Consider the following 115,343-nt stretch of genomic DNA (forward strand, 5'->3'; position numbering starts at 1 on the left):
AGGCCGGGACAGAACAGACCCGTCAGTCCGCACACTAGCAGTAAGAGCAAGCCTCCCGCACCAAGTACAATGGAAACACCTATAGCAGGAATCAGTGACCGCAAGCAGATGAACAGTGAGGAGAACATTCCTGTACCGCCGGTGTAACCAAACTGCATATATAGAAGAAACAGGCGCACGATAAAAATATATATAAGCCATGCCAATACGTATGGTACTAAATGAAGTAACAAAGTGTAGTTAAACAAAGAGGATAAGAACAGCCCGTACATTTTTGGAGCAAGCCAGTAAAGCGGCAGCAGGGTCAGCACCCATTCGATTAGGCTAAAGACTAAGACAGGTAGTCCATAGATCTTCATGCCGGGGAAAAAGAACAGCCCGCGCTCGCCCTTTCGCTCCTGGTGCAGCTCATGCAGCAATCCTGCCCTTATGAAAGGAGAAAGCAGAAGTCGCAAGACAACAAGTCCTAGAAGCATCCATAACCAAGTGCGTATCGTAGGGTCAGTATTCAAGCTGAACTGTCCCTCGATATAATACAACAGTCTGCCCATACCGCTGCCGCCGGCGTCTTTATCTGGATAGCGCAGTAGAATTGGAATAATAGCAGATCGGATGAAACCATACATAAAGTAGCCCCAGAGCAGTCGGTAGATGAAGAGCAGAATTAAAATATAAAATTGCTCCTTCATGCTTTGCCAGCCGCGGGTTATCGATGTTCTCACAATCATTCACCTCACCAGACAAGAGTTCCGAGCACGGTTTCAAGTAGTTTAGTTACACTTAACGTCCAGCGAGAGAGCGTCTTGGGCTCTATTTCCGCCAGCCTAAAGTTGTTTAAATGTTTGCTCTCCAATAAGATGGAATGCTCAGGGTCAATCTCAGCAGAGAGAAGAGGCTTATCGCTTAACAATTGAAACGTAGTCTCTGCTCCTTCACCGTTCCAGACCCGCTGCACCGAAGAGCTGTCGGCGAATGTGAATTTCACGGGAACATCAACGTAATGGCTCCCTTTATTTGAAATCTTCACTAATGATTCGTAGCTTTGAGCATCGCCGTTGTTATTTTTTTTAAAAGTAATCGTATCTACTGAGAAGTCAGGCGCACCATCACCATAAATGTAATCATCGAAATAGGCCTGCCATGATTTTTTGGTTACCTTCTCAACGACTTTCTGAAAATCTGACGTAGCGGGATGCTGGAAACGGAACTTACGAGCGTAGGAGGACATGATGTTGTTCATTGCTTTGGTACCTACCTGGCGTTCGATATCTTTAAGTACAAGCTTGCCGCGGATATAAACATTTCGGCTATAGGAATCCGCCCCTGCATATTTCCACGTTTCCAGATTTAACGGCTCAGGTATAGTTACCAGGCTGGCCTGTAAAGGCAAATTAGACTTGATACCGTATTCTTGTTCCATAAGTCTGTCTTCGGCATAGGAAGTAAAGCTTTCATCCAGCCAGGCCTCCTCGAATTCATTGCTGGCTACCATACCGTAGAAGTATTGATGGCCGATCTCATGAATGACGGTTCTTTCAAGTGAGGTATCTGGAGAAGAATCCGCGGCCCCAAAGGCTGTAATAAGGGTAGGATATTCCATTCCTCCCGCGCCGTTTCCCTCCTTAGGTGGGACGATAATAGACAGCGTAGAGTAGGGATAAGGGCCATACCATTTGCTGAAGTAGGTCAGGGCAGCCTTGGCAGCTTGAAGGTAACGCTCTTGTAAGTCTTTGTGCAGTGGGTCGAGATACACCTTAATTCGTACTCCAGGCACTTCCGGCGTAGAGAAAGCTTCCTCTGCTACTGTAAAATCAGGGGATGCAGCCCAAGCGAAGTCGTGGACATCATCGGCGTAGAACTGATATATTTTTTGATCTTGTTTGAGCTTGGCATTTTTTACAGGAAATCCGGTCGCAGCCACCGTATAGTTGGAAGGAACGGCAATCGTTACATTAAAGATGCCAAAATCACTGTAAAACTCAGAGGTCCCGTGATACTGATGCAGGTCCCAGCCTTCTTCTTTAACTCCGCGTGTGCCCTTAGGCTCGTATACACTAAGCTTAGGGAACCATTGCCCAGCCATAACGAAGTTACCTGAAGCACCCATGCGAGCAAAGATTTTGGGCAGCTGGACTTCATACTGAAGCTTAAGTGTTACACTTTCCCCACCATTAACAGGCTGAGGAAGATGTACCTTTAGAAGCGTCTTATCGTTGATATTGCCGTCATCAGGTTGAACATATTGCACTCTTTGCATTAGCGAAGTTCCCTCTGTCGTGCGCAGATCGGTCAGCGTCATATTTCCGAAGCCGTTCTCAGGCATGCTGTCGCCTCTGAGCGTCCCCCCGGATTCCTTCATAAAGGTGGTATCTGATGAGGCAAATGCATTTGGATACATGTGAAAATATAAATCACTTACTGGCTTTACTCCGGGGTGTGTCCAGGTTACTGTCTCAGAAGCTTTTAAGGTTTCTGTGTCAGGAACAAGCTGGACATCAATGTGATACTCGACTACCCGCTGGCTTAAAGCCTCCTCTGCCGGGACAGGCGCGCTCTCAGGCAATACCTGCTGTGGTACGGCTGCAGGCGCTGTGCCGCTGGAGGACTTGGCCTCTTTTGAAGCAAAGCTAGTAACAGAAGCTGTTGAGCTATCCCCTGAAAAGGCCCATATTCCTCCTCCCAGCAGCGCGAGGATGGCCAGGGTCGCAAAGATGATGTACTTTAATGACAGTGACTTCATAGTGTGATTCCTCCCGTGACAAGCATCTACGGGATGTATATGTTTGCAATCGCCGCATTATTAGCTAAAATTAAATTATTCGTAAGAGGAAGGGTGTGCACTCGTGGACAACATACAACCGGAGGGCAAGAAACAGATTGCCTTAAATATTGTGAACGCTAAAAGTAAACATAAAGGCTTTGGAGCAGGCTCTATAGATCTCAACAACGTTTCACCTGTCATTATTGATGGTGATGTGGCGGTTATTGATATCGGTGCCATGCATGCCAAGAGCAAGGTGGAAAAAGGAATTAAATTTTCCATGAATCGTGAAGATGTACCGAATGGAAGACAGGTTTGGGTGGTATGGGTAGCGGTAGACCGTACATTGGAAGCTCAATTTTATGGTGGAATCACAGCCTGTGAAATGTGGATTGATACAGAAGCGCGCCGCGGATGGAAAATTCTTGCCGAGCATGTCAATAAGCTGGATGCAGCTCTTAAACGCAAGATCGATGTGGCAGGGCTTGGAGCCATTGAGAAGTCGGCTCTCAAATCCCTTCTGATCTCTCATAATGAAGCATGGTGGAATGCATCCTCAGATGAGCTTAAAGCTGCACTGACTGAATAGTATAGGAGCCTCCAGAAGGGTTATCCGATATAAAAAAAGCTTCGACCTCCGGAAATAGGAGCGTCGAAGCTTTTTTAATTTATGATTTGCTTGTACTGCTAAGCTTGCGTTTGAGCTGACTCACTCTGGCTTGGCTAATCCCGAGGATTTCTGCAAGTTCTTTTTGGTTGGCATAGGGATGATCTTCAATAGCTTGTTCCAGACGTTGGCACATTTCCTCTGTCTTCGACTTTCGGATGCTGGTGTTGTGCTCTGGTGCCTCAACAACAAAATCCTCACGTGACTCTGGCAATTGAGACATGCGTTCAGGATCGACAATTTCTTTTAGACAGCTGCTACAAATAAACTGCTCTTTATAGTAGGTGACATGGTCGTGGCTTCTGCAAAATGTACACTCTGTCGAGGTGTACTTCCTAAGGACGATGATTTTTTCGTCTAAAACAAAAAATTCGATAGGATCACCAATGTCGATATTACGCGTCATACGGATTTCTGCGGGAACCACAATTCTCCCAAGACTGTCTAAACTCCGGATCATGCCTGTATCCTTCATCCCATGTCCCTCATTTACATCATTATATTTTGGTTTCTAATAACTATTATAGCAGTAATTGTGAGTTAAGAGAATGGGGTAAGCATAATAAATAAAACGGTTACATCCCTTATGCGACAAGTGATATTTGAATTTAGAAATCCTGTTGTTACTACAATATATGACTTATAAAAAAAGAAAAACCCCTTCAATATAAATGAAGAGGCTAATTCAACCACCAGCGTTTAATGTTCTTCCATAGGGAACGATTCTCTTCAGCAGGATCTACCTTGCTTTGTGTGTCATCGACAGCAGGAGCGGCGCCAGTTCCATGCAATTCGCAGTATTCGGTGGGCTCAGTTCCACTAATAAAGGTTTCCAGTTCTTTGTCGGGACATGCTGCTGTAGCAAGTTTACCGGATTGCGGATTGACGTATACGCTGACCACTCCATCTGGAATGGGGAAAATTTTTGGAGGGACATTTTCCAGCGCTTTTTCAGTAAATTGGGCGAAAATAGGAGCCGCACGCCGTCCGTCGGTAGTTGCGATGTCGCGCCCCTTGTCGTATCCAACCCAGACTGCCGTGGATAGCTCCGGGGTGAATCCTACCATCCAGCCATCTGTATCCGTAGTGCCGGTCTTGCCGGCTACCGGACGTTTGATTATGGAAGCCACACGATTGCCCGTCCCCCCAGTCTCGAATACCCCCTCCATTAAACGAGTCAGGACATAGGCAGCTGAAGGTTCTACGACGGTTACTCCTTTGGGTTGAGGTGCTTCATACAGGACCATGCCATTTGAATCGGTTATTTTTAGAATGGCTGTGGTCGGCATTTTCTGACCGCTGTTTCCAATTACAGCAAAAGCCGCAGCCATTTCAAGCGGACTGATCGGTGAAGTGCCTAGTGCCAGCGAAGGTACGCTTTGAAGTGGACTGTCAATGCCCATCTTCGCAGCCATTTCGCTCACTTTATCCGCGCCGATCTTCATAATTGTATTAACAGCATAGATATTGTCCGATGCTGCGATAGCTTGCCGCATATTAATTTCACCCAGATACTTATCCCCAAAGTTTCGGGGCTGATACGTTTTGCGGTTGTTATCATAATGAAACATCGTTGGCTGACTATTGAAGACCGAAAGTCCTGTCATCTCTTTGGAAGAGAGTGCGGCCAAATACATAATCGGCTTAAAGGAAGAACCCGGCTGGCGTGTGGTGGCCAAAGCATGATTGTACTGGTTGGTACGATAATTTTTTCCGCCGACCATTGCTTTGATGTAACCGGTGCGAGGATCGATGGATACAAGCGCAGTCTCCAGATCACTAGTTTGATCCATCTCTGTGTCAACAGCATTTTCTGCGGCATGCTGCATGTCAGGGTCAAGGGTGGTATAGACATTTAGTCCGCCTTGCTCCAGCTCATCATTACTGATGTGGAGCGATTCTATAGCCAAATTGCGGATATAATCCCGGAAATAAGGCGCAGCTACAAGCGTATCCTTTTGCCCTTGCGGCTTGAAGTTTAAGTTCTCTTGGACAGCTTGTCCGGCTTCTTCCTGAGTGATATTACCTAAATTCGCCATGACGGTCAGGATGATTCTCTGGCGGTTTTTAGCATTGTCCATGTGGTTGTATGGTGAATAATAGGTAGGTCCCTTTGGAATTCCAGCCAGCATGGTACTCTCTGCCAGGTCTAAATCAGCTGCAGATTTACCAAAATACATCCGTGAGGCTGCTTCAATGCCGTAAGCACCGTGGCCATAATAGATATTATTTAAATACATGTTCAGGATTTCATCTTTGCTGTATTTCATCTCCAGCTGCATCGTATAGACAGCTTCTTTAGCCTTGCGCGTCCACGTTTTTTCATGGGATAGGTAGAGGTTACGTGCGAGCTGTTGAGTTAGCGTACTAGCACCCTGCGACCGGTTCCCCTCTTCCAGATTGACAAGAACAGCTCGTGCCATCCCTTTCAGATCAAATCCGGAATGCTCATAAAATTTACGATCCTCGACTGCTAGTGTAGCTTCAATGAGCAGGGGAGAAATTTGACTTAATTTGACGGGTTCACGGCTGCGGCCGTCTGAGGTAAAGGTGGCAAGAACATTGCCCCGGGAGTCAAACAGCTTGGAGCGCACATCATCGCTAATCGGTGGAAGATCTTTTTGATATAGATAACCGAGCAGAGCTCCGGTGGTTAATACAAATAATATGATCAAGGCTGCCAGCAGCCGAAATAAACGCCGGAAGCGGCTTTTTCGTTTCGGTGGATTCGTTGATTCGCGTGTCATGGCACCAGACTCCTTTCTTTCATATTATGGGGAAGGATCTGGAAGGATATTCATTAGGGATATGGAGGGTAACAAATTGTTTCTATTTTGTGATTGTTTAAGGTAGATAGGGTATCCTCTCTGGCGGTATAACAGAGTAGGGATTGTGAGTAAGGGTATATACATATTAGGAGGTGTCATCATGAAATGGACGAAAAGGATTCATAAGACGACAATAACCGCCCTCTCGGCGACGCTTATTATGGTTTCAGGCTGGAGTGCACCTGTAACTTCTGTACATGCTGCACCAGCACCAGCGACTTGCGGCACGGGAGATCACGGCTTGCTACAGGCCCTGCAAAACAAGCATTCAGGCGATGTATCCACACCGCTTAGCTTTTCTGATGTTCAGTTTTTGAATGGGAATATTGGACGGGCAGCAGGTAATGGATTTATGATTGGTACCTCTGACGGAGGTTGCCATTTTCAAGAGATCTATCAAGGCCAATGGAGCTTCAAACAATTCGATTTTCCCGATAATGTACATGGCTTTGCTCTTGCTTCTGTAGAGGAGGGGCAGGCTCAATATTTAATTGGTACCTCTAACGGTGGCTCGGAGTGGAAGAGACTTTCGAACAATGCCGTCAGCTTTGAAAGAATAAATTTTATCGATAGTAAGAAAGGTTTTGCTTATGAGAGAGCCGCCACGTTTTACACCAAAGACGGGGGGCTGAGCTGGAGTAAAATTTCCACCCCACCCAATACACGAGGCGCTTATTTTAGTGACCGGAATACCGGCTGGGCGGTTGTAATCGTGCCGGGAAGCGGATATCGGGTAATGAAGACCACAGATGGAGGGGGAACTTGGAGCCTTTCACTGAAGGCGGCTTTTGCCGAGCCCGAGTTTGGACAAATCTCCGCTAAGGGAGATCAGGTCGCTGTAGTGCTCTATGGCGGTACGGGGATGAGTCAGACCTCCTACTCGCTGTATGAAAGTGCGAACAGGGGGAAAAGTTGGAATCGTGTGATCGCTCAGGAAACTGCCGGCGGCGGGCCTGCGCCAGGCAGTGGCAAGGCTGAATTCAATAAAGGGCCAGCCGCTGGCAAACCCGGGAACCTGCAGCTTGTGGGAAACAGCACATCTTTTTTAGTGGGATTTTCTCCAGCAGCAGAGAAAGTGGCAGTTGGACGCTCTTATAACGGCGGTAAGCAATGGACTAATCTTCCGGAGCTCGCTGGTTATGACGGGGTAATCTCCTTCACTAGTAATAAAGAGGGCTGGCTCGCCATCCGTGAGCTTGATTACTCTTCCTTGTATGTGACCAAAGACGGCGGAGCTTCATGGGAAAGCAGGTTTTCTTTAAAAGTGACGACCCAATAATTCTCTTCAATAAAAAAATATAAGGGTCCGAAGTATTGTAAACATCGCAAATAGACAGCAGAGCAGCGATTCTCCGGATACTTGGAGAATCGCTGCTCTGCATTTTTTATCCTTGGTTGCTTGCTTGAATAGTACCCTTATCAGTGGCCTTATCAGATCCCTCATCCTCGGAGGGGTACGGACCCAGTTGACGTTATTTGCAAATTTTCGGCCTTTGGGATAGGGTTTCGGACTCCAGTAACACTATTCCCTAGAAAGAGGTTCAAATGGGTTGTTTTTTATGCCAATAGCGACTAAGGGGTCCGTTATCACACCGAATATGGAATCATCCTGCGTTTAGGGTCATCTATGTCTGATAGGTGCTTGGTAGGTGCAAATATTATCGAAGTAAGTGATATACATAGAGAATGGACGTTCAAAGTGTGCTTTTAATCATCAATATGGTAATATTTTATGTGCTTATGAAGATATGCTTGATTCTGTATTGAAATGCTTCTTTGAACTGGATTATAGTGTACAATGGGAAAGCGAAATAGGCCTTTGATTAATATAAAAATGTTTAAGCTTTGCCATTAGACGTTTTTCTTATGCAGAATGCAGAGGCTTGCAGAATGGAGGAACGTGTGATGCCTGAAATACAGTCTGACAAATATGATGTCTCTATTACGCTCGTGAGCCTTCAAGATGGTCAGCGAAATGTTATGGAAGCGAATGGAGAAGTAACATCCAAGGGACCGCATCTATATATTCAATATGAAGAATTAGAGCAGGGTCCTCGCGGAGAGGAAGTTTCTGTTCGTACAACGATAAAGATTGCAGGCAATCAACTGAAGCTAATCCGCCATGGCGGGATTCAGTCGGAGCAGAGCTTTGAAGCTGGACGGCGTCTGCCAGGATTCTACCGCTCGCCATATACGCAGTTCAATCTTTCTACGGAAACGAACAAGCTGGAAGTTGTGCGCGAAGGGCGTTCTTTAACGGTTGCCTGGGAATATGATTTGTACGTTTACGAGGAATTGACAGGAAAGTTCGCTATTAGTTTGCATATACAGGAGGAACCGAAATTATGACACATAGTAAGAATCCGTTAGAGCTTGTAAATGAACGGGTAAAAGAAGCCATCGCCGATGCGATTGTGAATGCTGGGCTGGTTGCACCGGAAGAGGTTCCGGATATTGTACTTGAAGTACCAAGAGATAAGGCGCATGGTGATTTGGCTACGAACGCTGCTATGCAGCTGACCAAAATTGCTAAACGTAATCCACGCCAGATTGCTGAAGCTATTATTGAGCATTTGGATACGAGCCGAGCTTCTATTGAGAAAGCGGAGATTGCAGGACCAGGCTTTATTAACTTTACCCTGTCTAAGAATTACTTGTACCCAATCATCAGCCTTGTTGCTGAGCAGGGGGATGACTATGGCCGTATTAATCTGGGTCAAGGTCAGAAGGTTGAAATGGAGTTCGTCAGTGCCAATCCAACGGGTAGCCTACATTTAGGGCATGCCCGTGGTGCTGCTGTCGGTGATGCGCTGTGTAATGTGCTTGATTATGCAGGTTACGAGGTGACCCGGGAATATTATATTAATGATGCCGGTAACCAAGTGGCTAATCTGTGTAAATCCATTGAAACCAGATACCTGCAGGAGCTGGGTCAAGAGGCAGAAATGCCGGAAGATGGTTACCATGGTGAGGATATTAAGGGTTTTGCGAAGGAGCTTGTGGCAGAAAAGGGCGATACCTTGCTCGAGATGAGCCCTAGTGAGCGCGCTGCTTTTTTCCGGACCTATGGACTTAATAAAGAGTTGGATAAAATTAAACGTGATCTAGGTCTTTTCCGTGTAAACTTCGATATCTGGTTCAGTGAAACCTCGCTGTATGAGAACGGAGAAGTGCTGCGCTCGCTGGACGAGCTCCGTGATCGTGGAGAAGTGTATGAGCAAGATGGGGCAACCTGGCTGCAAACGACAAAATACGGGGATGATAAAGACCGTGTCTTGATCAAAAATGATGGCACATATACCTACCTTACCCCGGATATTGCTTATCACAGCGATAAGTATGGCCGCGGTTACGATAAAATGATTAACATTTGGGGCGCTGATCACCATGGTTATATTCCGCGGATGAAGGCGGCAATGTCAGCCCTTGGCAATGATCCTGAGAAGCTAGTGGTTCTGATTGCTCAGATGGTCAGCCTGTTCCAGAATGGTGAAAAGGTCAAAATGTCCAAACGTACCGGCAAAGCGGTTACGATGGAAGATTTGATGGAGGAAGTAGGGATCGATGCGATTCGTTATTTCTTCACCATGCGCAGCATGGATTCTCATCTTGATTTCGATATGGATTTGGCGATCTCTACTTCTAATGAAAATCCTGTATTCTATGTTCAATATGCGCATGCGCGTATTTGCAGTATTTTCCGTCAGGCAGAGGAGCAAGGGATTTCTATCCCTGATTACGCTGAAATTGACTTCTCCAAGCTGACAGCAGTGCATGAATATGACCTGCTGCGCAAAATTGGTGAGCTCCCGGCAGAAATCGCTGTTGCGGCTGAAGGTTATGCTCCACATCGCCTCATTCGTTATGTATATGAGCTGGCTGCGATGTTCCACAGTTATTACAAAGCTGAACGTGTAATTACTGAGGATGCTGCTCAAACCGTGGCGCGTCTTGCTCTGCTGGGCGCAACACGTACTACTATTGCCAATGTACTGCGTCTTGTCGGAGTTTCTGCACCGGATCGCATGTAAATCAACAGCAAACGACAAAAAATCCGCCTTCCGGTTTCCTGGGGGGCGGATTTTTCTTTGCTGCCGTTCTTCGCACCGGCATCAGCTGCGCTAACGTCAGAGTGACCCACCCGGTGCCCGGGCGGGGTCTACACGTTCGCGGAGACCGAACGCTTCGCCCTTACTCCTGCTCTCAGCAGGCGTAGGGCATCGGCAGAGCCGCCGCCTAGGGATGCGCGGCGCTGCCCCTTACGCAGCCGCACCGGGGACGCGGTGCGGCGCAAGAGCAGCTTCAGCTCCCTTGGCGTGAGGCCCGGTCGCAGTGCGAGCAGCAGTGCGGCGGCTCCCGTGACATGCGAGGTCGCCATGGAGGTGCCGCTCATTTCTTTGTAGCCCTCCTTCAGCCAGCAGGAGGGCACGCCTTCGCCGGGCGCGTATACATCGATATATGAACCGCGATTGCTGAAGCCGGCAACCCGGTGTCTTTTATCGATGGCGCCCACGGCTATCGTCTCGGGATAACGTGCGGGATAGTCCCCGCCACGTTTGCCGTCATTCCCAGAGGAGGCAATGACGGCGATTCCGGCCCGATACGCTTTTATAACCACATTGTGGAGCGCCTTGCTTCTAGTCTTCATTCCAAAGCTCATATTAATGACGTCGATTCGGTTCTGCACACACCAATCAATACCTAGCACAATATCGGATACATAGGCTGATCCACTATGATCAAAAGCCTTGACTGGATATAGCAGCGCTCGCGGCGCCACTCCCATCATTCCGCGATTCCCCCCTGCTGCCGCTAAGGTTCCGGCGATATGAGTTCCGTGCCCATTATCATCCAGCGGCAGCATTCCGCGGTGTAGTAGGTTGACTCCAGTGGCTAATGAATGCTTCAGATCGGGATGACGGTAATCCGCGCCGGTGTCAATGACGCCGATTTTGACGTGAACTCCGGTTGATTTAGACCATGCCTGAGGAGCATGAATCGCTTTCACCCCCCATGGGAGCGCTGCAATTCCGCTTTTTTCGTTAGCTATGGAATGGATTTGGATTTGCAGATCGTCTTCGACATTTAGAAGGTCTGCAAATCGGTTCATCAGCTTTCCGGCGGCAGCGGGCACGAAGAAGGCCCGAATCAGCGGAGATACCTGTACTTGCCGCAGCTCGGGCTGCTTTGCTTTTAGAGCCTTCCATTGGGAGAAAGCTCCGGCATACTGGCGGGGATCGTTGAAGGTAAGAATACGCCGCTCACCATTTTTGGGGGCAACCGATATTTCTTCAAGAAGCATGTTCCAAAATTTGTAATAGTCCATAGGTTTCGCTGTCCCTCCTCGGTGCCCTGCTGCCATATTGTATGAGCGGAGGGAGGGGTCCGAATGGGAACTTGCCCTTTTTTAAGGAAATGGGCTGCCCAGCGTGTCAAAAGACGGCGCTTTACATAAAATAAACAGAAGAGATTAAAACTCTCTTTGTAACATCCCGTAAGGAGCCGATCCTTGGCGTGGATACAGTCATGCGCGGAGGTCTTCCTCCGCCTTTTTAAATCCCATTTCTAAAAACTTTGGGTGCGGCGAACCTTGCTACAATTACATATCAACTCTTCTTGATGAAGACAGGTTTCCTGTATGGATAATAAGCAGGAGGCTTTTTCTGTTGGACGGTTCTTGCATTTGACTTGCATTTTGTTGTTAAATAGGTTTTACTTAGTTTTGTTAATGGATATTATTGAAATAAACCGTAATGTGAACAATGCGTGAGAGGAAGTGTCCTTTAGTGAGTACGCCACTCAATTTAAAGCTAGACCCTGAGAAAGTTAAAGAAATGCCAATGGTGGATCTTGCCTTTCTGGTGCTTAAAGCAGCCAATACACCGTATTATTACCGTGATCTGATGGTCGAGGTAGCCAAGTTACGCGGCATGACCGATCAAGAAAGCCAAGATACTATTGCCCAGTTATATACCGAGATTAACATTGACGGGCGTTTTGCCTGTGTCGGAACCAACCTTTGGGGACTGAAACGCTGGTATCCTCTTGAGCGCTCCGATGATCCGGTTGGTAACACTAAACGGGTGCGCATCATCAACGATGAAGACGATGATTTGGAAGATGACGATTTTGCTGATGAAGAAGAAAACTACACAGCTGAAGAAGAGGATTTCGACGCTATCGATGAAGATCGCGACGACCTCTATTCTGACGACGACAGCGAAGAAGAAGTCGACGAAGATGTCGTGATCGATGAAGATGACATAGACGAAGACGATACGGACGAAGACGATGCAGAAGATGGCGACGATGAAGATTCCGAGGATGACAAGTAAGATCAATAATCTGAAGAGTCTTGTCTGTGGCATAATTCCTCCCTTGACAGTGGGGGATCGTCAGAGTAAACTATTGCATGGGCTTATCATGTAAGTTAATAAACGTGTTTTCTAAAATAAAAAGTGCCCCGGTTCTACGGGTGTCACTTTTTTGTTTTTTTAGATGCAAAGTAGCTGTAGATTAATGGAATTTGAGGGATTACGGTTTATGTTTTCCCCGGTGAATTAAACTTTTGATTTCCCCTGTTTTGATGATAGTAAAACGGGTTACGATAAACACCATGTGCCGCTTTTATGTTTGGACTTTATTTAGGAGGGTTTTACAGTGACAAAGTATATTTTTGTAACGGGTGGCGTTGTGTCTTCCCTGGGTAAAGGCATTACCGCCGCTTCGCTGGGCAGGCTGCTCAAGAACAGAGGTCTAAAGGTAACGATTCAGAAATTTGATCCGTATCTTAACGTAGACCCTGGAACAATGAGCCCTTACCAGCACGGAGAAGTCTTCGTAACGGATGACGGTGCAGAGACTGACCTTGACCTTGGGCACTATGAACGGTTTATTGATATCAATCTGTCGAAGAACAGCAATGTGACGACAGGTAAGATCTATTCATCCGTAATCAGCAAGGAACGTCGTGGAGAGTACTTGGGTGGAACTGTACAAGTTATCCCGCATATTACGAATGAGATCAAAGAACGCGTGTTCCGCGCGGGCCGCGAGACCAACTCTGATGTTGTTATCACAGAGATCGGCGGTACTGTAGGGGATATTGAAAGTCTTCCGTTCCTGGAAGCGATTCGTCAAATCAAGAGTGATATTGGCCGGGAAAATGTGATGTATATCCACGTAACCTTGATTCCTTATATCAAGGCTGCTGGAGAAGTGAAGACGAAGCCGACACAGCATAGCGTTAAAGAGCTGCGCAGTATCGGTATTCAACCGAATGTCATCGTATGCCGTACGGAATATGAGCTTTCCGCAGATATGAAAGCCAAAATCGCACTCTTTTGCGATATTGATGCTAATGCTGTTGTGGAATGCCGCGATGCTTCGACGTTATATGAAGTTCCATTGAACCTTCGTGATGAAGGATTGGACGAGATTGTTGTTAATCATTTGAAGCTTACAACACCTGCGCCAGATATGCGCGAATGGGAAAGTATGCTTAGCCGGATTCAGAAATTAGAGAAGACAGTAGAAATCGCAATTGTAGGTAAGTACGTAGCACTGCATGACGCTTATTTGAGCGTTGTTGAATCACTTTCACACGCAGGTTTTGCTGCGAATGCAGAGGTTAAGATCCGCTGGGTGAATGCAGAGGAAATTACGGATGAGAACGTGGACGAAATGCTGCGTGGTATTGGCGGTATTCTTGTTCCTGGTGGTTTCGGTGATCGGGGAATCGAAGGTAAAATCTCCGCTATTCGTTATGCCCGTGAGCAATTGATACCTTTCTTTGGCATTTGCCTTGGAATGCAGGTTTCTGTAATTGAATATGGCCGTTCTGTTCTTGGACTACAAGGTGCAAACAGCTCCGAAATCGATCCAAATACACAATATCCATTGATTGATTTGCTTCCTGAGCAAAAAGATATTGAAGATATGGGCGGCACTATGCGTCTTGGGTTGTATCCTTGTAAGATTATTCCGGACTCTCTGGCAATGTCTTGCTATGATGATGAACTGGTATATGAGCGTCACCGTCACCGGTATGAGTTCAACAATGCTTACCGTGACGAAATTGAAAAAGCAGGACTGGTTATCTCCGGAACTTCTCCGGATGGCCGTCTAGTAGAGATCGTAGAGCTTCCAGAGCATCCGTGGTTCCTCTCGGTTCAATTCCACCCGGAATTCACTTCACGTCCGAACCGCCCGCAACCGCTATTCCGTGAATTTGTCAAAGCCTCTTTGACCCATTCCGAGCAGCAATAATTTATACACAGACAGAAAGAACCCTCGGTTCTTAAATAATCGAAGAGAGCCTTCATCCGAAGGCTCTCTTTTTGTATTACCCTTTAATAGAAATATTGTAACTGACATTTATTTCATTTTAGACTCTTTATTTACCCATTTTATCCAATTAGCAGGATTTGGACAGTAAAGCACGAATAATAGGTTTCGTATGGAGTAGTTTCTAAAGGGGCCGGTCGCTGTGGAGAGCGCGGTATAGTCAATCTGCCTTAATTTCTGGGAGGGTATCGTATGGAAAAGAAGAAAGTATTAATTGTCGATGATCAGAATGGGATCCGGATTCTTCTTATGGAAGTGTTCAATAGTGAGGGATATACAACATTTCAAGCGGCTAACGGAAAATTGGCATTAGACATTGTTCGCAGCGAGTCACCCGATTTGGTCTTACTCGATATGAAAATACCGGGAATGGATGGACTCGAGATTCTGAAGCATCTAAAGGAGATCAATCCGTCCATTAAGGTCATTATGATGACGGCATATGGTGAACTGGACATGATTAAGGAGGCGACCAAGCTAGGGGCGTTAATGCATTTTACAAAGCCGTTCGACATAGACGAAATGCGCGTAGCGGTAAACATGCATCTTCATAACAAGTCTGTGGATCAATGCAGTTAGAACGGTGATTTCTGTATCGGTCCTATTTCGCGTGGTGACTCCGAAGAGGATGAGTGTAATTGTTATATGGGCTGGATAAAAATCGTCCCACCGGGACATTTTTTTGTTTACCCTATTTAGTATTTGACACAGGATGTGCTATAATAAGCCTGTATGTGATGTCGGTTTAAAAACATAGCCAACCAACATTCTTAGGAGGATGAAACCATGCCATTAGTATCTATGACAGACATGTTGAACAAAGCACTTGAAGGAAAATATGCAGTAGGTCAGTACAACATTAACAACTTGGAGTGGACTCAAGCTATTCTTGGTGCCGCTGAACAAGAAAAATCACCAGTAATCCTTGGTGTATCTGAAGGCGCAGCACGCCACATGGGCGGCTTCACTACTGTTGTTAAAATGGTTGAAGGTCTAATTATTGACATGAATATCACTGTTCCTGTAGCTATCCACCTTGACCATGGATCTAGCTTTGATAAATGTAAAGCAGCAATTGATGCTGGATTTACATCCGTAATGATCGACGGTTCCCATCACCCAATCGATGAGAACATCGATATGACTAAAAAAGTCGTTGAATATGCTCACGCTAAAGGCGTTTCTGTAGAAGCTGAAGTAGGTACTGTTGGTGGACAAGAAGACGACGTTATCGGCGGCATCATGTATGCTAAGCTTGATGAGTGCGTACGTATTGTGAAAGAAACAGGTATCGACACCCTGGCTCCTGCACTTGGTTCCGTTCATGGACCTTACCATGGCGAGCCTAACCTCGGATTCAAAGAAATGGAAGAAATCCGTGACGCTACTAACATCCCAATGGTTCTTCATGGTGGTACAGGTATTCCTGAACATGACATCAAGAAAGCCATCTCCCTGGGTACTTCCAAAATCAACGTGAACACTGAGAATCAAATCGTGTTCGCAAAAGTGGTTCGCGAAGTTCTAGCTGCTAAACCTGATGCTTACGATCCACGTACATTCATCGCACCAGGCCGTGATGCAATCAAAGAAACCGTTATTGGTAAAATTCGCGAATTTGGATCCAACAACAAAGCCTAATCATTGTAGCTTCCGCCTCAGGTGGACAAGCAATTTGTTAAAGGATAGGGCTATTACTCTGTCCAGTTGAATAGTTTGATGAGGAAAGCACACCGCTTAGCCGGTGTCTTTCCATTTTCATCACTAAAAGTCCACAGCACGTATTGCCCACCCAGCTGCAATACACGTAGGGGGAAATTGATAAATCTATGGAAAAATTAATGATTGGCGGTGGACGTCCGCTAGAGGGCGTTGTAACCATCAGTGGAGCAAAGAATAGTGCCATCGCGCTTATTCCTGCGGCAATTTTGGCCGAATCTGAAGTTGTTCTGGATAATTTACCGTCCCTTAGTGATGTAGCCGTTTACTCCGAAATCTTGCAAGAGCTTGGCGCTAATGTATCCTGGTCAGGCAATCAGATGAGAATTGACCCTTCACGTATTGTATCTATTCCAATGCCCAATGGGCCGGTTAAGAAACTTAGAGCTTCGTATTATATGATGGGAGCTCTGCTTGGAAGATTCAAAGAAGCGACAATAGGTCTTCCTGGTGGCTGTAATTTTGAACCTCGTCCAATTGATCAACATATCAAGGGATTCGAGGCTTTGGGAGCAACAGTTACCAACGAACATGGTTCTATCCACTTATATGCAAAAGAGCTACGCGGTGCGAAGATTTATCTGGACGTATCAAGCGTAGGTGCCACTATAAACATCATGCTGGCGGCTTCACGAGCCAAAGGCTCTACAATTATTGAAAATGCGGCTAAAGAGCCTGAGATTATAGATGTAGCTACCCTATTGAACTCTATGGGCGCTGTTATTAAAGGCGCTGGTACAGAAACCATCCGGATCGAAGGGGTCTCGGAAATGCACGGTTGCCGTCATTCCATTATTCCCGATCGGATTCAAGCAGGAACTTATATGATTGCCGCTGCGGCTACGCGCGGTAATGTGTTGATAGATAATGTTATTCCTAAGCACTTGGAAGCCTTAACAGCCAAGCTTTTAGAGATGGGCGTGGATATTGAAGAGCTTGATGAAAGTATCCGAGTTATAGGTAGAGCTAATTATGAACATGCAGATGTTAAAGCACTGACCTATCCTGGATTTCCTACAGATTTACAATCTCCTATGACAAGTATGCTGACACAGGCAGAAGGGGTTAGTGTGCTTAGCGATTTCGTCTACAGCAACCGCTTCAAGCATGTGCCAGAGTTGGTAAGAATGGGCGCAAAGATTCGTGTTGAAGGCCGATCTGCAATTATTGAGGGCAGTAAACTTAATGCTGCTAAAGTAAAGGCAGCTGATCTGCGTGCGGGTGCAGCCCTTGTCATTGCCGGGTTAACAGTAGAAGATGGTATTACTGAAGTGACCGGCGTAGAGTATATTGATCGTGGTTATGATAATTTAGTGAGCAACCTTCGGCAACTTGGTGCTCATGTTTGGCGTGAGAATGAATAATATTAGGATATCCCGCTTGGAAGGAGTATTAATTTGCGGCCAAACCGCATATTTCCTTCCATTTGGGGTAATACTAACCTAATGAGCATTTTAATAGAATCATATTTTTGCCTAGTAGATAGACTAGGAAGAACTCATTTAAAAATTGAATAGGTGGTTATTACATGGATCTTCAAATTTCCGATCTGGAAGAAATGAAGCTGACCGAGTTATATAAGCTGGCCAAGAAATACCAGATTCCTTATTACGGACAGCTGAAGAAACGGGAACTGATCTTTGCGATCCTTCGGGCACAGGCAGAGCAGAGCGGTCTCATGTTTATGGAAGGCGTACTAGAAATTTTGCCTGAGGGCTATGGATTTCTTAGGCCGATTAACTATTTGCCCAGTGCTGAAGATATTTACATCTCAGCTTCACAAATTCGTAAGTTTGATCTCAGAAGCGGAGATCTTGTGTCTGGTAAATGTCGGACACCAAAAGAAAATGAACGATATTTTGGCCTGCTTCAAGTCAATGCAGTTAATGGCGAGAACCCTGCTAGTGCAGCGGAGCGTCTTCATTTTCCAGCATTAACACCACTTTATCCGCAAGACAAGCTACCGCTTGAAACATCCTCTACTCATTTGTCTACCCGAATAATGGATTTGCTCGCTCCTGTAGGTTTGGGGCAGCGGGGTTTGATTGTAGCACCTCCAAAAGCAGGAAAAACGCTCCTCTTAAAAGAAATTGCCAATAGTATTTCCACTAATAATCCTGAGATTGAGCTCTTTGTATTGCTGATTGATGAACGTCCTGAAGAAGTAACCGATATGCAGCGTTCTGTAAAAGGCGAAGTGGTTGCATCGACGTTTGATGAGCTTCCAGAGAATCATATTAAAGTGGCTGAGCTTGTGTTGCAAAGGGCACTTCGTTTAGTTGAGCACAAGAAGGATGTAGTTATTCTTTTGGATAGCATTACGCGTCTGGCGCGTGCTTATAATCTGGTGGTTCCACCATCTGGACGTACACTTAGCGGGGGGATTGACCCGGCGGCTTTTCACCGGCCGAAGCGGTTTTTTGGTTCTGCACGGAATGTGGAAGAAGGCGGCTCATTAACTATTTTGGCAACAGCATTAATAGATACTGGCTCGCGTATGGATGATATTATATATGAAGAATTTAAGGGTACCGGTAATATGGAGCTTCATTTGGACCGCAAATTGGCGGAACGCCGGATATTCCCAGCTATCGATATTCGTCGTTCAGGTACACGTCGCGAAGAAGTGCTCTTGAGCAAAGAAGAACTGGATACGATTTGGGCGATTCGCAAAAATATGAACGAGTCCTACGATTTTGTGGAGGGATTCATCAAAAAGCTGCGTGATACGAAGACTAATGCTGAGTTCTTGGCATCCTTTGACGTTGCTGGGGCAAAAACAACACCAAACGGGACTGCAAGTAACGGAGGCACCTCCAACAGCGGTACAGCTGCTCGTCGTACCACACGGGCGAAGACACCTTCAGTACCTACAACTTGAGAATTGATAATAAGAGGAGACTAACATGTATTTGGTATATGCCGACGGGCAAGGAAACGTATATGATCATCCCGAACTGTACGGGCTAGCCCGTAGTGGGGATATGATTGTTGAAATGCTGCAGGAAGAATTAATTCCATTACCAGAAGGTGCTACGCTCGTGGGCTTGCCTAGTACACGTGCTGTGGGTATGAATCCTGAGACGGGTGAAATGATGTCTTTGCCGGAAGGCTCGCAGGCTGTCGGAGCGCTGCTGCCGCAAGGCTACACTCGTCTATGTCTTCCTGGTTATGTGAAGACAGATAAGTCTTATAAGCTTCCTCTGTTTGGGTATTCGGCTGTAGTGTGGAAGGATGGCGGGTTCTATGTTGCGGCAGACCCTACCGATAATCCAGAGAAATGGAATCCACTTAATTGTGACAAAGAAGATCTTGAAGTCAGTGTTGGTGAGATGACAGCCAAATATCCTGATAACCGCCTCTATGAGCATCTTTCTAACTGTGCGCTTGGCTATGAATGCCTGACTTCCTCCAATACCTTTTTAGGGCGTTGGGAGGGCGGTGTACCCGTCTCTTATTCATGTAATGCTGGATGTTTTGGCTGTATTTCTGAGCAACCTGATGATAGCGGCTTTGTATCTCCGCAGACTCGGATGAATTTCCGGCCTACGGTCAACGAAATTTCACAAGTTATGTTGGAGCATTTAAAGACGCCTGAATCGATTATCAGCTTTGGACAAGGCTGTGAAGGGGAACCTTCCACGCAGGCAAAACTTATTATAGAAGCTATTCGTGAAGTGCGCTCGATTACTGATATGGGCTATATCAATATCAACACCAATGCGGGATTAAGCGATCATATGCGAGGAATCGTTGATGCTGGGCTCGATTTGATGCGTGTCAGCACAATCAGTGCCCTTGATGACCATTATAATGCTTATTACAAACCACGCGGTTATACATTGGCCAATGTAGAAAAATCTTTGAAATACGCTGCTTCGCAGGGGGTTTACACATCGATCAATTATCTGATCTTCCCTGGAGTGACTGATCGCGAAGAAGAGATTGAAGCGATGCTGGAGTTTGTAAGACGTACTGATCTTAAGCTTATTCAGATGCGCAATCTAAACATTGACCCGGAGAGTTATTTAGAGTTGATTCCTCCTGCCCAGGGTGAAATCCTTGGGATGAAGACGATGCTTGATATTTTCCGCGAAGAACTGCCGGATGTAGTTATAGGCTCTTATACACATGTGCCACCAGCAGATATGGCGCGGTCTAAGCGGCGGGGAATCAATATTTAAGCAGCTAAAATGTAAAAATGAAACATATTGCCCAATTTGATATTTCGTGCTAAAATACCACAGTGTAATCATATAACTCTGGGTCCGCATGAGGCTTAGGGCATGAGAGGTGAAATTCAAAATGCAAGAAGCAATTCAACCAAAGTATAATGTAACTAAGGTAACCTGCGCATGTGGCAACACTTTCGAAGCTGGCTCTGTTAAACAAGAGCTTCGTGTCGAAATTTGCTCCAACTGCCATCCGTTCTTCACTGGCAAGCAGAAGTTCTTGGATGCCGGCGGTCGCGTTGATAAATTTAAGAAGAAATATGGTATCTAATTTGAACAGTCGCTTTGCGGCTTAACAGTTAGATTGAGCCCCCAGCTGTATAGCTGAGGGGCTCATTTTATGTCTTAGAGTTGATTTTTGTCCGAGCGTGAGCTATACTTATCTTCGCCGTGCTAGACGGGGAGGTAGCGGTGCCCTGTAACTCGCAATCCGCTGTAGCGAGGTTGAATTCCTGTTAGAGGTGCTATCGATGTGAGGCCTTGGTTCCTACGGGCTGTGTTGACAGTTGGGTCCTCCGCAATGAGTGCTTATGAACCTGGTCAGGTCCGGAAGGAAGCAGCCATAAGTAAGATTACTCTTGTGCCGGAGGGTGGCCTAACTCGAGCAGTCATGTAGGGTTGCCGCTTGGATCGTAGCCATCAATAACAGGTGCACGGTTTATAATTCTGTTTATCATAGCATCTTTGCCACAAGCAAAGATGCTTTTTGTTTTTGGTCAATAGCCGATGAATATAGTATAATAAATTTGCGACAAATGCCGGGAAAGCGGCAGCTTAAGAGAGGGTAATGCATAGTGGAACATATCGCGCTGTACCGTGCTTGGCGGCCGCAGTCGTTTCAAGACATGGTTGGACAACAGCACATTATCCAAACGCTGCAGAACGCAATTCGTGAACAGCGGGTTTCGCATGCCTATCTGTTCAGCGGTCCGCGGGGAACTGGTAAGACAAGTGCTGCTAAAGTCTTAGCTAAAGCGGTTAACTGTGAACGTGGGCCAGGTCCGGAACCTTGTAACGAATGTCCATCCTGCTTGCGAATCGCTGCGGGTAATGTAATGGATGTGCAGGAAATAGATGCGGCATCAAACCGGGGCGTAGAGGAGATTCGTGATCTGCGTGAGAAGGTGAAGTATGCACCTACCGAGGTGCGCCGTAAAGTGTATATCATTGATGAAGTGCATATGCTGACGACAGAAGCTTTTAATGCTCTATTAAAGACTTTGGAGGAACCGCCGTCACATGCGATGTTTATTCTTGCGACAACGGAACCTCACAAATTGCCGGCGACAATAATTTCCCGTTGTCAGCGTTTTGACTTCCGTAGAGTGGCGTTAGAAGAACAGACCGCCCATCTGACTGCTATTTGTGAGAAGGAAGGGATTACAGCGGATAACAACGCATTGCAGTATATTGCCCGTCTATCTGATGGTGGTATGCGTGATGCATTGAGCTTGCTGGATCAGATTTCATCCTTTACAGATGGTAATGTTACGTACGAGCAAGTGTTAGGAATGACAGGAGGAATTCCCTCCGAGCAATTTGCACGTCTTGCCACTGCCATATTAGAAGGTGATATGGGTCTTCTTCTGGAGCTCGTTGAGCAGCTTATGCATGAAGGTAAAAGTGCAGATAAATGCCTAGAGAATCTCATGTATTATTTCCGTGATTTATTGATGATTAAGATGGTACCCGAGGCCGATCAATTAACAGAGCGGGTGCTGAATCCTGCTGAATTTAAAGATATGGCCACCGCATTTTCTCGGGAGCGTCTATTTCAGATTGTAGATACAATCAATAAATACCTAGGTGAAATGAAATACGCAACGCATCCTCAGACACTGTTTGAAGTGGCGCTGATGAAGCTTTGCAGCTTGCAGCAAGAGGTAAGTCAGAGTGCCGCATTTGCTCCGTTAGGTGAAACAAATGCCGGAGTAAGCGCCAATCATTCGAGCATTGACTCTGGTGAACTGGATCTTCTCAAAAGACAGATCGCAGCACTGGAGAAGAAGCTGGAACAGGCAATGCAATCCGGTGGTATTTCCGGAGGAGGGCGTGATGGTGCTCCTGCACCGAAATCGCACGCGGTTCCAACACCGCGGGTTTCTTCAGCCTCCAAAATGCCTCCTAACGTAGATAGGTTTATTGCTGGTAAGGATAGTCCCGATTTTGCAGCTATCTATAAACAGTGGAGCCTTGTCCTGCAGGGAGTAAAAGAGGAAAAGGTAACGGTTCATGCATGGTTTGTAGACGGTGAGCCAGTATCAATTATGGAGGATGCGGTGCTTGTTGCATTCAAGAACACGATTCACCGCGATACTACTGAGAAGCCGGCAAACAGACAGGTTATTGAGAGTGTGCTTGCAGCGCGTCTAGGCAAACCTTATAGACTTGTAACCATGATGCTTCGTGACTGGAATGAAGCTGCCCAGAAGTCTGTGGGACAGACTGGCAAAGAAGAACTGCAGCTGGAGCATGAACACGATACTGCAGAAGCTAAACCTGAACCTTGGATTGATGAGGCTATCCAGCTTTTTGGAGAAGACCTTGTTGTCATAAAAGAGTAATATAAACATACTAGCGCTAATTGCGCATTCCAAAGGAGAGACGATGTATGAATAATATGAACCAAATGATGAAGCAAGTTAAGAAAATGCAGGAGCAAATGCTTAAAGCTCAAGAGGAACTCGGAGGCAAGGTTATTGAGGGTTCATCAGGTGGCGGCGTAGTTACTGTTCAAGTAAACGGCCACAAAAAATTGCTGTCTATTCAAATTAAACCGGAAGCCGTTGATCCGGAAGATGTTGAAATGCTGCAAGATCTTGTAATCACTGCTGTAAATGATGCATTGACTCAAGCTGAAGAGCTTGCTAACAATGACATGGGTAAATTCACTGGTGGAATGAAGATCCCAGGCTTGTTCTAATAGCCCACTCCACTTCAGTCTAAAGGAGAATTATTAATTTGTATTATCCCGAACCGCTAGCTAAGCTGATCGATGCTTTTACGCGTTTGCCCGGGATTGGACCGAAGACAGCCGCCCGGTTAGCTTTTCATGTGCTTAACATGAAAGAGGATGAAGTCATTGATTTTGCAAAAGCGCTAGTAAGCGTCAAACGAAATCTTCACTATTGCTCGGTCTGCTGTAATATTACGGATACGGACCCATGTAAGATATGTCAGGACAAAACTAGAGATCCTTCAGTGATATGTGTGATTCAAGACTCTAAGGATTTGGTGGCTATAGAACGAACCAAGGAGTTTAATGGATATTACCATGTTCTTCAGGGCGCTATTTCACCTATGGAGGGTATCGGCCCTGATGATATTCGCTTGAAAGAATTATTAACCCGTCTGAGTGATGAGAGAGTAAGCGAGCTTATTATGGCGACTAACCCCAATATTGAGGGTGAAGCAACGGCGATGTACATTTCTCGTCTTGTTCGGCCGTTTGAGATTAAAATCACCAGGATAGCTCATGGCTTGCCTGTAGGTGGCGATCTTGAATACGCTGATGAAGTTACTTTGTCCAAAGCGTTGGAAGGCCGTCGCGAGCTATTCTAGCAGCTCTATAGTGGTATTTTTCAAAAAGGAAGCCCTCGGGTTTCCTTTTTTTTGTTCTAAGTTTGTCCCTATCCCGATATGAATGAGAATAACGAGATGTGTATTTTGCATCAAAATTATTCTGAGGAGGAATTGAAATGGGATGGTGGAGAGAGCTGTGGTGGGGAGTGGATAAGGAACAAGGCGAAAAGGAAAGTGAGGGATTGGAAACCCTCTTAGAGGTCCGTAAGGCGCATTCAGAGTGGGAGAGGGCGTACTTGATGTTCGACGAGGCGTTGGGACAGGATCAGATAGATTACGCGATATATATTTTGGAGGCTGCAGAACGTAAATATCAGATACATCTCAAACATGCAAAAAGCTTGGGGTTGAACAGCAGTCAAATATAAGGGCTTATAAATAAATGTATAAGGGGGATCTACATGCTTAGAATGATAGCTATGGGCGTATTGATATTATCCGTTATCTTATTAGGTTTAGTTGTATTTAGAAAAAAGCTGGGTTTTGGGTGGCTAAGTTTATTTGGGGTTCATTTGGTATTGGCTGCACTCGGGATATATGTAGTGAACTTCTCAGGTTTGCTCACGCAGGTGTATATCCCTTTAAACCCTGCAACTATAGGCGCAGTAACGGTTCTTGGGCTTCCTGGCGTGGTTATGTTGCTCGGATTAAGAATAATTTTATTTTAATGCTTGACGTGGCTTTGAAAAATATGATACATTAAATCTCGCCCGTTTGGACAAGCTGTTGATTAACAACTTGCTGAAATGGTCAAGCGAAAAAAGAAATTAAAAAAATGCTTGACGAAAACAAAGGCGCTGTGATATATTATAAAGGTCGCTGCTGACAAGCAACGACGACGAAAGATGAGACATTGATCTTTGAAAACTGAACAACGAGTGAGTAGGAAATCACGTAAGTGAAATCCAAAATTAGAGAATTAATTTTCTCGTCAGATGTTTCAAAATGAGCATATCGCTCTTTTCAATACTAATTGGAGAGTTTGATCCTGGCTCAGGACGAACGCTGGCGGCGTGCCTAATACATGCAAGTCGAGCGGAGTCATTTTGAAAGCTTGCTTTCAAAATGACTTAGCGGCGGACGGGTGAGTAACACGTAGGCAACCTGCCCTTCAGACTGGGATAACTACCGGAAACGGTAGCTAATACCGGATAATTTCTTTTTTCTCCTGAGAGAAGAATGAAAGACGGAGCAATCTGTCACTGAGGGATGGGCCTGCGGCGCATTAGCTAGTTGGTGGGGTAACGGCCCACCAAGGCGACGATGCGTAGCCGACCTGAGAGGGTGAACGGCCACACTGGGACTGAGACACGGCCCAGACTCCTACGGGAGGCAGCAGTAGGGAATCTTCCGCAATGGGCGAAAGCCTGACGGAGCAACGCCGCGTGAGTGATGAAGGTTTTCGGATCGTAAAGCTCTGTTGCCAGGGAAGAACGTCCGGTAGAGTAACTGCTACCGGAGTGACGGTACCTGAGAAGAAAGCCCCGGCTAACTACGTGCCAGCAGCCGCGGTAATACGTAGGGGGCAAGCGTTGTCCGGAATTATTGGGCGTAAAGCGCGCGCAGGCGGCTATTTAAGTCTGGTGTTTAAACCTTGGGCTCAACCTGAGGTCGCACTGGAAACTGGGTGGCTTGAGTACAGAAGAGGAAAGTGGAATTCCACGTGTAGCGGTGAAATGCGTAGATATGTGGAGGAACACCAGTGGCGAAGGCGACTTTCTGGGCTGTAACTGACGCTGAGGCGCGAAAGCGTGGGGAGCAAACAGGATTAGATACCCTGGTAGTCCACGCCGTAAACGATGAGTGCTAGGTGTTAGGGGTTTCGATACCCTTGGTGCCGAAGTTAACACAGTAAGCACTCCGCCTGGGGAGTACGGTCGCAAGACTGAAACTCAAAGGAATTGACGGGGACCCGCACAAGCAGTGGAGTATGTGGTTTAATTCGAAGCAACGCGAAGAACCTTACCAGGTCTTGACATCCCTCTGAATCTGCTAGAGATAGCAGCGGCCTTCGGGACAGAGGAGACAGGTGGTGCATGGTTGTCGTCAGCTCGTGTCGTGAGATGTTGGGTTAAGTCCCGCAACGAGCGCAACCCTTAACTTTAGTTGCCAGCAAGTAATGTTGGGCACTCTAGAGTGACTGCCGGTGACAAACCGGAGGAAGGTGGGGATGACGTCAAATCATCATGCCCCTTATGACCTGGGCTACACACGTACTACAATGGCCGGTACAACGGGAAGCGAAGCCGCGAGGTGGAGCCAATCCCATCAAAGCCGGTCTCAGTTCGGATTGCAGGCTGCAACTCGCCTGCATGAAGTCGGAATTGCTAGTAATCGCGGATCAGCATGCCGCGGTGAATACGTTCCCGGGTCTTGTACACACCGCCCGTCACACCACGAGAGTTTACAACACCCGAAGTCGGTGGGGTAACCCGCAAGGGAGCCAGCCGCCGAAGGTGGGGTAGATGATTGGGGTGAAGTCGTAACAAGGTAGCCGTATCGGAAGGTGCGGCTGGATCACCTCCTTTCTATGGAGAATCGTTCTCTGCAATGAGGACATTCAAATCGGAAGCTCAGCTTCCACAATAGAACCTTCGGGTTCGAACACTCACTCGTGTTCAGTTTTGAAAGAGCAAGTCTCTTTCGTATGCGTTTGGTGGCGATAGCGGAGGGGTTCCACACGTACCCATCCCGAACACGACCGTTAAGCCCTCCAGCGCCGATGGTACTTGGACCGAAGGGTCCTGGGAGAGTAGGACGTTGCCAAGCGGACAACCAATTCATTGGTTGATTCACAATGTTATATATGTTATATGGGCTTTTAGCTCAGTTGGTTAGAGCGCACCTCTGATAAGGGTGAGGTCGGTGGTTCGAGTCCACCAAGGCCCACCATATAACATTATAGAGTAATTTTATGGGGCCATAGCTCAGCTGGGAGAGCGCCTGCCTTGCAAGCAGGAGGTCAGCGGTTCGATCCCGCTTGGCTCCACCATAAATTTTTAAATGAATAACTTTTTCAACTTGATCCTTGAAAACTGGATACCGAAACGAATTTGCGTTTTAGAACATCTTTTAGCAACTTGTGTAAACAAGTAAATGTTATTAGTGAGATGATTCCAAAGAGAATGTCATCGTATGATATTTTCCTGCGGAAAAATCAAGGTTAAGCTAATAAGAGCACACGGAGGATGCCTAGGCGCCAGGAGCCGACGAAGGACGTGGCGAACAACGAAACTGCCTCGGGGAGCTGTAAGCAAGCTTTGATCCGGGGGTGTCCGAATGGGGAAACCCAGCTGTGGTAATTCGCAGTTACTCATTTCTGAATACATAGGAAATGTAGAGGCAGACCAGGGGAACTGAAACATCTAAGTACCCTGAGGAAGAGAAAACAATAGTGATTCCGTCAGTAGCGGCGAGCGAACGCGGAACAGCCTAAACCTAAGAGCTTGCTCTTAGGGGTTGTGGGACGTCTCACATGGAGTTACAAAGGAATATGGTAGGTGAAGAGGTCTGGAAAGGCCCGCGATAGAGGTAAAAGCCCTGTAACCTAAACTGTATTCTCTCCGAGACGGATCCCGAGTAGTGCGGGGCACGTGAAACCCCGTATGAATCCAGCAGGACCATCTGCTAAGGCTAAATACTACCTGGCGACCGATAGTGAAACAGTACCGTGAGGGAAAGGTGAAAAGCACCCCGGAAGGGGAGTGAAATAGAACCTGAAACCGTGTGCTTACAAAAAGTCAGAGCCCTATTAATGGGTGATGGCGTGCCTTTTGTAGAATGAACCGGCGAGTTACGTTTAACATGCAAGGTTAAGCCGAGAAGGTGGAGCCGCAGCGAAAGCGAGTCTGAATAGGGCGAATTAGTATGTGGACGTAGACCCGAAACCGTGTGATCTACCCCTGTCCAGGGTGAAGGTGCGGTAACACGCACTGGAGGCCCGAACCCACGTACGTTGAAAAGTGCGGGGATGAGGTGGGGGTAGCGGAGAAATTCCAATCGAACTCGGAGATAGCTGGTTCTCCCCGAAATAGCTTTAGGGCTAGCCTCGGTATAAGAGTAGTGGAGGTAGAGCACTGATTGGGTGCGGGGTCCGCAAGGATTACCAAGCTCAGTCAAACTCCGAATGCCATATACTTATTGCCGGGAGTCAGACAGTGAGTGCTAAGATCCATTGTCAAAAGGGAAACAGCCCAGACCATCAGCTAAGGTCCCCAAGTGTGTGTTAAGTGGGAAAGGATGTGGAGTTGCACAGACAACCAGGATGTTGGCTTAGAAGCAGCCACCATTGAAAGAGTGCGTAATAGCTCACTGGTCGAGTGACTCTGCGCCGAAAATGTAACGGGGCTAAACACACCACCGAAGCTATGGCTAGATGCTTTGCATCTGGGGTAGGGGAGCGTTGTGTAGGGGTTGAAGGTGTACTGAAAAGAGCGCTGGACACTACACAAGTGAGAATGCCGGTATGAGTAACGAAAAGATCAGTGAGAATCTGATCCGCCGAAAGCCCAAGGTTTCCTGAGGAAGGCTCGTCCGCTCAGGGTAAGTCGGGACCTAAGGCGAGGCCGAAAGGCGTAGTCGAAGGACAACAGTTTGAAATTACTGTACCACCGTAATCCGCTATGAGCGATGGGGTGACGCAGGAGGGTAGTGACGCGGACTGATGGATGTCCGTCTAAGCAGTGAGGCTGATGTGTAGGCAAATCCGCACATCGATAAGGCTGGGCTGTGATGGGGAGCGAAAATTATAGTAGCGAAGGTCATGATCTCACACTGCCAAGAAAAGCCTCTAGCCAGGAGAAGGTGCCCGTACCGCAAACCGACACAGGTAGGCGAGAAGAGAATTCTAAGGCGCGCGGAAGAACTCTCGTTAAGGAACTCGGCAAAATGACCCCGTAACTTCGGGAGAAGGGGTGCCCCGGTAGTGTGAATAGCACGAGGGGGCCGCAGTGAAAAGGCCCAAGCGACTGTTTAGCAAAAACACAGGTCTGTGCGAAGCCGCAAGGCGAAGTATACGGGCTGACGCCTGCCCGGTGCTGGAAGGTTAAGGGGAGTGGTTAGGGGTAACCCGAAGCTATGAACCGAAGCCCCAGTAAACGGCGGCCGTAACTATAACGGTCCTAAGGTAGCGAAATTCCTTGTCAGGTAAATTCTGACCCGCACGAATGGCGTAACGACTTGGGCGCTGTCTCAACGAGAGATCCGGTGAAATTTTAATACCTGTGAAGATGCAGGTTACCCGCGACAAGACGGAAAGACCCCATGGAGCTTTACTGCAGCTTGATATTGAATTTGGGTACGATCTGTACAGGATAGGTGGGAGCCGTAGAAATCGGAGCGCAAGCTTCGGTGGAGGCGCCGTTGGGATACCACCCTGATCGTATCTAGGTTCTAACCTAGTGCCCTTATCGGGTACGGGGACCGTGTCAGGCGGGCAGTTTGACTGGGGCGGTCGCCTCCTAAAGAGTAACGGAGGCGTTCCAAGGTTCCCTCAGAATGGTTGGAAATCATTCGCAGAGTGCAAAGGCATAAGGGAGCTTGACTGCGAGACCTACAAGTCGAGCAGGGACGAAAGTCGGACTTAGTGATCCGGTGGTACCGCATGGAAGGGCCATCGCTCAACGGATAAAAGCTACCCTGGGGATAACAGGCTTATCTCCCCCAAGAGTCCACATCGACGGGGAGGTTTGGCACCTCGATGTCGGCTCATCGCATCCTGGGGCTGAAGTAGGTCCCAAGGGTTGGGCTGTTCGCCCATTAAAGCGGTACGCGAGCTGGGTTCAGAACGTCGTGAGACAGTTCGGTCCCTATCTGTCGTGGGCGCAGGAAATTTGAGAGGAGCTGTCCTTAGTACGAGAGGACCGGGATGGACGTACCGCTGGTGCACCAGTTGTTCCGCCAGGAGCATGGCTGGGTAGCTACGTACGGACGGGATAAGCGCTGAAAGCATCTAAGCGTGAAGCCCCCCTCAAGATGAGATTTCCCAATTAGTAAGACCCCTTGAAGACGACGAGGTAGATAGGTTGGAGGTGGAAGTGCAGCAATGCATGGAGCTGACCAATACTAATCGGTCGAGGGCTTATCCTATACTTAAAATGCAGATTTGTTTCGGATTCAGTTTTCAGGGAGTCAAATTCCTGTTTGGATTGCTGTGGTACTGATATCGTTTGGAGAGATACCCAAGTGGCTATAAGGGGACCCTCTGCTAAGGGGTTAGACTGCGTAAGCGGTGCGTGGGTTCGAATCCCACTCTCTCCGCCATTTTCAATCCATAGCAATACTAATTATTGTGGCGGTGTAGCTCAGCTGGCTAGAGCGTACGGTTCATACCCGTGAGGTCGGGGGTTCGATCCCCTTCGCCGCTACCATAATACCTGGAGGCTTAGCTCAGCTGGGAGAGCATCTGCCTTACAAGCAGAGGGTCGGGGGTTCGATCCCCTCAGCCTCCACCATTTTCATCTTTTTAGAATTTCTTTTACACCGTGCCGGTGTAGCTCAACTGGTAGAGCAACTGACTTGTAATCAGTAGGTTGGGGGTTCAAGTCCTCTCGCCGGCACCATTTTTAATTAATGCGGAACCGTGGTGTAGTTGGCCTAACATGCCTGCCTGTCACGCAGGAGACCGCGGGTTCGAATCCCGTCGGTTCCGCCATTTTTTCCACAAAATGAGTGGGAAGTGTAAGACTTTTCCGCTTAATTGTCATGTAATCTTATGGCTCGGTAGCTCAGTCGGTAGAGCAGAGGACTGAAAATCCTCGTGTCGGCGGTTCGATTCCGTCCCGAGCCACCTTTTTTGGGGGATTAGCGAAGTGGCCAAACGCATCAGACTGTAAATCTGCTCACGTACGTGTTCGGTGGTTCGAATCCATCATCCCCCACCATTTATGAGCCATTAGCTCAGTTGGTAGAGCACCTGACTTTTAATCAGGGTGTCGAAGGTTCGAGTCCTTCATGGCTCATCCCAAACAGAAAGTCATCACCTTAGGGTGGTGGCTTTTTTTGTGTTTTTATGTCGTATTATAGTAGCGCGCTGCTGTAGTGATTAACATAATATTAGAGAATATGCTAAAATAGGCGAAAAGAGCAAAAGTGGTGGAGTATGGTGACTATGGATAGCGAAACATTGCGGAAAAAGTTAGAGCAGCTCACCGGAAAGAAAACCGGAATCAAGCAGTTAGGTAGGCAACATTCAGCTTCTCTTTTTAGTATGGGATTGGAAGCACAGGAACAGCCGGTAATCCATGAGGGTCATCTTTGGGCACCATTATATGAGACTGATGGACGTGTAACCGCTGTCTGGGTGGAATTGGATGGACTTAACTCTTTGGAAATACAATTAGTGAATTATGCAGTTCGAAACTTTGCAATTGCACTAAAAGCTACTGGGGTTAGAGAAGAAGGGGAAGCGGAGGCTCGGCAGCTGGGTATCTGGTTGAACACCGAACTGGAGCAAGAGAAAAATGACTCTGAGATACCCGATGAGATGGCTCTAAAGGGACGTTTATTCGGAGATATGGTTCCATTCCTACTTAGCAGTGAGAATGCACATAGCCCGCAGATCACTTATCGTTCCTTAATGAAGCTGCTGCGCAGCTATTTTGAGAATGAAATTCTGCTTATACCTCTTCAAGAAAAAGAATGGTTAATATTGGCCCGGAAGGAACTACTCACGGGCGGAGATGATAAGGATGAGGAAGAAGAGAGTGTAGATGAAATTCTGGCTCAGACCAGTATGGGCTTACACGAACTGATAGCCAGCGAATGGGTAGGTGTATTCCATTTGGCTGTAGCTCCGGCTATCGTTCCTGTTAAGGGATTGACGGGATCCGTGGCCTTGCTGAGGGAGACTATTGTACTCGGACGTATTTTCCAAGTGGGTGAATATATTCATTTACCTTGGGAGCTGCATTTGGAACGTTTGGTTAACAGCATTCCTGATGCACGGCGTAAACAGTTACTTGGACAGATTGGCGACTATTCTACCGTACTATCGGATAAAGAGATGCTGATGACCCTGGAGACGTTTTTTGAGATGGATTGTAATGTAAGTGAAACAGCCAAGAAGCTATATATTCATCGCAACACGCTTTTATACCGTCTGGACAAGATAAAACAGGAGACGGGTGCCGATGTGCGTAGCTTTGGGGACGCTGCTATTGTGAAGCTTACTATGCTTTTGTATAAAGTGACGAAAAGGAAATAGGTTTTTTGTGAACGTTACAAATAGCCACCGTGTCCCGTCTAGGGTAATATAAATGTACAAGGAAAAAAGAATTTTTCAATTAATCAATAATTAACTCGAGGGGGAAATACAATGGCAGGCGTACGTTTAGAGCATATTTTCAAAAAATACCCGGGTTCAGATAAAGCAACAGTAATGGATATCAATCTTGATATTAAAGATAAGGAATTTCTAGTATTGGTTGGACCATCCGGTTGCGGTAAATCCACAACTTTGCGTATGATCGCTGGTCTGGAAGAAATCTCCGAAGGTAAAATGTACATTGGCGATCGTGTAGTCAACGACGTTGCACCTAAAGACCGCGATATCGCGATGGTATTCCAATCCTACGCCCTGTATCCGCATATGAGCGTATACCAAAACATGGCTTTCGGTTTGAAACTTCGTAAAGTGAAGAAAGATGAAATCGACAAGAAAGTACGTGAAGCTGCTAGAATTCTCGATATCGAGCATTTGCTAGATCGTAAACCAAAAGCACTTTCCGGTGGTCAACGCCAACGTGTCGCTTTGGGACGCGCTATCGTACGTGATCCACAAGTCTTCTTGATGGATGAGCCTCTTTCCAACTTGGATGCTAAACTTCGTGGTCAAATGCGCGCTGAAATCACTAAACTGGTTAAACGCCTTGAAACCACTTGTATCTACGTAACGCATGACCAAACAGAAGCTATGACAATGGGTGACCGTATCGTAGTTATGTATGATGGTATCATTCAACAAGCTGCTTCCCCTGAAGAGTTGTACAATGAACCAACTAACCTGTTCGTAGCTGGATTTATCGGATCCCCTACAATGAACTTTATCAATGGTACTTTGTCCGAAGCAAACGGTTCTATCCGTTTCCGCGCAGAGAACCTTGATGTTGAAGTACCAGGCGGAAAAGCTCAAATCATCCGCAGCAAAGGCTACATTGGCAAAGAAGTAATTATGGGCGTTCGTCCAGAAGATATCCATGAAGAGCCAGTATTCTTGGAAGCTTCCCCGAACACAATCTTTACTTCATTGGTTGATGTAACTGAAAACCTTGGTCACGAAATGCTCCTTTACTTGAGCGGCCTTGGTAAATCTACTGTAATCGCTCGTGTAGATGGACGTTCCACTACTCGCGAAGGCAGCAAGCCAAAATTGGCTATCGATATGAACAAAGTTCACTTCTTCGATAAAGAATCCGAAGTTAACATTCTGTTGGGATAAGATCGCAGGATCTTTTCTCTCTTGATAAAGCCACCCGAAAGGGTGGCTTTATTGTTTAATTAGGGTCGTAATGGATAGGCGTTAAGATTGCATTCACAAGCGTTATCAATTAAGATAGCAGGAGAATTACCTCCGGAATTGTAATGAGATCGCTGTCAACCGGACGCAGTAAGCGGACATATACCGCAGGTGACGAAAGGACGAATTTACATGGCTAAGAAAGTAAAAGTATCTGAATTGGTACAACATTTTCAATTAGAGGTTATTTCCGGCCAGGAAGGTCTAAAACGACCTATTACGGTCGATGACCTGAATCGCCCTGGACTAGAGATTGCTGGTTATTTCGAATATTATCCGGAAGAACGTGTTCAATTATTAGGTAAGACAGAACTCGCATTCTTCTCCATGCTGCCTGAAGCTGAACGTAAAAGTAGGCTTCGTGGAATCTGTAATGACAATACCCCTTGTATCGTAATTACCCGTAGTTTGGATGTGCCACAGGAGTTAATTGATATAAGTAATGAAAAGGGACTTCCTGTGCTTCGTAGCTCGATGGCTACGACTATTTTCTCCAGCCGTTTGACGAGCTTCTTAGAAGGGAGATTAGCCCCTACAGCAACGATTCATGGTGTACTCTGTGATGTATATGGTGTAGGTATGCTGATTACTGGTAGTAGTGGTATTGGTAAGAGTGAGACAGCCCTTGAACTTGTAAAACGTGGACATAGACTGATCGCTGATGATGCCGTGGAAATCCGCCAGACTTCAGATAACCAGCTGCATGGTACAGCCCCTGAGTTGATCCGTCACTTGTTGGAAATTCGCGGAGTAGGTATCATTAACGTAATGACACTTTTTGGTGCGGGTGCTATCCGTAATCATAAACGGATTACACTTGTCGTTAGATTAGAGGCTTGGCAGCAAGACAAGCAGTATGACCGGCTTGGACTTGATGAGGAAACAACGCGGATTATTGATACCGATGTTCCACTTGTAACCATTCCTGTACGTCCAGGACGTAACCTTGCCGTTATTATTGAGGTTGCTGCGATGAACTATCGCCTGAAGCAAATGGGCTTTAATGCAGCCCTGCAGTTTACGAATAAGTTAACTGCGACCATATCTGAGGATATGGACGATCTCGATTAGGAGTGTGAGACAATGTTCCCATTAGCAATAGATCCTATTGTATTCTCAATTGGATCACTGCCTGTACACTGGTACGGGTTAATACTAGGGGTCGGTGCACTCGCGGGATTATTTCTTGCGATCCGCGAGGGCAAACGGTTCGGAATCCCGCAAGAATTCTTTATGGATATGCTGCTACTGGGTGTACCCTCGGCAATTATAGGGGCACGGATTTATTTTGTAGCTTTTAAATGGGACGATTATAAGCATAATCTGATAGACGTCTTTAAGATCTGGAATGGCGGCATCGCCATTTACGGCGCATTAATAGGAGCGATTATTTGCGGAATTATTTATTTCCGTTATAAGGGTTACCCTTTTTGGCGTATTGTTGATATTTGTGCACCTGGACTACTGGCGGGTCAAATGATTGGCCGCTGGGGAAACTTTGTCAACCAAGAGGCATACGGCAGCGTAGTTGAGGAATCTTTTTTACGGGATAAACTGCATTTACCTGACTTCATCGTTAATCAAATGTACATAGGAGATGCTTTTCATCATCCGACCTTCCTGTATGAATCTCTTTGGAGCTTACTAGGGATTGCGTTATTGATGGTTCTCCGTCGTCAGAAGTTTGTACGTGCTGGAGAAATCTTCATGTCTTACTTTATATGGTATTCCATCGGTCGGTTCTTCATCGAGGCTGTGCGTACTGACAGTTTAGCTTTTAACGGAAGTGCAGGACTGGCTTCGTTTATAAACGGCTTATGGAGTCCGATGGAATGGTTAGGTTTTGAACAAGGATATCTGGATCCTGCCTATGGTAATATTCGTATTTCTCAGCTGCTTTCTCTACTGATTATTGTGGCAGCTATATTGCTGATCGTTATTCGCAGAGTAACCGGAGAGCCTAAAGCACATTATTCTGACCCTATCGTATGTACTAAACCGATCCAAGCAGATACTGTAGTGCCAGAAAGCGCAGTAAATACACCGCAGAAAACTCGTCAAGGAACACAACCTGAGCAAGGACAGCCAGCGGATGGAGATAAGAAGGAGCAGTAAAACTTATGATAGAATGCGTTCTTTTTGATCTGGATGGAACGATTGTCGATACGAATGAGCTAATCATTAGTTCATTTATGTACGCGCTGAAGGACAATGGTCTGGCTCCACTGACCAGAGAAGAGATAATTCCGCATATGGGAACAACCCTTCAGCAACAGATGAGAGTATTCTCTGGACTAGAGGATGTAAATGGTACGTTAGAAAAGTCCTATCGTTCTTATAATAATGAGCATCATGATGAGTTAGTGCGTTCCTTTCCGCTTGTAAAGGAGACCATTGAGGAGCTCTCGCGTCGTGGGATCAAACTTGGGATTGTAACTACTAAGATCCGTCCAACAACGATCAAGACCCTGGAAAGGTTCGATTTACTTAAGTACATGGATACGATTGTGACTGTGAACGATGTTACTGAACCAAAGCCACATCCGGAGCCCGTACTGACAGCGGTCCACAACCTTGGTGTTGATCCTCGCAAAACCTTAATGATAGGTGACAGTGCAGTTGATATTCAATCAGCCAAAGCTGCCGGTGTATACGCTGCTGGAGTATCTTGGTCTTTGAAGGGCGAGGATACGCTCCGCAAGTATGATCCGGACTTTATCATCCATAACATGAAGGATATTATAGAAATTATGGAGCGAGGAACGAATGAATCGTGAGAAACGTAACCCGTTATCCAGTAGAAGGTCATAACTCACTTTGGTATATTTACCGTACGGTCAGCCCTTGGAAGGGTGTCCGCAACTTTATTTTTATTCAGATTGCCCGCTATTGTCCGATTCTACCGTTAAAGAATTGGATCTATCGACGGATGCTGGGGATGAAGGTTGGTAAACACACAGCTTTTGGTCTTATGGCAATGGTGGATGTGTTTTTTCCGGAGAAAATAACGGTAGGTGAGAATTCTATTATTGGTTATAACACGACGATTCTGGCGCATGAGTATCTGATCAAGGAATATCGTCTGGGCGAAGTGGTGATCGGTGAAAATGTATTGATCGGCGCGAATACAACGATTCTTCCCGGTGTAACCATTGGAGATTGGGCAGTTATAGCTGCTGGCTCCGTGGTGCACAAAAATGTGGCGGCTGGCTCTTTTGTCGGAGGCAATCCTCTGCGAGAGCTGCGCCCCTCTTCAACGGAAGAACATGCGGAACAAGTGTAAACGATGCTTTTTTAACCCTGCAGTTACATATTGCGTTTTTTTAGCGCAGGTTCTGCAGGGTTTCTTGCGTCTTAGAGAAGATTATTAAGGAAACTTTAAGTTCTTCTTAAGTTTTTAGAACAGATACATTCGATATAATTAGCGTTAGTGATAAGGATAAGGCGAATCCCACGCTAGGCATTCAGCTTCAAATATCAGAATGTAAAATCAGCAGGTGCAGGCTTCCTGGTATTTTCAGTTTCCACATTCCGCTTAGCGTCTCTATGAACAACCATCATAGTAGAGAAGAGGAATATAATATGAACACTGCGAGACAGGAAAGGCTGCCCCAGCTGGATATTTTCAGAGCATTAGCGATCTTAGGCGTATTGCATGTGCATTCCTCATCTTTTGCCGCTGGAGAGCAGGCACTGCATTCCCCTTATTATTACTGGCTGAATTGGATCAACATTTTCTTTAAATTCGGTACGCCCTCATTTATTTTTCTGAGCAGCTTTGTATTGTTTTATAATTATTATGGGCGTCCTGTGACACGCAGCTTGATTATTAATTTCTACCGTCGTCGATTAAAGTATATTTTATTACCTTATCTGCTAGCCTCTATGGGCTATTACGCACTAACCTTATATGTGAACGGACGATTGACCCAGAACCTCGGTGGCAACCTGTACAGCTTTATTAGAGCGTTATTCTCAGGTTCCGCATATGCGCATTTGTATTTTGTATTTATCAGCATTCAGTTTTATTTGCTTTTTCCAGTACTGCTTAAGCTACTCCAGAGTTCCCGCTTTTTAATTAAATGGGCGGTTCCGCTCGGATTGGCACTTCAGTGGGGGTTTATTTTCTGGAATAAATACGAACTGCACATTGTTGAAAAAGGGAGCCTGGCGATCTCTTATCTGGCTTATTATATGATGGGTGCTTATATCGCAATTCACTTTGAGAAGGTGAAGACTTGGCTGATGAAGCCATGGAGGGAGCTAACTGCCAGGCAAAAAGGATGGACTGCCCTGTTAGTGAGCGGGTGGTTAATTGCAGCCTTTATCCATGTGCAGCTATGGTATGTGGCCCGCCATTTTGGGGTGTGGACGGATTCGCTGTGGTACGAGCTATTATGGAATGTCCATACGATGTTATCAGCATTGGTTCTGTTGTATGCTACATTCCTGATCTATCGTAAGGCCTCTCGCGGGATTGTTGCTTTTTTAACACGTTTGGGTGAACTCTCATTTGCGATATATTTGATTCATCCGCTATTGCTGGCGGTATATCGCAGGTTCCGATATCAGATTCCCCTAGAGTCGCTAACATATGTTTTGTTCATCTACGGAGGGCTTGTGGTCGCACTGGGAGGGAGCTGGCTTATTGTGCAGTTTGCTTTCCGGCGAGTTCCGGGTTCATGGATTATTTTTGGAAGCGTGCCTCGCTCTTTGGAATCCAGTCCGCAGGAAAAGTCAGGTTATATCCCTGAGGAACGGGCAAAGGGGTTCGTGCAGCAGGAGAAATAGCGTTAGAAGAAGGTCTGATACACGCACACGCTTAAACGTGGGGAAGTAGCCTTCATAATATTTGATTAAAAAGGCATCACTTCGATGCGGAGCTTAACAGGAGGAAAGATTATGAGACAAAAAGAAAGAATTCCGCAGCTGGATATTTTTCGGGCGATTGCTATTTTTGCAGTGCTGGCTATTCATGCTACTTCACGAACGTTGGCGGAGACACTAGGTACAAACATGTTTCATCCGTTCTTATTTATTAATAAATTCAGCCAGTTCGCCGTACCTTCATTCATATTTTTGAGTGGGTTCGTGCTCTTCTATAACTATATTGACCGTCCGCTGGGTGGCAAAACGCTAGGAAAGTTCTACACTAGAAGGCTGCTTTATATTATTGTGCCTTATGTAGTATTTTCACTGCTGTATTTTGCGTTAAAAATGAATGCCGGGAATACTTGGGGCTTACCTCCGGGGGAGATGGCTTCTAAGCTATGGAAGTATTTATGGACAGGAACGGCATATACGCATCTGTATTATATTATTATCATTATTCAGTTTTACGTGTTATTTCCGCTCATTTTGTGGTGTTTGCAAAAGGTTCGTCATCTGGCGGCTTGGGCGCCGCTGATCGGGTTATTACTACAGTGGGGTTTTGTGCTGCTGAATAAATACATGACCAATCACGGGTATTGGCAGTTATCCAAGGGGAGTCTGGCGATCACTTATTTCTCGTATTTCCTGCTGGGTGCTGGGATTGCAGTGTATTACTCTTCTTTGAAAAAATGGTTAGTGCCTTCACGTGAAGGCTGGCGCGCCGGTAAAGGTCCGGTTTGGATTACGTTGTGGTTGTTATGGATTGTAGCAGGGGTTGTTCATGTTGAGCTATGGTTTAATAATTACACGAAAAAAACTGTCATCAACAGCTTATGGTATGAGGGTTTCTCTAATCTACATGCGCTGCTCTCTTGTGTGGTGCTGTTGCAAATCTCCTTCTTGCTCTATGGAGCGGGTCGTAGCTTGCTGACAAGACTTTTGGTATCCGTAGGAGCATGCTCCTTCGGGATTTATTTATTGCACCCTATGCTGCTGTATTTCTATAGAAAATTACCGTTTCACGGGGGTTCTCTTGCGTACATCGCAGCGATTGTAGGAGGATGGCTTGTTGCGCTGCTGGTTTCATGGCTGGCAGTGGCTCTCGTCTTCCGGTATGTGCCTGCGTCTTGGATTATTTTCGGATCAGGCGCACAAAAGAAAGCAAAAACAGGCTCCGTAAGCGCATAGTCTACTGCTAGGTAAAATAAAAGCGCCGGTCTCCCGTATATGCGGGTTGACCGGCGCTTTTATTTTTTGTCTATTCTCCAGCTTGTTCCCGCTGAAACTCCGCAATAGCTTGATACTGGCTTTCCAGACTACGGTAGACGGAAATATAAATCGGCAGCAGCTGCTTGTACACTTTGGTATGTTCATCAATCGGATCATGCTGGTAAGTTGAACCGATCATGTCGAATACAACATCGAAGGAGTCCACGCGGCCCGTTGCGTAAAGACCAAGCACTACTGCTCCGAGGCAGGAGCTTTCAATACTCTCCGGAATGATGACCTCTTGATCAAAAATATCAGACATCATCTGCCGCCAGACTGAGGAACGGGCGAAGCCGCCTGTAGCCAGAATTTTGCTAGGACGCCCGATTTGCTCTTCCATAGCCAGCAGAACCATATACATATTGAAGATTACGCCTTCTAGTACCGAGCGAATCATATGCTCCTTATGGTGATTCATAGAAAGGCCGAAGAAGGAGCCACGAGCATCAGGATTCCACAGCGGTGCCCGTTCACCAGTTAAGTAAGGATGGAATAGAAGACCACCGCTACCTGCCGGAACTTGTTCCGCGATGCGCGTTAGAACCTCGTAAGGGTCAATGCCAAGACGTTTGGCGGTTTCGACTTCAGAAGCAGCGAACTCATCCCGTACCCAGCGGAACAGCATACCGCCGTTATTAACGGGCCCTCCGATCACCCAATGTTTTGGGGTTAAGTTATAACAGAAGGTCCGTCCTTTAGGGTCGGTAAGCGGGTGATCCACTACGGTGCGAATCGCTCCGCTTGTTCCAATCGTTGCGGCCACTACACCGGGTTTAATCGCGCCTACGCCAAGGTTGGACAAGACGCCATCACTGGCTCCTACGACAAAAGGTGTAGTCGGGAGCAGTAACAGCTCCTCTGCTAGACCGGGAAGCAGGCCTTGCATGATCTCTGTGGTGGGAACAAGCCGTGAGAGTTGATCTGGTGAAATATGGGCTATCTCCAGGGCCTCTTTATCCCACTCCAAAAGTTCAAGGTTGAGCATGCCTGTAGAAGAGGCAATGGAATGATCGATGATGTATTCGCCGAACAGCCGAGCGAATATGTATTCTTTTATAGAAATGAATTTATAGGTTTGTTGAAACAACTGAGGCTGCTCTTCCCGAAGCCACATTAGCTTGGTAATCGGTGACATAGGATGAATAGGCGTTCCTGTGCGCAAATACAACTCATGTCCGTTGAACTCGTTCTTCAGGCGAAGTGCAGATCCGGCACTACGGTTGTCAGCCCAAGTGATGCAGGCAGTAAGTGGTTTACCCAGCTGATCAATTGCAATGACACTGTGCATGGCTGAACTGAAGGAGACGAATAGGATCTTATCTGGAGTTACGGCGCTTTGCCGCATGACATTAGAGAGGGTATGAAAGACTGCACGTAGGATTTGCTCTGGGTCCTGCTCCGCTATAGAAGGGGAGGGTTGATGCAAGGGATAACCCATATTCGCTTGTGCAACTATGGCTCCATTCTCCTCGAAGAGAACTGCCTTTGTACTTGTAGTACCAATATCAACGCCAATCATATAGGATTTAGTCAAGCGTTAGCCCTTCTTTCTAGGTGAAAGTATATTTTTAGAACACCAATTACAAAATTATGAAGTACAATCGTATTAGCTCATTATAGTATTCGATAAGCGGGGAGGCAAAAATAAAGAAAATGCCAAACGCTCGACTAAGGGTTTGATTGACGAAAAAGCAGTGAACATGATACGATATTGAAAATACTTTAATTTGCTACCACTTTACCATAGTAAAGTAAACATAAACAGTATCTAATGATAACTGACGAGGTGAACAATGAAGATGTCCAAACCAAAGGGATTTGAGAAGCCGTCTGGCGTTCGGGACTATCTGCCCCGGGCCGTAACGAAATTGCGCAAAATTGAGAATGATGTACTGCATTGCATGAGTCGCTGGGGATATCAGCAAATGATGACTCCAACGTTGGAATATTACGATACAGTTGGCGTGGCTAGCTCTACGTCGGACCAGAAGCTCTATAAATTACTTAACAATCGTGGTCAGGCTTTGGTGCTTCGATCAGAAATGACTGCCCCGGTTGCCCGTGTTGTTGCCTCTCTATTGAAGGATGAGCCACTGCCATTGCGTCTGTCATATCACGCGAATGTATTCCGTGCCATTGAGGAAGAAGCGGGGCGGGAAGCGGAGTTCTTCCAGACAGGTGTAGAGCTGGTAGGTGATGATTCACCTGAGGCCGATGCGGAGGTAGTGGCGCTTGCTATTTCTTCGCTGCAAGCCGCGGGTGTGAAGTCTTTTAAGATCGCTATGGGGCATGTAGGCTTTCTGAATGGGTTATTTCAAGAGGTACTTCCTGAACTGCCCGAGGCTCAAGAGGAGCTGAAAAGTCATTTGCTGGGCCGTGACTATGTTTCTTTCCGGGAGACTTTACAGCGGCTGGATCTTACAGAAGCGCAGAAGAACGAACTGGATGGGCTGCTGCGTCTGCGCGGAGGCAAGGAGATTTGTGGACAGGCGCTAGAGCTGAGCAATCATCCGCTCGCGCGTCATTCGATTGATCATTTGTGCAAGGTGTGGGAGGTGCTGGTCTCTTACGGCGTATCACAGCATGTACTGATTGATCTGACGATGATCGGGGACTTTTCCTATTATACAGGCATGACTTTTGAAGGTTATGCAGCGGAGTTAGGATTTCCGGTATGCAGTGGTGGTAGATACGACAATCTGCTGCAACAGTTTGGGCGTCCGATCCCATCCACAGGATTTTCCTTAAAAACGAATCGCATCCTGGATGGTGTAACTGGAGTGGTCGAAGAGGAAGAGCTGCCTATTTTGATCCAATATGATGCGATTCGCAGAAGAGAAGGCTTAGAAGAGGCAACACGCCTGCGGTCAGAGGGTCATGCAGTCGTTACTAGACTTGCTGCAGGTCCAGAAGAGCTTGAAACGGTGAAGCGTTTGGATACGGACACGGTTGAAGCAGAGGGTGTACGGTACGGTGAGATCTATACATTCGTATCTTTTGTAAGTGAGCATGGCTGAGGATATCGCTAGTACAAAAAGCGATTAACATAAATTTTGCATGGAGATGGAAAAGGAGGCAACTTAACAATGGCACAGATATTGAAGGTGGCTATGCCAAAAGGCCGGATTTACGAAAAGGCTGCTGAGCTGTTCCGCCAGGCAGGTCTTCCGATTCCACCGGACGGTGAGGCATCACGCAAGCTTGTTATTCCGCTGCCTGAGGCAGGGATGGAGTTTATATTGGCGAAACCAGTAGATGTACCTACATATGTAGAATATGGCGTGGCGGATATTGGGATCGTGGGCAAGGATGTTTTGCTGGAGGAAGATCGTGATGTATACGAGCTGCTTGATCTTGGCATTGCCCGCTGCCGGATGTCGATCATCGGATTGCCGAACTGGCAGCCGGGAATTCAGCAGCGTGTAGCGACGAAATATCCGAATGTAGCTTCAAGGTATTTTAGGGAGCAGGGGCAACAGGTCGAGGTAGTGAAGCTAAATGGATCCATCGAGCTTGCACCACTGATTGGTCTGGCCGATCGTATTGTGGATATGGTAGAGACCGGGCAAACGCTGCGGGACAACGGATTAATCGAAATGAAGAGTATATTCGAAATTACAAGCCGCCTGGTGGCAAATCGTGTGAGCTATCGGATGAAAAATGAAGAGATACAGCAACTGTGTGACCGACTACAGGCAGTTATAGGGCAACCTAATTTGCGGTAGGCGGCAACAGATGTTAGGGGTAAAGGGAGGAACCAGCGATGAAGGTTGTGTCGAGCAAGGACTTTAAGCTAGAGCGGGAAGTGGAGTATGGTACGCCAGAGCAAAATCAGGCGGTAAAGGAAATTGTGGCCGCCATTAAAAAAGAAGGAGACACAGCGCTTCTTCGCTATACGGAGCAATTTGACCGGGTTGCACTTACGCCGAATCAATTGCGGGTAACGCCGGAAGAGCTTCAGGCAGCATATGGCCGAGTAGAGCAATCTTTCGTATCTGCTATTCAAGCAGCTGCAGCCAATATCCGGGCGTTCCATGCCAGACAGAAACGGAATTCATGGATGGATTTGCAGCCGGATGGCACGATTCTGGGGCAGATTATTCGTCCGCTGAAGCGGGTAGGGGTATATGTACCTGGTGGCAAAGCAGCTTATCCCTCTTCGGTGCTGATGAACGTGATCCCAGCACAGATCGCGGGTGTGCCGGAGATCGTCATGGTGACTCCGCCATCCACCGGCGGCAAGGAAGGGATTGACCCTTATATCCTGGTTGCTGCCGCAGAAGCAGGTGTGAATGAAATCTACCGTGTGGGCGGAGCACAGGCGGTAGCTGCTTTGGCTTTTGGTACGGAGAGCATAGCGCCGGTAGATAAAATATGTGGGCCTGGCAACATATACGTTGCGCTGGCTAAACGCGAGGTATATGGCGCCGTGGATATCGACAGTATCGCGGGTCCAAGCGAAATTGTCGTGCTGGCAGATGAGACCGCTGAGCCGGCTTATGTCGCAGCGGATCTGCTCTCGCAGGCCGAGCATGACGAGATGGCCTCGGCGATTCTGGTCACGCCATTGCAGAGCCTGGCGGATAACGTGGCGGCCGAAGTGGAGCGTCAGCTGCAAGAGCTGCCGCGTCAGGCGATCGCCCGTTCTTCGGTAGAGAATTACGGCGCGATCATTGTTGTGGAATCTATGGAGGAAGGGATCTCCGTAGTGAATAGACTGGCACCAGAGCATCTGGAGATTGTTGTCGAAGATCCTATGGGCCTCGTAGGCAGCATTGAGAATGCTGGAGCCATCTTCCTGGGAGCGTATAGCTCCGAGCCCGTGGGTGATTATTTTGCCGGGCCAAATCATATTATCCCAACCAATGGGACCGCACGTTTCTCGTCACCAGTGGATGTGGATGATTTTATTAAAAAATCAAGTCTGATCTATTACAGTAAGGAAGCACTCTTGCGTGATGGGAAGACCATTATAGAGCTGGCACGTCGCGAAGGCTTAGAAGGCCACGCACGAGCCATTGAGATTCGACTCAAGAACGAAGGAAAAGGTGGAGACGGATATGGAGAACAATAACGAACAGGCCCTGCGCCAAGCTGGATTAAGCCGTAAAACAAATGAGACGGATATAAAGTTGTCTCTTAACGTAGATGGAAGTGGAGTTTCAGAGCTGGAGACGGATGTTCCTTTTCTGAATCATATGTTGGATCTGTTCACGAAGCACGGACAATTTGACCTGTCTGTACAGGCGCGTGGAGACATCGAGATTGATGACCACCACACGGTTGAAGACATTGGGATCTGCCTAGGGCAGGCACTGCACGAAGCACTGGGTGATAAAAAAGGAATCAAACGTTATGCGAGTGTTTTTGTACCGATGGATGAGGCGTTGGCGCAGGTTGTGATCGATATCAGCAATCGCCCGCACTTTGAATATCGTGCAACCTATCCTTCACAGCAGGTGGGCAGCTTTTCGACGGAGCTTGTTCAGGAGTTCCTGTGGAAGTTCGCGCTCGAAGCACGGATTACGTTACATGTTATCGTACACTACGGTTCTAACACACACCACATGATTGAGGCTGTATTCAAAGCGCTTGGACGGGCGCTGGATGAGGCAACTTTGATTGATCCCCGTGTGAAGGGTGTGCCTTCTACGAAGGGAGTGCTGTAGGATGACTGTTGCAATCGTCGATTATGGCATGGGCAACCTGCACAGTGTGAGTAAGGCGGTAGAACGTCTCGGTTATGAGTGTGTAGTGACGGGTGATGCCGAGCAAATTCTCGCTGCTGATAGTGTCATTCTGCCAGGTGTCGGTGCATTTGGCGATGCGATGGGGCATTTGCGGGAGAATGGTTTGGATCTTGTCGTCAGACAGGTAGCCGCTGGAGAGCAGCCTCTGCTTGGGATCTGTCTTGGCATGCAGCTGTTGTTTAGCACCGGTGAAGAGCATGGCAGCCATGAGGGGCTAGATATTCTCTCGGGTTCAGTGGTGCGGTTCGCTCCTAGAGATGGCTATAAGGTGCCGCATATGGGGTGGAACAAGCTCAGCTTTAGACAGCCGGAGAATCCGCTTTTTGTTGGCCTTGAGGAGGGGCATGTGTATTTTGTCCACTCTTATCACGCGCTTGTAGCAAAAGAGAGTGATCTGCTGGCTGTCACGGATTATGGTTACCCAGTCACGGCTATTGTCGGGCAAGATAATGTGTTCGGTATGCAGTTCCATCCGGAAAAAAGCGGAGAGCTGGGAATCAAGCTGTTGGGTAATTTTTTGAAGATTAAGAGAGAGCGGGCGTAAGCCACGCTATAAATATAACGGAACGAAAGTGGGGAGCGCCAAATGTCTTCTTTTATTGTATATCCGGCGATTGATATTCGGGATGGAAAATGCGTCAGGCTGCAGCAGGGGGATTACAATCAGGAAACGATATACAATGATAGTCCACTAAAGGTGGCAAAATCATGGGAAGAGCAAGGTGGAAAGTTCATTCATTTGGTGGACTTAGATGGTGCGAAAGCGGGTCATCCTGTGAACGATGCGATTATCGGTGCTATTGCTGCTAATGCTAACGTTCCTGTGCAGGTGGGCGGTGGTCTTCGCAATCTTGCGGACGTAGAGAAATTGCTCGGACTTGGCGTTAGCCGCGTCATTATCGGTACTGCTGCGATTAATGATCATGCTTTTACCGAAGAGGTATTGGCAAAATACGGCGATAAAGTCGCGATCGGCATTGATGCACGTAACGGTTATGTTGCGACACACGGCTGGCTGAACACCTCTGAAGTACGTGCTGAAGCTCTTGCCAAGGAATTGGCGGCAAAAGGAGCCGAGACATTCATTTACACCGACATCTCCCGCGACGGGATGATGCAGGGACCGAACGTGGACGGTATCCTGTCCATGGCGCAGGCCAGCGGTAAAACTGTGATCGCGTCCGGCGGAGTCACCAGTCTTGATGATCTGTTGCGTCTGAACGTGCACAGCGGCAGTGGTGTAGGTGGAGCTATTGTTGGCAAGGCGTTATACACGGGCAATATTGATCTTTCTGGAGCTTTGCGAGCGCTCGGGCAGAAATAGCGTTGGGCGAACGCGCTAATTGATGAGCGGATGAACAAAAAGACGACGTGAGCTAGCCAAGGAATAGTGGATCAATGAAACAGACAGAACCAACGGTTAAAGAAATAGACTTAACAGTAACGTATTGAACAAAAATTACTAAATCACCAAACTAATTAATAAACGAGCGAATGAACAAAAAGACAATAGATGAACTAGTAAATGAGCAGTGGGTTAAAGAAATAGACGTAACAGTAAATGAGTAACTAATGATAATTAAATGAACGCCCAGAGAAGCAAACTAGCAAAAGTTAAACCAGCAAACCAGCAAAAGGGCTTAATAACAAAGCAACAAACCAACAAAAGAGCTAAAACAAACCAGCTGGCCAATAAAGCAACAAACCCAACTAGCTAATGTGTTTTCACTTTGCAAAAATCTCATCTCATTACGAATGGCATAACGACTTGGGCGCTGTTTCAGGGAGGGATCCGGTGAAATTTTAATACCTGTGAAGATGGAGGTTACCCGCTAGCTAAAACCCGCTATACAATCTGCTACAATAGGCGTAATGAGGCGGCGGGAAGGGTATTTTTCCTCGGATGATGATTTAAGTGTACTTTATACAGCTATTTTTCACATTTAGAGCTGATTAGCTAATTTAGTTGTATTTCGTGCAGCTATAACTCAGAGATGAGTTGATTTATAAGCTCATCCCCAGATTTAGTTGTACGAAATGCAGTTAAAAGAGTAGCTTGCAAAAAGGCTGATAAAATAACTGCACGTTGTGCATCTAAATACTCGTGGGCTTGCAGGTGGCGTGAGCCCTTCCGACCACATAAGGGCCAAATCCGCGGAACATGAAGGTGTTATGGGTCAAGGAAGCGGCTACGAAGGGGTTAGCGATCATAGCACATGTTCAGCCGTGTGGGCTATGGTTCAGCCGGATGGGCTATGATCCGCCATGCCTTCAATCGAGGTTTCCAAAGGGCAGGGGCCCTTGGGCTCCCCCTGGGCTAAGAGGGCTTTAGGGGGACGGACACACTTTAGGTGCTTGAAACGCTTTTTAAAGAAAGGGGGATTTCATAATGTTAGCAAAACGTATCATCCCCTGTCTTGACGTTAAGGATGGACGGGTAGTCAAAGGCGTTAACTTTGTGAATCTGCGTGATGCTGGAGATCCGGTAGAGCTAGCGGCGCTGTATGACCGCGAGGGCGCAGACGAGCTTGTGTTTCTCGATATATCGGCTTCCGTAGAAGGTAGAGCAACGATGATCGAGGTTGTGCGGCAGACCGCTGGTGAGATTGCCATTCCTTTTACAGTGGGTGGAGGGATCTCTACAACTGATGATATGAAAAGAATTCTTCGTGCAGGCGCAGACAAAATCGGCATTAATACGGCAGCCATCACTAATCCTCAGTTAATTTTGGACGGTGCTCGCCGATTTGGCTCCCAGTGTATTGTAGTAGCGATAGATGCTAAATATAATGAGGCTTTTGGTGAATGGGAAGTGTACACTCATGGCGGGCGTAAGCCCACCGGCATCCGTGCTCTGGCTTGGGCTAAAGAAGCTGAGAAGCTGGGCGCAGGTGAGATTTTGCTCACTAGCATGGATGCAGATGGCACAAAAGACGGCTTCGACCTGAAGCTAACCTCGGCAGTATGCGATTTGCTCAGTATTCCTGTGATTGCTTCTGGCGGCGCTGGGAAGAAGGAGCATTTTTACGATGTATTTACGGAAGGGAAAGCCGATGCGGGACTTGCGGCGACCATTTTTCACTATAAAGAGATTGCAATTAATGATTTAAAGGCAGATTTGAAGCAAAAAGGGGTAGAAATCCGATGAGCGAAACACAAAACAATACCACATTAAGCCAAAAAGAAGCTCTGGCAGGCATTCGCTGGAATGAAGCGGGTCTGGTGCCTGCCGTTGTTCAGGATGCTAGCAGTTTAGAGGTACTGATGGTTGCTTATATGAACTCCGAATCGTTACAGCTCTCACTGGAGAGTGGCCAGACTTGGTTTTGGAGCCGCTCGCGCAGCGAACTTTGGCATAAAGGCGGAACCTCAGGCAACACACAAGCTATTACCTCCATATCCTATGATTGTGATAGCGACACACTACTCGTGAAGGTTGTGCCTGAAGGACCAGCTTGCCATACTGGAGCTACGTCATGCTTTTTCCGTGAGATTCCTTTGAATAACCCAATAACAGATGCTTCGAAACCAGTGTCTAGTTTGACAGATGGTGAGCGTTTTGCTGTTCTTGGTGAACTGGAGCGTGTGATTGCTGAGCGGGAACTGGAACGCCCGGAAGGCGCGTATACCACTTATCTGTTTGATAAAGGCGTGGATAAGATCCTCAAAAAGGTAGGCGAGGAAGCTTCCGAGACCATAATTGCCGCCAAAAATAAAGATAACGCCGAGCTGCGTCTTGAGGTCAGTGATCTGATCTATCATCTGTTGGTATTGCTGCAAGAGCGCAAGCTTCCACTGGATGAGATTATGGAAGAGTTGAGTACCCGTCACGAACGCCCACGCCGGGATCAGTACTAAGGGAGGACTGAGTGATGCATATTGATTACCACACGCATCATGAACGCTGTGGCCATGCCGTGGGTAAGCTTGAGGAGTATGTACAGCGCGGGATAGAGCTTGGACTTCAGCAGCTGGGATTATCCGACCACTTGCCGCTCATCCACGTAGATCCCGCCAGCTATTATCCAGAAATGGCTATGCCAATGGCTGAGCTGCCTCGTTATGTGGAGGAATGTCTAACCTTAAAGGAGCGTTACCGTGGAGTCATAGATCTGCGGGTGGGGCTGGAAGCCGATTATATCGAAGGCTATGAAGAGCAAATTCGCGAGATTTTGTCGCCGTATCCATGGGATTATCTTATAGGTTCTGTACATTTTCTTGGGGAGTGGGATATTACGGATCACCGCCAGGTTCATGGTTGGGAAGGCAAAGATGCGCTAGAGGTATATCGTCTTTATTACGATGCGGTAAAGAAGTCGGCGTTATCGGGATTATATGATATTATAGGACATATGGATGTTATTAAACGGTTCGGTTATGGCCCACAAACACCGGAGGGCACGGCTGAGGTAAGGGCGCTGGAGCTAGAGACCTTAAAGGTTATAGCGGATAGCGGAATCGCCATGGAGCTGAATGCATCCGGACTTACGAAGCCTTGCGCTGAGATGTTCCCGGCCGAGCATCTGCTACAGGAGGCCCTAAAGCTCGGCATACCGCTGACATTAGGCTCCGATGCACATGATCCTGCCAAGCTGGGGGACGGGCTGCAAGAGGCGCGTAGTATGCTTTGGCACACTGGTTTTCGTGAGCTGGCTGTATTTGAGGGACGCCGCCGTACCACTGTTCAGTTCAAACTATAATAATTTATAATCCGCAGGAGGGTATTATGCATCATCAACAATTACGTATTTTTTCCGGTTCGTCGAATCCAAAGTTAGCGGCTGATATTGCGGAGCGACTTGGTGTTGAATTGGGGCAGATAAAGCTGACCCGCTTCATGAGCGGCGAGATTTACGTGCATTACGAAGAAAGCATCCGGAACTGCGACGTATTTTTGGTGCAATCCCTTTCGCATCCCATTAATGAGATGTTCGTGGAGCTGCTGGTGATGATAGATGCTGCCAAACGGGCTTCAGCTCGTACAGTGAACATTATTGTGCCGTATTATGGATATGCTCGGCAGGAGCGGAAGTCCGCACCCCGTGAGCCGATCTCGGCTAAGATGGTGGCTGATGTGCTGACGACCGCTGGAGCAACCCGCGTAATCACCATCGATTTGCACGCAGCGGCGATTCAAGGCTTTTTCAACATTCCGGTCGATCATCTGACTGCACTCGATTTGATCAGCAGCCATTTGAAAGCCAAGGCAATGTCTGATCTGGTCATTGTTTCCCCGGATGCAGGGCGTGCGTCTATGGCTGAGAAGCTGGCGAATAAGCTGGATTCACCTTTTGCCATTATGATCAAGAAGCGCCCAGCCCATAATGAATCGGTAATCACTCATGTCATTGGTGATGTCGAGGGACGGACACCTATCATTATTGAGGATCTGATCGATACTGGGACGACCATTGTGAATGTGGTAGAAGGCCTGAAGGAGAGAGGTGCGAAGGACAGTATTGTCTGCGCGACACACGGATTATTCTCAGGGCCCGCGCTACAGCGGCTTGACCATCCTTCTATTCAGGAAGTGGTTACGACAGATTCTATTGCACTGCCTGATGACCATTCAAGTCGGTTTACAGTATTATCTGTTGCACCGATGCTTGCCCAGGCTACGCACATCATCCTTGAGGGTGGTTCAATCGATAAGCTATTTAGAGACGCGGGAATTTAATTCCCCGTCTTTTTTATTTTTTGTCAAAAAAGATGTTGTAAGCAGAGTGGTAGAGTCTTTCTCAACTTGAGATTCTCGCTGTCACATGTGGTATACTGTGTGGAGATACCCGCGCCCAATAAGGGAACGGAATAGCGATTAAGGATGGAGCTCCGGCATACCCCATAGGGCGCCGCCCTCCTATTTTTCGTTAGTATAAGGAAGCTTCTTATAAGGGAGGTGCCTTGCTTCCATGATTGAGAGAACTTCAGAGTATGAACTGGGGAATGATAATGTGATTCCTGTAACTCTGAATGCCAATTTTTTCTTTGAAAGAGCCGTTCGGTCCTTGGATCGCTTTCAATATGATAAGGCATTAAAGAATTTTCGCAAAGCTGTAGAGTACGAGCCGGAGAATCCGGTCAATCATTGCAACGTGGCTGGCGTATTATCAGAAATGGGCAATTATGAAGCGTCCAACGACATTTTAACCCATGTACTGGAGAATATTGATCCGGCAATGACGGAATGTTATTTCTATATGGCTAACAACTTCGCCAATATGGAAAGCTATGAGGAGGCAGAACGCTCACTCGTCACTTATCTCGAAGAAGATGTGAACGGTGAATTTCTGGCCGAATCGGAAGAATTGATGGAGCTGCTGCAATATGAGCTGGACCGTCCTGCTCCACTTATCCGGATTAGAAGCCGGGAAGGTGTAATAGAGCATGAGCGAGCCCGAGCACTGTTGGAGGAGGGCAAGTTTACACAAGCCGTCACTTTGCTTGAAGAGATTGTGAGCAATACGCCTGACTTCCTGGCGGCACATAACAACCTAGCCCTAGCGTATTTTTACATGGGTCGTTTTACCAAAGCTAAGGAATGTATTATGCGGGTGCTGGAGCAGGACTCCGGGAATTTGCATGCACTCTGTAACTTAGCGATCTTCCTTCAGTATGAAGGTGACCGCGGGCAACTGGATGGATTGTTACGCCTTCTGGAGACCACCATTCCGTTTCATCAGGAGCATCTGTTCAAAATGGCCACCACCATGGGGATTCTGGGACGCCATAGAACCGCCTATGGCCATTTTAGACGTCTGTTGAAGGATGAAGAGGTCGGTGGCGACGCCAGTCTCTATCATTACTGTGCGGCAGCTGCCAGCAATAGTGGCCTGTATACAGAAGCCCAACGCTGCTGGCAGAAGGCGGCTAAGCTCGATCCGGAATCGGCTGTGCCGAGATTTTTTCTGGCTCAGCTGCAGCAGGCGCAGGGGGAAGGTAAAACGCTGTCGCTGGTCAGCTACAACTATCAGCTTCCTTTTCAGGAGCAGCTGAAGCTGTGGAAGGACAACAAGGGCAGCTTTACCGAAGAGGTGCGGAACAATCCGCTGCTTCGCTCTTCCTTCTTCTGGGCGCTCCGCTACGGGGATGCCAATACGAAGCTTCAGGTTACAGAAGCTCTGCGGTGGATCGAAGATGAAGAGATGTCCGAAATTCTGCAAGGACTTCTAAAGCAGCAGCCCTTGCAGGAAGAAAAGCTGCAAGAAGCGGCACTTCTTAGTCTGCAGCGGCTGATTGGAAGTGTTCCTGAAGAGAATGTGCTTCAGGAAGTCAAAGAAACCTCTTCCCCGCGTCTGAAGGGACTGCCGGAATGGAGAGAGGATTGGCAGAAAGTTATCGACCAGACCCTTAGTATGATGGATCGAAGATATGATGCAATCCACAAAAAAGATGCTGAATTACTGTGGAAGCAATTTCTGAGCAGCCTTTATCCGGATGTTCCGTTTATCCGTCATGCGAATGGCTGGTGTGCTGCCTTAGAATATCTAATTGCTAAAACGCATAACCTGCCGGTCACCTACCGTGAAGTAGCCCAGCGTTACAATGTTTCCGTTTCTATGGTCAGTCGTTATGCTCGGCGCATAGATGAGGAATGTAGTTTCGAGGGAAGTGTGAGCGACAGCCTTCCGCCATTTACCGAGAATATCTAAATCGATCATGTAGTATTTCGTAGAAACGGAGCCCTTTTTATATGTCTTGCGTAACGCTAATGTTCCTTATAGGGGCACCGAAGGCGGCTATGCTTGCCAAAAAAGGGCCTGTTTCTTCTAAATAAACCCTATTGTGAGGAGGCCACTGTTATGTACAAAACGATTGTAATCGGAACAGGCCCAGCCGGGCTTACTGCTGCAATTTATTTGGCACGTGCCAACCTAAACCCACTTGTGATTGAAGGTATGCAACCAGGTGGACAACTGACAACGACAACAGAAGTCGAGAACTTCCCAGGCTTTCCTGAAGGAATTCTAGGCCCGGATTTAATGGACAACATGCGCAAGCAGGCTGAACGTTTTGGGGCTGAATTTAAGAATGGTTGGGTGGATTCAGTTGATTTTTCACAGCGTCCATTTAAAGTGACTGTAGATGGATTGGGAGTATTAGAGGCGGAGTCAGTGATCATCTCAACCGGTGCATCTGCCAGATATTTAGGAATCCCCGGGGAGCAGGAGAATGTGGGCCGTGGGGTCAGCACTTGTGCTACTTGTGACGGATTCTTTTTCCGTGGCAAAAAGATTATTGTCGTCGGTGGTGGAGATTCTGCGATGGAAGAAGCCAGCTTTTTAACCCGATTCGCTTCCAATGTAACATTGGTTCACCGTCGTGATGAGCTTAGAGCTTCGAAGATTATGCAGGCTCGCGCACGGGATAACAGTAAGGTATCGTGGGCTCTTAACCGTACACCGCTTGAGGTTACAACCGACGAGTCTGGCGTTAAGGGGCTGACGGTTCGCAACAATGAGACGGGAATTGATGAACTCATCGAAGCGGACGGAGTGTTTGTCGCGATCGGGCACACGCCGAACACCGGATTTTTAGGGGGGCAAATTACGACCGATACCAACGGCTACATTGTGGTCAACCCTGGAACGACAGAAACGAACATCCCGGGCGTATTCGCTTGTGGCGACGTGCAGGATACCCGTTATCGTCAGGCAATTTCCGCAGCGGGATCTGGCTGTATGGCAGCAATGGATGCTGAGAAGTACCTAGAGGGCACGATGGTGCATGACTGGAGCGAAACACTGGATAGTTAATTTTGCGAGAAATCGTAGTCGATGACATATAAGCAGGTTATCCTTTTTCTAAAGGGTTGCCTGCTTTTTTCAATATTGGCGGGGCCGTGTCCAGATATTAAATATGTTGTTTATTTATTACCGCTCGGAAGTTAAAATATCTGTAACAATGTCTTTATAAAAAGACTTGCGCATTTTAAAAATACGTTTACAATGAAGATATAATGTTAACGTGAACAATTTATACAAACCCTATTATAATCAATAATTTTAAGTTTAAAATATTTATTGAGAAATCGACCGATTGAATAAATGTTCACGTTAAACCTTGTGTAACTCCCATTCGAACTTAAAGGAGAGCAGCAAACCTCATGAGTAAAAAATTCATGGATGAGAACTTCCTATTGTCGAGCGAGACCGCAATTAAGCTGTTTCATCATCATGCGAAAGACATGCCCATTATCGATTATCATTGCCACCTCAGTCCAAAAGAAATTTATGAGAACAAAACGTTCAACAATATCACGGAAGCTTGGCTGTATGGCGACCATTATAAATGGAGAGTGATGCGCGCTAACGGTATAGAAGAGAAATTCATTACTGGCGATGCCAGTGATTATGATAAATTTTTAGCTTGGGCTAGAACGGTTCCGATGATTATCGGGAATCCGCTATACCATTGGACGCATCTGGAGCTGCAACGTTTCTTCGGTGTATATGAGTTGCTGAATGAAGCTAACGCACCAAAAATTTGGGATGAAGTGAATAGACAGTTACAGGGTGAAGGATACGGAGCAAGAGATTTGATCATTAAATCGAAGGTGACTACGGTTTGTACTACCGATGATCCTGTAGATAATCTGGAATATCATGAGAAAATCAGTAATCTGAGTGGATTCAATGCTAGCGTTGTGCCGGGATTCCGGCCAGATAAAGCGCTTGAAATCAACCGTCCTACCTTCCAGCCTTGGGTAGCTCAGCTAAGCGAAGTTTCGGGAATGGCTGTTAAGAATTACGGACAGTTTCTTGCAGCATTGGAGAGCAGAGTGAGATTCTTCCACGCCAGAGCCGGCCGTGTATCTGACCATGCTTTGGATGCGGTAATGTTTGAGCCTACTACCTTGGAGGAAGCTACAGCTATATTCGCTAAAGCACTTTATGAAGGCACTGTAAGTGAGAGTGAAGAAAAGAAATATAAAGGATTCACGCTAGTATTCCTCGGCAAATTGTATAACGAGCTGGATTGGGCGATGCAATTCCATATTCATGCGCTACGGAATAACAACAGCGTAATGTTCGGACGTCTCGGACCTGACACGGGTTATGATTCTATCAATGACGGCGTGATTGCTAAGCCTTTGGCGGGTCTGCTCGATGCGCTGGATCGTGAGAATGCGTTGCCTAAGACCATTTTGTACTCATTGAACCCTAATGATAATCATGTTATTGCCAGTCTAATGGGTAGCTTCCAGGGCGGCGGTATTCCAGGGAAGATTCAATTCGGAACCGCATGGTGGTACAACGATAATAAAGACGGCATGCTGGAACAGATGAAGACACTTGCTAATCTAGGCGTACTTAGCCAATTTGTTGGGATGTTAACAGACTCCAGAAGCTTTTTATCGTATACCAGACATGAGTACTTTAGAAGAATCTTGTGTGATCTAGTAGGCTCTTGGGTAGAAGCTGGAGAAGCCCCGGATGATATGGAGTTACTGGGCAGTATGATTGAGAACATCTGTTACAATAACGCTGATCATTATTTTAATTTCTCGAAACAGGCATTGGTGACTAGGTAATCGTTATGATATCCTTACATGGAAGAGCCAAACCCGTTTAATAAGGAAGGTTGACCCATGGCACCTACAATCAAGGATATCGCCAAATTGGCGAATGTATCGCATACAACTGTATCGAGAGCACTTAACAATAGTCCACTAATTAAAGAGGTCACACGTAAAAAAATTGCCGAGATCGCTGCGCAAGTGGGTTACGTCCCTAATTACAATGCCAAAAGCCTTGTGATGCAGCGATCCTATACCATTGGTCTGTTCTTCACGAGTATTGCCAACGGCACAACTTCTGGTTTCTTCTCTGATACGATTCGTGGTGTAAATAGGGTCATAGATGTAGAGTACAATCTGTTCATCCGTGGGATCGACGATTATGCGGATTACTCCTCTATTCATCGTAAACGTTTTGATGGAATTATTCTAATGAGCCAGAGTGAAGCCGATAATAAATTCATTTACCATGTTGTCCAGCAAGGCATTCCAATCGTTGTGCTGAACCGGGAAATTGATGACCGTTCCATTATCAACATCATCTCGAACGACCGGGAAGGTGCTTATAATGCAGGCAAATACCTGATCGAAAACGGGCATCAAGACATTGCAATTATTGAAGGTGTCGAGGGCTTTAAATCCACACAGGAACGCAGAGATGGCTTTATAAAAGCTTTGATTGACCATAATATCCCTGTTCGTAATGACTACATGATAAGCGGTAGTTATGATATGCAAAGTGGATATGAGGCGATGGGCAAGCTGCTGGATCTCGAGAAGCCACCGACGGCTGTATTTTGCTCCAATGATGATATGGCGATTGGGGCTATGAAAGGCGTGTTTGAGCGAGGGCTGCAGGTGCCAAATGATATCTCTGTTGTTGGTTTTGACGACATTGGGTTTTCACTTTTTGCCAATCCTTCACTCACCACGGTCAAACGTCCTATTGAGAAGATTAGTGAGCAAGGCGCTCGCCAGCTGTTAAGCTTGGTCAAGGAACCCTCAGAAAAAGACGGGCGGATCTCGATCGAGACAGAGCTTATTGCCAGAGAATCAGTCAGGAAATTGCAGAAGTAGAGGCTGCGCATAGCAGCCTAATCCTTTACCTTCGTAAAGGGTTGCTATCTAAAATTTTCACGTGTGCATATATTTAATTAATTAGTAATATAAATATGATTTTATATAGTTTATTTAACAAGTTTATCGTGTGCATTTACTATTAGGAGGCGTTAATATGAAAAGATTAAATAGTGATAATTGGACAGCTTACAAGCAGTATCCTGAGAAGGTTCTACAATTTGGCGAAGGCAATTTCATGCGCGCCTTTGTAGATTGGCAGATTCATACCATGAATCAAAAAACGGATTTCAATGGTGGAGTGGTTGTTGTACAGCCATTGGCTAACGGACTGGCAGAAATGCTGAATGATCAGGATGGGCTGTATACCCTTTATCTGCAAGGCATTAAAGACGGAGCGGCTGTAAAAGAACACGAGGTAATTAATTGTATTACGCGGACGCTTAATCCCTATTCACAGCATGAGGAGTATATGAAGCTGGCTGAGAACCCTGAGCTGCGCTTTATCGTGTCTAATACTACTGAAGCGGGAATTGCTTTTGAAGCTGGCGACAAGTTAACCGATACGCCGCAGAGTAGTTTCCCAGGCAAGCTGACGGCCTTATTGTACAAACGTTATCAAACTTTTAATGGGGAGGCTTCTAAAGGTTTTATCATCATTCCATGCGAGCTGATTGACCGGAATGGTGATGAGCTCAAAAAGGTTATTTTGAAATATGCGGAGCTGTGGAATCTTGGAGAAGGTTTTGTGAACTGGTTGAATGAAGCTAATACCTTCTGCTGCAGTCTGGTGGACCGCATTGTTCCCGGTTATCCAAGAGACAGCATTGCCGAGATTACAGAAGAGCTGGGTTATGAGGATAAGCTGGTCGTTGTCGGCGAGCAATTCCATCTTTGGGTGATTGAAGGGCCACAGTGGATTAAAAAGGAGTTCCCGGCTGAACTAGCAGGTCTTAATGTGCTGGTGGTGGATGACATGGCCCCTTATCGCACTCGTAAAGTGAGAATTTTAAACGGAGCTCATACAGCTATGACACCAGTAGCGTATTTGTACGGTATTGATACGGTTGCTGAAGCCATTGAGCACGAAGAGGTTGGGGCGTACGTGAAGTCCTTAATCTATGATGAGATTATTCCAACGCTGGATCTGCCGGCAGAGGAATTGAATTCTTTTGCAGACGCGGTATTAGAAAGATTCCTGAACCCTTATGTGCAGCATTACTTGATGAGCATTTCCCTTAATTCTATATCGAAGTTTAAGACAAGAGATCTGCCTTCTTTACTGCAATATGTAGAGGCCAAAGGACAATTGCCTGAAAAGCTTGTCTTCTCATTGAGCGCATTAATTGCCTTCTATAGAGGACGCAGAGGGGAAGAAAACATTCAACTGGCTGATGATGCGGATATTTTGGAATGGTTCGCCTCCTTATGGGGAGGATGGGATGGCACAGACACCGGGCTGCGCGCACTGGCCGTCGAAGTACTTGCCGCAACCAATCGCTGGGGCTGTGATCTGAATGAAGTGGCTGGACTTACTGACAAGGTGACAGAAGGACTGATTGCGATTGAGAAAAATGGCATGAAGCAAGCCTTAAAAGCGTTCGTGAAGAGACCGGCACACAACTAATACCCTGGAGGTGACAATGATATGATCAAGACGATGAAAGAAGTATTGCAGATTAATGAGGCTGATAATGTCGCTGTTGCACTTAAAGACTATAAAGCAGGCGACACCATTGTGATTGGTTCAAAAGAGTTTAAAATTACTGAAGATATCGCTAGAGGCCATAAAATTGCACTGTCCAGCATTAACGAAGGTGAAAACGTATTGAAATATGGTTACCCCATTGGTCATGCTATAGCGTCTATCGCGCCGGGGCAGTGGGTGCATACCCATAACACTAAGACAAACCTAACAGGGGTAGAGGAATATACCTTTGAGCAGAAGCTGACGCCGAATCCTTTTGCAGCGGAGAATTTGACCTTTAAGGGGTATCGCCGCTTTGATGGATCTGTAGGTATCCGCAATGAGCTGTGGATCGTCCCTACTGTTGGTTGTGTGAATGGAGTGGCGGAGCAGATCATCAATATTTTCAAAGCAGAGGTTGGAGATATCGCACCTTTCGATAACGTGCTCGTGCTTAAGCATAACTACGGTTGCTCCCAGCTGGGCGATGATCATGACAATACACGTACGATTCTGGCTAACGCGGTTAAACACCCGAATGCGGGCGGCGTGCTTGTGCTCGGATTGGGCTGTGAGAATAACAATTTGCATATTTTTAAAGACATGCTGGGCAGCTATGATGAGGATCGTGTGCGTTTCCTTGTCTCCCAAGAGGTTGGGAATGAGATTGAAGAAGGCGTGAAGCTGCTGAAGGAAATCTATAATAATGTACAAGGTGATCAACGGGAAGAGGTATCACTCTCTGAGCTGAAAATCGGTCTGAAATGTGGAGGCTCCGACGGGTTATCCGGTATTACTGCGAATCCGCTCCTTGGACGTCTGTCTGATTATATGGCTGCTCAAGGCGGGACCACTGTACTGACTGAAGTACCTGAAATGTTTGGTGCCGAAAAAATTCTAATGGAACGTGCTGCGGACGAAACTATTTTCAACAAAATTGTCGATCTCATTAATGACTTTAAGCAGTATTTTATGGACTATAAACAGCCGGTATATGAAAATCCTTCTCCAGGGAATAAAGCCGGAGGAATTACTACGCTTGAGGATAAATCATTGGGTTGTACTCAAAAATCCGGGAACGCTACAGTTATGGATGTCCTCAAGTACGGGGAGCTTATCACTAATAAAGGCTTAAATCTCCTTAACGCACCTGGAAATGATCTTGTGGCTTCCTCTGCACTGGCTGCTGCTGGCTGCCAATTGGTGATCTTTACGACCGGGCGGGGAACACCATTTGGTACATTCGTGCCTACGATGAAGGTATCTACCAATACCCCATTGTATGAAGGCAAACGTCATTGGATCGATTTTAATGCAGGTGTGTTGGTGGAAGATGGTTCTCCAGATGAGGTCCTGCGCAGCTTCATAAACTATATTATTGCGGTGGCCAGCGGTGAATGGGTTAATAATGAAAAGAATAATTTCCGTGAGATCTCCATATTCAAAACAGGAGTAACGCTATAATAAATCATTAATTAATGACAAATCAGGCTGTCTCTTATGCTTTTTAAGCGTAGGGGGCAGTTTTTTTAGGTTCACAGCATACATAATCCGTCTTAAAAAGAACGATAATTGCTTTCTTTTGAATTAGTGATTGCAATCACAATGGTCCTGTACGGCCTGTGCTAATCTTTTATTGAGAATAGTTCTCACATAAAGGAGAAGAGTCAGATGGAAAAAGTGCTGAGTTTGGATGAATCTATATTCGAGATGGTATCACGGCATCCGGAGGTCATCGAGATTATGGTAGAGCTGGGCTTTAAGGATATTGCCAAGCCTGGCATGCTGCAGACTGCTGGCCGTTTCATGACCTTATCCAAAGGAATTAAGCTGAAAAAAATGGATCTCGAGCACGTGAAGCAAACTTTTGAACGTCATGGTTTCGAGATTATTTAATAAAGGAGTGTTAATATGAGCGAACTGATTAACAACCGTGAAGTTGATGTGCCGGAACAGACTCGTCGCCAGGCTATGCTTAAGGAGATTATTAAAGAGCTGCATGCAGGGAAAAGTGTAGAAGAGGTTAAGGCGCGATTCGCCGAAGCTGTGGGTGATGTTACCGTAGCGGAGATTTCCGCGATGGAACATTCATTAATGACCGAAGAAGGAATTCCGGTATCCGAGGTCCAACGTCTTTGTTCGGTGCATACAGCCATTTTTAAAGGCTCTATTGAGCAAATTCACCGCTCGTCCCAGCCCGAGGAGCAGCCAGGCCATCCAGTACACACCTTCAAATTGGAGAATCGTGAGATCGAAAAACTTGTTAACTTCCGCATGGATCTGCACGCAACAAAGTTTCAAAAGAATGATAGTGAGGAACTGATCTTCAAATTGTTGGAGGATCTTAGCTTGCTGCTGGATCTTGATAAACACTATAGCCGAAAAGAAAATCTGCTGTTCCCATACCTCGAAAAATACGGCATTTATGGCCCAACCAAGGTAATGTGGGGAGTGGATGATAATATCCGCCGTATGATTAAAGAGGCAAAAGCTGCGCTCAGCACTTATAGCGGAAACGCAGCAGAAATAGGCATTCAGCTTGAGGAGATCATCAAGGAAGTTAATGAAATGATCTTTAAGGAAGAAAATATTCTATTGCCCATGGCCCTGGACAAACTGACGGAAGATGAATGGGTCAAAATCGCCCGGGAGAGTGATGAGATCGGGTTCTGCCTAACCGCACCGGAGCAGGAGTGGATCCCTGAGCGGGCCGCTGAGCCGGACGGCGCAGTGCTGGAAGAAACAGAAGGAGCTACGCCGCAAGGCGGGTTCATCCGTTTTGAGACAGGGTTGTTGTCACTGCATCAGCTGGAGACCGTACTCAACCATCTTCCTGTAGATCTAACCTTCATTGATGAGAATGATGTTGTCCGATATTTTTCACACGGGAAGGAACGTATCTTTGCCCGAACTAAAGCGGTTATCGGCCGTACAGTACAGAACTGTCATCCCCCGCAAAGTGTTCATGTGGTAGAGAAGCTTTTGGAAGACTTTAAGGCAGGCCGTAAGGATGCTGAAGACTTCTGGATCAATATCAAGGATAAGTTTATCTACATCCGTTACTTCGCTGTACGAGACGAGTCAGGCCAATATATGGGCACGCTAGAGTTCACACAGAATATCGCTCCAATCCGAGCATTAGAGGGCCAAAAGCGCATTTTATCAGAATAAATCGGTGCGTTGGGTTATTTTCCAGATAATAATATAGGTACAAGACTCTCTTACTTAGGCGTAAGGGGGTCTTTTTAGAATATAATAGAGTATACTCTTAAAATAAGGAATTCCCGGGTGTGTTGTCTTTCCTTGACCACAGAGAGGGCTTCTATTATAGTTGGTACTTAGGATTAACTATTTTAGTATAAAAAAAGGTGGCTTGTTACATGTCTGAGAATATCTACGTTGGCGTGGATTTGGGTGGAACTGCAATTAAGGTTGGAATCTGTAATGCTGAAGGTACCCTGCTACATACTTATGAGGGACCTACAGGAACTGCAGAGGGTGTCGATACTGTTATCGATAATATCGAGAAGTATGTACGCCAAATTGTGGAGGATTCCCCGTACTCTTGGGATCAGCTTGCAGGTGTAGGAGCGGGTGTAGCCGGGTTCACAAATATTCGTGAAGGAATCATCATCCTTGCGCCTAACATAGGATTTAGAGATGTGCCGATCCGTTCCATTTTGGAAGATCGTTGGAACAAGCCTGTCAAAATAGACAATGATGCGAATGTGGCTGCACTGGGCGAAGCTTGGAGCGGTGCGGGACGTGGCGTTGATAACTGTGTCTGCTATACGCTTGGAACAGGTGTCGGTGGCGGAATCATTATTAATGGAAAGATTTATCAAGGCTTTGCGGGATTAGCTGGTGAGCTTGGTCATATCACAGTAGTGCCGGATCTGGAAGCTATTCAATGCGGCTGTGGCAACATGGGCTGTCTGGAAACCGTTTCCTCCGCTACAGGTATTATCCGCATGGCTAATGATGCAGTAGCTCGTGGCGATCGTACTTCCCTCTCTATGGTAGAGAAGATTGCTGCGAAAGAAGTCTTTGATGCGGCTAAGGCTGGCGATGAAGTAGCTATCCGTATAGTGAATCGTGCAGCGTACTATCTGGGTAAATCCATGGCTTCTGTTGCGGCTGTGCTTAACCCTGAAGTATTTATCGTTGGCGGCGGTGTGTCTAAGGCTGGAGATATTCTATTTGACGAGGTTCGTCGTGTGTTTGCGAAATTGACACCGGCTCCGCTTCAAACTGGTGTTTCGATTATTCCAGCTGAGCTTGGCAATGACGCAGGTATTGTTGGGGCTGCCGGCCTTTTGCTGCGTTCTTAAAAGACGGGAAGTATTCATATACTAAATCTAGGGAGGGGACGCTTTTATGACCGAATTGGACAATACCCCAACGGCTGGAGCCACCCTGATTATTATTACGGGAATGTCAGGTGCGGGGAAGACAATTGCTGTACAGAGTCTGGAAGACCTAGGGTTCTTCTGTGTCGATAATTTACCACCGGTGCTGATTCCCAAGTTCGCAGAGCTAATTGAACAGTCGAAGGGTAAGATTGCCAAGGTAGCCCTTGTAATTGACCTGCGTGGTCGAGAATTCTTCACTGCTTTGTCTGAGTCTCTTGCCTATATCAAGGATGAGTCAACCATTGGCTGTGAGATCTTGTTTTTGGATGCTACAGATTCAGTACTTGTTCAGCGTTACAAGGAAAGTCGACGTCATCATCCATTAGCACCTAAGGGGCTGCCGCTTGATGGTATCAAGCTAGAACGTAAAATGCTTGAAGAATTGAAAAATTCAGCTACGTTATGTTTAGATACCAGCAGTATGAAGCCCGTGCAGCTTAAGGAGAAGATCGTTTCACGGTTTTCGCATCTAGGAAAAAGTACGCTTTCCGTCAATATTACATCCTTCGGATTTAAGTACGGTATCCCTATTGATGCAGATCTTGTCTTCGATGTCCGCTTCTTGCCTAACCCACATTATGTGGACCATCTGCGGCCTAAAACCGGCCAGGACAGTGAAGTCTACGATTATGTAATGAAGTGGCCTGAAACACAGGTGTTCCTGACCAAACTGCTCGATATGCTTCATTTTCTAATTCCGCAATATCGCAAGGAAGGTAAGTCCCAGATTATCATTGGCATTGGCTGTACGGGAGGTAAACACCGTTCCGTAGCCATATCTGAGTATTTGGGTAAAATGCTGGGCGTTAGCGAGACGGAATCCGTAACCGTTAGTCATCGGGATTCCGAGCGTGATCGGCACTAGAGAGAAGGGGTCATAGTGGCTGAAGAACAAAGACAGCGTCCACGTATCGTCGTTATGGGCGGTGGCACGGGGTTATCTGTTATGCTTCGTGGTTTAAAAGAGAAGCCATTAGATATTACTGCTATTGTTACCGTTGCCGATGATGGGGGAAGCTCAGGTATTTTGCGCAGTGAACTGCAAATGCCTCCTCCTGGGGACATCCGCAACGTATTGACAGCTATGGCTGATGTTGAGCCGCTCATGGCAGAGATTATGAGATACCGTTTCAACACGGGTGAGGGACTAGCTGGTCATAGTCTCGGCAACTTGATTCTTGCTGCGCTCACGGATATATCCGGCGATTTCGTTACAGCTGTACGGGAGCTCAGTCGATTATTCGCTGTTCGCGGCCGGGTATTGCCTGCGGCCGGTGAGGCTGTAATCCTGCATGCAGAAATGTCGGACGGTACGATTATCACGGGGGAGTCCAAAATCCCTGAAGCTGGCGGGATCATCAGACGAGTGTCCTTGGAGCCGCCAGATGTAGAACCGTTGCCCGAAGCGCTTGAGGCGATTCGGAATGCAGATGCGATCCTGCTGGGTCCTGGCAGTCTGTATACGAGCATTCTTCCCAACCTGCTTGTTCCGAAACTGGCAGAAGCGGTTGTATCTTCGAATGCTATCAAAATTTTCGTCTGCAACGTAATGACTCAGCCGGGTGAAACGGATAACTATACCGTCAGCGATCATCTTCAAGCTGTATATGATCATATCGGGATCGATTTATTCGATTATGTTATTGTTAATGACGGTGAGATTCCGGAACAGGTCCAGACGAAGTACGCCGAAAAGGGCGCGCGCCCGGTGCAGCTTGATAAAGAAGCGCTGGATGGCAATGGATACAAGGTTATAGCCGATAAACTGGTTTTATTCCGAACTTATTTGAGACATGATACCGATAAGCTTAGTCATCACATTTATCAGCTTGTGCAGGATTGGATAAACAGAAACCCTAGGGTATAACTTATAGATGAGAACGAAGTACTTATCAAGAAAGAGGTGAGACCCTTGTCTTTTGCGGCCCTTACCAAAAAAGAGCTGACGATGGTGGAGAGTGAACCCTGCTGCGAGAAGGCGGAAATGTCAGCGCTTATCCGTATGAATGGATCTGTGCAGCTTTCAAGCAAAAAGGTTATTCTCGACATTTCGACGGAGAACGCCGCGATTGCAAGGCGGGTATATTCTTTACTTAAGAAATATTACCAGGTCCATATTGAGCTACTCGTGCGTAAAAAAATGCGTTTGAAGAAAAATAACGTCTATATCGTCAGAATCCCAAACCGTGTACAAGAGATCCTAAAGGATCTTAGAATTGTGTCGGAAGGATTTATTTTTACCGATGGTATTGATGATGAGATTGTTGGGAATAACTGCTGCAAGCGTGCTTATTTACGCGGTGCCTTTCTGGCTGGCGGATCGGTTAATAATCCGGAAGGCTCCTCCTACCATTTGGAGATTTCCTCGATGTATGAGGAACATTGTAAAGCATTAGTGGATCTGGCTGGGGAATTCCACCTAAACGCACGCTGTATTGAACGTAAAAAAGGGTTCATTCTTTACATTAAAGAAGGCGAGAAGATTATTGAATTCTTAAGTTTGATTGGAGCGCATCAGGCGCTGTTCAAATTTGAGGATGTAAGAATTATGCGCGATATGCGTAATTCCGTGAATCGGATCGTGAACTGCGAGACCGCAAATCTCAACAAAACAATAAGTGCTGCGGTGCGGCAGATTGAAAATATCAAGCTGTTGCAGCGAGAAATGGGACTGGAGAATTTGCCGGATAAACTGCGTGAAGTAGCAGAAATTCGAATGGCGCATCCAGATATCAACCTCAAGGAGGTTGGTGAAATGCTCAAAGGTACAGTCAGTAAGTCGGGAGTAAATCATCGGCTTCGTAAGATTGATGAGCTGGCGGACAAGGTTCGAGGCGGCTAATTACTTTTTTTCTAGTGTGGTTTACGTTATAATGATATAATAATATAAAATTAATGTGAAACTTTTGGGGAGAACTCAATTAGGGGGTAAGCGTTTCATGACAAAGCACCCGGTAGTTGTTCGGTTGAAGACAGGGCTTCATGCCCGACCGGCAGCATTGTTTGTGCAAGAAGCTAACAAGTTTTCGTCGGAGATTTTCGTGGAAAAAGATGATAAAAAAGTAAATGCTAAAAGTATTATGGGGATTATGAGCCTCGCTATCAGTTCCGGCACGGAGATTTACATTAGCGCGGACGGTGCGGATGCCGATCAAGCTGTAAACGCTTTGACAAGTCTGGTCAGCAAAGAAGAGCTTGAGAACCAATAATAGGAAGACAACATCGTTTCTGCTAGGAAGACTTTATTTATCGCATGACCAAAAGCCCTTCGGGGCTTTTTTTAATACCAAAAAATAGATGGAGAACGTGCAACATTTACCAAAAAGACTCGTCTAGAGGATAATAACAAATCACAAGAAATGAAAGGGGCTGGCAAATATGAAAGGTTTATTGAAGAAAATTGGTTCAGTGATGATCGTAGGGAGTTTGTTAATTGGAGGGATCAGCATGAGTGGTGTTTTCCAAGGTCCTGCAAAGGCTTACGCAGATGAAGTGCAGAAAAATGTCGTTAGTGTAGTAGGTAAAGGCGAATTGTCCCTCAAGCCGGATATCGTATACTTGTCCATCGGTGTGGATACTACGGCCACAACTGCGCAAGAAGCGCAGAAGACCAATGCCGCTAAAATTCAGAAGATTATGACTTTACTGAAGAATACTTGGAAAATTGCAGATAAAGATATTCAAAGCACGCAGTTTTATGTGCAACCCAATTATAGTTACAGCGAAAAAGAAGGACAGCAAGTGAAGGGGTACAACGCCAATCATACGCTGTTAGTGTCTTATAGAGATCTGACCAAGGTTGGTGAATTGCTGGACGCTGCATCTGCGGCAGGGGCGAATAATATCGGAAATGCACGTTTTTCTGTGGAAGATACTTCTGCATTTGAAGCTCAGGTGATTGAAAAAGCGATGGCGAATGCAGATGTTAAAGCAGGGGCTATTGCTAAGGCAGCTAAACGCAGCTTGGGTCAAGTGATCACGGTCAGCCAAAATGATGGCGATATCACTCCGGTTTATTTTGAACAGAATCTAAAAATGAATATGGCTGCAGCAGATGCTGGTGCAAGCACATCCGTGCAACCCGGAGTAGTTAAAGTTACAACTCAGCTGAGCGTAATGTATGAATTGAAATAGTATCAGAACAAGGTGAATGCAGAGAGGAGAGGTGTCTTCCACTAGTAATAGTGGGGGGCGCCTCTTTTTTTGTGTAAGTTCTCTACGATTCTGTTTAATAAATTGGAAAGGAGAGGAAAAATAAGATGATGAATATTATTTCAAAAGAATCAGCACGCAAATGGGGCATAGGTCTGATGTCAGCAGGTTTATTGTTTGGTGGAGGTCTGCTGCCCAGCGAAACGGGTTATGCAGCAGCTAGTAAAACGGAGAATATAGCTATTGATTCGCGTATCGTTTTAAAGGCAAACGGGATAAATTCGTTGCAGGAAGGTATTTTGAAGGAAGGACTGGCCTGGATTCCCCTAACTTTTATGCGAGATGTGTTGGGATTACCGCTTGTGTATGATAAGAAGGAAAATGCGTACATGATTGGAAAAGGATCGGCCAAGGCCAAGTTGATGTTATCCAGCTACGGTACTTCTGTGTGGGTGAACAACTATTTCATTCGAGAGTATGAAGGGAAGTTAATTAATAATCGCCTCTATGTTCCATCAGGATTGTTAAATGATTATATGGGTTATAAGGTAGATTGGAGTCGGGCCGCCAGTATGCTGAATGTGGTGAACAGACCGCAGAACGCGCTGACGGTAACCACGGAAACTTATGCTAAAGATCGGGCAGAAGCTTTTATTCAGCTTGATTATCCGAAGATCAGTGGATTGGGCAACTCCAGTGCGCAACAAGCTATTAATAATACTTTGAAGGAAAGTGTTATGAAATTCGCGGCGGGTGCAGAACAGGATATCTCCGATCGAGATGGAGCAGAGCCCAAATACACCTATGATTCAGGTTATGTAGTGACCTACAATCAGAATGGTGTGATCAGCATAGTGATGCATCAGTATAGTGATACGGGCGGCGCCCATGGAATGACTAACCGTGAAGCCTTCACCTTCTCGCTTAAGGATGGTAAGCGTCTACTGTTGGGCGACCTGTTTGGAGCTAATCCAAACTACAAAAAACAGCTGAATGCAAAGCTGAGCAAGCTACTGAAGGCAGAGGATAGTTATTTGGGAGGATTCAACGGATTGAATACGGAGAAATATTTCTATCTGAAGGACGACAAGGTTGTTCTGTTCTTCCAATTATATGAGTACACAGCGTATGCTGCAGGCTTCCCTGAGTATACTTTTAGTTTCAAAGAGCTTTTGCCGGATGGCAGTAGCCCGTTTGCTGGCATGAAATAAATGGAAACTCTTCGTCTCCGCTAATGTCGGCACAAGACATCTCCCCCTTACCAGAGTTGTCTCTTGTTCATATGCTAAAGGGAGTAACTAGTTTATGAACGGGGGAGAGCTATGGGCTACCAATATACTGCAATTGGCGATTCCTTGACGACTGGATTTGGTGCTCTGCCAGGTAACGGTTTTGTTCCGGTGTACCGTAGAATGGCAGAAGGGAGACTGCGGACTACTGTAGCCTCTACGAATTTAGGCGTGAACGGAATGACTACTTCAGAGCTGGAGCAGAGGCTGCGCGGAAATTCCATGATGCGTGAAGCCGTTCGAGAAGCCGATATCATCACTGTGTCTATCGGTGGTAATGATTTGATTCACGCGGCCAAATCAGCAGCAAGACAGCAAGGCAACTTATCCGCAGAACTGCGCAGATCGCTTCAGGAATGCAAACAAAATTTCTCTGCAATTATGAATATCCTTATACAATTGAAGGCGAGGACGCGTAGACCTTTTATCATTAGAATTGTGGGATTATATAACCCCTATCCTCAGGTGGTTGGTGCGACAGAGTGGGTCAGGCAGTTTAATCAATACGCAGCACAGTACAGCAGCCGAGTATGTGGATTTGCTTCGATTTACAGTGAGTTCGCAGGAAATGAGAGAGGGCTGTTATCCATTGATCATTTGCATCCGAATGGCCGGGGTTATCGCGTAATTGCCGAGAAGCTGGATGCGCTAGGTTATGGCGGGCTGGCTTAATTGGATTTAGGTCTTCTATAAAATATAAAGAGGCTGTGCTCTAACCATAACGGATAGAGCACAGCCTCTTTATATTTTTACTTTATAGCTTACACACCGCTAGGCAATGTCTTCTCGATTACTTTATCTACGATACCGTATTCAGCCGCGTCTGCAGCAGTCATGAAGTAGTCGCGATCTGTATCCTTCTCAATACGTTCTAGAGGTTGGCCCGTACGTTCTGCTAGAATACGGTTCAGCTTATCGCGCAATTTGAGGATGCGGCGGGCACGGATTTCAATGTCCGTTGCTTGACCTTGAGCACCACCCAGAGGCTGGTGGATCATGATCTCGCTGTTAGGCAGTGCGAAACGTTTGCCTTTGGCGCCAGCGTTTAGCAGGAAAGCTCCCATGGAAGCTGCCATACCCACACAGATGGTGGAAACGTCTGGTTTAATGTACTGCATTGTATCAAAAATAGCCATACCTGCAGTAATGGAACCGCCTGGGCTATTCACGTAAAGGTGAATGTCCTTGTCAGGATCTTCGGCAGCCAAGAACAGCATTTGTGCGATGATAGAATTGGCTACCACGTCATTAACCTCCGTTCCAAGGAAAATGATGCGGTCCTTCAGCAGGCGGGAATAGATGTCATAAGCGCGCTCGCCGCGGTTGCTCTGTTCTACTACCATAGGAATATAACTCACGTGGAAAACCTCCTTGATATTGGTTCTTCAAATGTATTCATTTTTACTCTTGCCGTATTACCCACATGATAAACAAATTCAAACAAAAAGTCAAAGAAAGTCAAACTTATATTCAAAAAAAAGAGCCGACAAGCGGCTCTTTGGTTAAGTAGTAGTATAGGCACTACTAAATTATGTGCAAAAATGAAATTAATGGCGCGCCCGCCAAGAATCGAACTTGGATCTCAGGCTTCGGAGGCCTACGTCATATCCATTGGACCACGGGCGCAACAAAAATGATTATAATACAATTTTTACACAATTGCAATGTAATATTAATACTGGACAAGCGCTCTAGGGACAGGCATCGGGCGCTATATCTTTTTCTGACCTTATTAATGTATAAGAAGACAAGCGCTTGAGAATTCTACTCTCGGAAGACTTGCGCTTCGAGCAATATTTGGTTAGAATATGGGTGGGACTTAAAAAGTTTACCCGGGACGTTTTGAGACCATGAACAAGGGAATAGAGGAAGACGAAGTTGCAGGAGTGAAAGTATGCGTAATTTATTAGATATCCAAAAGCAGCTTCTGCCTGATCTCATGGAAACCCTTAAGAGACGGTACACGATTCTTCATCAGATCATGCTGTCCGATATTATTGGGCGCAGAACGCTAGCCGCTTCGCTAGATATGACTGAGCGGGTACTGCGTGCCGAGACGGATCTTCTGAAATCGCAAGGGCTTATTGAGATCGAGAGTGTTGGCATGCGCATTAGCGCTGCTGGACGTAGACTGCTTGATTTGCTAGAGCCGGTTGTTAAGAGCCTATTTGGTCTGGATGAGCTGGAAGAGAAAATTCGAGCAACGTATGGTCTGGATAAAGTTATTGTAGTACCGGGTGATTGTGAGTCATCGCCGTTCACCAAACGAGAGCTTGGCCGAGCGGGTGCGAAAGCGCTGCTGAGTATACTTCGCGCAGATGATACAGTTGCCGTCACAGGTGGATCGACGCTTGCCGATATGGCTGATCAACTGGCACCGCCGTTGTCCCTTTCCTATAAGAACGCTTGGTTTGTTCCGGCGCGTGGAGGATTAGGAGAGAGTATGGAGATTCAAGCCAACACGATTGCCTCAACCATGGCAAAGCGAGTTGGAGCCAACTACCGGTTGTTGCATGTCCCTGATTTGCTTAGCGGGGATGCATACCAATCGCTGGCACTTGACTCTAATATTGGAGAGATTGTACAAACCATCCGTAGTTCGCGTATTATTGTACATGGGATTGGGGATGCCATTGAAATGACCCGCCGCCGCAAACTGGACGAGGCTACAGTCTCGGAAATCCAGGGTGAAGGGGCAGTGGCCGAATCTTTTGGCTATTATTTCAATGAAGAGGGTCAGGTTGTCCATACCATGCTTACGATGGGTCTACGTCTAGAAGATATTATCCGGACAGAGAAAGTCATCGGTATTGCAGGAGGCAAACCCAAGGCCAAAGCCATTCATGCCATGCTGCGTTTCGGGCAGGAGAATATTCTCGTCACGGACGAGGCTGCTGCAGTAGAAATAGGCAAGGAAATTGACAATCAACTACAGCTATCTTCGTAGTTTTTAGATTGCAGGCAATAACATACTTCTTGCATCATACTTAACATTGTTGTCATGACAGACCTCACCGTCTGTTTTGAATAAATAAAACGAATTCTAGGAGGAACTATTCAATGAGTGTAAAAGTTGGAATTAACGGTTTTGGACGTATTGGACGCCTTGCTTTCCGCCGTATTCAAAATGTAGAAGGTATCGAAGTGGTAGCAATCAACGACTTGACTGACGCTAAGATGCTTGCTCATTTGCTTAAATATGATACAACTCAAGGTAAATTCCAAGGTGATGTTGAAGTGCATGATGGCTTCTTCAAAGTCAATGGTAAAGAAGTTAAGGTTCTTGCTAACCGCAACCCTGAAGAATTGCCATGGGGCGACCTAGGCGTTGATATCGTACTTGAGTGCACAGGTTTCTTCACAACTAAAGAAGCAGCTGAAAAACACTTGAAAGGTGGAGCTAAGAAAGTAGTTATCTCCGCTCCAGCTACTGGCGACATGAAAACTGTCGTTTACAACGTTAACGATGACATTCTTGATGGTACTGAGACTGTTATTTCCGGCGCATCTTGCACAACTAACTGCCTAGCTCCAATGGCAAAAGTACTGAACGACAAGTTCGGTATCGTTGAAGGCTTGATGACTACAATTCATGCTTACACTGGCGACCAAAACACTTTGGATGCTCCACATGCTAAAGGTGACTTCAGACGCGCTCGTGCAGCAGCTGAGAACATCATTCCTAACACTACTGGTGCTGCTAAAGCAATCGGTCTGGTTATTCCAGAACTTAAAGGTAAATTGGATGGTGCAGCTCAACGTGTTCCAGTTGCAACTGGTTCCCTGACTGAACTTGTAACTGTTCTTGATAAGAGCGTTACTGTTGAAGAAATCAACGCAGCAATGAAAGCAGCTTCCGATCCAGACACTTATGGTTACACTGAAGATGAAATCGTATCTTCCGACATCAAAGGTATGACTTTCGGATCCCTGTTCGATGCTACACAAACTAAAGTATTGACTGTTGGCGACAAACAACTGGTTAAAACTGTTGCTTGGTATGACAATGAAATGTCCTACACTGCACAATTGGTTCGTACTTTGGAGAAATTCGCTAAAATCGCTAAGTAATTGACTTGATATAAGCAACATCTATAGAGCGGAAACAGAAATTCCTTGTTTCCGCTCTTTCTAAATGTATTTCTTGTTTCCTGCTAGAAACAATTTTGGGTGTGGAGGAATTAATCATGAACAAAAAAAGCGTCCGTGATGTAGAAGTAAAGGGTAAGCGCGTATTTGTACGCGTGGATTTCAACGTACCTGTAGAAGACGGTAAAATTACTGATGATACTCGTATTCGCGAAACACTTCCAACCATTAAATATTTGATCGAGAACGGTGCAAAGATCATTCTTGCGAGTCATATGGGTCGTCCTAAAGGCGAATTCGTAGATTCCATGCGTTTGACTACTGCTGCTGAACGTCTGTCCGAGCTCCTTGGCAAACCAGTAGCTAAAGCTGACGAAGCAATTGGCGAAGCTGTAAAAGCAAAAATCGCTGAGCTAGGCGAAGGCGACGTACTTGTACTTGAGAATGTTCGCTTCTACCCAGGTGAAGAGAAAAACGATCCTGAACTGGCTAAACAATTCGCTGAATTGGCTGATTTGTTTGTTAATGATGCGTTTGGTGCGGCTCACCGTGCACATGCATCGACAGAAGGTATCGCTCATTTCTTACCAGCTGTATCCGGTCTTTTGATGGAGAAAGAATTGTCCGTTCTTGGTAAAGCTCTTTCTAACCCAGAACGTCCTTTCACTGCGATCATCGGTGGTTCGAAAGTTAAAGACAAGATTGATGTTATTGATAACTTGTTGTCTTTGGCTGATAACGTCCTGATCGGCGGTGGATTGTCTTATACATTCACTAAAGCACAAGGCTTTGAAATCGGTAAATCACTAGTAGACAACGACAAACTTGACGTTGCTCTTGGATTCATCGAAAAAGCAAAAGCACTTGGTAAAAACTTCATGCTTCCTGTTGATGTTGTTGTTGCTGATAAATTTGGTGCTGACGCTAACACTAAGATCGTTGATTACAATGAAATCCCAGAAGGTTGGGAAGGACTTGATATCGGACCTAAGACTCGTGAACTTTATGCCGATATTATCAAGAACTCCAAGCTGGTTGTCTGGAATGGACCTATGGGCGTATTCGAAATCGATAAATTCGCTGAAGGTACACTTGCAGTAGCAAAAGCTTGTGCAACTACTGAAGGTTACACTGTTATTGGTGGCGGAGATTCCGCAGCAGCAGCAGAGAAATTCCACCTGGCTGATCAAATGGATCATATCTCCACTGGTGGCGGTGCATCCCTTGAGTTCATGGAAGGCAAGGCGCTTCCTGGCGTAGAAGCACTGAACGATAAGTAAGACCTAAGAAGGAGGCAACATAAGTCATGAGAACACCTATTATTGCAGGTAACTGGAAAATGTTCAAAACAGTTCCTGAAGCAGAAAGCTTTATTGCTGAAATTAAAGGCAAAGCAGAAGTAGAAGGCGTTGAGACTGTAATCTGCGCTCCATTTACTAACCTGCCTGCACTCGTAGCAGCTGCAAAAGGTACTGACATCAAGATTGGTGCACAAAACCTACACTTTGAAGATAACGGTGCTTACACAGGCGAGATCAGTGGTGTAATGCTAAGTGATCTTGGTGTGGACTATGTTATCATTGGCCACTCTGAGCGTCGTGCTTATTTTGGCGAAACGGATGAAATCGTGAATAAGAAAATGCATGCTGCATTCCGTCACGGAATTACTCCTATCGTATGTGTTGGCGAAAAGCTCGAAGAGCGTGAAGCTGATCAAACTAAAGCAGTATGTAAAGTACAAACTGAAGCTGCATTCCAAGGTCTTAGTGCCGAGCAAGCAGCAAAAGTTGTTATTGCATACGAACCTATCTGGGCTATTGGCACAGGTAAATCTTCCACTTCCCAAGATGCTAACGAAGTTATTGCTTACATCCGCAGTCTTGTAAAAGATCTGTATGATGCAGCAACAGCTGAAGCTGTTCGTATTCAATACGGCGGCAGCGTGAAGCCTGAGAATGTAACTGAGTACATGGGCCAAAGCGACATCGATGGTGCGCTTGTTGGCGGTGCCAGCTTACAACCGGATTCCTTCGTTCAATTGGTTGAGGGGGCGAAGTAAGATGTCAGCTCCAAAACCCGTAGCTTTGATCATCATGGATGGTTTTGGTTTGCGTGGAACGACAGAAGGTAATGCCGTTGCTCAAGCCAACAAACCTAACTATGACCGTTACCTGAAACAATATCCTAACACTACACTCACTGCTTGCGGTGAAGCTGTAGGCCTTCCGGAAGGGCAAATGGGCAACTCCGAAGTAGGGCATTTGAATATTGGTGCAGGCCGGATCGTTTATCAGGATTTGACTCGTATCGATAAATCGATTCGCGAGGGTGAGTTCTTCGATAACGAAACCCTGGTTAGCGCAGTTAGAAATGCTAAGAACACTGGCAAAAAGCTTCACCTTTATGCGCTTGTATCCGACGGAGGGGTACATAGCCATATTAACCACCTGTTTGCTATGCTTGACCTGGCTAAAAAAGAAGATATGCATGAAGTGTATATCCATGCTTTTATGGACGGTCGTGACGTAGCTCCTGATAGTGGGAAGAAGTTTGTCCAAGATCTAGTAGCTAAAATCGAAGAGGTTGGCGTGGGTACAATTGCAACGGTGTCCGGACGTTATTACGCAATGGATCGTGATAAACGTTGGGAACGTGTAGAGAAAGCCTACCGTGCTATGGTTTATGGTGAAGGCCCTAAATACACGGATGCTGTGCAAGCCATCACTTCATCTTATGAAAACTCGGTATTTGATGAATTCGTTGAACCTAGTGTAATTGTAAACAGTGAAGGCAAACCTGTAACGGCAGTAGAGAGCGGCGATTCCGTCGTATTCCTCAACTTCCGTCCTGACCGTGCTATTCAATTGTCACAAGTGTTCACGAATCAAGATTTCCGCGGTTTCGATCGTGGTCCTTTGTTCCCGCAAAACCTGCACTTCGTATGCCTAACTACTTTCAGCGAAACGGTACAAGGTTATGTAGCCTATTCACCGAAGAACCTGGATAACACATTGGGTGAAGTGCTTGTTCAACAAAACAAGAAGCAACTGCGCATCGCGGAAACTGAGAAATATCCGCATGTAACCTTCTTCTTTAGCGGTGGACGTGACGAGGAGCTTCCTGGTGAAACTCGGATCTTAATCAACTCTCCTAAAGTGGCAACCTATGATCTTCAACCTGAGATGAGCGCATACGAAGTGGCTGCAGCCTGCGTAGCGGAAATCGAAGCGGAAAGACAGGATGCTATCATTCTTAACTTTGCCAATCCTGATATGGTTGGACACTCCGGCATGCTGGAACCAACAATCAAGGCTGTAGAAGTGACGGATGAGTGTGTAGGTAAAGTAGTGGATGCGGTTGTTGCCAAAGGTGGCGTTGCCATTATTATCGCTGACCATGGTAATGCAGATATGGTATTTGACGAGAACGGTCGCCCGTTCACAGCTCATACAACCAATCCTGTTCCGTTCATCGTGACTACTGAGAATGTTGTATTGCGTGAATCCGGTATTCTTGCAGACGTAGCACCAACAATCCTAGATTTGATGGGACTTCCGCAACCTGCGGAAATGACCGGACAATCCATGATTGCTAGCCGTAAGTAAGGTAAGGTATAACGCCTTTGATTTTAAGCTATACAAGTAAGACCAAAACAATGTTAAAAGGAGATTAACTTACATGACTATTATTTCTGATGTATATGCTCGCGAAGTCCTTGACTCCCGTGGTAACCCTACTGTAGAGGTTGACGTTTATCTGGAATCCGGTGCTAAAGGCCGCGCTATCGTTCCTTCCGGCGCTTCCACTGGTGCTCACGAAGCTGTAGAACTTCGTGATGGCGACAAATCCCGTTACATGGGTAAAGGCGTTCTGAAAGCTGTTGAGAACGTAAATGAAATCATTGCTCCAGAAGTTATCGGTATGGACGCTCTTGACCAAGTGGGCATCGACAAATTGATGATTACTTTGGACGGAACTCCTAACAAAGGTAAATTGGGCGCTAACGCAATCCTAGCTGTATCCATGGCAGTAGCTCGTGCAGCTGCAGCAGCTTTGGATATTCCTTTGTACGTATACCTGGGCGGATTCAACGCTAAAACTCTACCAGTACCAATGATGAACATCATCAATGGTGGTGAGCATGCGGACAACAACATCGACGTTCAAGAGTTCATGGTTCTTCCTGTAGGAGCTCCAAGCTTCAAAGAAGCTCTTCGCACAGGTGCTGAAATCTTCCACAACTTGAAATCCGTACTTCAATCCAAAGGTCTGAACACAGCTGTAGGTGACGAAGGTGGTTTCGCACCGAACCTTGGTTCGAATGAAGAAGCAATCACTACAATCATCGAAGCTATTGAAAAAGCTGGTTACAAACCAGGTGTTGACGTATTCTTGGGTATGGACGTTGCTTCCACTGAGTTCTACAAAGACGGTAAATACACCCTTGCTGGCGAAGGTAAATCTTACACTTCCGCTGAGTATGTTGACCTTCTTGCTTCATGGGTTGAAAAATATCCTATCATCACAATCGAAGACGGTATGTCCGAAGACGACTGGGATGGCTGGAAATTGCTTACTGAAAAATTGGGCGACAAAGTCCAATTGGTTGGTGACGACTTGTTCGTAACTAACACTGAGCGTCTTGCAACAGGTATCGAAAAAGGTATCGGTAACTCCATCTTGGTTAAGGTTAACCAAATTGGTACATTGACTGAAACTTTTGATGCTATCGAAATGGCTAAACGTGCTGGTTACACAGCAGTTATCTCCCACCGTTCCGGTGAATCCGAAGATAGCACAATCGCTGATATCGCTGTTGCGACTAATGCTGGTCAAATCAAAACAGGTGCTCCTTCCCGTACAGACCGTGTTGCTAAATACAACCAATTGCTTCGCATCGAAGATGAGTTGGGTGAATTGGCTCAATACAACGGCCTGAAATCCTTCTACAACCTTAAAAGATAATCTGCTTTTATAGCAGACTTCGAAGACCCGCCGTTATGGCGGGTCTTTTTTATGATTTGAAGAAGATAGACTTTAATAGGTTTATCCTTATCTTGCAAGAAAAGCTACGACTTAACAGTCTAAGCTGTTGTATTACCGACAGCGCTATGATAAAATAAGAATACTGTTTATGTATCGTGATAACCTAAATTACCATAGATAGTGATGCTTAGGCGTAGGAGGTGGAAGTGAATGGATATCTTTTTGAAAGTTGTGCTCCTGATTTTTTCCGTCGGTCTTATTGCGGTCGTTCTTCTGCAAAAGGGGAAAAGCGCGGGTCTTTCCGGTGCCATCTCTGGCGGTGCTGAGCATCTCTTTGGTAAAACAAAAGCTCGTGGTATGGAGCTTGTACTACAACGTGTAACTGTTGGACTTGCTGCTGGTTTCTTCATCATGGCGATTCTAGCTGCTATTTTAATCGACTAAAAGATCTACCGTAAGCCCTCGCTCTGTTCTAAATGGAATAGAGCGGAGGCTTTTTTGTTATATTAAAAGGAGTTAAAAAGCACCTAAGGGTGCTTTTCTTTTCATATTCGCAAAGAAAAAGGTTGGATCGATAGGAAGTAAATCTGAAATTGGCATGGATGTATTTCAGCAGTTAAAGGAAATTTTGTACTGTGTTAACCTTTGGATGACAGTAACAGGGATGCGCAGGATTGATTTCGTGTATACTAGGGTATGAAGTAGTAAAGGTAAAATTTACTTGGCATTACTGCAGGGCAGGACAAGATATACATATTTGCCAGCGGCTTGAAGCCGCGGAGGGCTGGGGTGACGAACATGATAACACAAGAAATATTACTCGATTTCATGCGGGAAACTGCATATAAACCAATGACTTATGAAGAGCTGGTGAGTCATTTTGCTCTAGAGGATAGTGAAGGGTTTAAAAAGTTCGAGGAGCTGCTGATTGAATTAGAGCAGGATGGAAGAATTGTATTGACCCGTACTGCACGTTATGGCGTGCCAGAACGGATGGATTTGCTGCGTGGACGTTTACAAGCACATGCGAAGGGTTTTGCTTTTTTAATCCCGGATGATCGTGATCATCCTGACGTATATATCCATGCAAATGATCTTAAGGGAGCTATGAATGGCGATATCGTTCTGATTCGTATTACCTCTAAAAGTCCGTCCGGCGGACGTATGGAAGGCGAAGTAGTACGTATTGTAAAACGTGGCGTGTTGCAGACGGTAGGTGTTTTTCAAAACCTGGAGACCTATGGTTTTGTGCTGCCTGATGATAAGCGGATTAATCGTGATATTTTTATTCCGAAGCAATCCTTTAAAGGGGCTGTAGATGGTCAAAAGGTCGTTGTGCGTATTGTGAGTTATCCGGAAGGCCGAGCAGCGGCAGAGGGTGAAATTATTGAAATTCTCGGACATAAGGATGATCCGGGTGTTGATATTCTTTCCATTATCCGCAAACATCAATTGCCTGAAGCATTTCCAGCTGAAGTGATGGATGAAGCCGATAGTGCTCCTGATTCAATTACAGAAGAGGAGATTGCGGAGCAAGGAAGACGCGACCTGCGTGGACTGAACATTGTTACGATTGATGGCGAAGATGCTAAGGATTTGGATGATGCGGTAAACGTACAGCGCTTGGAGAATGGACATTACAAGCTGGGCGTCCATATAGCAGACGTAGGTTATTATGTGCGTGAAGGCTCTGAGCTGGATAAAGAAGCCTATGACCGCGGTTGTAGTGTGTATTTGGTAGACCGGGTTATTCCGATGTTGCCGCACCGTCTATCGAACGGGATTTGCAGCTTGAATCCACAGGTAGACCGGTTAACAATGTCCTGTGAAATGGAATTTAACGAGCAAATGAAGGTTGTGAAGCACGATGTCTTTACGAGCGTGATTCGCACCAAAGAGAGAATGACTTACTCCAATGTTCGTAAAATTCTCGAAGATGAAGATCCAGAGCTGCTGGAACGTTATAGTCCACTAATTGATGATTTCCGCCTCATGAAAGAATTGGCGATGAAGCTGCGCGATGCGCGGATGCGCCGGGGTGCGGTTGATTTTGATTTTGAAGAGAGCAAAATCATCGTCGACGAGAACGGCAAGGCTGTAGATATCGTGAAGCGTGAACGTTCTGTAGCGGAGCAGATTATCGAGGAGTTTATGCTGGCGGCAAATGAAACGGTTGCTGAGCATTTCCACTGGTTGAAGGTTCCGTTCCTTTACCGGATTCACGAAGATCCAGATCCAGAGAAGCTGCAGAATTTCATGGCTTTTGCGGCCAATTTCGGATATCACGTCAAGGGTCGTGGCAATTCGGTTCATCCACGTGCTTTGCAGGATTTGTTGGAGCAAATCCAAGGCACAAAGGAGCAGACGGTCATTAGTACGATGATGCTGCGTTCCATGAAGCAGGCAAAGTATGATGCGGAGAGCACGGGCCATTTCGGACTGGCTGCGGAATACTATTCTCACTTTACTTCTCCAATTCGCCGGTACCCCGATCTGGTCATTCACCGCGTAATGCGTGAAGTGATTGAGAATGGAGGGGCACTGACCCAGAAACGGCATGATTATTTGTCTAGCCGGATGCCTGACATTGCTCAGCAGTCCTCGGAACGCGAGCGTGTGGCGGTAGAAGCTGAACGCGATACGGAGCAACTGAAGAAAGCAGAATACATGCAGGATAAAGTAGGCGAGGAATTCGAGGCTATGGTCAGCAGTGTGACCAGCTTCGGAATGTTCATCGAGCTGGATAATACCGTCGAAGGTCTTATTCGTCTCAGTGCAATGAGCGACGATTATTATCACTTCGACGAAGGTCATATGGCGCTTATTGGCGAGCGCACATCGCGTGTGTTCCGCATTGGTGACGAGGTGAAGATCCGAGTCGCCAAAGTAAATATGGATGACCACACGATCGATTTCGAGTTGGTCGACATGAAGCCACGCGCGCCAGGTGAGCACCGCGGCGGTGGCTTTGCAGGCGGCCGCGGAGGCAAGGGCGGCCGTTCGGGCGGCGGCTTCATTAAGCCGGCCGGGAGCAAAGGCGCCGCGGGCAAGGGACGCGGCGGTAAAGGTAAGCCCGGCGGCGCTGCTGCAGGCGCGGGCAAGGGCAAGCCGGGCGCAGTTGTGCGCGCCGGCGAAGGGCCGCGCGAAGCGGCCGGTGTTGGCGCAGCGGGCGGACGCGGTAAGCGGAAGCGCGGGCGCGAGGCCGAGGATGCGAGCCGGGTAGTTGCTGCGCCGGGCGCAGAGCGCGGAGGCGAAGCCGGCGGCAACGCAGGCGCGCCGCGTGAGCGCAGCGGCGGGCGAGGCCGCGGCGGAGACACCGGGGTGCCGGGTGGACGCGGCATCAGCTTCGGCTTTGGCTCAGGCAAAGGCGGATACGGCGCTCCTGCGTCCGACGCCTCCGGCGGCGAAGCGCGGGGCGTGGATGGCAGCACGAAGTTCCGCAGCCGCGAGGATCGCGGGGGAACTTTGGCGGTGGAGAAGGCCGTAACGGCGCTCCTACAGGCAAAGGCCGCCGCAAAAAGAAAACCAAAGGCGGCGTGTTTATCGGCCAGTCCGTGACACCAGGCAACGTAGAGACGTCTGAGCAAGTCACTTCTAAACGGAGTGACAATAATGGCGGCGCTCCAGAAGGAGCACCACGTAAGCGTAAAAAGAAATAAATGACGGTTATGCGTTGCATAACTCTATAACGATACTAAGCACCGTCCCTCTTGGGGGCGGTGCTTTTTAACTCATAACAGGCTTGGTTAATTGCATTATGTGCAGTTAAATTTGGGTTATGTAGTAAAAGTGGCAGTTAGTTGCATTTTGTACATCTAAATCTGATGAGTTACCTCTAATTGGTTTGATTTTTGCTTTTTTAGCTGCAGAAAGTGCAACTAATCAGTTTTTTGGCGGTGATAAGGCTTAAATAGTTGCACGAAATACATTTATATAGAAAAACGTAGGTGATAGCAAAGTGGATAGGTAGAGGATAGGTGCAGTATAGGATAGGCACAGTATAGGTAAAAGCGGCACTATTTGAATAGGCGTCGAATAGATGTATATCCAAGTAGGGGGAAGCGGATAATTGAGAACAATAGGTAATAAGTAAATAGGGTAGATGGATATAGATATGTAAGAGATTAGTGGATAACTATCTGTTAATTAAGGCGCACAAGCAAAAGGCTAACCTCGCTATTTTCTAAAAAAGTCCAGATCAACTCAAATTAATGTTTTTTGTAACAAATGCTAGATATTGGGTAATGTTACTGACAACTATATGACAAATTAGGTGAGGTATATTTGGTTGAAGGTTCCTTGCGCTCACTTGATTCCATTTGTTACAATATAGATCAGACGTTCGATGGCTGTGTCGTTTAAGATTAGACAGACATGGTTATTTTAACTTATGAATATGATTCAAGGAGTGATTCTCATGGGTAAAAAAGCAGACGGGAAAGTACTCGCCCAGAACAAGAAAGCTTCCCATGATTATTTTATCGAGGATACTTATGAAGCTGGCTTGGTGCTGACGGGTACAGAGATCAAGTCGCTGCGTAATGGCCGCGCTAATATTGGAGATGCTTTTGCTACGATCCGCAATGGTGAGATTCAGATTCACAACATGCATATCAGCCCTTTTGAACAAGGTAACCGTGCCAATCCTACTGATCCCACACGCACACGTAAATTGTTAATGCATAAGGAGCAAATTCATAAACTGCTGGGCTTGTCCAAGCGAGATGGGTTTACGATTGTGCCGCTTAAGATTTATGTGCGGAATGGCTATGCGAAGCTGCTGATTGGTCTTGGTAAAGGTAAAAAAGAGTATGACAAACGTGACTCGGCTGCCAAGCGAGATGCTCAACGTGATATCCAGCGTGTACTGCGTGATAAGCAAAAGATCGCCAGATAATCTGGGAGAACTAGACGATTCAAAGGAGTTCCAGTTTCAACCTTCAATTCCTTTAACCCACGTGTTAAAGTGTTGATAAATGTGCTATACTGAGTAAGTAAGTTAGTTATTGCTTCGTTACAGTTTTCTTGAATAAGAAGCTGTAGATTGGATCTCTCTTGCTTGGAAGATCCGCTTGATCCGAAGCGCCCTTTTTAATGAGGGGCCGTTCTTGGATTCGACGGGGATAGTTCGAGCATGAGTAGCGAGTAGTGGGGACGCGTCCGCTTCATCAACGCTAAAGCCTATTAAACGGCAAACAACAAAACAACTACGCTTTCGCAGCCTAAGAAACTGTGCGCGTGCTTCTACTCTGCATCGCCCATGTGACAGGGATAGGGGCTAACAAATAGTGGGATACGCTGTCTCATCTCCGCCTGCGGTGAGCTGAAGAAGACAATCAGGCTGACCCAACGTATAGCTTATTACGGGGCGATACTCGGGTGACATCAAAACTGTGACTACACTCGTAGAAGCTTATGTGCCGTTATCTTCGGACAGGGGTTCGACTCCCCTCGGCTCCATATGGAGTATTAGAAAAAGCGACCTTTAGGGGTCGCTTTTTTGTATCCTCATAATTAAAGTTAGGCCATGCTTTTTAATGATTTCAGCCAATTCCTCAAATGTGTACTTGTGGTTTATCATGTCTACTATGAGGTCTTCGGAATGTTTGGTATGCATATTTTTAAACTGCAAAAGATTTCTCTACCACCACGAATACCGTCCTCATGAGGATGGTTCCCATACTATTGTTAACGATACCCTTTTGCAAAGTTTCTTTGTTATAATTATTATAATAATCTCTTCATTGGCTGGTGATTATGAATGAGTGAAAAATTTTGGTTAGTAGTACAGTATCCTCTAAAAAGTGAAAAAGGAAGCCAACGTGATAACTGGTTAAGAGATAAAGTAATGGAATACCTGGACATATCTCTAATAGATGCTAACTTAGGTTGTGTTGATGGCTTTGATATGGGCAAATGCATTTCCGACCCAAAAAAATATGCTCTTAATATATTTTGTATCATTACGGAAGAAGAACGTAGTATAGCCTTGGTAAAGAGAGTTTTAAGAGATAGCAGGCTTGATTATACTCGTATAAAAATTGCTACAATGCCCTATGGAAAAGAAGAAACATATAGTCTTAAATTTTCCTATAAAAAGGGTGTTACCGATTTTTCGCTATAGCACAGTTTTGAGTTTAGAATTACAACTACACCGTAAAACAATTTTCTGGCGGGAGTCATGAATTTTGTGACATCAAAGCTCTGACTACACTCGTAGAAGCTTATGTGCCGTTATCTTCGGACAGGGGTTTGACTTCCCTCGGCTCCATAAGAGGAACCCGCTGAGATAGCGGTTTTTTTGCTGTTTAGTGATTGAATTGTAGACCGAATGCAGACAAGGAATTATGGGGAACTAAAAGTATTTATTTTTGTAGACATGTTGTCTACATCTAAAATTAGATCATTCACTTTGAAGTTAATATTTGTGGCACATTTTCCGAAACTACATCTATAAGAGCTCGAACTGATATAAGATTAGATTATGGCATTAAGCACTCAAAAGCAAAAATATTCGGGGGAATTACTATTATGAGTTTCACTATTGATTATGTTAAAAATAAAAACAGAATTATTGTAACATCGGACGGTATGGAAGTTGAGGATGCCTTTGCGTACGCAGAACAATTTCCGAAGATACTGAAGAAAACTAAGCGAGGGTTTACAGGTATGACTGTAATCACTGGTGGTCTGGTATTTAAGCAAGAGGTGATGGCAATTCTTGCTCCAACTGGTGAAGATGCTGTGAAAGCTGGAATGTCCACAAAACACAAATGGGTGTATGTTGCGCCTACGGCGTTCTACAAAACGCAAATGAATCGTATGTTTAAAGATATTGCAAACTTGTACGAATCGATAGAAGAAGCTGAAGCGTATCTTGATTCTGCAGGGAATTAGCAACTTCTAAAAATTAAAAGGATCCAGCCATCATCTGTAGCGCCAAAGGTACTTTCTGCGTATTGAAGAAGCACTGTGAAAAACCGATATATTCAGGATTAACTTATATAAATGGATCACTATACTAAGGAGTTATTCCTATGACCAGTCTCCTTAATCAGAATGACTTATCAAATATTGGTTAGAATGCTTCTAGGATGACATCAAAACTGTAAGTAGACTCGTAGAAGATTATGTGTCATTATCTTCGAACAGGGGTTCGACTCCCCTCGGCTCCATTTGAAAGACCCGCTGATTGATATTATCCCCTTCAAGTAGACACTCAAAAAAACCTTCATGTTATCATGTAGACTTGAGTGCCACTTGGAGGGGATATTTTTTATGGCTAAAAAAGGTCAAACATTTCAGAAGTATACAGAGGAATTCAAATTAAAGGCGGTCAGAGCGTATTAAGAGGGTTCATCGAGCTATAAGGAGGTAGCTGAACGAGAAGGGATACGTAACTGTTCTCAACTGATTGAACACACATGAGGCCAGTTTTTTCGTTCTCTAAAGTATACCTAAATAGGATGAATAATAACTGGTTAAATTTACAAATTTGTCATGTGACAATAGTGATGACAGCAGTAACTATTCTCTCAAATGCTGGAATTATATAATGGATAGATTACATAGACAAGATAGGCTTCGTAAGGCTATTGTCTATAAATTTTTATTTTGTATTATTTATTTATAATGTAATTATATTACATAAAGTATTATATTGATATTTATATGAAATGGGGAGAAACATTGAGAGAAAGAATTCTAACTCTATTCATGACGATTGCTATTCTATTCACGACAATCACACCCGGGTTGGTACCGAGTGCTGAAGCAGCAGGAGGCACAGTTACAAAGACCTATACAGCAACTGCTGATACGATGCAATTAAATGGTCAAGCGGAATATAACGGAATCTATGATAATGACGGAGATGGTTATCTATATGTCGGCATGAGCAATAATGACGGCTTCGTCAATGTGCGCAATAGAATGGCCGCATCTTTCAATTTAGGTGCTCCAGAAGGGACCATTGTATCAGCAGAGCTGGTTGTGACGGTTGTTACTGTATTAAGAGTCCCGAATCACACGCTGTACATGGAGGCAAGGGCTCTGCTGCGAATAGTTTGGACCATAATTTTAATGGTACCTTCCCCTTCGTAGATGTGAATAGCCCTTTTTCAGATAAATTTACGGCGAAAAGCACTGCGGAAGTGCCGATGGGCACTTATCTTCAGGATCAATCGATTACTTTCAATGTTAAGAGTGCTGTCGATGCCTTTACGGGTGGTTCTGATCGCACAGTAACTTTTACACTTAACGGCAATGAAGCAGATGCAGACAGCGGGAGATTTTTATTGTATTCCTTAGAAGCTTCAAATGCTGCATTTCGCCCGAAGCTAGTCGTTACTTATGAGACCGGACCGACGAATACCCCGCCTACGGGCTCTTTCAAAATTGCGGAGGGAACAGCGACAAGCGCCAGCACAGTCAATCTATCCGTAACAGGTTCAGATCCTGATGCAGGTGATAGTGTTACCCATATGAGATTTGCGAATAGCGTTGCTAATTTATCGGCGGCATCTTGGTTGCCTTTCAGCAATACAGCAACATTCAGTCTAAGTGGAGGGGATGGGGCGAAGAACATCTATATGCAGGTGAGAGATTCCAACAATGCGATATCTGCCAGTTCTTCTCAGATCATTCTATTGGATCAGACAGCACCAACAGGTGCACTGATTATTAATGATGGTGCTGCATGGACGAAATCAGAGATGGTCACTTTAAAAGGAACCTATACGGATGGAAGCGGCTCAGGAGTTGAGCAGGTGCGTCTCTCCAATGTTAATGGGACTTGGCAGACCAGCTGGTTCAGTATCGCTGATCTGAACGGGAGGTCATGGGTCCTTCCGGCTGGACAGGGAGTCAAAAACGTATATGTACAATATAAAGATAGAGTTGGTAATTCGAGCAACTCAACTATTAGTAGTACAATTACAGTAGATACAATAGCTCCTGTTATTACAAATGTAGTGAATAACATAGTATATAATAGCAAAGTTAATCCTCTATTTTATGAAGGCAGCGGATTGCTTAATGGGAGTCCCTATACCAGTGGTACAGACATCACCCAGGATGGAACGTATACACTGATCGTCACCGATCAAGCAGGCAATAGTGCGACGGTGGTTTTCAAGGTTGATACGATAGCACCTACCGTAACGGGAATAGCGAATGGTGTAATATACAACACAATCAAAACGATTACCTTTAACAAAGGAACCGCGACTTTAAACGGAGCTGCTTTTGTTAGTGGTGCACAGGTTTCACAAGATGGTGTGTATACCCTGATTGTAACGGATACAGCAGGCAATGTAACAACGATTAACTTTGAGATAGACACAACAGCACCTAAAATTAAAGGGGTAAGCGAGGGCGGGGTTTATAAGTCGGTAACTCCCAGTTTTAATGAAGGAACAGCGCAGCTGAATGGAACTGCTTATATGAGCGGTACAAGGATTGATCAGGATGGTGTGTATACGCTGGTTGTAACCGATACAGTAGGTAATGTAACAACGGTTAACTTTGAGATCGAAAATGTGGCGCCAATTGTTACGGGAGTAATGGAGGGCGGAATTTATATATCGGTAGTTCCTAGTTTTAATGAAGGGACAGCGCAATTGAATGGAACTGCTTATACAAGCGGTACAAAGATTGATCAGGATGGTGTGTATACGCTGGTTGTAACCGATGCAGCAGGCAACGTCACGATGGTGAAATTCATCATTGACAGAACCGCTCCAACCGTCACCGCGTTGTTTACGGGGTGAGCTACAACACCGACAGAACGATCACTTTTAACGAAGGTACGGCAACGTTGAACGGAGATCCATTCGCAAGTGGCGAGACCGTTTCCGCTGAAGGCGACTATACACTCATTGTGACCGATGCGGTGGGCAACGTTACGACAGTCAGCTTTACGATCCACAAAATCCTACCAACCGTTACTGGGGTTGTTTACGGATCGAGTTATAATACCGACAGAATGATCACGTTTAACACGGGAATCGCAACATTGAACGGAGATCCCTTTGCTAGCGGATTTGAAGTCAGTGCCGAGGGCGACTACACACTCATCGTAACGGACGCGATGGGCAACGTTACAACCATTGCATTCACGATCGATAAAACGGTCCCGATCATTAGCGGTGTGACCGACGGCTCTATCTATAACACGAATCAATCGATTACGTTCAATGAAGGTACGGCGACCTTGAACGGAGATCCATTCGCAAGTGGCGCAACGGTTTTTGCCGAAGGTGACTATACGCTTGTGGTGACGGATGAGGCGGGTAACGTTACGACGGCCAACTTCATCATTGACAGAACCGCTCCAACCGTCACCGCTGTTGTTTACGGGGTGAGCTACAACACCGACAGAACGATCACTTTTAACGAAGGTACGGCAACGTTGAACGGAGATCCATTCGCAAGTGGCGAGACCGTTTCCGCTGAAGGCGACTATACACTCATTGTGACCGATGCGGTGGGCAACGTTACGACAGTCAGCTTTACGATCCACAAAACCGGCCCAACCGTTACTGGGGTTGTTTACGGATCGAGTTATAATACCGACAGAATGATCACGTTTAACACGGGAATCGCAACATTGAACGGAGATCCCTTTGCTAGCGGATCTGAAGTCAGTGCCGAGGGCGACTACACACTCATCGTAACGGACGCGATGGGCAACGTTACAACCATTGCATTCACGATCGATAAAACGGTCCCGATCATTAGCGGTGTGACCGACGGCTCTATCTATAACACGAATCAATCGATTACGTTCAATGAAGGTACGGCGACCTTGAACGGAGATCCATTCGCAAGTGGCGCAACGGTTTTTGCCGAAGGTGACTATACGCTTGTGGTGACGGATGAGGCGGGTAACGTCACAATGATTTCTTTCACAATTGATCGAACAAACCCGATTATAACCGGTCTAACTGTAGGAATAAGCAACTACACCAGTCCGTTGACGATTGGATTTAATGAAGGTACCGCTACATTAAACGGTCAGCCCTTCACAACCGGAACGAGAGTTATATCTTCTGGCAACTACACGCTAGTCGTCATCGATGAAGCAGGAAATCAGACGTTTGCCACGTTTACGCTGAATATCTCGACTCCTGAATCCGGTTCAGGTTCAAGCTCAGACCCAAGTACAAGCTCAAGTACAAGCCCAATTCCAAGCTTAGGGCTAGAGATCGAGATCAATGGAGTTAAACAGAAGGATTTAGCCAAAGAAACAACTGCTGTTATGAACGGAAAGAAAGTGACAACGGTAACCATCGACGAGAAGAAATTATCGCGTTACCTCGATTCCTTACCCGATAAGCCAGTCATTAACATACCGGTCCATAATGATTCAGATCGTGTTCTTCTGCTCTTAAACGGTCAGCTTATCACAACACTGAATGACCGAAACGCAGTTATTCTAATTCAAACGGAGCTTGGTTCCTATCTTCTAGCTGCCAACCGGATCGATTGGAGTCTTGTCACGAAGCGTTTCGGTTCGGAGGATGCACTGCGAAACATGGTGATTCAAGTCGAGATTACCAATGTACCAGAAAGCGATATCGTGCAACTTGCTAATAGTATAGGGAAGGCAAGACTCTTGTCGCCGCCGATTGATTTCAACATCACAGCAGCACATGGCGGTAAGACGATTGAGCTCAACAAGTTTCTTAGCTATGTCGAGCGGACGATTGTCATTCCCAATTCAGCAGATGATCACAATAAAAATATAACGGGGATTACGATGACGAAGGATGGAAACATCGTGCCGGTACCTACCCGAATGATGAGGGAGAACGGCAAGACCTTTGCTGTCATTTATAGCCTGACAAATAGCGTCTATGCCGTTATAGAGAATGACAAAACCTTTGCGGATATTCAGAATCATTGGGCGAAGTATGATATCGAACAAGTAGCGTCCAAGCTGATCGTCCAAGGTGTCACTGAATCGAGCTTTCAACCGAACAAGCAAATTACCCGAGCTGAGTTCACGGCGATGTTGGTCCGGGCTCTCGGATTACACACGGTTGATCAGCCTACTAGCTTTACTGACGTCAACAGCGGGCAATGGTATTACGAAACGGTCTCCATTGCGGAAGGCTACGGGTTAGTTACGGCAAGTAACAACAGCCAGTACACTCCCAACGAGAAGCTAAGCCGAGAAGAAGCAATGGTGTTGCTGGGGAAAGCCATGAAGCTTGCTGGGATGGATACAGCGATTTCCGATAGCGAAGCCGCTCAACAGCTTAGCACATTCAAAGACCATCATTTGCTCGACTTGTCTGCAAGAGCGGCAGCTGCACTTAACGTTAAATACGGAATTATCATAGGCAATCAAGGACAGCTTACGCCGAACAATGTCATTACACGTGCCGAAGCTACCGTCATTTTACAACGCTTGCTCGAAGCGGCCAAACTGAGTTCGTAACAGCAAGAACCTTCAACCACAAGCTAAGTGGTTGAAGGTTCTTTTTTGTGTATATTTAGAGGAACTCGTCATGCATTACCTCGTGATCACCCATTACAAACTCCTGCTCAGCCGTTATTTGCCCCTTCTAGATTTGATCGTACTTGCGAAGTTTGTAATTAACCGCTTCGAACGCTTCGTCTAGGTCTTGTTGTCGTTGCAACTCTTTTTTATGCTACTCAAGGATCGCCTTTCTTTATAGGAGAGTTTGTTTTCCTTGAATGGCTACATCAGTGTAATAAAGATGCTTCCAAAGGCAAAGTTACGGATATGTCTACCGCAAGCTCTTATGCAGTGAATCTAATTAAAGATGAAGCAGAAGCTAGTATTATCAATGGGAAGAAGAATGGCGTATTTGATCCGCTGGGCAATGCCACACGCGCATCGATACGCTGACCAAGGAATGATCTTAAACTATGCTACCTCGCCGAACATCCGAATCATCACACGGCGGCGAATTGTGGATTTGTACAGCCATGGCTCGGCTCCATATGGAGTACTATTGAAGACACCATGAAAGGTGTCTTTTTTCATATTTTCAGAATATGATCTGGACTATGCGTGGCGGTTCAAAAAAATGAGTATCTTGCTAGATCCAGTATCTTTCGTATGTGGAATTAAAGATTGCAGTGAAGAAGGTGTGAAGAAAAATTTAAGGTTCTATATAGGGATAAAAAAGGCAAACCTAGGATAGGAAGAGTTAATAGGGAGATATAAATGAAAACCAGTATACTTATGCTATAATTTAATAAAGTGACTCTGTGTTTTAGAAAAATTGGATAAAGGATGCATTGACCAACCATGTATGAGAATCAGACTTCTATGCACCACAAGCTGTTTATTATCGGCGCAGGTGCTGCCGGACTAATGGCCGCCGTTACTGCGCGTGATATGGGTATCGATACTGCCATTCTGGAGGGTAACGACCGGATTGGAAAGAAGATATTAATGACAGGTGATGGCCGCTGTAACATTACGAATGAATCCACTGCGACGGGTACGGATGAAGCAATTGCTTTATCGCACAAGTATCACAGTAATCAGGCCGGATTTCCACTTGCGGTATTGCAGCAATTTGGCATCCGTCAGACTATAGATTTTTTCTCCTTACTCGGGCTTCCACTTACAAGATTGAAGGAGGGCTTGATGTATCCAATGTCGCTGCAGGCAGCAGCGGTGCTGGATATTTTCCAGCTTGCGCTGGAGGATCGGAATGTTCCGGTATACCTCAATAACAAAGTGTTGGATGTTACTGTTTCGAAGAATCATCCGCGCTTCAAGATAAAATGCCAAACGGAGACAGAGGAGGAGGTTGTTTATACTAGCGACTATCTACTTCTATCTGCGGGTGGCCTTGCCGGTCCAAATGCGGGAAAAGAACCTCCTGGGTATACACTTGCCGAACGTCTGGGGCACACCCTGATTGAGCCTTTGCCGGCCATTGTGCAATTGAAGCTGCAATATCCGAATATGAGGGCACTGTCCACTATCAAATCTCAGGGACAAGCCCATATCATTGTGAACGGTAAAGTCATCTGCAGTGAACAGGGTGAAATTGCCTTCACGGATTATGGTATTACCGGCCCGCCCATTCTTCAGCTAAGCAGAAAGGCAGCGTATCATCTTGCAAGAGGAGAACAGGTAACATTGTCGGTTGATCTGATGCCGGGCCGCACGGAGGAAGAGTTAGTTGAGTTTTTAGAAAGGCTCTGGGAGACCTTTGGACACCGGACTGTGGCGGATTGCCTTGTTGGCATCTTCAATAAGAAGCTTGTTTCTGTCCTACTAAAAGAGACTGGCTTAGATCAACAGCCAGAGCTGCTTTGCCAGGATCTATCGATGAAAACCAAGGGGAAATTTTATCGAATCTTGAAGCGTTGGGAATTTAAAGTGACGGATACCAATGGCTTTACGAATGCGCAAGTGACAGCCGGCGGCATTGATACGTCGGAACTCATCGAAGGAACGCTGGAATCCAAGCTGGTGCCTGGGCTGTATTTGGCTGGCGAAGTGATGGATGTCGACGGAGATTTCGGCGGCTATAACCTGCAATGGGCCTGGAGTTCCGGATATGTGGCCGCCATGGCGCTAGCTAAGTCAATTCAATAAATTTATTAGGAAAAGGGATGCATCAATTAACATGTATAAGGATCAGACTTCTAAGCACCACGAGCTGTTCATTATCGGTGGGGGTGCTGCAGGTCTAATGGCTGCAGTTACAGCGAGGGATCAAGGTATTGATACAGCAATTATTGAAAGCAATGACCGGCTTGGGAAGAAAATAATAACGACGGGTAACGGGCGTTGCAACATTACGAACCAATCCACCGCCACCGGTACGGATGAAGCGGCCGCTTTATCACGCAAGTATCACAGTAATCAGGAAGGATTCCCAATACATGTATTGCGGCAATTCGGTGTCCGCCAAACGATCGAATTTTTCTCCTCACTCGGGCTTCCTTTTGTAAGCTTGGAGAATGGCCGGATGTATCCTATGTCGCTGCAGGCGGCTTCGGTGCCGGGTGTATTTAAGCTGGCGCTGGAGGATCGGAATGTTCCCGTATATTATAAACATAAAGTGTTGGATGTTACCGTTTCGGCGGGACATCCGCGGTTCGCGATAACCTGCCAGACGGAGACAGAGGAACAGGTTGTGTATACCAGCGACTATCTTTTTCTATGTGCAGGCGGCCTTACCGCTCCCAAAACGGGAACGGACGGCTCCGGTTATACGCTTGTCCAACGTCTGGGGCACACCCTGATCAACCCGGTGCCAGGCATTGTACAATTGAAGCTGGATTATCCGTATTTGAAGGAACTATCGGGCATCAAAATTGAGGGAGAGGCCCATGTTATCGTAAACAATGAAGTCATCCGCACTGAGTCTGGTGAGATTCTTTTTACGGACTATGGTATCTCGGGCCCGCCCATACTTCAGCTCAGCAGAAAGGCTGCGTATAATCTCGGAATAGGAGAATCGGTGACATTGTCGGTTGATTTAATGCCGGAGCGCACGGAGGAAGAGTTAATTGATTTTCTGGAGATCCACTGGGGGATCTTCGGACACCGGACGGTTGCCGATTCTTTTGTGGGCATCGTCAGCAAGAAACTGATTCCAGTACTGCTGAAGGAGGCTGGAATTGATCAACAGCCGCACTTGCTTTGTATGGATTTATCATGGAAAACCAAGAAAATATTTTATCGAATCTTGAAACGTTGGGAATTTAAAGTGACCGATACCAATAGCTTCACGAATGCACAAACAACAGCCGGTGGCATTGATACGACGGAGCTAATTGAAGGAACGTTAGAATCTAAGTTAGTCCCTGGGCTGTATTTGGCAGGTGAAGTGATGGATGTGGATGGAGATTGCGGCGGCTATAACCTGCAATGGGCTTGGAGCTCCGGCTACGCCGCTGCTATGGCGCTTGCTAATCGACGTGCCAGCACCACGTAAGGGGGCAGAGGGTTGCTGACTCTTAAACGATCATCTATTACTATGGCAGAGGTTTGCTGTAACAAGTCTGGTTTTAGTAATGTGAAAGCGATGAGGATTGTTTCTCATCGCTTTTTTTGTGATTTTTTAAAGTTTGGTGCTCATTTTATTCGTTGCTTAACTCTGATGTCTTTATTTTACCTCAACTTTATTGTCGTCCCTTTATTAATCCTTAAGTTTATCAATTAGAGCTAGTATTCGTCTATTTTTTGTATCTTCCTTTTTAGCAAGCTCAATATAATTAATCTGCTCTCGTTTAATGTAATCAGGCTGGTTTAGAAATGTATTCAGCATGTGGTACTCTTCAAGGTTTGTAGTAATGTAATCAGGCTGGTTTAGAAATGTATTCAGCATGTGGTACTCTTCAAGGTTTGTAGTAATGTAATCAGGCACAATCAGTTTACGATTATTATATGTAATGTATCACCGAGCTCTTTTTGTACTGCTCTTCTAATAAATTCGTTATAAACAAAATAATGCCCATTCTTTGACGGCAATAAAGTATGGTCAAATTCGTACCCGTCAACAGAGATTTGAATAGGTACTTTACCATTAGTATTGAATATCTCCCTTACTGAATAGGGGAAATAGACTACTTTCCATTTCATTTTACCTTCCAGCAGCTTTATCTCACTATCAAATTCATAAACCATATTAAATAACACTCCTCGTGGTAAAGAAGCTGATTTCGGTCACTCATTTTATCATAGCCACTTTGCTGTTTCTAGGTGATTCGAATTCAATATGCTGTTGCAATAACCTATATGATGTTGAACATGCCTTATCTGCATGAGGATAACATCAGTTTTAGTTATTTCTTCGTATAGTACACATGGTTCCAATAATCTGCCGTCAGTAAGTTCAGCAAAAAAATTACGAGCCACACTCATTATCTCCTCTACGTACTCCGTCATTTCCTCCTTAGTAGGGTAGTCAGAGCACTCCTTATCTAAGTCTTCTGTTATATCTTTACCGAAGTCAGGTATCGTGAATTCTTCATCCTTCTGCTGCCTAAACCAAAATTTCATGCTGGTTGTAGCATGGAATATATGCTTCCAGTATTTATGCTTGGCATCCTTCCAAAAATGATCAGGACATACTTCGATAAGATTCTTCAACATTTCTACGGTTGGATCAAACTGTCTTCTAAAAACAGTCACCATCTTATCACTCATGTTCATCAACTCACTTCTCGAAATTTAGAATCTTAACTTTATTCTTGTCCTAAACAACCAAAACCTTCAATTTTATGATGATGTATTTGGAAAATTTGTGAAATATACTCAATCACAAACCCATAAAATGTAAAAATGTCACATCATAATTTAATGACTGCTGTCACTATTTATCTTAAATTAAAAGCATTACAATATAGGATAAGTTTCGCGATTCAATCCTAAAAAATTTATTACTTATACTGGAGGAACCTCTAGAAGATGAACCCACAACTGTTACGGGATTTTCCGTTCTTTGAACATCTTGATGATGAATATTTAGCTGAAATTGCTAAGGTATGTAACGAGCGTACTTATATAAAAGGAGAGTCCATTTTTTTTGAGGGTGAAGAGGGAGAGGAGCTTTATCTGGTTCTCTCTGGAGTTGTTCAAATCTATCAAGATAACCACTCTAGGGATGTAATTCTTTCTATTTTTAGAGAAGGTGATTTCTTTGGAGAGATGGCTTTGTTGCAAAACGAAAGAGCGCGCTCTGCTTCTGCAAGGACCATTGAGAAGTCTACCTTATGTATTTTGAAAAAACGTGATTTCATTCCTTTACTAAAAAGTAATCCGGAAATACTAATCGGCATTTTGGAAACAGCATTAGATCGTCTGCGGGATGCCAATAAATTAATAACAGACTTAACCGTTATCGACGTACGTACGCGTATTGCTCGCGTGTTGTTGCGTCTAACAGAACAGCACGGAGTGCCCTCTAATGAAGGTGTTCTAATCGATTTGAAATTAACGCATCAACACCTGGCGGATATGACAGGAACGGCGCGTGAGACTGTGACAAAATCGTTGCTTGGATTACAGGATGAGCAGTTGATACGTATTGATCAGAGGAAAATACTTGTGTGTAACATAGATAGACTTAGAAATATACTTGACGTAATCTGAGTGAGTTCAAATGTTTGAATTTGTAATTGGGGTTACAGACCATAAATCACCCTAAATGATATAACAATATTAACAAAGAACGCGTACATTTTGCTTTATTAATCGTGATGACACAATGATCATCCATAAATGAAAAGGGGAAATGAAATGAGTGTAAAAAAATTGGTTTTATCTATGTCAGGTACTTTTTTACTGGGGATCATTGTAGGAGGGGCCTTGTTATATAACAATTCGGTTTATAACTCTGTTAAGGATGCCCTGAATGGAAATGCCACGCAAAACTCGGTAGGTAGCGTAAATTTGGAGGGGATGACACAGGTTAACATTCAGGGCATGGATCTTGAAACCGCAATGATGGCTGTGCAGGAGAATCGTACTAATATGTTAGAGAGCCAGTTAAAAGATCAAATCACAGCTGTACAAGCCCAGAATGAAACAATCGCAAAACTGAATCAATTGTTGGGAGTTATTAATGAAGAGCTAGGGAAGCTTCCTTCTGGTGCTGAGGCCGGCTCTGCTGTGGAGCTGGTAGATGACAAGGGTGCTATGTTTACTGCTATGGGCATGGCTATACCGCAAAACAAAGGGGAACTTGAGAAGCTGTTGGGGCAAATCAAGTCACAGATTGATAGTGCAAGTAATAGCCAGCAAATGGACATGCTGCGCCTGCAAAGTTTAACGAATAAACGTAACGAAGCCTTCGATGTAATGACGAATTTTATTAAAAAAATGCAAGATTCCAGAAGTAGTATTATAGGGAATATGCGGTGATGAGTTAAAACTATGATATCCAAAGCTGCAGTTGATTTTCTACGAGATCATCCGTTTTTACGAGGTATTCCTGATGATGAGCTACAAAATGTAATTAACGCTATAACACTTGTGTCTTTAGAGGATGGACAACGACTTCTTATGGAAGCGTCCACCTCTAAGGACTGTTTCATTTTATGGCAAGGGAAGGTGCAAGTAACCTCAGTTAACTTAGTTGGGAAAACACTGCTCTTAGCTGAACTTGGACCGGGAGAGTTAGTGGGAGAGATGGGTCTTATTCGGAACGAACAAAGATCAGCTAGTGTTACGGCAATCGGGCCAGTAAAGGCGTTGCGTCTAGACCGTCCATCCTTCGAATATTTGGCGAACCTAAGTCCATTATTTTACGAGAGTGTGCTTGTGAACATACGGATCCGAATGATCCATAGTATGCTTCGTAAAGCGACAATCTGGTCGGTCATACCTGATGCTGAGCTTCGGGGTCTTGCAGAGATTACAACGATCAAGAAAGTCACGAAGGGTGAAGAGATTATCGTGGAAGGTGCGGTAATTGATCATTTTTTCATGATTAACAGCGGGAGTATCGAGCTTCGTGGCCAAAAGCGGCGTAAGACTGTTCTTCGAGAAGGAGATTTTTATGGAGAGACAGAGTTACTAACAGACACGGCTGCCTCGCACACGTTGATCGCGGTAGAAGATAGTGAATTACTTATCATGGGCAAGTTAGAGTTCTTAACTATACTCGACTATTACGCTCCGGTTCGTCAACAACTCATTAAGGTTCTAAACATACGAACACCCCATCTGCTGGAGAAAGTTACAATTGCCATCGGCGAGGAGTCTATTGCCGAGGATAAGGAATCTCTACCTAAAACCAAAGACAAGTGGATTGACCAGCTGTTGTGGCTGGTAGGTGGATTTCTTGTAGTCTCCTTCTTGGCACTATTCCTTCATAGCCAATGGTGGAAGATCGCCACCTTGATTGTTGGAGGAGTGGTGGGTCCCGCAGCCTTCGTAGCTTTTGTGAGAAGTCAGCAGTTAATAGGCTTCCGTCAGCGGAGACTTGTTTTAGTTTTTGTGTCTACCGCGGTTGTGGCTATTCCTCTGGCTTGGTATTTAGAGCGGATATGGCTTTTTGAAGTAAAAGCAAATTCTTTTGATTTTTCACAGCTTTACGTACCTTTGTCTGTAGCCCTAATAGAAGAAACTGCGAAATTATTAATTTGTGTGATGCTCGTTCGAACGCGGAAAATCCAATTTCTAATGGATGCAGTGGTGTTTGGTGCGGCAGCAGGCATGGGATTCGCGGCAGTGGAAAGTATTATTTATGGATGGGTTCATCTAGACGAGGCATCGTCAATAGGGATGCTTACCGTCCTATGGATGAGAGCATTATTATCGCCCTTCGGTCATGGAACATGGACTGCGATTGCCACTGTGGGGATATGGTATGCAAGTAGCATGCATAAGAATTCGAGCTTGGGGGACGTCAAGCCATGGACAAGATGGCGACGCGCAATTGAAATGTTTTTAGTAGTAGTTGTGATGCATGCATTATGGAATTATCACTTTGAATCGGGGCTGATGAAGGCCGGTGTTATGGCCGTAGTCGGGATTATGGGTCTCTTTTTATTGTTCTTACTCATTCGTAGGGGAAGAAGAGAGGAGTTCCATGCCTTGAATATGTTAAATCCAACAATGAATGAGGCGATCCGACATGACGAACAAGTGAAGCCTATGATGCAGGAGCTTTATTGTGAAGGCTGCGGGTCAATGTCTCCGCCGGGTACACGTTATTGCACACGTTGTAGCCAGGCACTAAGGATTAAATGATTTGATACGGCTCCATAGGTAGTAAAAGAAAAGACACCTTGAAGGGTGTCTTTTTACGTTATTGCAGCTTGAAAAAAAGATGCCAACATTATCCCCGACTTTAATGAAAGTTCCCGGTTTCATTTTCCGTGAATTTGCCGTCGCTGTCATGCTGGGATTGCTTGCGGCGATCATTACGGGCTTGTTGCTGCTGTTGGGCTTCCAGGCTGTTTACGGGCGTGGCTTCCAAATCTTTTACAGTGTTGAGCAGATTCTTGTCTGGTTTATTTGCGCTCAATTGAAAATTCCTCCTTGTTTACCTAATGGTTGTGAATTTTATTATGTGCTGGCTACTGTGTGGCTATTCGTGTTGTATGATCACAATCCATTCGCTGTCCTATAATCATTAGCTCAGAACACGGTTAGATAGGGGAGATATGAGTAAATGATTGTTTCGGAACCTTTTTTAGTTTTGATATGTTGAACGTGTTCTGGTTTCAGAATTTGTATTATTTTCGAAGGGATACAGGGGCTAGATGTAGGATCTCTTTCTAAATATTTAGGAGGTGAAAAGAGAAACTTCATTTTTTTGCAAGCGGTTACAAGGATATCTGCAACAAATTTAAAATCGGGAGGAAATAAAATGAAAAAAAGAGTTGCAAAGGTAACCAGTATTGTTGTGTTGTTTTCTCTTGCTCTTTCTTTAATAGTAGGTGGATGGACAAATACGGTGGTGCATGCTGCTGGTCTTGCGGTAACAGGCAGTGGAGGCTGGAATGAAACGGCATATGTGGAATGGTCACCTATAAGCAATGCGACAGGGTATAACGTTTATGTTAAATTGGCAAGTGCAGCGGATTCTGGGTATCAACAAATTAATAATGAGTTAATCCGCAAATATCCTTCCTACTGGAGAGCGGATGCTGTAGGGCTTGCAGCCGGAAATTATGTGATGAAAGTTGAAGCTACGTTGTCAGGGGGTGGGACGGTAAGTGCGGTTTCAAATCCGCTATCTATAACGTCATATGACCGTTCTGGGTTTGCTTTTTCGACTAGTTCGCAATATGGTACAGGATCAGGGGCTTATAATGAGAATGGAACCCTCAAGAATGGTGCTCAAGTGCTGTATATAACATCTCAGAATGCGCAAACCGTAACGCTTGGTGTAAAAATCAACAGCTCCGGCGCTGTACAAACAGGGGTTGGCCTGGGCGGTATTTTGGCACTGAGACAAAAAGGCTATGATACCACTCCACTTGCGATCCGAATTATCGGAAAAGTTACAGCTGCTGATCTGAGTGGACAGCTTAACAGCAGTGGGTATCTTGAAGTCAAAGGTAAAAACAATTATTCGGAAATGAATATTACTATTGAAGGTATCGGAAATGATGCTTACGCATACGGTTGGGGAATGCTTCTAAGATATGTAGGTAATGTGGAAGTAAGAAACCTGGGTGTAATGTTATTCCCCGACGATGGCATTTCAATGGATTCTGGCAATATGAATGTCTGGGTGCATAATAATGATATTTTTTATGGAGCTGCTGGAGGCGATGCAGACCAAGCCAAGGGCGACGGTTCCACAGACCTTAAAAATGGATCCAACTATATTACAATCTCTTACAACCATTACTGGGATTCCGGAAAATCTTCGCTAGTTGGTTTGAGTGAGCCGGCTGAATTTTTTGTTACCTTCCACCACAACTGGTTTGACCATTCGGACTCCCGTCATCCGCGGATTAGAGTGGCATCCGTCCATATCTATAACAACTTTTTCGATGGTATCTCCAAATACGGTGTGGGTGTTACTACAGGTGCTTCAGCTTTTGTAGAATCTAATTATTTTAGACATGCTAAGTTTCCAATGATGATCTCCTTACAAGGTACAGATGCTTTAGGGGAGGGCACATTCTCAGGCGAAAATGGAGGTGTGATTAAAGCCTATAACAATCTTATTGTAGAGGCTTCAAGTCTCATCTATGCGAATTCAAACACAGGGACAGCTCCTGCTAATGTTACCTCATTTGATGCTTACTTAGCTTCGTCAAGAAATGAAACCGTCCCAAGCTCATACAAAGCATTAAAAGGCGGAACAGCCTATAACAACTTCGACACGAGCGTAAATACAGGAGTGAACGTATCTAATATTGATAACGTAAGCAATGTTGAACAGATTGTTATGGCAAAAGCCGGACGTCTGAATGGCGGAGACTTCACATGGGAATTTAATGATTCAGTGGATGACGTTTCGTATGCGTTGAATACAGCGCTGATGTCTGCAATCAGAAGCTACACAACGGGACTTGTCTCTGTAGGGGGGAATTCAAACCCAACGAACCCGACTCCGACTCCATCAGTAACACCTACGCCAACAGTAACTCCTGTGCCAACAGCGACCCCAGCTCCAACAGCGACTCCAGCACCGACGACAACGCCAGTGCCGACAGCGGGAGCAACCGTTCACAACTTTACTACGGATGGAACAACAAGCAGCTTCTTCAATATTCAAGGCAATCTCTCAACAAGTAAGGGAACTGTGGCCTATCAGGGTTTAACCCTAACCCAATGTCTAAAAATCGAGAGTGCAACCAGCATTCAATTCACTGCTGCTAAAGCTTCAACGCTAACCCTAGTGTTCAACACAGAGGGAACGAAAATCAAAGTGGATGGAACAAGTTATCCTATAACCAATGACATTGCCACTGTCTCTCTAGCCGCAGGTGCACATACCATTACAAAAGATAGTACGGCGAATCTATACTATATGAAGCTGGAATAGGGGAATGGCTGCCTCTACTTTAATATGGAGTATCAGAAAAGCAGAAAAGCGACCTGTAGGGGGCGCTTTTCTTTGCTTTTTCTTAAGATCTTATTACTTGAGTTATTGTCGATTCAAAAACTATTAATTTTGTGTTGATTTGATTAATCTTTATCATCAACCAAATCAATAATCTCACGAATATCCTCAATATTTAAAGCTTCTGCAATTTTGCCTATATGACTAAAGTTAATATTCTCCCTTTTTCCATTAGCTAACTCACTTAATGCGGCATGTCGGACATCGGATATTCTGGATAATTCTCGTAGGGAAATCTTATGTTTTTTGGTCAATTCTGAAATTTTCACTATAACTCTCTTTCCCACTTCTAATCCCCTCACTAACTCTCAGTTTTTAAGAAAGCTGCTGTAAGTAAAGTAAAAGACATCTTAACCGTGTCTTTTACTTTACTATATAAGCAAGTTTCAGCACTTCAGGATAGTTGACCAGCTTATACTAATTCTCGGTTATTCCCCATACCGGTCAATCGCCATAGCTGCGGATTTCAGCATGCGCCGCTTAAGATGCTCACCCTCGACGATTTTTACGCGGAGGCCAAGAAAACGGATTTTGGACAATAGGAATTCGCTATCGTCTCTCATGTAGATGACTTTGATTCGATAGATACCCGAATTTTCATCAAAGGACACGGATTTATCAAAACAGGAAAAGGCGTACAGAATTCGTGATAGCTCAGCATTAAAGGTGGGGATGACTTGAATACATGCACATTCCTTCTGATCCTCTAATAATCGCATTATCCTTGCTTTTAAATCATTAATCCGTTTGGCAGGGAAGGGAGCTACTTCAACAGAAATAATGTTTTTTAGTTTAGTGGACATAAGAGAACGTTGCCGGGTGCTGTACCATTGCAGATACCACTCCCGCTTATACATGTTGTATTCCAGCTTATGAGGGAACCCGGTTTGGTCAGTTCGTTGGCCTCCATGCTTAATATGGAAAGTAATAAGGATCGCTTGATTCTGCATGATTATACGGCGGAGTGTACGAAGCATTGGATGATAGACCTGCCGCTCTTTGCTTTTAGCTTTCTCCATAATAATTTGCCGCACTTCTGTGGACGCTTCTGCCTCCAATATGGCGTTCAATTTACTTAAGGTATCCAGTGTAAAAGCTGCTTCTGAGGCCGGGTGCATTAACATGGTTTTCAGCCAGGAACGTTCCTGGGAGGTCAGCGCTAATGAACCCACTTCGTCGAGGCGTGAAATGATTTGGAAGTTAAATATTTTCTCAAATGGATTCATAATAGCTGTGAATCTCCTTCCACTCCGCGATAAATTGCTTACGCAGCCAAGGGGGTTCTAATACCTCGCAGCTCGAACCAAAGCTTCGTAACCACGGCTTAATTTCATAAATACCATTCACTATGATCTCATAAAGGAATGTAGAATCGGACTCTTCCGTAATTTCTCCCCACTGTCCCTGCGCTTCAACCCGCTCCCGAATAAAATTAACACCTGGGCGATTGGGGTTATAAAATCTTGCCACCACTTTAATTGCACGGGTGGTATCTATAACCCAGCTGGTTGTCATCTGCTCTTCCAGATTGCTGAGTTTCTGAGCAAACTCTGCTTCTTCCACAGTGTCGCCCTCCTCAATTTGAGTGAGGCCCTCCATTCGGAATTTCATGATGCCCATACGTGAATTATGTCCGATTAAATACCAGCGCCCATATTGATGGTCATAGATGACGCGGAGCGGAAGAACAGTTTCTGTGACGCCCCTTGTTTCCCGCTCAAAGAGAGGATTGGTATTCTGAGAGGCGTAGTTTTTGCCCTTTTTAGGGGATAGATATAGAAACTTGATTTTTTTTCGCTGCTGAATGGCTGCAAATATCGTATATAGGTGTGCCTCATCAAGAATACGTGAATGATAATTATATTTGTATCTATGGGTTTCCGTAGCTTCGAGGGTATAACCCCGCTTCCGCAGGACCTTTTTTAAGGTGTCGCGCAGCAGGTAACCTTGTACAGACGGAGTCTGCGTGTTGGCGATGACATCAACATAGTCGTAAAGATCCAAGAGCTGATCGCCGGATAATTGATCAATCAGATCGTTAGCAGCCTTGTATCGATAAGGCCGACCTTCGTTTACACGAAGAATAACGCCAACTTCCTCAAGGTATTTCAGATCTCCACGGATGGTTTTCTCATCGGGCATTGGATAATCGGTTGGCATTTGCTCACTGCACACATCCTGTAGATCTTTAGCCGTTAGCTCCTGAGTCTGGAGCGCAGTTAATAGTAGTGTAAGCCGGATGCTCTCCGTTTCCTTAAGCGACTTCGCCCGGAACAAGAACAGGAGCAGCGGGTCGGCAGATTCATAGTAGTTATAGCGGAGCCACTCAGAGAGTTCTGTTGCTTGTTCTGTAGGCAGATCCTGTTGTAAGACGGTTACCATGCCCTTCAGGTTGCGCAGCGTTTTGTCATAGGTATGTACAGAAATGCCGAGACGATCGGCGAATTGTTGTCTGCTGTAAGCTCCCCCCGCTAAAGAGAGCATGCGAAGAAATTGAATCTCCTTGTCAAAACTTTCCCGGGCCATTTGTATCCCTCCACCCTGTAGCGAATCCATAAGAAATAGTAGTACTCATTATATTAAGCACCAGAGTTGAATAAAATGGAAGTGTTTTTGGCCGCCGCCATACTTCCGCCCTGTTCGTTACAGGGAAGATGAGCGAAGATAGATCCATGAAGCCAAAGCAATTCTGATGAGGCGTTCGAATAGTAACAAGGGTAGAGAATAGGGAAGTAACCGATCTGGAGGGATGAAGATGGATCCTATAAACAAGCTTATCCGTGAGCAGCTGGAACAGATTGAACAGGAGGAGCAAGTTACAATATTGTATGCCTGCGAATCAGGTAGCCGGGCGTGGGGATTCCCATCGCAGGACAGTGATTATGATGTGAGATTTATTTATCTGCATAAACCGGAATGGTATCTATCTATTTTTGATAAGCGGGATGTGATCGAGCGTCCTATTAACAATATGCTTGATATCAATGGCTGGGATTTGCGGAAAGCACTGAATTTATTTCGGAAGTCTAATCCACCGCTGCTGGAGTGGCTGCAATCACCCATTCAATATGCAGAAAAGTACAGTACAGCAGAGAAGCTTAGAAGCATTTCCCCGTACACATTTTCACCGAAGTCTTGTATGTACCATTACTTAAACATGGCAAGAGGGAACTACCGTGATTATTTGCAAGGCGAACAGGTCAAGATCAAAAAGTACTTTTATGTACTTCGTCCCGTTCTAGCCTGTGAATGGACTCACCGATATGGAGAGATGCCGCCGATGGAGTTCGATGTACTGGTAGAGCGGCTTATTCCGCAGGATGAAGAGCTGTGGCAGGTGATTCAGCAATTGCTGGCACGAAAAAAATCCGGTGAGGAACTAGACTACGAGCCGCAGCTAACCGCGATTAACGATTATTTAGAAGAACAGTTCCAAGTGTTGGATAAGGTGGCGGCGTCCTTGAATGCTAAGGAGAACAACAGAGATCATCAGCTGGATGCTCTATTTCGAGAAGCTTTACAGGAAGTATGGGGACGGGCCCTATAGAAAGATTGATAGGAGGAAGATGGTAGTGGCTATTGTACAACTGAAATCTACGAATCCAAAATTCACTTTTTTAATTAAAAAAAATCCAGTGACAGGTATGCAGCTTCGTCTGGTTCGTCAGGGATTGGCTTATGGATGGTATTCTGATGAGGCAACTTATAACGTTTATTTTAAGGACGCAGATAACGATATATCCTACAAGCAGAACGGAAGCGAGAGCTTTGAGTATCTAAATGTCTCCCGGTTTAATACACCTCTATTTCCGCTTAATGCGGTCAATGAGTTTTTCTCTACACCCTTTAAATCCCAGGATGAACGGGATGCGGAAGGATATGAGCATTCTTTTTTCATCAATATGGTTCAGGTTGAGCGGATACACTATATTGAATTTTTCCAAAAGCATTTAAAGGGCTATACCTTCTCCTTGCAGCATCAGGCACATAAGAGCTATTCGCTGACGATTACCACACATAAAAGCTTGTATCACCTCTTACATGTTGTTGGTGTGCTGTCCTTGTTCTTATCCATATTTGGGGATGAGTACATAGATATTTCGGATGCTATTTTGGATAAATATATCCGCAGCCTTAACGTCATTGATGCACCTTTTTATATAAGAAGTCTATTTGCAAGGAATTTCCTTACCTCTAAGGAACGGTTCAAGCGATATAAAGCCTCCATCGAACAAACAGACCAGTATTCTATTGGGCTGGAGTATGGCGGTACTGCGATGCAGCGGCGTACTTTTATTTCGAGTGTGCTTCCATTCAATAAGCCGATTCTGGACATCGGCTGCGGAGAAGGTTTCTATGCAATTCCGTTTGCCGGAAAAATAGAGAGCACCTATTATGCGGTAGATATAGCCGAGGCGTTGCTGGAGGTTGTGAATCGGAAAGCGAAAGCTAAGGACATTGATAACATTGCAACCTTTGGCTCACTGGACCATTTTCTGGAGTCGTACAATGGGGAGCAGGTTGATGTGATTCTAACAGAAGTTGTAGAGCACATGAGTGAGGGTGAAGCGGCAGAGCTTATTCAGCAAATAATCGGTAATGTGAATTTTCAACAGCTTATTGTGACGACACCGAATGCTGATTTCAATCGTTACTATGAGCTGGAAGGATTCCGGCATGAAGATCACAAGTGGGAAATGGGACAGGAAGCGTTCGGGCAATGGGTTTTGGATACGGTTCAAGGTTTAGCAGTCGAGGTTGAATATTTGATGGTTGGTGACCGGGTTGGCGAGATCCGTACGACGCAATGCGCTATTGTGCGAAGAAAGGAGGAATAGGCAATGGAAATTCAAACACGTGTACACACCATATTTCTGCTTGTAGGAGCAACGGAATGCGGGAAGTCAACTTTTGCTAAAGAAGTTCTGATCCCGCAGTTAAAACTAGAGGATGCTTCTAAAGGGTTACGTACGAATGTGCAGTACTTATCCTCGGATAGTATCCGCCAGGAGATATTGGGCTACGACTATGATAAGTATGATCAGGTTATGCTGGAGGCGAGTTCGCATACCTTTCAATTATTGTTTGAGAGATTGAAGTTAGTCACTTCTTTTCCGATTAATGCGGAGTTTGTGGTGATGGATACCATTGGGCTATCCGAAGATTACCGTAGTAAAGTCCGTGAGATCGCCGGGCAAAATAATTACAATCTGGAGGTTATTCTGTTTGATTACCGTAAACGGGAGGATTACTACGTCTCGGAGCGCTCGAAGAAGCTGATCTCCAATCATTTAAACCGGCTGAGAAAAGAAATCCTGCCTGTTCTGTCACGGGAAGGTTACAACAAGATTCATAAAGTGCGTGCTAAAGATTTTATTCTCGAGGGTGAAGGGATAGCTAACCCGGACTACCGGGTGATTATACAGGATTGGGATACTTACGCATCTACGGTACTTCTACAAGCACAAGAGTATATTGTGGTTGGGGATGTTCATGAGTGCGTCGAAGAGCTTCAGGGACTTTTACGTAATTACGGCTACAGGGTGCACGAAGGTAAGTTAAGTGCAACAGATAAGCTCAGTAACACACGAGTCATTCTTGCTGGTGACTGGATTGATAAGGGCAAAAAGACACGGGAGACGATTGAGTTCTTATTTGATAACCGCGAGCATTTCCTATTTGTTATGGGCAATCACGAGAACTTTGTATACAAGTACGTAAAGGGTGAGATTCAAGGAACCGATCCGGAACTGCTAAGAACGTACTTTGATTCCACCCAAGTGCTTAAGGAGGATACCGCGCTTTTTAGTAAATTTTCGGCTTTAGTGGAGCAATCTCAGCCCTTTTACCGCTATATAGGTATGCAAGGTCCTTCTTTTTATGTTACTCATGCTCCTTGCCGTAATAAGTACATTGGTAAGCTGGATACGAATTCACTACGCCATCAGCGTAACTTTCGGCTGGATCGTGAGGTTTCCTTTGAGGAACAGCTTGATTTCCTAAAGCAAGAGGCTGTGAGTAATCACCCCTTTCATCTCTTCGGACATATTGCAGCCAAGCAGACTTTTCGGATCAAAAACAAACTCCACCTCGACACAGGGAGTGCGCAGGGTAATGAACTAACTTCTGTTCGCATGTCGTTTAAACCTTTCTATAAAAGTCAAAAATCGCATGTGACTACGGTGCACGAAGAGCTACCTATCCTGTTCCGGGAACAGCAAACCGTATCCTTGTTAGAGCTTGATTACGAGTCTGTGCGCAGACTGCAGTATTCCTCGCAGAACCGGGTCAACTTCATCTCCGGGACGATGTCACCTGCGGATAAGGATATGGCTGCCGGTGAGCTTGAGTCTCTGCGAAAAGGGTTGGATTATTTTGCCGAGCGTCGTATATCTGAAGTCGTCCTGCAGCCTAAATATATGGGATCACGCTGTAGTGTGTACCTTTACCGGGATATAGAGCAGTGTTACGCAATTAGCCGGAACGGCTACAAGGTTAAGGCGGTCGATCTGACGCCTATCTACGAACAACTGCTGCATAGATTCGGAACCTATATGGCTGAGCAGGGGATCCGTGTGCTTTTACTGGATGGCGAGCTGCTGCCTTGGAAAGCGCTGGGGGATGGGTTAATTGAGCGTCAGTTCCGGCCGATTAGCAAGGCGCTGGAGACAGAACTGGATTTCTTAAGACAATATGGATTTGAGGAGTCACTGGGTAAACTGATACAGGATTTTGAAGCAAGCGGGTTTGAACAAGACCAGCACCATATGTCGAAAGAGGCGCTTAACAACAACTATGGGTCTCATGTTTATCAGACTTTTAAGTATGTCCGTGACATAAGAGAATCGTATGTAGATCTTGACCAGCGTGAGGAAGCTTACAGAGTATACAAGCAGCAACTGGAGTTGTATGCGGGTGATGCAGAATTAGCGTACAAACCTTTTGCAATCCTGAAGGAAGTACTGGAGAATGGTGCTGAACGGGTACCTGACGGTAAAACCTCCGAATTATACAGGTTCTTAAATGATGATGAATCTCTGGTTTTGGACTTGAAAGAGCCTGATGCCTACATCAGAGCAGAGGAGTATTTCGCAAAGATAACGGTAGAGAAACATATGGAGGGAATTGTAATCAAACCGGAGCAAGAACAGCAGGGGGTAGTCCCATACATGAAGGTCCGCAATCCGGGCTACCTGTCGATCATCTACGGGTACGACTACAAGTTTCCACATAAGTATGCCAAGCTGATGAAACAGAAGAATATCGCTCCTAAGCTTCGGACGTCCTTAATCGAACACCGGCTGGGCAGACAAATGCTAGAAGTGAAGCTGGATGAGATCTCGTCTGACAACGAGGACTACAAGCAAATTGCAGCAAACCTGTTATTCGAGGTAACGAAAGAGAAAGAGATCGACCCGAGGTTGTAGAGGATTGTTACAGGCGAAGAAACTTGGTTTGCCAATTATGAGAATGAGTTCAGGCTGTCGGGAAGGTCCCGGCAGTCTTTTTTTCGTCAATTGTATCCAGCTCAATCGCGGTCATAGAGCCGGAAGGCAAGTGTACAAGCCTCGTTCTAATTGTAAAAACAGGAGGACGCACCTTATCGGGTCCGTCCTCCTATCTATTCCTCATAAATACGCCTTAACCCATAATAACGAGCACGTTGTTTTCTGGCGCCATTTTGGCCACTGGGATCAGGTTGCCTTGAATTTCTTCACCGTTAATAACGATATGGGTAACCCCTTTTTGTACACCCTTCTTGTTCTCCACCTGGATGTTCAGCTTCTTCCCACGGAATTCCCGGACCATGGAAAAGTCTGTCCAGTCGGAAGGAACACACGGGTTGAGGCGAAGGCCATCAAATTGCGGTTGAACCCCCATAATGCCTTCCACCAAGGAGACCATCACGGTTGAAGCGGTGCCGGTCAGCCAGTGGACATGCGCCCGGCCTTGATATGGGCTGTCCTTGGACTCGACAAACTGGCCATGTACATAAGGCTCGAGTTTACGGATTTCAGCCTTATCGTTCATGCTGGCCGGACTGCAATTCAGGAAGTATTCGAACGCGCGCCCACCGTTGCCGATCATGGTTTCCGCCAGAATGAGCCATCCCTGCGGCTGGCTGAAGATGCCGCCGTTTTCCTTAGTTGAGGCGTTGAAAAGAGCCATCAACGCTACTGGCAAACCGTATTCACGGAACGGAGGGTAGAATAACATAGTGCCGTAATCGGTCCGCAGATTCTCATACACTTTGTCCATGGCGAGCTTCGCCTGATCCGGGCGGGCTGCACCGCTTAATACGGCCCAGCTTTGCGGATTGAGCCAGATCTTGGCTTCATCATTTTCCCAGGAGCCGATGGTATAGTTGTCTTCGGTAAATCCGCGGACGAATTGATCGTTCTCCCAAGCGTGTTTTTGAATGTTATCGTCCAGCTCATCAAGCAGGCCCTGCGCCCATTGAATATCTTCAGGCTTGTTCTTATTTTGTGCGATTTCCATGAATACCTTGAATGCCATATACAGCTGGAATGCGACGAACAACGACTCACCCTTGGCTCCAAGCCGTAGGCAATCGTTCCAGTCGGCATGAAGCCCAACCGGCATGCCGTGTGCGCCCATACGATCCAGACTGAACTGAAGTGCCTGGCGCAAATGCTCGTACACTGTGCCCTCGCCTTTATCCGAATAAGGGATTATTTCATCTGTGAAATCCCAGTTGCCACTTTCATTCAAGTATTTAATGACGGTTGGGAACAGCCATAAAGCGTCATCAGCCCGATAATGGGGGTGACCGGTTTCCCGCACGTATTCTGGATCATCCGGTGTGCCCTCATGCCCAGGATTGTGATCAAATTTCACCAACGGAAGTCCACCGCCGTTGGAAACCTGGGCGGATATCATCAGTCTTAGACGTTCAAGGGCCATCTCATGATCCAGATGAATGATGCCTTGAATATCCTGCACGGTATCCCGATATCCGAGTCCATTACGAAGACCGGAGTATTGGAAGGAGGCTGCACGTGACCAGATGAAAGTGATAAAGCATTGATATGCATTCCAAGTGTTGATCATGTTGTTCAGGTTATCGCTTGGTGTCTGGACTTGGAAGCGGTTAAGTTTGCTGTGCCAGAATGCTTTCAACTCTTCGAGTTCTTTATCTACCACGGACAAGTCCTTATAATGGCTGAGAATTTCGGAAGCGCCTTTCTCATCATACTGTCCCAGTAGAAATACGATTTCTTTCTCTTCTCCCGGCTGTAAATCTACGTTAATCTGCAGGGCCCCGCAGGAGTTAGTATTGTAGTTTAATGAATTGGAGCATTGGCCGTTCTCAACAGAGGCCGGATTGCCATAACTGCGGTAATCGCCTAGGAACGTATCCCGGTCACCGTCATAAGCGGTAACTTCTGCACCTGCAGCGCCGAAGAATCTCCAGGTTTGTTCTTCGGGGGTGTTTTCATTGATGACTTGAAGGATCATATTATTTTTATAGTAGGTCCGTGAAATAAACAGAGTGTACTGAAGGTTGACGGTATCCTGCTCATAGTTGTTATTGTTGGTTAATTCAACAAATCCGAAGAGAGCCAGCTTGCGTGCTTTGGAGCCATCATTGCGCACCTTCATGCGCCACACCTCATAGGTTTTGTTCAGTGGTACATAATATAATGATTCTGTATGGATGTTATCGTAGTCCGAGACAATGTTCGTGTATCCGGTTCCATGATGGCATACCGACTTATATTGCTCCAGATCTTTACCCACTGGCTGCCAAGAGCCGGACCAATAATCCCCGTTCTCCAAATCTCTCACGTAAATATAGCGTCCGGGCTCGTCCTTAGAGTTGAAGTGGTAGCGGATATGCCGCCCATTTGCGCCAGACTTTACAAAGCTATAGCCGCCTGCGTTACCTGAGATGATTGCACCGTATTCCGGCGAGCCGAGGTAATTCGCCCAAGGGGCAGGCGTATTCGGCTTGGTAATGAGGTATTCCTTGTTTTTTCCATCAAAATAACCATATTGCATGACCATTCCTCCTATTAAGTGGTTAATGGGCCGATCTATAAACGCGCGTTCACAAAGAGGTGAAATATCCATGTGTAATTTTATTATAAGATACTTTTAGTAAATCGATAACCCTATATTTTAGCGAAAAAACGAACAAAAATGCTAACTTTTTAAGTAGGTTGCAAAGCGAAAGACACCTTAAAAGGTGTCTTTATTTATTTTAGCGGCAATGTCTACTCCACTAAAACACCATTAACAAACGTCATAGTTTTATCTTTGAATTCAAGAATAAACTTGTTTGGAAAATCTAGATCAGTATGAATCTCCGTCCCCAACATAACTTTTTTGCCCACATCATCAAAGGGATTATGAAGTAAACCTCTAGGCGTATACCTAGTTTCAGAACCGATTACATTATTATTCTCATCGCGGATAAATTTGGTTTTTCCTGAGAACACGAGGTCCTTGCCATTTTCCAAAGTTAGATGAACTTCCAAACGATCCTTTGTCTTCTGATAATCTATGACTACATCTTTAGAGGATACAGGGAAACCGATAACAAAAAGTCCAATAAGGGCTGTAGCCAGTATGAGTACCGATAAGACGGAAAAAATGAGAGTTTTTATATTCTTTTTTTTCACTTTTTTAAAATAATTGAGTTTGTTAACTTCCTCTTTATCAATAATAGGCACACTTAGATTTGCTGTGGCGGTCATTTCATTATAGGATTGAAGGCAGCTTTCACAGGATTGCAGGTGTTTTTCGATTTCTTCGTTACTATGTACAGAGGTTAGCTTTTCAATATAGGAAGGTAATAAATCCTGAATGATCTCGCATTTCATGAAGATCTTCCTTTCATTAATTTTTGTTTTCCACGGTAAAAGGTAACTCTTGCCCAGGTCTCATCTCTGCCAAGAATTTCGCCGATTTCCCGAAAACTGAATTCTCCGGTCAAACGCAGATATAATACTTCTTTGGTGTTTGGATCAAGTAAATGAAGTTGTTTAAATAAATCCATTTTGTCCTGAGCAAAAATGAACTGGGATTCTGTTGAATTTGCGTTAGCCAAAGGAGCGTCTTCTAATTCCTCAGACTTCCGCTTGCGCTGCTTGTCCAGCTCCTGATACCACACATGTTTAGCAATTTGACAAAGCCAAACGTATACTTTGCAGGTTCCATCGTATTTATCTATCGATTTTATAGCTCTATAAAAAGTTTCTTGGGTGATTTCTTCTGCTAGCAAGTGATTATGACAAAAGCTAAATACGAATTTATATACTTGGGTTGAATATTCCCTGTATAATTGCTCGTTGTCCTGCATCCATTCACCTCCTCAAGTTATATATCCGTAAAAAGCTATAAACGTTACAAGTTTTTTAAAAATAAATTTGATTTATAAAATAATCGCTTTCAACCCCGGTATGTGAGGGAATTAAGGAGGTTCAGCGTTAAGGCTGGTTTCACAGTTGGTTTACCCTTTATAATTACATGAGATCTTATTGTACAAGTTACAAGGGGGTTCATATATGATAACAAAGGTAAACCGGCAGTTAAATGAGGGTCCTAAAATTCAAAAAGAACAAGAGCTTGTTACCAAAATGATTCGTATATATTGTAAGAAAAAACATCATCATAAAGGCTTTTGTGAGGAATGTCAGGAATTAAACGAGTATGCGCTGAAGAGGTTAGCCTATTGTAAGTTTGGTGAAGAGAAAACAGCTTGTGCCAAATGTCCTGTTCATTGTTACAAACCGGATTATCGCCAAAGAATTAAAGGGGTTATGCGTTTTTCTGGTCCGTGGATGCTGCTCTATCACCCCATTGAGTCGATTAGGCATATTCCGCTACCTAATAAATTGAGAAAATAAGTAAAAACCGGACATCATTTGATGCCCGGTTTAATGTATTTTTAGGTATTATTCTCCCAGCTTTTCAGCCTTCACCAAAATCTCTCGCAAAACACGGGCAACCCGGCTTTTTCTTCTCTTTACTTTTACACTTATCCGTCTTAACGACTCTTGGTATACGGCGGTATCATTGGGTTCATAGAGCTGTTTGGCGGCAATCCGTAACGTCCTTCTCATTAATATTGCTGATGAACGTGTTGACTTCGTTCGGTATCCTCTGCGCAAGACCCGTATAGTATGTTTGTATTTCTCCAGGTCTTCGTTTGGAGGAACAAGGGCGAACAGATTTAGGGAGGAGTCATTGAACCCGTAGCTTTTGAACATGATTTTTAGATTCTCAATATTTATGAGATTTCCTCTGAAGTGGGTTGGATGTTCTTGGTGAACGCCGACAACTTCTTTGATGCTGTGAAAAGGGATTTTTAATCGATGCAGTCGATACCCAAGATCCCAATCTTCGAGTCCATAGAGGATAAACTGTTCATTAAAACCTCCAGCCCGTGTTAATTGGCTGCGTCTTATGGACACACAACGTGTGACGAGTAACATCCAAGGGGCTACATCTGTGCTGGCAAATTGCTTTTTAGTATTTGGAGGAACTCTTGAGGCAAAGGTGACTTTTGATAACGTCTCCGTCTGCTGAAGGATATCATTGGGTGTGATTATTGGGATAATTTCAGTCGCTGATTCGAAGTCAGGATTCCATAAGTTAGAAGGCGAAAGTGTATTGCGGCAATGTTCTTTTTCTTCAGGAGAAAAGTCTGGGTAGTAGTGGGTATAAGCGTCATCCCATGAGTGTGGAATACCTGAAATTATCGACTTAGGATATTTACGGTGATACTGGTTTACGATCCTAATGAATTCAGGGAATACCAGAAAATCAGCATCGCAGAAGATGACGTATTTCCCTTTTGCCTGACTCAGCCCCAAATTTCTTACGGCAGAACGGCCGCGTTGTTCCTGCTGAGCCACATAAAGAAGCGGATAAGAAGTTTGAAAGCTTTCGACCATTTCCTTAGTACCATCTGTAGAACCGTCATCTGCGACGATTACCTCGAACCGATCCTTCGGATAGGTCTGTGTCTCGAATGAAGTGAGTGTAAGTAGCAGCTGCTGAAGTCGGTTATAGGTTGGAATTATGATGCTGTAACGGATAGCCAGAATGATCACCCCCACCATTTAATAAAAGTCCTTGAATAGGATAAATAATAACAATATATTCAGGGACTTTAGCCTGGTCTAGTCAAACGCCTTTAAGGGTGGAAATAGGCAGGGGACAGGGTTTAGCACGAATCAAAGATTTTATCTTTTTGTGAACTTACCTAGCTCCGTCTCATCTCTATTGTAAAGAACCCGCTAAATTAGCGGGTTCTTTACTGTCTGTGCGCTTAATTGTAGTAGACAGAATGCTCGGTATATGTGAAGTGCTATTAGTGAGATATAAGAACCCCATATTGTTTAAAAAAGTTGGTGATTTCAGAGATGTCCATCCGTTCATCAGGTAGATCTTCTGGATAATAAATGCCTGGGACCCATGGTTCTTCCTTTGATATCCGCAATAGCTTTTCTGCTTGGACAGCAGCTCCCAAAGCGGTAAGATGAGTCTGACCAAGCGGGTCAGAAATCGCTATTGTCCGTTCAACCCAGTGCCCATTATGATCCAGACCCTTTAGATGAATAAGGATATGATGTGCACTGCCAGTACCAGGATTGTAGAGCAGTCTTCGTCTAAGCGAACGGAATCGGTCCCCGCTGATCATCTTCCATATTCCGCTGTTAACTAGTCCGACAAGGATGGAGGTGGAGGCTTTGCTGTCGAAGGAGATGCGGAAGCTGGCGGAGTCGATATTCTCAGCTGTTGGCAAGGTGACATGATCTGGGGTGTCAAGCCGATAGCATTTTGCTGTATATCCATCTGGAAATTGGACTTTGATGGGGTCAGTCATTGGAAATACAAGACGTTTTCCCCCCCGTTCTGTAATATGGAATGGAATGGTCATACGATCCATGTACGCCGCGGAGTCGGGTCCTGCTTTGTCACGTAGAGAGTACAACGCGTGAATATCAACGGCGACGTTTTGAAGCGTGGCCGAGTGCAGCATGGCGAACAGCGAAGCAGTTCCCGCCATCCATCCCGAAGAAA

The 115,343-nt window shown here is 45.6% G+C and carries 96 protein-coding genes, 11 tRNA genes, 3 rRNA genes and 2 other RNA genes (2 of these 112 cut by a window edge); 93 read left to right on the forward strand and 19 right to left on the reverse strand.

All coding sequences use genetic code 11. The annotated features are described in order from the left end of the window. Both MHH50_RS00550 and MHH50_RS00555 read right to left on the reverse strand, forming a co-directional pair. Positions 1-722, reverse strand: the 5' portion of a protein-coding gene (locus tag MHH50_RS00550) for a hypothetical protein (protein WP_340033837.1). The gene continues 109 nt to the left of window position 1, outside the view; 722 of the gene's 831 nt are visible here — the first part of the coding sequence; the start codon lies at positions 720-722; the stop codon falls past the left edge of the window. An 11-nt stretch (positions 723-733) separates the two neighbouring features. Continuing rightward, complete coding sequence (locus MHH50_RS00555) at positions 734-2,740, reverse strand: M1 family metallopeptidase (RefSeq protein WP_340033838.1); 2,007 nt, start codon at positions 2,738-2,740, stop codon at positions 734-736. A gap of 103 nt (positions 2,741-2,843) precedes the next feature. Between MHH50_RS00555 and MHH50_RS00560 the strand changes: the two genes are divergently transcribed. Continuing rightward, entirely contained in the window at positions 2,844-3,350 is a 507-nt protein-coding gene (locus tag MHH50_RS00560; RefSeq protein ID WP_036679953.1) for a YwhD family protein, read from the forward strand. A gap of 79 nt (positions 3,351-3,429) precedes the next feature. Here MHH50_RS00560 and MHH50_RS00565 read toward each other — a convergent pair whose 3' ends face one another. Together MHH50_RS00565 and MHH50_RS00570 are read right to left on the reverse strand one after the other, a co-directional pair. Continuing rightward, positions 3,430-3,903 (reverse strand): AbrB/MazE/SpoVT family DNA-binding domain-containing protein, encoded by a 474-nt coding sequence (locus MHH50_RS00565; RefSeq protein WP_038568063.1) that lies wholly within the window; start codon positions 3,901-3,903, stop codon positions 3,430-3,432. A gap of 205 nt (positions 3,904-4,108) precedes the next feature. Continuing rightward, on the reverse strand, positions 4,109-6,175 hold the full coding sequence (locus MHH50_RS00570) for a PBP1A family penicillin-binding protein (RefSeq protein WP_340011720.1): 2,067 nt from the start codon (positions 6,173-6,175) through the stop codon (positions 4,109-4,111). A gap of 181 nt (positions 6,176-6,356) precedes the next feature. On the opposite strand from MHH50_RS00570, the gene MHH50_RS00575 reads away from it, so the two are divergent. From MHH50_RS00575 to argS, 3 genes are all read left to right on the forward strand, one after another. Beyond that, complete coding sequence (locus tag MHH50_RS00575; protein WP_340033839.1) at positions 6,357-7,535, forward strand: hypothetical protein; 1,179 nt, start codon at positions 6,357-6,359, stop codon at positions 7,533-7,535. Between the two features lie 626 nt (positions 7,536-8,161). Further along, positions 8,162-8,605: a DUF1934 domain-containing protein gene (locus MHH50_RS00580; protein ID WP_036679946.1), complete on the forward strand. Its 444-nt coding sequence runs from the start codon at positions 8,162-8,164 to the stop codon at positions 8,603-8,605. Further along, a complete protein-coding gene (gene argS, locus MHH50_RS00585; RefSeq protein ID WP_036679944.1) occupies positions 8,602-10,287 on the forward strand; it encodes an arginine--tRNA ligase in 1,686 nt (561 codons plus the stop codon). The genes MHH50_RS00580 and argS overlap by 4 nt, the downstream gene beginning before the upstream one ends. A gap of 128 nt (positions 10,288-10,415) precedes the next feature. Here the strand turns inward: argS and MHH50_RS00590 are convergent, their stop codons facing one another. Next, positions 10,416-11,582: a S8 family peptidase gene (locus tag MHH50_RS00590; protein WP_036679942.1), complete on the reverse strand. Its 1,167-nt coding sequence runs from the start codon at positions 11,580-11,582 to the stop codon at positions 10,416-10,418. 460 nt (positions 11,583-12,042) lie between these two features. On the opposite strand from MHH50_RS00590, the gene rpoE reads away from it, so the two are divergent. From rpoE to MHH50_RS00765, 35 genes are all read left to right on the forward strand, one after another. Then, a complete protein-coding gene (gene rpoE, locus MHH50_RS00595) occupies positions 12,043-12,591 on the forward strand; it encodes a DNA-directed RNA polymerase subunit delta (RefSeq protein WP_036679939.1) in 549 nt (182 codons plus the stop codon). A gap of 325 nt (positions 12,592-12,916) precedes the next feature. After that, complete coding sequence (locus tag MHH50_RS00600; RefSeq protein ID WP_076130377.1) at positions 12,917-14,524, forward strand: CTP synthase; 1,608 nt, start codon at positions 12,917-12,919, stop codon at positions 14,522-14,524. 270 nt (positions 14,525-14,794) lie between these two features. Beyond that, on the forward strand, positions 14,795-15,181 hold the full coding sequence (locus MHH50_RS00605; protein WP_036679935.1) for a response regulator: 387 nt from the start codon (positions 14,795-14,797) through the stop codon (positions 15,179-15,181). A 207-nt stretch (positions 15,182-15,388) separates the two neighbouring features. After that, complete coding sequence (gene fba, locus MHH50_RS00610) at positions 15,389-16,243, forward strand: class II fructose-1,6-bisphosphate aldolase (RefSeq protein ID WP_036679934.1); 855 nt, start codon at positions 15,389-15,391, stop codon at positions 16,241-16,243. 188 nt (positions 16,244-16,431) lie between these two features. Then, the gene (locus MHH50_RS00615; protein ID WP_036679932.1) at positions 16,432-17,685 is read left to right on the forward strand and encodes a UDP-N-acetylglucosamine 1-carboxyvinyltransferase; all 1,254 of its coding nucleotides are present in this window, start codon (positions 16,432-16,434) and stop codon (positions 17,683-17,685) included. 164 nt (positions 17,686-17,849) lie between these two features. Then, the gene (rho, locus tag MHH50_RS00620; protein ID WP_340033840.1) at positions 17,850-19,202 is read left to right on the forward strand and encodes a transcription termination factor Rho; all 1,353 of its coding nucleotides are present in this window, start codon (positions 17,850-17,852) and stop codon (positions 19,200-19,202) included. A gap of 25 nt (positions 19,203-19,227) precedes the next feature. Further along, positions 19,228-20,505, forward strand: a complete 1,278-nt coding sequence (locus tag MHH50_RS00625; protein ID WP_340033841.1) for a radical SAM protein — start codon at positions 19,228-19,230, stop codon at positions 20,503-20,505. 121 nt (positions 20,506-20,626) lie between these two features. Beyond that, the gene (gene rpmE, locus MHH50_RS00630; protein ID WP_036679927.1) at positions 20,627-20,824 is read left to right on the forward strand and encodes a 50S ribosomal protein L31; all 198 of its coding nucleotides are present in this window, start codon (positions 20,627-20,629) and stop codon (positions 20,822-20,824) included. 117 nt (positions 20,825-20,941) lie between these two features. Further along, positions 20,942-21,210, forward strand: an RNA gene (gene ffs, locus MHH50_RS00635) — signal recognition particle sRNA large type. A 137-nt stretch (positions 21,211-21,347) separates the two neighbouring features. Continuing rightward, complete coding sequence (gene dnaX / locus MHH50_RS00640) at positions 21,348-23,117, forward strand: DNA polymerase III subunit gamma/tau (RefSeq protein WP_339189088.1); 1,770 nt, start codon at positions 21,348-21,350, stop codon at positions 23,115-23,117. A 47-nt stretch (positions 23,118-23,164) separates the two neighbouring features. After that, positions 23,165-23,476: a YbaB/EbfC family nucleoid-associated protein gene (locus tag MHH50_RS00645; RefSeq protein ID WP_036679924.1), complete on the forward strand. Its 312-nt coding sequence runs from the start codon at positions 23,165-23,167 to the stop codon at positions 23,474-23,476. Positions 23,477-23,514: 38 nt separating this feature from the next. Then, a complete protein-coding gene (gene recR / locus MHH50_RS00650; RefSeq protein WP_036679922.1) occupies positions 23,515-24,114 on the forward strand; it encodes a recombination mediator RecR in 600 nt (199 codons plus the stop codon). A 137-nt stretch (positions 24,115-24,251) separates the two neighbouring features. Beyond that, the gene (locus MHH50_RS00655; protein WP_340033842.1) at positions 24,252-24,503 is read left to right on the forward strand and encodes a DUF2508 family protein; all 252 of its coding nucleotides are present in this window, start codon (positions 24,252-24,254) and stop codon (positions 24,501-24,503) included. Positions 24,504-24,536: 33 nt separating this feature from the next. Further along, a complete protein-coding gene (locus MHH50_RS00660) occupies positions 24,537-24,803 on the forward strand; it encodes a pro-sigmaK processing inhibitor BofA family protein (RefSeq protein ID WP_038568084.1) in 267 nt (88 codons plus the stop codon). A 302-nt stretch (positions 24,804-25,105) separates the two neighbouring features. Continuing rightward, positions 25,106-26,663 (forward strand): 16S ribosomal RNA (locus MHH50_RS00665). Positions 26,664-26,787: 124 nt separating this feature from the next. Then, positions 26,788-26,904 (forward strand): 5S ribosomal RNA (rrf, locus tag MHH50_RS00670). Positions 26,905-26,950: 46 nt separating this feature from the next. Next, a tRNA-Ile gene (locus tag MHH50_RS00675) sits at positions 26,951-27,027 on the forward strand. A gap of 24 nt (positions 27,028-27,051) precedes the next feature. Further along, positions 27,052-27,127: transfer RNA gene (locus MHH50_RS00680), tRNA-Ala, on the forward strand. A 169-nt stretch (positions 27,128-27,296) separates the two neighbouring features. After that, positions 27,297-30,222, forward strand: a 23S ribosomal RNA gene (locus tag MHH50_RS00685). The 16S, 23S and 5S rRNA genes sit together here with 10 tRNA genes alongside, the layout of an rRNA operon. A gap of 82 nt (positions 30,223-30,304) precedes the next feature. Beyond that, positions 30,305-30,396: transfer RNA gene (locus tag MHH50_RS00690), tRNA-Ser, on the forward strand. Between the two features lie 30 nt (positions 30,397-30,426). Next, positions 30,427-30,503 (forward strand) — tRNA-Met (locus MHH50_RS00695). Between the two features lie 8 nt (positions 30,504-30,511). Continuing rightward, positions 30,512-30,587 (forward strand) — tRNA-Val (locus MHH50_RS00700). Positions 30,588-30,619: 32 nt separating this feature from the next. Continuing rightward, a tRNA-Thr gene (locus MHH50_RS00705) sits at positions 30,620-30,695 on the forward strand. Between the two features lie 14 nt (positions 30,696-30,709). Beyond that, a tRNA-Asp gene (locus tag MHH50_RS00710) sits at positions 30,710-30,787 on the forward strand. Between the two features lie 62 nt (positions 30,788-30,849). Beyond that, positions 30,850-30,922, forward strand: a tRNA-Phe gene (locus tag MHH50_RS00715). A gap of 8 nt (positions 30,923-30,930) precedes the next feature. Next, positions 30,931-31,016 (forward strand) — tRNA-Tyr (locus MHH50_RS00720). 5 nt (positions 31,017-31,021) lie between these two features. Continuing rightward, positions 31,022-31,094: transfer RNA gene (locus MHH50_RS00725), tRNA-Lys, on the forward strand. A gap of 149 nt (positions 31,095-31,243) precedes the next feature. Further along, a complete protein-coding gene (locus MHH50_RS00730) occupies positions 31,244-32,338 on the forward strand; it encodes a helix-turn-helix domain-containing protein (protein ID WP_340033843.1) in 1,095 nt (364 codons plus the stop codon). 111 nt (positions 32,339-32,449) lie between these two features. After that, positions 32,450-33,571, forward strand: a complete 1,122-nt coding sequence (gene ugpC, locus MHH50_RS00735) for a sn-glycerol-3-phosphate ABC transporter ATP-binding protein UgpC (protein ID WP_076126826.1) — start codon at positions 32,450-32,452, stop codon at positions 33,569-33,571. 210 nt (positions 33,572-33,781) lie between these two features. Next, entirely contained in the window at positions 33,782-34,720 is a 939-nt protein-coding gene (hprK, locus tag MHH50_RS00740; RefSeq protein ID WP_036687047.1) for an HPr(Ser) kinase/phosphatase, read from the forward strand. A gap of 12 nt (positions 34,721-34,732) precedes the next feature. After that, positions 34,733-35,764, forward strand: a complete 1,032-nt coding sequence (gene lgt / locus MHH50_RS00745) for a prolipoprotein diacylglyceryl transferase (protein ID WP_076126827.1) — start codon at positions 34,733-34,735, stop codon at positions 35,762-35,764. Positions 35,765-35,769: 5 nt separating this feature from the next. Further along, a complete protein-coding gene (gene ppaX / locus MHH50_RS00750) occupies positions 35,770-36,426 on the forward strand; it encodes a pyrophosphatase PpaX (protein ID WP_076126829.1) in 657 nt (218 codons plus the stop codon). After that, on the forward strand, positions 36,423-36,932 hold the full coding sequence (locus MHH50_RS00755; protein ID WP_170914218.1) for an acyltransferase: 510 nt from the start codon (positions 36,423-36,425) through the stop codon (positions 36,930-36,932). Before ppaX ends, MHH50_RS00755 begins: the two co-directional genes overlap by 4 nt. A 299-nt stretch (positions 36,933-37,231) precedes the next feature. Beyond that, positions 37,232-38,440, forward strand: a complete 1,209-nt coding sequence (locus MHH50_RS00760) for an acyltransferase (RefSeq protein WP_076186883.1) — start codon at positions 37,232-37,234, stop codon at positions 38,438-38,440. 111 nt (positions 38,441-38,551) lie between these two features. Next, on the forward strand, positions 38,552-39,709 hold the full coding sequence (locus MHH50_RS00765) for an acyltransferase (RefSeq protein WP_340033844.1): 1,158 nt from the start codon (positions 38,552-38,554) through the stop codon (positions 39,707-39,709). A gap of 70 nt (positions 39,710-39,779) precedes the next feature. Here the strand turns inward: MHH50_RS00765 and gntK are convergent, their stop codons facing one another. Continuing rightward, entirely contained in the window at positions 39,780-41,309 is a 1,530-nt protein-coding gene (gntK, locus tag MHH50_RS00770; protein ID WP_076186889.1) for a gluconokinase, read from the reverse strand. 280 nt (positions 41,310-41,589) lie between these two features. Between gntK and MHH50_RS00775 the strand changes: the two genes are divergently transcribed. The 27 genes from MHH50_RS00775 to MHH50_RS00905 all read left to right on the forward strand — a co-directional run bounded on the left by MHH50_RS00775 (position 41,590) and on the right by MHH50_RS00905 (position 69,345). Beyond that, on the forward strand, positions 41,590-42,807 hold the full coding sequence (locus MHH50_RS00775; protein WP_076280349.1) for an ATP phosphoribosyltransferase regulatory subunit: 1,218 nt from the start codon (positions 41,590-41,592) through the stop codon (positions 42,805-42,807). Positions 42,808-42,876: 69 nt separating this feature from the next. After that, positions 42,877-43,515: an ATP phosphoribosyltransferase gene (hisG, locus tag MHH50_RS00780; protein WP_036687062.1), complete on the forward strand. Its 639-nt coding sequence runs from the start codon at positions 42,877-42,879 to the stop codon at positions 43,513-43,515. Positions 43,516-43,553: 38 nt separating this feature from the next. Next, the gene (gene hisD / locus MHH50_RS00785) at positions 43,554-44,864 is read left to right on the forward strand and encodes a histidinol dehydrogenase (RefSeq protein ID WP_340033845.1); all 1,311 of its coding nucleotides are present in this window, start codon (positions 43,554-43,556) and stop codon (positions 44,862-44,864) included. Then, the gene (gene hisB / locus MHH50_RS00790) at positions 44,851-45,459 is read left to right on the forward strand and encodes an imidazoleglycerol-phosphate dehydratase HisB (protein ID WP_036687073.1); all 609 of its coding nucleotides are present in this window, start codon (positions 44,851-44,853) and stop codon (positions 45,457-45,459) included. Before hisD ends, hisB begins: the two co-directional genes overlap by 14 nt. Position 45,460: 1 nt before the next feature. Beyond that, complete coding sequence (gene hisH / locus MHH50_RS00795; protein ID WP_340033846.1) at positions 45,461-46,084, forward strand: imidazole glycerol phosphate synthase subunit HisH; 624 nt, start codon at positions 45,461-45,463, stop codon at positions 46,082-46,084. A 42-nt stretch (positions 46,085-46,126) separates the two neighbouring features. Further along, positions 46,127-46,864 (forward strand): 1-(5-phosphoribosyl)-5-[(5-phosphoribosylamino)methylideneamino]imidazole-4-carboxamide isomerase, encoded by a 738-nt coding sequence (gene hisA / locus MHH50_RS00800; protein ID WP_076126839.1) that lies wholly within the window; start codon positions 46,127-46,129, stop codon positions 46,862-46,864. A 764-nt stretch (positions 46,865-47,628) separates the two neighbouring features. Then, positions 47,629-47,799: a hypothetical protein gene (locus MHH50_RS00805; RefSeq protein ID WP_340033848.1), complete on the forward strand. Its 171-nt coding sequence runs from the start codon at positions 47,629-47,631 to the stop codon at positions 47,797-47,799. Between the two features lie 130 nt (positions 47,800-47,929). After that, positions 47,930-48,688: an imidazole glycerol phosphate synthase subunit HisF gene (gene hisF, locus MHH50_RS00810; RefSeq protein ID WP_036687077.1), complete on the forward strand. Its 759-nt coding sequence runs from the start codon at positions 47,930-47,932 to the stop codon at positions 48,686-48,688. Further along, positions 48,685-49,398, forward strand: a complete 714-nt coding sequence (gene hisIE, locus MHH50_RS00815; protein WP_076280347.1) for a bifunctional phosphoribosyl-AMP cyclohydrolase/phosphoribosyl-ATP diphosphatase HisIE — start codon at positions 48,685-48,687, stop codon at positions 49,396-49,398. The genes hisF and hisIE overlap by 4 nt, the downstream gene beginning before the upstream one ends. Before the next feature lie 14 nt (positions 49,399-49,412). Then, positions 49,413-50,240 (forward strand): histidinol-phosphatase HisJ, encoded by an 828-nt coding sequence (gene hisJ, locus MHH50_RS00820; RefSeq protein ID WP_076282606.1) that lies wholly within the window; start codon positions 49,413-49,415, stop codon positions 50,238-50,240. Positions 50,241-50,266: 26 nt separating this feature from the next. Further along, the gene (locus MHH50_RS00825) at positions 50,267-51,217 is read left to right on the forward strand and encodes a ribose-phosphate pyrophosphokinase (RefSeq protein WP_036687083.1); all 951 of its coding nucleotides are present in this window, start codon (positions 50,267-50,269) and stop codon (positions 51,215-51,217) included. A 232-nt stretch (positions 51,218-51,449) separates the two neighbouring features. After that, positions 51,450-53,189 (forward strand): tetratricopeptide repeat protein, encoded by a 1,740-nt coding sequence (locus MHH50_RS00830; RefSeq protein WP_076282607.1) that lies wholly within the window; start codon positions 51,450-51,452, stop codon positions 53,187-53,189. 150 nt (positions 53,190-53,339) lie between these two features. Then, positions 53,340-54,293: a thioredoxin-disulfide reductase gene (gene trxB / locus MHH50_RS00835; protein ID WP_036687084.1), complete on the forward strand. Its 954-nt coding sequence runs from the start codon at positions 53,340-53,342 to the stop codon at positions 54,291-54,293. A 350-nt stretch (positions 54,294-54,643) separates the two neighbouring features. Next, on the forward strand, positions 54,644-56,071 hold the full coding sequence (uxaC, locus tag MHH50_RS00840) for a glucuronate isomerase (RefSeq protein WP_076192647.1): 1,428 nt from the start codon (positions 54,644-54,646) through the stop codon (positions 56,069-56,071). Positions 56,072-56,128: 57 nt separating this feature from the next. Further along, a complete protein-coding gene (locus MHH50_RS00845; RefSeq protein ID WP_076105201.1) occupies positions 56,129-57,133 on the forward strand; it encodes a LacI family DNA-binding transcriptional regulator in 1,005 nt (334 codons plus the stop codon). 157 nt (positions 57,134-57,290) lie between these two features. Then, positions 57,291-58,760, forward strand: coding sequence for a tagaturonate reductase (locus tag MHH50_RS00850; RefSeq protein ID WP_076280345.1), 1,470 nt, complete (start codon positions 57,291-57,293; stop codon positions 58,758-58,760). A gap of 33 nt (positions 58,761-58,793) precedes the next feature. Beyond that, the gene (locus MHH50_RS00855; protein WP_076280353.1) at positions 58,794-60,284 is read left to right on the forward strand and encodes an altronate dehydratase family protein; all 1,491 of its coding nucleotides are present in this window, start codon (positions 58,794-58,796) and stop codon (positions 60,282-60,284) included. A gap of 207 nt (positions 60,285-60,491) precedes the next feature. After that, positions 60,492-60,716, forward strand: a complete 225-nt coding sequence (locus tag MHH50_RS00860) for a DUF1858 domain-containing protein (RefSeq protein ID WP_076280344.1) — start codon at positions 60,492-60,494, stop codon at positions 60,714-60,716. 15 nt (positions 60,717-60,731) lie between these two features. Beyond that, entirely contained in the window at positions 60,732-61,991 is a 1,260-nt protein-coding gene (locus tag MHH50_RS00865) for a DUF438 domain-containing protein (RefSeq protein WP_076126854.1), read from the forward strand. Positions 61,992-62,200: 209 nt separating this feature from the next. Next, a complete protein-coding gene (locus MHH50_RS00870) occupies positions 62,201-63,151 on the forward strand; it encodes an ROK family glucokinase (protein WP_036687097.1) in 951 nt (316 codons plus the stop codon). A 46-nt stretch (positions 63,152-63,197) separates the two neighbouring features. Further along, positions 63,198-64,097, forward strand: a complete 900-nt coding sequence (rapZ, locus tag MHH50_RS00875) for an RNase adapter RapZ (protein ID WP_076126855.1) — start codon at positions 63,198-63,200, stop codon at positions 64,095-64,097. Between the two features lie 54 nt (positions 64,098-64,151). Beyond that, positions 64,152-65,099 (forward strand): YvcK family protein, encoded by a 948-nt coding sequence (locus MHH50_RS00880; protein WP_169744815.1) that lies wholly within the window; start codon positions 64,152-64,154, stop codon positions 65,097-65,099. Positions 65,100-65,144: 45 nt separating this feature from the next. Further along, positions 65,145-66,074 (forward strand): DNA-binding protein WhiA, encoded by a 930-nt coding sequence (whiA, locus tag MHH50_RS00885; protein WP_036687104.1) that lies wholly within the window; start codon positions 65,145-65,147, stop codon positions 66,072-66,074. A 97-nt stretch (positions 66,075-66,171) separates the two neighbouring features. Further along, positions 66,172-66,441 carry an HPr family phosphocarrier protein gene (locus MHH50_RS00890; protein WP_036687106.1) on the forward strand — a complete coding sequence of 90 codons (270 nt, stop codon included), beginning with the start codon at positions 66,172-66,174 and terminating at the stop codon, positions 66,439-66,441. Between the two features lie 169 nt (positions 66,442-66,610). Beyond that, positions 66,611-67,366 (forward strand): SIMPL domain-containing protein, encoded by a 756-nt coding sequence (locus MHH50_RS00895; protein WP_076126857.1) that lies wholly within the window; start codon positions 66,611-66,613, stop codon positions 67,364-67,366. Positions 67,367-67,491: 125 nt separating this feature from the next. Then, entirely contained in the window at positions 67,492-68,595 is a 1,104-nt protein-coding gene (locus tag MHH50_RS00900; protein ID WP_076307318.1) for a DUF4163 domain-containing protein, read from the forward strand. Between the two features lie 111 nt (positions 68,596-68,706). Then, entirely contained in the window at positions 68,707-69,345 is a 639-nt protein-coding gene (locus MHH50_RS00905) for a GDSL-type esterase/lipase family protein (RefSeq protein ID WP_076126860.1), read from the forward strand. Positions 69,346-69,434: 89 nt separating this feature from the next. Here MHH50_RS00905 and clpP read toward each other — a convergent pair whose 3' ends face one another. Continuing rightward, positions 69,435-70,031, reverse strand: a complete 597-nt coding sequence (gene clpP, locus MHH50_RS00910; protein WP_036687113.1) for an ATP-dependent Clp endopeptidase proteolytic subunit ClpP — start codon at positions 70,029-70,031, stop codon at positions 69,435-69,437. 193 nt (positions 70,032-70,224) lie between these two features. Beyond that, a tRNA-Arg gene (locus MHH50_RS00915) sits at positions 70,225-70,299 on the reverse strand. Positions 70,300-70,567: 268 nt separating this feature from the next. Between MHH50_RS00915 and MHH50_RS00920 the strand changes: the two genes are divergently transcribed. From MHH50_RS00920 to MHH50_RS01005, 18 genes are all read left to right on the forward strand, one after another. Continuing rightward, the gene (locus MHH50_RS00920; protein WP_076126862.1) at positions 70,568-71,620 is read left to right on the forward strand and encodes a sugar-binding domain-containing protein; all 1,053 of its coding nucleotides are present in this window, start codon (positions 70,568-70,570) and stop codon (positions 71,618-71,620) included. A 113-nt stretch (positions 71,621-71,733) separates the two neighbouring features. Beyond that, on the forward strand, positions 71,734-72,744 hold the full coding sequence (gene gap, locus MHH50_RS00925) for a type I glyceraldehyde-3-phosphate dehydrogenase (protein ID WP_036687120.1): 1,011 nt from the start codon (positions 71,734-71,736) through the stop codon (positions 72,742-72,744). Positions 72,745-72,860: 116 nt separating this feature from the next. Continuing rightward, positions 72,861-74,042 carry a phosphoglycerate kinase gene (locus MHH50_RS00930; protein ID WP_036687122.1) on the forward strand — a complete coding sequence of 394 codons (1,182 nt, stop codon included), beginning with the start codon at positions 72,861-72,863 and terminating at the stop codon, positions 74,040-74,042. Positions 74,043-74,068: 26 nt separating this feature from the next. Further along, positions 74,069-74,821 (forward strand): triose-phosphate isomerase, encoded by a 753-nt coding sequence (gene tpiA / locus MHH50_RS00935; RefSeq protein ID WP_076126864.1) that lies wholly within the window; start codon positions 74,069-74,071, stop codon positions 74,819-74,821. Position 74,822: 1 nt separating this feature from the next. Then, a complete protein-coding gene (gene gpmI, locus MHH50_RS00940) occupies positions 74,823-76,367 on the forward strand; it encodes a 2,3-bisphosphoglycerate-independent phosphoglycerate mutase (RefSeq protein ID WP_076305439.1) in 1,545 nt (514 codons plus the stop codon). Positions 76,368-76,440: 73 nt separating this feature from the next. Further along, on the forward strand, positions 76,441-77,727 hold the full coding sequence (gene eno / locus MHH50_RS00945; RefSeq protein ID WP_036687130.1) for a phosphopyruvate hydratase: 1,287 nt from the start codon (positions 76,441-76,443) through the stop codon (positions 77,725-77,727). A 231-nt stretch (positions 77,728-77,958) separates the two neighbouring features. Further along, on the forward strand, positions 77,959-78,192 hold the full coding sequence (secG, locus tag MHH50_RS00950) for a preprotein translocase subunit SecG (protein ID WP_076126868.1): 234 nt from the start codon (positions 77,959-77,961) through the stop codon (positions 78,190-78,192). Between the two features lie 354 nt (positions 78,193-78,546). Beyond that, positions 78,547-81,306 carry a ribonuclease R gene (rnr, locus tag MHH50_RS00955; protein ID WP_340034573.1) on the forward strand — a complete coding sequence of 920 codons (2,760 nt, stop codon included), beginning with the start codon at positions 78,547-78,549 and terminating at the stop codon, positions 81,304-81,306. 859 nt (positions 81,307-82,165) lie between these two features. After that, on the forward strand, positions 82,166-82,645 hold the full coding sequence (smpB, locus tag MHH50_RS00960; RefSeq protein WP_036687155.1) for an SsrA-binding protein SmpB: 480 nt from the start codon (positions 82,166-82,168) through the stop codon (positions 82,643-82,645). Positions 82,646-82,846: 201 nt separating this feature from the next. Then, positions 82,847-83,211, forward strand: a transfer-messenger RNA (tmRNA) gene (gene ssrA, locus MHH50_RS00965). A gap of 298 nt (positions 83,212-83,509) precedes the next feature. Then, complete coding sequence (locus tag MHH50_RS00970) at positions 83,510-83,872, forward strand: hypothetical protein (RefSeq protein WP_076126889.1); 363 nt, start codon at positions 83,510-83,512, stop codon at positions 83,870-83,872. Between the two features lie 407 nt (positions 83,873-84,279). Further along, on the forward strand, positions 84,280-84,645 hold the full coding sequence (locus MHH50_RS00975) for a hypothetical protein (protein WP_076126891.1): 366 nt from the start codon (positions 84,280-84,282) through the stop codon (positions 84,643-84,645). A 792-nt stretch (positions 84,646-85,437) separates the two neighbouring features. Continuing rightward, positions 85,438-85,851, forward strand: a complete 414-nt coding sequence (locus MHH50_RS00980; protein ID WP_340033849.1) for a hypothetical protein — start codon at positions 85,438-85,440, stop codon at positions 85,849-85,851. Next, positions 85,815-87,518, forward strand: a complete 1,704-nt coding sequence (locus MHH50_RS00985) for a hypothetical protein (protein ID WP_340033850.1) — start codon at positions 85,815-85,817, stop codon at positions 87,516-87,518. The genes MHH50_RS00980 and MHH50_RS00985 overlap by 37 nt, the downstream gene beginning before the upstream one ends. Continuing rightward, the gene (locus MHH50_RS00990; RefSeq protein ID WP_340033851.1) at positions 87,515-90,193 is read left to right on the forward strand and encodes an S-layer homology domain-containing protein; all 2,679 of its coding nucleotides are present in this window, start codon (positions 87,515-87,517) and stop codon (positions 90,191-90,193) included. Before MHH50_RS00985 ends, MHH50_RS00990 begins: the two co-directional genes overlap by 4 nt. A gap of 349 nt (positions 90,194-90,542) precedes the next feature. Further along, positions 90,543-90,749, forward strand: coding sequence for a hypothetical protein (locus MHH50_RS00995; protein WP_175620007.1), 207 nt, complete (start codon positions 90,543-90,545; stop codon positions 90,747-90,749). A 284-nt stretch (positions 90,750-91,033) separates the two neighbouring features. Further along, complete coding sequence (locus MHH50_RS01000; protein WP_340033852.1) at positions 91,034-92,341, forward strand: aminoacetone oxidase family FAD-binding enzyme; 1,308 nt, start codon at positions 91,034-91,036, stop codon at positions 92,339-92,341. Positions 92,342-92,372: 31 nt separating this feature from the next. After that, positions 92,373-93,689 (forward strand): NAD(P)/FAD-dependent oxidoreductase, encoded by a 1,317-nt coding sequence (locus tag MHH50_RS01005; protein ID WP_340033853.1) that lies wholly within the window; start codon positions 92,373-92,375, stop codon positions 93,687-93,689. Between the two features lie 204 nt (positions 93,690-93,893). Here MHH50_RS01005 and MHH50_RS01010 read toward each other — a convergent pair whose 3' ends face one another. The 3 genes from MHH50_RS01010 to MHH50_RS01020 are packed head-to-tail and all read right to left on the reverse strand — an operon-like array spanning position 93,894 to position 94,903. After that, positions 93,894-94,082, reverse strand: coding sequence for a YdeI/OmpD-associated family protein (locus tag MHH50_RS01010; protein WP_340033854.1), 189 nt, complete (start codon positions 94,080-94,082; stop codon positions 93,894-93,896). A 41-nt stretch (positions 94,083-94,123) separates the two neighbouring features. Further along, the gene (locus MHH50_RS01015; RefSeq protein ID WP_340033855.1) at positions 94,124-94,381 is read right to left on the reverse strand and encodes a DUF1905 domain-containing protein; all 258 of its coding nucleotides are present in this window, start codon (positions 94,379-94,381) and stop codon (positions 94,124-94,126) included. Positions 94,382-94,432: 51 nt separating this feature from the next. Further along, a complete protein-coding gene (locus MHH50_RS01020) occupies positions 94,433-94,903 on the reverse strand; it encodes a DinB family protein (protein WP_175618988.1) in 471 nt (156 codons plus the stop codon). A 261-nt stretch (positions 94,904-95,164) separates the two neighbouring features. Here MHH50_RS01020 and MHH50_RS01025 point away from each other — a divergent pair, with 261 nt between their 5' ends. From MHH50_RS01025 to MHH50_RS01045, 5 genes are all read left to right on the forward strand, one after another. Further along, the gene (locus MHH50_RS01025) at positions 95,165-95,848 is read left to right on the forward strand and encodes a Crp/Fnr family transcriptional regulator (RefSeq protein WP_076305139.1); all 684 of its coding nucleotides are present in this window, start codon (positions 95,165-95,167) and stop codon (positions 95,846-95,848) included. Positions 95,849-95,995: 147 nt separating this feature from the next. Next, on the forward strand, positions 95,996-96,619 hold the full coding sequence (locus MHH50_RS01030) for a hypothetical protein (protein WP_340033856.1): 624 nt from the start codon (positions 95,996-95,998) through the stop codon (positions 96,617-96,619). Positions 96,620-96,631: 12 nt separating this feature from the next. Then, positions 96,632-98,452, forward strand: a complete 1,821-nt coding sequence (locus tag MHH50_RS01035; RefSeq protein WP_340033857.1) for a cyclic nucleotide-binding domain-containing protein — start codon at positions 96,632-96,634, stop codon at positions 98,450-98,452. A 79-nt stretch (positions 98,453-98,531) separates the two neighbouring features. After that, positions 98,532-98,834 (forward strand): hypothetical protein, encoded by a 303-nt coding sequence (locus MHH50_RS01040; protein ID WP_218640931.1) that lies wholly within the window; start codon positions 98,532-98,534, stop codon positions 98,832-98,834. Between the two features lie 240 nt (positions 98,835-99,074). Beyond that, on the forward strand, positions 99,075-101,210 hold the full coding sequence (locus MHH50_RS01045; RefSeq protein ID WP_340033858.1) for a pectate lyase: 2,136 nt from the start codon (positions 99,075-99,077) through the stop codon (positions 101,208-101,210). Positions 101,211-101,353: 143 nt separating this feature from the next. On the opposite strand, the gene MHH50_RS01050 is transcribed toward MHH50_RS01045, so the two are convergent. The 3 genes from MHH50_RS01050 to MHH50_RS01060 form a co-directional block, all read right to left on the reverse strand. After that, a complete protein-coding gene (locus MHH50_RS01050) occupies positions 101,354-101,575 on the reverse strand; it encodes a helix-turn-helix transcriptional regulator (protein ID WP_076126905.1) in 222 nt (73 codons plus the stop codon). 141 nt (positions 101,576-101,716) lie between these two features. Then, positions 101,717-102,514, reverse strand: a complete 798-nt coding sequence (locus MHH50_RS01055; RefSeq protein ID WP_076126906.1) for a WYL domain-containing protein — start codon at positions 102,512-102,514, stop codon at positions 101,717-101,719. Next, on the reverse strand, positions 102,501-103,814 hold the full coding sequence (locus MHH50_RS01060) for a WYL domain-containing protein (RefSeq protein WP_076282633.1): 1,314 nt from the start codon (positions 103,812-103,814) through the stop codon (positions 102,501-102,503). The genes MHH50_RS01055 and MHH50_RS01060 overlap by 14 nt, the downstream gene beginning before the upstream one ends. A gap of 229 nt (positions 103,815-104,043) precedes the next feature. On the opposite strand from MHH50_RS01060, the gene MHH50_RS01065 reads away from it, so the two are divergent. The 3 genes from MHH50_RS01065 to MHH50_RS01075 are packed head-to-tail and all read left to right on the forward strand — an operon-like array spanning position 104,044 to position 108,715. After that, positions 104,044-104,835: a nucleotidyltransferase domain-containing protein gene (locus MHH50_RS01065; protein ID WP_076126909.1), complete on the forward strand. Its 792-nt coding sequence runs from the start codon at positions 104,044-104,046 to the stop codon at positions 104,833-104,835. Positions 104,836-104,860: 25 nt separating this feature from the next. Then, a complete protein-coding gene (locus MHH50_RS01070) occupies positions 104,861-106,126 on the forward strand; it encodes a class I SAM-dependent methyltransferase (RefSeq protein ID WP_076282634.1) in 1,266 nt (421 codons plus the stop codon). A 3-nt stretch (positions 106,127-106,129) separates the two neighbouring features. Then, positions 106,130-108,715, forward strand: a complete 2,586-nt coding sequence (locus MHH50_RS01075; protein ID WP_312150999.1) for a metallophosphoesterase — start codon at positions 106,130-106,132, stop codon at positions 108,713-108,715. Between the two features lie 214 nt (positions 108,716-108,929). Here MHH50_RS01075 and MHH50_RS01080 read toward each other — a convergent pair whose 3' ends face one another. The 3 genes from MHH50_RS01080 to MHH50_RS01090 form a co-directional block, all read right to left on the reverse strand. Further along, entirely contained in the window at positions 108,930-111,311 is a 2,382-nt protein-coding gene (locus MHH50_RS01080; RefSeq protein WP_076192607.1) for a N,N'-diacetylchitobiose phosphorylase, read from the reverse strand. 215 nt (positions 111,312-111,526) lie between these two features. Next, positions 111,527-112,135 carry a zf-HC2 domain-containing protein gene (locus MHH50_RS01085; RefSeq protein WP_076126916.1) on the reverse strand — a complete coding sequence of 203 codons (609 nt, stop codon included), beginning with the start codon at positions 112,133-112,135 and terminating at the stop codon, positions 111,527-111,529. Then, entirely contained in the window at positions 112,132-112,614 is a 483-nt protein-coding gene (locus MHH50_RS01090) for a sigma-70 family RNA polymerase sigma factor (RefSeq protein ID WP_036687188.1), read from the reverse strand. Before MHH50_RS01090 ends, MHH50_RS01085 begins: the two co-directional genes overlap by 4 nt. A gap of 205 nt (positions 112,615-112,819) precedes the next feature. Between MHH50_RS01090 and MHH50_RS01095 the strand changes: the two genes are divergently transcribed. Continuing rightward, positions 112,820-113,161, forward strand: coding sequence for a nitrous oxide-stimulated promoter family protein (locus MHH50_RS01095; protein WP_036687189.1), 342 nt, complete (start codon positions 112,820-112,822; stop codon positions 113,159-113,161). Positions 113,162-113,209: 48 nt separating this feature from the next. On the opposite strand, the gene MHH50_RS01100 is transcribed toward MHH50_RS01095, so the two are convergent. Both MHH50_RS01100 and MHH50_RS01105 read right to left on the reverse strand, forming a co-directional pair. Further along, on the reverse strand, positions 113,210-114,361 hold the full coding sequence (locus MHH50_RS01100; protein ID WP_076127071.1) for a glycosyltransferase: 1,152 nt from the start codon (positions 114,359-114,361) through the stop codon (positions 113,210-113,212). A gap of 269 nt (positions 114,362-114,630) precedes the next feature. Further along, positions 114,631-115,343 carry the 3' portion of a saccharopine dehydrogenase gene (locus MHH50_RS01105; protein WP_076310080.1) on the reverse strand. It continues 367 nt past the right edge of the window, so only the last 713 of its 1,080 coding nucleotides appear in the window; the start codon falls outside the window, past its right edge; the stop codon is at positions 114,631-114,633.

Origin of the sequence: Paenibacillus sp. FSL H3-0302 (assembly GCF_037982245.1) — a bacterium.
Lineage (GTDB): Bacteria > Bacillota > Bacilli > Paenibacillales > Paenibacillaceae > Paenibacillus_AQ > Paenibacillus_AQ odorifer.

Coding starts and splice junctions, on each gene's coding strand:
- MHH50_RS00905 (WP_076126860.1), top strand. CDS start 68,707: ATGGGCTACCAATATACTGCAATTGGCGATTCCTTGACGACTGGATTT.
- MHH50_RS00590 (WP_036679942.1), bottom strand. CDS start 11,582: ATGGACTATTACAAATTTTGGAACATGCTTCTTGAAGAAATATCGGTT.
- argS (WP_036679944.1), top strand. CDS start 8,602: ATGACACATAGTAAGAATCCGTTAGAGCTTGTAAATGAACGGGTAAAA.
- rpmE (WP_036679927.1), top strand. CDS start 20,627: ATGCAAGAAGCAATTCAACCAAAGTATAATGTAACTAAGGTAACCTGC.
- secG (WP_076126868.1), top strand. CDS start 77,959: ATGGATATCTTTTTGAAAGTTGTGCTCCTGATTTTTTCCGTCGGTCTT.
- gap (WP_036687120.1), top strand. CDS start 71,734: ATGAGTGTAAAAGTTGGAATTAACGGTTTTGGACGTATTGGACGCCTT.
- MHH50_RS01065 (WP_076126909.1), top strand. CDS start 104,044: ATGGATCCTATAAACAAGCTTATCCGTGAGCAGCTGGAACAGATTGAA.
- hisA (WP_076126839.1), top strand. CDS start 46,127: ATGTCTTCTTTTATTGTATATCCGGCGATTGATATTCGGGATGGAAAA.
- hisG (WP_036687062.1), top strand. CDS start 42,877: ATGGCACAGATATTGAAGGTGGCTATGCCAAAAGGCCGGATTTACGAA.
- MHH50_RS00880 (WP_169744815.1), top strand. CDS start 64,152: ATGGGCGGTGGCACGGGGTTATCTGTTATGCTTCGTGGTTTAAAAGAG.
- ugpC (WP_076126826.1), top strand. CDS start 32,450: ATGGCAGGCGTACGTTTAGAGCATATTTTCAAAAAATACCCGGGTTCA.
- rnr (WP_340034573.1), top strand. CDS start 78,547: ATGATAACACAAGAAATATTACTCGATTTCATGCGGGAAACTGCATAT.
- MHH50_RS00970 (WP_076126889.1), top strand. CDS start 83,510: ATGAGTGAAAAATTTTGGTTAGTAGTACAGTATCCTCTAAAAAGTGAA.
- MHH50_RS00845 (WP_076105201.1), top strand. CDS start 56,129: ATGGCACCTACAATCAAGGATATCGCCAAATTGGCGAATGTATCGCAT.
- rapZ (WP_076126855.1), top strand. CDS start 63,198: ATGACCGAATTGGACAATACCCCAACGGCTGGAGCCACCCTGATTATT.
- MHH50_RS00860 (WP_076280344.1), top strand. CDS start 60,492: ATGGAAAAAGTGCTGAGTTTGGATGAATCTATATTCGAGATGGTATCA.
- MHH50_RS00975 (WP_076126891.1), top strand. CDS start 84,280: ATGAGTTTCACTATTGATTATGTTAAAAATAAAAACAGAATTATTGTA.
- MHH50_RS01010 (WP_340033854.1), bottom strand. CDS start 94,082: ATGCTGAATACATTTCTAAACCAGCCTGATTACATTACTACAAACCTT.
- hisIE (WP_076280347.1), top strand. CDS start 48,685: ATGAGCGAAACACAAAACAATACCACATTAAGCCAAAAAGAAGCTCTG.
- MHH50_RS01025 (WP_076305139.1), top strand. CDS start 95,165: ATGAACCCACAACTGTTACGGGATTTTCCGTTCTTTGAACATCTTGAT.
- hisF (WP_036687077.1), top strand. CDS start 47,930: ATGTTAGCAAAACGTATCATCCCCTGTCTTGACGTTAAGGATGGACGG.
- MHH50_RS00855 (WP_076280353.1), top strand. CDS start 58,794: ATGAAAGAAGTATTGCAGATTAATGAGGCTGATAATGTCGCTGTTGCA.
- MHH50_RS01085 (WP_076126916.1), bottom strand. CDS start 112,135: ATGAAATGCGAGATCATTCAGGATTTATTACCTTCCTATATTGAAAAG.
- MHH50_RS00765 (WP_340033844.1), top strand. CDS start 38,552: ATGAGACAAAAAGAAAGAATTCCGCAGCTGGATATTTTTCGGGCGATT.
- hisH (WP_340033846.1), top strand. CDS start 45,461: ATGACTGTTGCAATCGTCGATTATGGCATGGGCAACCTGCACAGTGTG.
- eno (WP_036687130.1), top strand. CDS start 76,441: ATGACTATTATTTCTGATGTATATGCTCGCGAAGTCCTTGACTCCCGT.
- lgt (WP_076126827.1), top strand. CDS start 34,733: ATGTTCCCATTAGCAATAGATCCTATTGTATTCTCAATTGGATCACTG.
- MHH50_RS00565 (WP_038568063.1), bottom strand. CDS start 3,903: ATGAAGGATACAGGCATGATCCGGAGTTTAGACAGTCTTGGGAGAATT.
- MHH50_RS00895 (WP_076126857.1), top strand. CDS start 66,611: ATGAAAGGTTTATTGAAGAAAATTGGTTCAGTGATGATCGTAGGGAGT.
- ppaX (WP_076126829.1), top strand. CDS start 35,770: ATGATAGAATGCGTTCTTTTTGATCTGGATGGAACGATTGTCGATACG.
- MHH50_RS00575 (WP_340033839.1), top strand. CDS start 6,357: ATGAAATGGACGAAAAGGATTCATAAGACGACAATAACCGCCCTCTCG.
- MHH50_RS00660 (WP_038568084.1), top strand. CDS start 24,537: ATGCTTAGAATGATAGCTATGGGCGTATTGATATTATCCGTTATCTTA.
- MHH50_RS01005 (WP_340033853.1), top strand. CDS start 92,373: ATGTATAAGGATCAGACTTCTAAGCACCACGAGCTGTTCATTATCGGT.
- MHH50_RS00760 (WP_076186883.1), top strand. CDS start 37,232: ATGAACACTGCGAGACAGGAAAGGCTGCCCCAGCTGGATATTTTCAGA.
- MHH50_RS00870 (WP_036687097.1), top strand. CDS start 62,201: ATGTCTGAGAATATCTACGTTGGCGTGGATTTGGGTGGAACTGCAATT.
- gntK (WP_076186889.1), bottom strand. CDS start 41,309: ATGATTGGCGTTGATATTGGTACTACAAGTACAAAGGCAGTTCTCTTC.
- MHH50_RS00605 (WP_036679935.1), top strand. CDS start 14,795: ATGGAAAAGAAGAAAGTATTAATTGTCGATGATCAGAATGGGATCCGG.
- MHH50_RS01080 (WP_076192607.1), bottom strand. CDS start 111,311: ATGCAATATGGTTATTTTGATGGAAAAAACAAGGAATACCTCATTACC.
- MHH50_RS01090 (WP_036687188.1), bottom strand. CDS start 112,614: ATGCAGGACAACGAGCAATTATACAGGGAATATTCAACCCAAGTATAT.
- MHH50_RS00615 (WP_036679932.1), top strand. CDS start 16,432: ATGGAAAAATTAATGATTGGCGGTGGACGTCCGCTAGAGGGCGTTGTA.
- MHH50_RS00570 (WP_340011720.1), bottom strand. CDS start 6,175: ATGACACGCGAATCAACGAATCCACCGAAACGAAAAAGCCGCTTCCGG.
- MHH50_RS00645 (WP_036679924.1), top strand. CDS start 23,165: ATGAATAATATGAACCAAATGATGAAGCAAGTTAAGAAAATGCAGGAG.
- MHH50_RS00625 (WP_340033841.1), top strand. CDS start 19,228: ATGTATTTGGTATATGCCGACGGGCAAGGAAACGTATATGATCATCCC.
- trxB (WP_036687084.1), top strand. CDS start 53,340: ATGTACAAAACGATTGTAATCGGAACAGGCCCAGCCGGGCTTACTGCT.
- MHH50_RS01095 (WP_036687189.1), top strand. CDS start 112,820: ATGATAACAAAGGTAAACCGGCAGTTAAATGAGGGTCCTAAAATTCAA.
- tpiA (WP_076126864.1), top strand. CDS start 74,069: ATGAGAACACCTATTATTGCAGGTAACTGGAAAATGTTCAAAACAGTT.
- MHH50_RS01040 (WP_218640931.1), top strand. CDS start 98,532: ATGCCAACATTATCCCCGACTTTAATGAAAGTTCCCGGTTTCATTTTC.
- MHH50_RS01015 (WP_340033855.1), bottom strand. CDS start 94,381: ATGGTTTATGAATTTGATAGTGAGATAAAGCTGCTGGAAGGTAAAATG.
- hisD (WP_340033845.1), top strand. CDS start 43,554: ATGAAGGTTGTGTCGAGCAAGGACTTTAAGCTAGAGCGGGAAGTGGAG.
- MHH50_RS00580 (WP_036679946.1), top strand. CDS start 8,162: ATGCCTGAAATACAGTCTGACAAATATGATGTCTCTATTACGCTCGTG.
- MHH50_RS00775 (WP_076280349.1), top strand. CDS start 41,590: ATGTCCAAACCAAAGGGATTTGAGAAGCCGTCTGGCGTTCGGGACTAT.
- MHH50_RS00995 (WP_175620007.1), top strand. CDS start 90,543: ATGAAGCAGAAGCTAGTATTATCAATGGGAAGAAGAATGGCGTATTTG.
- MHH50_RS01055 (WP_076126906.1), bottom strand. CDS start 102,514: ATGAATCCATTTGAGAAAATATTTAACTTCCAAATCATTTCACGCCTC.
- MHH50_RS00825 (WP_036687083.1), top strand. CDS start 50,267: ATGCATCATCAACAATTACGTATTTTTTCCGGTTCGTCGAATCCAAAG.
- hprK (WP_036687047.1), top strand. CDS start 33,782: ATGGCTAAGAAAGTAAAAGTATCTGAATTGGTACAACATTTTCAATTA.
- MHH50_RS00830 (WP_076282607.1), top strand. CDS start 51,450: ATGATTGAGAGAACTTCAGAGTATGAACTGGGGAATGATAATGTGATT.
- MHH50_RS00730 (WP_340033843.1), top strand. CDS start 31,244: ATGGATAGCGAAACATTGCGGAAAAAGTTAGAGCAGCTCACCGGAAAG.
- smpB (WP_036687155.1), top strand. CDS start 82,166: ATGGGTAAAAAAGCAGACGGGAAAGTACTCGCCCAGAACAAGAAAGCT.
- MHH50_RS00900 (WP_076307318.1), top strand. CDS start 67,492: ATGATGAATATTATTTCAAAAGAATCAGCACGCAAATGGGGCATAGGT.
- MHH50_RS00930 (WP_036687122.1), top strand. CDS start 72,861: ATGAACAAAAAAAGCGTCCGTGATGTAGAAGTAAAGGGTAAGCGCGTA.
- uxaC (WP_076192647.1), top strand. CDS start 54,644: ATGAGTAAAAAATTCATGGATGAGAACTTCCTATTGTCGAGCGAGACC.
- fba (WP_036679934.1), top strand. CDS start 15,389: ATGCCATTAGTATCTATGACAGACATGTTGAACAAAGCACTTGAAGGA.
- MHH50_RS01030 (WP_340033856.1), top strand. CDS start 95,996: ATGAGTGTAAAAAAATTGGTTTTATCTATGTCAGGTACTTTTTTACTG.
- MHH50_RS00555 (WP_340033838.1), bottom strand. CDS start 2,740: ATGAAGTCACTGTCATTAAAGTACATCATCTTTGCGACCCTGGCCATC.
- MHH50_RS00890 (WP_036687106.1), top strand. CDS start 66,172: ATGACAAAGCACCCGGTAGTTGTTCGGTTGAAGACAGGGCTTCATGCC.
- MHH50_RS00850 (WP_076280345.1), top strand. CDS start 57,291: ATGAAAAGATTAAATAGTGATAATTGGACAGCTTACAAGCAGTATCCT.
- MHH50_RS01035 (WP_340033857.1), top strand. CDS start 96,632: ATGATATCCAAAGCTGCAGTTGATTTTCTACGAGATCATCCGTTTTTA.
- MHH50_RS01075 (WP_312150999.1), top strand. CDS start 106,130: ATGGAAATTCAAACACGTGTACACACCATATTTCTGCTTGTAGGAGCA.
- MHH50_RS00865 (WP_076126854.1), top strand. CDS start 60,732: ATGAGCGAACTGATTAACAACCGTGAAGTTGATGTGCCGGAACAGACT.
- hisJ (WP_076282606.1), top strand. CDS start 49,413: ATGCATATTGATTACCACACGCATCATGAACGCTGTGGCCATGCCGTG.
- MHH50_RS01045 (WP_340033858.1), top strand. CDS start 99,075: ATGAAAAAAAGAGTTGCAAAGGTAACCAGTATTGTTGTGTTGTTTTCT.
- MHH50_RS00920 (WP_076126862.1), top strand. CDS start 70,568: ATGCGTAATTTATTAGATATCCAAAAGCAGCTTCTGCCTGATCTCATG.
- MHH50_RS01060 (WP_076282633.1), bottom strand. CDS start 103,814: ATGGCCCGGGAAAGTTTTGACAAGGAGATTCAATTTCTTCGCATGCTC.
- MHH50_RS01020 (WP_175618988.1), bottom strand. CDS start 94,903: ATGAGTGATAAGATGGTGACTGTTTTTAGAAGACAGTTTGATCCAACC.
- MHH50_RS00655 (WP_340033842.1), top strand. CDS start 24,252: ATGGGATGGTGGAGAGAGCTGTGGTGGGGAGTGGATAAGGAACAAGGC.
- MHH50_RS01000 (WP_340033852.1), top strand. CDS start 91,034: ATGTATGAGAATCAGACTTCTATGCACCACAAGCTGTTTATTATCGGC.
- rho (WP_340033840.1), top strand. CDS start 17,850: ATGGATCTTCAAATTTCCGATCTGGAAGAAATGAAGCTGACCGAGTTA.
- gpmI (WP_076305439.1), top strand. CDS start 74,823: ATGTCAGCTCCAAAACCCGTAGCTTTGATCATCATGGATGGTTTTGGT.
- hisB (WP_036687073.1), top strand. CDS start 44,851: ATGGAGAACAATAACGAACAGGCCCTGCGCCAAGCTGGATTAAGCCGT.